This window comes from Variovorax restrictus (assembly GCF_051216715.1).
In the GTDB taxonomy this organism is placed as follows: domain Bacteria; phylum Pseudomonadota; class Gammaproteobacteria; order Burkholderiales; family Burkholderiaceae_C; genus Variovorax.
Genome location: NZ_JBPJZH010000001.1, coordinates 2,686,142 through 2,796,680 on the forward strand (window position 1 = coordinate 2,686,142; position 110,539 = coordinate 2,796,680).

101 protein-coding genes, 1 tRNA gene and 3 pseudogenes (2 of these 105 cut by a window edge) are annotated in these 110,539 nt (G+C 67.0%); 37 read left to right on the forward strand and 68 right to left on the reverse strand.

All coding sequences use genetic code 11. From position 1 onward, the window contains the following. Positions 1–528, reverse strand: the beginning of a protein-coding gene (locus ACSFA0_RS12705) for a methyl-accepting chemotaxis protein (protein ID WP_435450526.1). The gene continues 993 nt to the left of window position 1, outside the view; the window shows 528 of its 1,521 coding nt (coding positions 1–528); its start codon is at positions 526–528; its stop codon lies beyond the left edge, outside the window. 138 nt (positions 529–666) lie between these two features. Between ACSFA0_RS12705 and ACSFA0_RS12710 the strand changes: the two genes are divergently transcribed. Next, positions 667–1,809, forward strand: coding sequence for an ABC transporter substrate-binding protein (locus tag ACSFA0_RS12710; RefSeq protein ID WP_435450527.1), 1,143 nt, complete (start codon positions 667–669; stop codon positions 1,807–1,809). 30 nt (positions 1,810–1,839) lie between these two features. Here ACSFA0_RS12710 and ACSFA0_RS12715 read toward each other — a convergent pair whose 3' ends face one another. The 4 genes from ACSFA0_RS12715 to ACSFA0_RS12730 are packed head-to-tail and all read right to left on the reverse strand — an operon-like array spanning position 1,840 to position 5,995. Beyond that, positions 1,840–2,262, reverse strand: a complete 423-nt coding sequence (locus ACSFA0_RS12715) for a response regulator (protein ID WP_435450528.1) — start codon at positions 2,260–2,262, stop codon at positions 1,840–1,842. Continuing rightward, the gene (locus ACSFA0_RS12720) at positions 2,259–2,756 is read right to left on the reverse strand and encodes a GAF domain-containing protein (protein ID WP_435450529.1); all 498 of its coding nucleotides are present in this window, start codon (positions 2,754–2,756) and stop codon (positions 2,259–2,261) included. Before ACSFA0_RS12720 ends, ACSFA0_RS12715 begins: the two co-directional genes overlap by 4 nt. A 39-nt stretch (positions 2,757–2,795) precedes the next feature. Then, entirely contained in the window at positions 2,796–4,268 is a 1,473-nt protein-coding gene (locus tag ACSFA0_RS12725; RefSeq protein ID WP_435450530.1) for a chemotaxis protein CheW, read from the reverse strand. Beyond that, positions 4,265–5,995, reverse strand: a complete 1,731-nt coding sequence (locus ACSFA0_RS12730; protein ID WP_435450531.1) for a methyl-accepting chemotaxis protein — start codon at positions 5,993–5,995, stop codon at positions 4,265–4,267. The genes ACSFA0_RS12725 and ACSFA0_RS12730 overlap by 4 nt, the downstream gene beginning before the upstream one ends. Positions 5,996–6,204: 209 nt before the next feature. On the opposite strand from ACSFA0_RS12730, the gene ACSFA0_RS12735 reads away from it, so the two are divergent. After that, on the forward strand, positions 6,205–6,516 hold the full coding sequence (locus tag ACSFA0_RS12735) for a DUF1090 family protein (protein ID WP_435450532.1): 312 nt from the start codon (positions 6,205–6,207) through the stop codon (positions 6,514–6,516). Positions 6,517–6,542: 26 nt separating this feature from the next. Here ACSFA0_RS12735 and ACSFA0_RS12740 read toward each other — a convergent pair whose 3' ends face one another. The 3 genes from ACSFA0_RS12740 to ACSFA0_RS12750 are packed head-to-tail and all read right to left on the reverse strand — an operon-like array spanning position 6,543 to position 10,003. Then, positions 6,543–8,168 (reverse strand): nitric oxide reductase activation protein NorD, encoded by a 1,626-nt coding sequence (locus ACSFA0_RS12740; RefSeq protein WP_435450533.1) that lies wholly within the window; start codon positions 8,166–8,168, stop codon positions 6,543–6,545. Further along, positions 8,155–8,949, reverse strand: coding sequence for a CbbQ/NirQ/NorQ/GpvN family protein (locus ACSFA0_RS12745; RefSeq protein ID WP_435450534.1), 795 nt, complete (start codon positions 8,947–8,949; stop codon positions 8,155–8,157). Before ACSFA0_RS12745 ends, ACSFA0_RS12740 begins: the two co-directional genes overlap by 14 nt. Before the next feature lie 10 nt (positions 8,950–8,959). After that, positions 8,960–10,003, reverse strand: a complete 1,044-nt coding sequence (locus ACSFA0_RS12750) for an aliphatic amidase (RefSeq protein ID WP_435450535.1) — start codon at positions 10,001–10,003, stop codon at positions 8,960–8,962. Between the two features lie 98 nt (positions 10,004–10,101). Here ACSFA0_RS12750 and ACSFA0_RS12755 point away from each other — a divergent pair, with 98 nt between their 5' ends. Next, positions 10,102–10,671: a nucleoside 2-deoxyribosyltransferase gene (locus tag ACSFA0_RS12755; protein ID WP_435450536.1), complete on the forward strand. Its 570-nt coding sequence runs from the start codon at positions 10,102–10,104 to the stop codon at positions 10,669–10,671. Between the two features lie 64 nt (positions 10,672–10,735). Then, positions 10,736–11,449 (forward strand): YebC/PmpR family DNA-binding transcriptional regulator, encoded by a 714-nt coding sequence (locus tag ACSFA0_RS12760; protein ID WP_435450537.1) that lies wholly within the window; start codon positions 10,736–10,738, stop codon positions 11,447–11,449. Positions 11,450–11,484: 35 nt separating this feature from the next. Here the strand turns inward: ACSFA0_RS12760 and ACSFA0_RS12765 are convergent. The 7 genes and pseudogenes from ACSFA0_RS12765 to ACSFA0_RS12795 all read right to left on the reverse strand — a co-directional run bounded on the left by ACSFA0_RS12765 (position 11,485) and on the right by ACSFA0_RS12795 (position 16,579). Continuing rightward, positions 11,485–12,048, reverse strand: a pseudogene (locus ACSFA0_RS12765) (NADPH-dependent FMN reductase). A 20-nt stretch (positions 12,049–12,068) separates the two neighbouring features. After that, positions 12,069–12,476, reverse strand: coding sequence for a nuclear transport factor 2 family protein (locus ACSFA0_RS12770; protein WP_435450538.1), 408 nt, complete (start codon positions 12,474–12,476; stop codon positions 12,069–12,071). Next, a complete protein-coding gene (locus ACSFA0_RS12775) occupies positions 12,473–13,033 on the reverse strand; it encodes a VOC family protein (protein WP_435450539.1) in 561 nt (186 codons plus the stop codon). Before ACSFA0_RS12775 ends, ACSFA0_RS12770 begins: the two co-directional genes overlap by 4 nt. Beyond that, entirely contained in the window at positions 13,030–14,043 is a 1,014-nt protein-coding gene (locus ACSFA0_RS12780; protein WP_435450540.1) for a zinc-dependent alcohol dehydrogenase family protein, read from the reverse strand. Before ACSFA0_RS12780 ends, ACSFA0_RS12775 begins: the two co-directional genes overlap by 4 nt. 41 nt (positions 14,044–14,084) lie before the next feature. Continuing rightward, positions 14,085–14,663, reverse strand: a complete 579-nt coding sequence (locus ACSFA0_RS12785) for an amino acid synthesis family protein (protein WP_435450541.1) — start codon at positions 14,661–14,663, stop codon at positions 14,085–14,087. Between the two features lie 13 nt (positions 14,664–14,676). After that, the gene (locus ACSFA0_RS12790; RefSeq protein ID WP_435450542.1) at positions 14,677–15,645 is read right to left on the reverse strand and encodes a Bug family tripartite tricarboxylate transporter substrate binding protein; all 969 of its coding nucleotides are present in this window, start codon (positions 15,643–15,645) and stop codon (positions 14,677–14,679) included. Between the two features lie 73 nt (positions 15,646–15,718). Further along, complete coding sequence (locus ACSFA0_RS12795; protein WP_435450543.1) at positions 15,719–16,579, reverse strand: fumarylacetoacetate hydrolase family protein; 861 nt, start codon at positions 16,577–16,579, stop codon at positions 15,719–15,721. Between the two features lie 141 nt (positions 16,580–16,720). Here ACSFA0_RS12795 and ACSFA0_RS12800 point away from each other — a divergent pair, with 141 nt between their 5' ends. Next, the gene (locus tag ACSFA0_RS12800) at positions 16,721–17,443 is read left to right on the forward strand and encodes a GntR family transcriptional regulator (RefSeq protein WP_435450544.1); all 723 of its coding nucleotides are present in this window, start codon (positions 16,721–16,723) and stop codon (positions 17,441–17,443) included. Positions 17,444–17,470: 27 nt separating this feature from the next. Here ACSFA0_RS12800 and ACSFA0_RS12805 read toward each other — a convergent pair whose 3' ends face one another. From ACSFA0_RS12805 to urtA, 7 genes are read right to left on the reverse strand one after another with little or no spacing between them, the layout of a single operon-like run. Beyond that, the gene (locus ACSFA0_RS12805; RefSeq protein WP_435450545.1) at positions 17,471–17,809 is read right to left on the reverse strand and encodes a zinc ribbon domain-containing protein; all 339 of its coding nucleotides are present in this window, start codon (positions 17,807–17,809) and stop codon (positions 17,471–17,473) included. Between the two features lie 4 nt (positions 17,810–17,813). Continuing rightward, positions 17,814–19,043, reverse strand: coding sequence for a formamidase (gene fmdA, locus ACSFA0_RS12810; protein WP_435450546.1), 1,230 nt, complete (start codon positions 19,041–19,043; stop codon positions 17,814–17,816). 25 nt (positions 19,044–19,068) lie between these two features. Beyond that, positions 19,069–19,758: an urea ABC transporter ATP-binding subunit UrtE gene (urtE, locus tag ACSFA0_RS12815; RefSeq protein WP_435450970.1), complete on the reverse strand. Its 690-nt coding sequence runs from the start codon at positions 19,756–19,758 to the stop codon at positions 19,069–19,071. A gap of 13 nt (positions 19,759–19,771) precedes the next feature. After that, complete coding sequence (gene urtD / locus ACSFA0_RS12820; protein ID WP_435450547.1) at positions 19,772–20,515, reverse strand: urea ABC transporter ATP-binding protein UrtD; 744 nt, start codon at positions 20,513–20,515, stop codon at positions 19,772–19,774. Between the two features lie 17 nt (positions 20,516–20,532). Further along, complete coding sequence (urtC, locus tag ACSFA0_RS12825) at positions 20,533–21,738, reverse strand: urea ABC transporter permease subunit UrtC (RefSeq protein WP_435450548.1); 1,206 nt, start codon at positions 21,736–21,738, stop codon at positions 20,533–20,535. A gap of 1 nt (position 21,739) precedes the next feature. Then, the gene (urtB, locus tag ACSFA0_RS12830; protein WP_262073834.1) at positions 21,740–22,654 is read right to left on the reverse strand and encodes an urea ABC transporter permease subunit UrtB; all 915 of its coding nucleotides are present in this window, start codon (positions 22,652–22,654) and stop codon (positions 21,740–21,742) included. A 38-nt stretch (positions 22,655–22,692) separates the two neighbouring features. Then, positions 22,693–23,967, reverse strand: coding sequence for an urea ABC transporter substrate-binding protein (gene urtA / locus ACSFA0_RS12835; protein ID WP_435450549.1), 1,275 nt, complete (start codon positions 23,965–23,967; stop codon positions 22,693–22,695). 261 nt (positions 23,968–24,228) lie between these two features. Between urtA and ACSFA0_RS12840 the strand changes: the two genes are divergently transcribed. Beyond that, positions 24,229–27,615, forward strand: a complete 3,387-nt coding sequence (locus tag ACSFA0_RS12840; protein WP_435450550.1) for a hybrid sensor histidine kinase/response regulator — start codon at positions 24,229–24,231, stop codon at positions 27,613–27,615. Further along, positions 27,599–28,495 carry a response regulator gene (locus ACSFA0_RS12845; protein ID WP_435450551.1) on the forward strand — a complete coding sequence of 299 codons (897 nt, stop codon included), beginning with the start codon at positions 27,599–27,601 and terminating at the stop codon, positions 28,493–28,495. The genes ACSFA0_RS12840 and ACSFA0_RS12845 overlap by 17 nt, the downstream gene beginning before the upstream one ends. 4 nt (positions 28,496–28,499) lie before the next feature. On the opposite strand, the gene ACSFA0_RS12850 is transcribed toward ACSFA0_RS12845, so the two are convergent. Then, positions 28,500–30,059 carry a methyl-accepting chemotaxis protein gene (locus tag ACSFA0_RS12850; RefSeq protein WP_435450552.1) on the reverse strand — a complete coding sequence of 520 codons (1,560 nt, stop codon included), beginning with the start codon at positions 30,057–30,059 and terminating at the stop codon, positions 28,500–28,502. A 314-nt stretch (positions 30,060–30,373) separates the two neighbouring features. Here ACSFA0_RS12850 and ACSFA0_RS12855 point away from each other — a divergent pair, with 314 nt between their 5' ends. Continuing rightward, the gene (locus tag ACSFA0_RS12855; protein WP_435450553.1) at positions 30,374–31,150 is read left to right on the forward strand and encodes a class II aldolase/adducin family protein; all 777 of its coding nucleotides are present in this window, start codon (positions 30,374–30,376) and stop codon (positions 31,148–31,150) included. 13 nt (positions 31,151–31,163) lie between these two features. On the opposite strand, the pseudogene ACSFA0_RS12860 reads toward ACSFA0_RS12855, so the two are convergent. Next, positions 31,164–31,238, reverse strand: a pseudogene (locus ACSFA0_RS12860) (cyanase); the annotation flags it as partial. Positions 31,239–31,318: 80 nt separating this feature from the next. On the opposite strand from ACSFA0_RS12860, the gene ACSFA0_RS12865 reads away from it, so the two are divergent. Together ACSFA0_RS12865 and mdoH are read left to right on the forward strand one after the other, a co-directional pair. Continuing rightward, positions 31,319–31,852 (forward strand): cytochrome b, encoded by a 534-nt coding sequence (locus ACSFA0_RS12865; protein WP_435450554.1) that lies wholly within the window; start codon positions 31,319–31,321, stop codon positions 31,850–31,852. A gap of 30 nt (positions 31,853–31,882) precedes the next feature. Next, positions 31,883–33,643: a glucans biosynthesis glucosyltransferase MdoH gene (gene mdoH / locus ACSFA0_RS12870; RefSeq protein ID WP_435450555.1), complete on the forward strand. Its 1,761-nt coding sequence runs from the start codon at positions 31,883–31,885 to the stop codon at positions 33,641–33,643. Here the strand turns inward: mdoH and cynS are convergent. From cynS to ACSFA0_RS12925, 11 genes are all read right to left on the reverse strand, one after another. Then, positions 33,637–34,080, reverse strand: a complete 444-nt coding sequence (gene cynS, locus ACSFA0_RS12875) for a cyanase (protein ID WP_435450556.1) — start codon at positions 34,078–34,080, stop codon at positions 33,637–33,639. The two genes, mdoH and cynS, sit on opposite strands and share 7 nt — an antisense overlap. Positions 34,081–34,117: 37 nt before the next feature. Then, on the reverse strand, positions 34,118–34,939 hold the full coding sequence (locus tag ACSFA0_RS12880) for an ABC transporter ATP-binding protein (protein WP_435450557.1): 822 nt from the start codon (positions 34,937–34,939) through the stop codon (positions 34,118–34,120). Positions 34,940–34,961: 22 nt separating this feature from the next. After that, a complete protein-coding gene (gene ntrB / locus ACSFA0_RS12885; RefSeq protein ID WP_435450558.1) occupies positions 34,962–35,831 on the reverse strand; it encodes a nitrate ABC transporter permease in 870 nt (289 codons plus the stop codon). Positions 35,832–35,844: 13 nt separating this feature from the next. Next, positions 35,845–37,209, reverse strand: a complete 1,365-nt coding sequence (locus tag ACSFA0_RS12890) for a CmpA/NrtA family ABC transporter substrate-binding protein (protein WP_435450559.1) — start codon at positions 37,207–37,209, stop codon at positions 35,845–35,847. Between the two features lie 145 nt (positions 37,210–37,354). Then, on the reverse strand, positions 37,355–38,020 hold the full coding sequence (locus ACSFA0_RS12895) for a response regulator (RefSeq protein ID WP_435450560.1): 666 nt from the start codon (positions 38,018–38,020) through the stop codon (positions 37,355–37,357). A 3-nt stretch (positions 38,021–38,023) separates the two neighbouring features. Next, positions 38,024–38,353 (reverse strand): type II toxin-antitoxin system RelE/ParE family toxin, encoded by a 330-nt coding sequence (locus ACSFA0_RS12900; RefSeq protein WP_435450561.1) that lies wholly within the window; start codon positions 38,351–38,353, stop codon positions 38,024–38,026. Continuing rightward, on the reverse strand, positions 38,350–38,589 hold the full coding sequence (locus ACSFA0_RS12905; RefSeq protein ID WP_435450562.1) for a ribbon-helix-helix domain-containing protein: 240 nt from the start codon (positions 38,587–38,589) through the stop codon (positions 38,350–38,352). Before ACSFA0_RS12905 ends, ACSFA0_RS12900 begins: the two co-directional genes overlap by 4 nt. A 57-nt stretch (positions 38,590–38,646) precedes the next feature. After that, positions 38,647–39,843, reverse strand: coding sequence for a sensor histidine kinase (locus ACSFA0_RS12910; RefSeq protein WP_435450563.1), 1,197 nt, complete (start codon positions 39,841–39,843; stop codon positions 38,647–38,649). 43 nt (positions 39,844–39,886) lie between these two features. Beyond that, positions 39,887–40,354, reverse strand: coding sequence for a nuclear transport factor 2 family protein (locus ACSFA0_RS12915; RefSeq protein ID WP_435450564.1), 468 nt, complete (start codon positions 40,352–40,354; stop codon positions 39,887–39,889). 76 nt (positions 40,355–40,430) lie between these two features. Beyond that, positions 40,431–43,055, reverse strand: a complete 2,625-nt coding sequence (gene alaS / locus ACSFA0_RS12920) for an alanine--tRNA ligase (protein WP_435450565.1) — start codon at positions 43,053–43,055, stop codon at positions 40,431–40,433. Positions 43,056–43,192: 137 nt separating this feature from the next. After that, complete coding sequence (locus tag ACSFA0_RS12925; protein WP_435450566.1) at positions 43,193–44,158, reverse strand: exostosin domain-containing protein; 966 nt, start codon at positions 44,156–44,158, stop codon at positions 43,193–43,195. A 373-nt stretch (positions 44,159–44,531) separates the two neighbouring features. On the opposite strand from ACSFA0_RS12925, the gene ACSFA0_RS12930 reads away from it, so the two are divergent. From ACSFA0_RS12930 to ACSFA0_RS12945, 4 genes and pseudogenes are all read left to right on the forward strand, one after another. Next, positions 44,532–44,605 (forward strand) — tRNA-Gly (locus ACSFA0_RS12930). Between the two features lie 79 nt (positions 44,606–44,684). Continuing rightward, positions 44,685–44,837: pseudogene (locus ACSFA0_RS12935) on the forward strand (DUF6538 domain-containing protein); the annotation flags it as partial. Positions 44,838–44,879: 42 nt separating this feature from the next. Then, positions 44,880–46,691 carry a site-specific integrase gene (locus ACSFA0_RS12940; protein WP_435450971.1) on the forward strand — a complete coding sequence of 604 codons (1,812 nt, stop codon included), beginning with the start codon at positions 44,880–44,882 and terminating at the stop codon, positions 46,689–46,691. 483 nt (positions 46,692–47,174) lie between these two features. After that, positions 47,175–47,396, forward strand: a complete 222-nt coding sequence (locus tag ACSFA0_RS12945; RefSeq protein ID WP_435450972.1) for an SOS response-associated peptidase family protein — start codon at positions 47,175–47,177, stop codon at positions 47,394–47,396. A 56-nt stretch (positions 47,397–47,452) separates the two neighbouring features. Here ACSFA0_RS12945 and ACSFA0_RS12950 read toward each other — a convergent pair whose 3' ends face one another. The 3 genes from ACSFA0_RS12950 to ACSFA0_RS12960 all read right to left on the reverse strand — a co-directional run bounded on the left by ACSFA0_RS12950 (position 47,453) and on the right by ACSFA0_RS12960 (position 51,164). Next, positions 47,453–47,701 carry a hypothetical protein gene (locus tag ACSFA0_RS12950; protein ID WP_435450567.1) on the reverse strand — a complete coding sequence of 83 codons (249 nt, stop codon included), beginning with the start codon at positions 47,699–47,701 and terminating at the stop codon, positions 47,453–47,455. 818 nt (positions 47,702–48,519) lie between these two features. Next, the gene (locus ACSFA0_RS12955) at positions 48,520–50,163 is read right to left on the reverse strand and encodes an L-lactate permease (RefSeq protein ID WP_435450568.1); all 1,644 of its coding nucleotides are present in this window, start codon (positions 50,161–50,163) and stop codon (positions 48,520–48,522) included. Beyond that, entirely contained in the window at positions 50,160–51,164 is a 1,005-nt protein-coding gene (locus ACSFA0_RS12960; protein WP_435450569.1) for a 2-hydroxyacid dehydrogenase, read from the reverse strand. Before ACSFA0_RS12960 ends, ACSFA0_RS12955 begins: the two co-directional genes overlap by 4 nt. A gap of 611 nt (positions 51,165–51,775) precedes the next feature. Here ACSFA0_RS12960 and ACSFA0_RS12965 point away from each other — a divergent pair. The 3 genes from ACSFA0_RS12965 to ACSFA0_RS12975 are packed head-to-tail and all read left to right on the forward strand — an operon-like array spanning position 51,776 to position 54,859. Next, positions 51,776–52,102, forward strand: coding sequence for an SDR family oxidoreductase (locus tag ACSFA0_RS12965; RefSeq protein WP_435450570.1), 327 nt, complete (start codon positions 51,776–51,778; stop codon positions 52,100–52,102). Beyond that, a complete protein-coding gene (locus ACSFA0_RS12970; RefSeq protein ID WP_435450571.1) occupies positions 52,099–53,568 on the forward strand; it encodes an RAD55 family ATPase in 1,470 nt (489 codons plus the stop codon). Before ACSFA0_RS12965 ends, ACSFA0_RS12970 begins: the two co-directional genes overlap by 4 nt. A 1-nt stretch (position 53,569) precedes the next feature. After that, a complete protein-coding gene (locus ACSFA0_RS12975) occupies positions 53,570–54,859 on the forward strand; it encodes a hybrid sensor histidine kinase/response regulator (protein ID WP_435450572.1) in 1,290 nt (429 codons plus the stop codon). A 112-nt stretch (positions 54,860–54,971) separates the two neighbouring features. Here the strand turns inward: ACSFA0_RS12975 and ACSFA0_RS12980 are convergent, their stop codons facing one another. Then, the gene (locus ACSFA0_RS12980) at positions 54,972–55,355 is read right to left on the reverse strand and encodes a hypothetical protein (RefSeq protein ID WP_435450573.1); all 384 of its coding nucleotides are present in this window, start codon (positions 55,353–55,355) and stop codon (positions 54,972–54,974) included. A gap of 553 nt (positions 55,356–55,908) precedes the next feature. Continuing rightward, positions 55,909–56,841 carry a hypothetical protein gene (locus ACSFA0_RS12985; RefSeq protein WP_435450574.1) on the reverse strand — a complete coding sequence of 311 codons (933 nt, stop codon included), beginning with the start codon at positions 56,839–56,841 and terminating at the stop codon, positions 55,909–55,911. Between the two features lie 159 nt (positions 56,842–57,000). Here ACSFA0_RS12985 and ACSFA0_RS12990 point away from each other — a divergent pair, with 159 nt between their 5' ends. Further along, a complete protein-coding gene (locus ACSFA0_RS12990; RefSeq protein ID WP_435450575.1) occupies positions 57,001–57,687 on the forward strand; it encodes a recombinase family protein in 687 nt (228 codons plus the stop codon). A 110-nt stretch (positions 57,688–57,797) separates the two neighbouring features. Here ACSFA0_RS12990 and ACSFA0_RS12995 read toward each other — a convergent pair whose 3' ends face one another. The 3 genes from ACSFA0_RS12995 to ACSFA0_RS13005 are packed head-to-tail and all read right to left on the reverse strand — an operon-like array spanning position 57,798 to position 63,783. Next, a complete protein-coding gene (locus ACSFA0_RS12995; RefSeq protein WP_435450576.1) occupies positions 57,798–60,974 on the reverse strand; it encodes a type I restriction endonuclease subunit R in 3,177 nt (1,058 codons plus the stop codon). Beyond that, a complete protein-coding gene (locus ACSFA0_RS13000) occupies positions 60,971–62,239 on the reverse strand; it encodes a restriction endonuclease subunit S (protein WP_435450577.1) in 1,269 nt (422 codons plus the stop codon). Before ACSFA0_RS13000 ends, ACSFA0_RS12995 begins: the two co-directional genes overlap by 4 nt. Then, positions 62,239–63,783 carry a type I restriction-modification system subunit M gene (locus tag ACSFA0_RS13005; protein WP_435450578.1) on the reverse strand — a complete coding sequence of 515 codons (1,545 nt, stop codon included), beginning with the start codon at positions 63,781–63,783 and terminating at the stop codon, positions 62,239–62,241. The genes ACSFA0_RS13000 and ACSFA0_RS13005 overlap by 1 nt, the downstream gene beginning before the upstream one ends. A gap of 187 nt (positions 63,784–63,970) precedes the next feature. Here ACSFA0_RS13005 and ACSFA0_RS13010 point away from each other — a divergent pair, with 187 nt between their 5' ends. Continuing rightward, positions 63,971–64,474 carry a hypothetical protein gene (locus ACSFA0_RS13010; protein WP_435450579.1) on the forward strand — a complete coding sequence of 168 codons (504 nt, stop codon included), beginning with the start codon at positions 63,971–63,973 and terminating at the stop codon, positions 64,472–64,474. 201 nt (positions 64,475–64,675) lie between these two features. After that, on the forward strand, positions 64,676–65,278 hold the full coding sequence (locus tag ACSFA0_RS13015) for a glutathione S-transferase family protein (protein WP_435450580.1): 603 nt from the start codon (positions 64,676–64,678) through the stop codon (positions 65,276–65,278). Between the two features lie 21 nt (positions 65,279–65,299). Here the strand turns inward: ACSFA0_RS13015 and norR are convergent, their stop codons facing one another. Continuing rightward, the gene (gene norR / locus ACSFA0_RS13020) at positions 65,300–66,919 is read right to left on the reverse strand and encodes a nitric oxide reductase transcriptional regulator NorR (RefSeq protein WP_435450581.1); all 1,620 of its coding nucleotides are present in this window, start codon (positions 66,917–66,919) and stop codon (positions 65,300–65,302) included. 144 nt (positions 66,920–67,063) lie between these two features. On the opposite strand from norR, the gene hmpA reads away from it, so the two are divergent. After that, a complete protein-coding gene (gene hmpA, locus ACSFA0_RS13025) occupies positions 67,064–68,272 on the forward strand; it encodes an NO-inducible flavohemoprotein (RefSeq protein ID WP_435450582.1) in 1,209 nt (402 codons plus the stop codon). 27 nt (positions 68,273–68,299) lie between these two features. Here hmpA and ACSFA0_RS13030 read toward each other — a convergent pair whose 3' ends face one another. The 3 genes from ACSFA0_RS13030 to ACSFA0_RS13040 form a co-directional block, all read right to left on the reverse strand. Next, entirely contained in the window at positions 68,300–68,623 is a 324-nt protein-coding gene (locus tag ACSFA0_RS13030) for a hypothetical protein (protein WP_435450583.1), read from the reverse strand. A 121-nt stretch (positions 68,624–68,744) separates the two neighbouring features. Then, positions 68,745–69,650 (reverse strand): hypothetical protein, encoded by a 906-nt coding sequence (locus ACSFA0_RS13035; RefSeq protein ID WP_435450584.1) that lies wholly within the window; start codon positions 69,648–69,650, stop codon positions 68,745–68,747. 75 nt (positions 69,651–69,725) lie between these two features. Next, positions 69,726–70,406 carry a helix-turn-helix domain-containing protein gene (locus ACSFA0_RS13040; RefSeq protein WP_435450585.1) on the reverse strand — a complete coding sequence of 227 codons (681 nt, stop codon included), beginning with the start codon at positions 70,404–70,406 and terminating at the stop codon, positions 69,726–69,728. Between the two features lie 276 nt (positions 70,407–70,682). Here ACSFA0_RS13040 and ACSFA0_RS13045 point away from each other — a divergent pair, with 276 nt between their 5' ends. Genes ACSFA0_RS13045 through ACSFA0_RS13085 form a run of 9 tightly spaced genes read left to right on the forward strand, consistent with a single transcriptional unit; the run spans position 70,683 to position 80,727 of the window. Continuing rightward, positions 70,683–71,852 carry an NAD(P)/FAD-dependent oxidoreductase gene (locus ACSFA0_RS13045; RefSeq protein WP_435450586.1) on the forward strand — a complete coding sequence of 390 codons (1,170 nt, stop codon included), beginning with the start codon at positions 70,683–70,685 and terminating at the stop codon, positions 71,850–71,852. A gap of 25 nt (positions 71,853–71,877) precedes the next feature. Continuing rightward, positions 71,878–73,332, forward strand: coding sequence for a M81 family metallopeptidase (locus ACSFA0_RS13050; protein WP_435450587.1), 1,455 nt, complete (start codon positions 71,878–71,880; stop codon positions 73,330–73,332). Between the two features lie 51 nt (positions 73,333–73,383). Further along, positions 73,384–74,961 (forward strand): ABC transporter substrate-binding protein, encoded by a 1,578-nt coding sequence (locus ACSFA0_RS13055; RefSeq protein ID WP_435450588.1) that lies wholly within the window; start codon positions 73,384–73,386, stop codon positions 74,959–74,961. A gap of 36 nt (positions 74,962–74,997) precedes the next feature. Further along, positions 74,998–75,933 carry an ABC transporter permease gene (locus ACSFA0_RS13060; RefSeq protein WP_435450589.1) on the forward strand — a complete coding sequence of 312 codons (936 nt, stop codon included), beginning with the start codon at positions 74,998–75,000 and terminating at the stop codon, positions 75,931–75,933. Between the two features lies 1 nt (position 75,934). Beyond that, entirely contained in the window at positions 75,935–76,825 is an 891-nt protein-coding gene (locus ACSFA0_RS13065) for an ABC transporter permease (RefSeq protein WP_435450590.1), read from the forward strand. A gap of 34 nt (positions 76,826–76,859) precedes the next feature. Next, positions 76,860–77,882, forward strand: a complete 1,023-nt coding sequence (locus ACSFA0_RS13070; RefSeq protein WP_435450591.1) for an ABC transporter ATP-binding protein — start codon at positions 76,860–76,862, stop codon at positions 77,880–77,882. After that, positions 77,879–78,859, forward strand: a complete 981-nt coding sequence (locus ACSFA0_RS13075; protein ID WP_435450592.1) for an ABC transporter ATP-binding protein — start codon at positions 77,879–77,881, stop codon at positions 78,857–78,859. Before ACSFA0_RS13070 ends, ACSFA0_RS13075 begins: the two co-directional genes overlap by 4 nt. A gap of 24 nt (positions 78,860–78,883) precedes the next feature. Beyond that, positions 78,884–80,350: an N-acyl-D-amino-acid deacylase family protein gene (locus ACSFA0_RS13080; RefSeq protein ID WP_435450593.1), complete on the forward strand. Its 1,467-nt coding sequence runs from the start codon at positions 78,884–78,886 to the stop codon at positions 80,348–80,350. Then, positions 80,347–80,727, forward strand: a complete 381-nt coding sequence (locus ACSFA0_RS13085; RefSeq protein WP_435450594.1) for a RidA family protein — start codon at positions 80,347–80,349, stop codon at positions 80,725–80,727. Before ACSFA0_RS13080 ends, ACSFA0_RS13085 begins: the two co-directional genes overlap by 4 nt. An 11-nt stretch (positions 80,728–80,738) precedes the next feature. Here the strand turns inward: ACSFA0_RS13085 and ACSFA0_RS13090 are convergent, their stop codons facing one another. The 6 genes from ACSFA0_RS13090 to ACSFA0_RS13115 all read right to left on the reverse strand — a co-directional run bounded on the left by ACSFA0_RS13090 (position 80,739) and on the right by ACSFA0_RS13115 (position 86,561). Then, a complete protein-coding gene (locus tag ACSFA0_RS13090) occupies positions 80,739–81,266 on the reverse strand; it encodes a DUF2271 domain-containing protein (RefSeq protein ID WP_435450595.1) in 528 nt (175 codons plus the stop codon). Next, positions 81,256–81,777 (reverse strand): EF-hand domain-containing protein, encoded by a 522-nt coding sequence (locus ACSFA0_RS13095; protein WP_435450596.1) that lies wholly within the window; start codon positions 81,775–81,777, stop codon positions 81,256–81,258. Before ACSFA0_RS13095 ends, ACSFA0_RS13090 begins: the two co-directional genes overlap by 11 nt. A gap of 34 nt (positions 81,778–81,811) precedes the next feature. After that, a complete protein-coding gene (locus ACSFA0_RS13100) occupies positions 81,812–84,238 on the reverse strand; it encodes a TonB-dependent hemoglobin/transferrin/lactoferrin family receptor (RefSeq protein ID WP_435450597.1) in 2,427 nt (808 codons plus the stop codon). A gap of 61 nt (positions 84,239–84,299) precedes the next feature. Continuing rightward, positions 84,300–84,533: a flagellar transcriptional regulator FlhD gene (locus tag ACSFA0_RS13105; protein WP_435450598.1), complete on the reverse strand. Its 234-nt coding sequence runs from the start codon at positions 84,531–84,533 to the stop codon at positions 84,300–84,302. Next, positions 84,530–84,835, reverse strand: coding sequence for a hypothetical protein (locus ACSFA0_RS13110; protein ID WP_435450599.1), 306 nt, complete (start codon positions 84,833–84,835; stop codon positions 84,530–84,532). The genes ACSFA0_RS13105 and ACSFA0_RS13110 overlap by 4 nt, the downstream gene beginning before the upstream one ends. Before the next feature lie 13 nt (positions 84,836–84,848). Continuing rightward, positions 84,849–86,561 carry a methyl-accepting chemotaxis protein gene (locus tag ACSFA0_RS13115; RefSeq protein WP_435450600.1) on the reverse strand — a complete coding sequence of 571 codons (1,713 nt, stop codon included), beginning with the start codon at positions 86,559–86,561 and terminating at the stop codon, positions 84,849–84,851. Between the two features lie 243 nt (positions 86,562–86,804). Here ACSFA0_RS13115 and ACSFA0_RS13120 point away from each other — a divergent pair, with 243 nt between their 5' ends. After that, the gene (locus ACSFA0_RS13120; RefSeq protein WP_435450601.1) at positions 86,805–88,061 is read left to right on the forward strand and encodes a diguanylate phosphodiesterase; all 1,257 of its coding nucleotides are present in this window, start codon (positions 86,805–86,807) and stop codon (positions 88,059–88,061) included. A gap of 24 nt (positions 88,062–88,085) precedes the next feature. On the opposite strand, the gene ACSFA0_RS13125 is transcribed toward ACSFA0_RS13120, so the two are convergent. The 11 genes from ACSFA0_RS13125 to ACSFA0_RS13175 all read right to left on the reverse strand — a co-directional run bounded on the left by ACSFA0_RS13125 (position 88,086) and on the right by ACSFA0_RS13175 (position 101,245). After that, positions 88,086–88,787, reverse strand: coding sequence for a response regulator transcription factor (locus tag ACSFA0_RS13125; protein WP_435450602.1), 702 nt, complete (start codon positions 88,785–88,787; stop codon positions 88,086–88,088). Positions 88,788–88,837: 50 nt separating this feature from the next. After that, a complete protein-coding gene (locus ACSFA0_RS13130; protein ID WP_435450603.1) occupies positions 88,838–92,206 on the reverse strand; it encodes a PAS domain S-box protein in 3,369 nt (1,122 codons plus the stop codon). Positions 92,207–92,270: 64 nt separating this feature from the next. Continuing rightward, positions 92,271–92,630 (reverse strand): STAS domain-containing protein, encoded by a 360-nt coding sequence (locus tag ACSFA0_RS13135; RefSeq protein ID WP_435450604.1) that lies wholly within the window; start codon positions 92,628–92,630, stop codon positions 92,271–92,273. After that, entirely contained in the window at positions 92,627–92,947 is a 321-nt protein-coding gene (locus ACSFA0_RS13140; RefSeq protein WP_435450605.1) for an Hpt domain-containing protein, read from the reverse strand. The genes ACSFA0_RS13135 and ACSFA0_RS13140 overlap by 4 nt, the downstream gene beginning before the upstream one ends. 4 nt (positions 92,948–92,951) lie before the next feature. Then, complete coding sequence (locus tag ACSFA0_RS13145; RefSeq protein WP_435450606.1) at positions 92,952–93,353, reverse strand: response regulator; 402 nt, start codon at positions 93,351–93,353, stop codon at positions 92,952–92,954. Further along, positions 93,343–94,824, reverse strand: coding sequence for an ATP-binding response regulator (locus tag ACSFA0_RS13150; RefSeq protein WP_435450607.1), 1,482 nt, complete (start codon positions 94,822–94,824; stop codon positions 93,343–93,345). The genes ACSFA0_RS13145 and ACSFA0_RS13150 overlap by 11 nt, the downstream gene beginning before the upstream one ends. 107 nt (positions 94,825–94,931) lie before the next feature. Beyond that, positions 94,932–98,282, reverse strand: coding sequence for an error-prone DNA polymerase (locus ACSFA0_RS13155; protein WP_435450608.1), 3,351 nt, complete (start codon positions 98,280–98,282; stop codon positions 94,932–94,934). Next, positions 98,275–99,660: a Y-family DNA polymerase gene (locus tag ACSFA0_RS13160; RefSeq protein WP_435450609.1), complete on the reverse strand. Its 1,386-nt coding sequence runs from the start codon at positions 99,658–99,660 to the stop codon at positions 98,275–98,277. The genes ACSFA0_RS13155 and ACSFA0_RS13160 overlap by 8 nt, the downstream gene beginning before the upstream one ends. Beyond that, a complete protein-coding gene (imuA, locus tag ACSFA0_RS13165; RefSeq protein ID WP_435450610.1) occupies positions 99,629–100,450 on the reverse strand; it encodes a translesion DNA synthesis-associated protein ImuA in 822 nt (273 codons plus the stop codon). The genes ACSFA0_RS13160 and imuA overlap by 32 nt, the downstream gene beginning before the upstream one ends. Before the next feature lie 130 nt (positions 100,451–100,580). After that, the gene (locus ACSFA0_RS13170) at positions 100,581–101,006 is read right to left on the reverse strand and encodes a DUF1810 domain-containing protein (RefSeq protein ID WP_435450611.1); all 426 of its coding nucleotides are present in this window, start codon (positions 101,004–101,006) and stop codon (positions 100,581–100,583) included. A gap of 65 nt (positions 101,007–101,071) precedes the next feature. After that, positions 101,072–101,245, reverse strand: coding sequence for a hypothetical protein (locus tag ACSFA0_RS13175; protein ID WP_435450612.1), 174 nt, complete (start codon positions 101,243–101,245; stop codon positions 101,072–101,074). A 343-nt stretch (positions 101,246–101,588) separates the two neighbouring features. Between ACSFA0_RS13175 and ACSFA0_RS13180 the strand changes: the two genes are divergently transcribed. The 3 genes from ACSFA0_RS13180 (at position 101,589) to ACSFA0_RS13190 (ending at position 105,217) form a co-directional block, all read left to right on the forward strand. After that, on the forward strand, positions 101,589–102,851 hold the full coding sequence (locus ACSFA0_RS13180; RefSeq protein WP_435450613.1) for a putative Na+/H+ antiporter: 1,263 nt from the start codon (positions 101,589–101,591) through the stop codon (positions 102,849–102,851). Positions 102,852–102,896: 45 nt separating this feature from the next. After that, positions 102,897–103,808, forward strand: coding sequence for an amidohydrolase (locus ACSFA0_RS13185; protein WP_435450614.1), 912 nt, complete (start codon positions 102,897–102,899; stop codon positions 103,806–103,808). Between the two features lie 62 nt (positions 103,809–103,870). After that, positions 103,871–105,217, forward strand: a complete 1,347-nt coding sequence (locus ACSFA0_RS13190; protein WP_435450615.1) for an NTP/NDP exchange transporter — start codon at positions 103,871–103,873, stop codon at positions 105,215–105,217. A gap of 24 nt (positions 105,218–105,241) precedes the next feature. On the opposite strand, the gene ACSFA0_RS13195 is transcribed toward ACSFA0_RS13190, so the two are convergent. Beyond that, positions 105,242–106,162, reverse strand: a complete 921-nt coding sequence (locus ACSFA0_RS13195; protein ID WP_435450616.1) for a phytanoyl-CoA dioxygenase family protein — start codon at positions 106,160–106,162, stop codon at positions 105,242–105,244. Positions 106,163–106,468: 306 nt separating this feature from the next. Between ACSFA0_RS13195 and ACSFA0_RS13200 the strand changes: the two genes are divergently transcribed. Beyond that, the gene (locus tag ACSFA0_RS13200) at positions 106,469–107,383 is read left to right on the forward strand and encodes an aldo/keto reductase (protein ID WP_435450973.1); all 915 of its coding nucleotides are present in this window, start codon (positions 106,469–106,471) and stop codon (positions 107,381–107,383) included. Positions 107,384–107,392: 9 nt separating this feature from the next. On the opposite strand, the gene ACSFA0_RS13205 is transcribed toward ACSFA0_RS13200, so the two are convergent. After that, on the reverse strand, positions 107,393–107,896 hold the full coding sequence (locus ACSFA0_RS13205; RefSeq protein WP_435450617.1) for an SRPBCC family protein: 504 nt from the start codon (positions 107,894–107,896) through the stop codon (positions 107,393–107,395). A gap of 138 nt (positions 107,897–108,034) precedes the next feature. Here ACSFA0_RS13205 and ACSFA0_RS13210 point away from each other — a divergent pair, with 138 nt between their 5' ends. Further along, on the forward strand, positions 108,035–108,571 hold the full coding sequence (locus ACSFA0_RS13210; RefSeq protein WP_435450618.1) for a hypothetical protein: 537 nt from the start codon (positions 108,035–108,037) through the stop codon (positions 108,569–108,571). Continuing rightward, positions 108,571–109,056 (forward strand): DUF421 domain-containing protein, encoded by a 486-nt coding sequence (locus tag ACSFA0_RS13215; RefSeq protein ID WP_435450619.1) that lies wholly within the window; start codon positions 108,571–108,573, stop codon positions 109,054–109,056. The genes ACSFA0_RS13210 and ACSFA0_RS13215 overlap by 1 nt, the downstream gene beginning before the upstream one ends. On the opposite strand, the gene ACSFA0_RS13220 is transcribed toward ACSFA0_RS13215, so the two are convergent. Together ACSFA0_RS13220 and ACSFA0_RS13225 are read right to left on the reverse strand one after the other, a co-directional pair. Then, on the reverse strand, positions 109,049–109,627 hold the full coding sequence (locus tag ACSFA0_RS13220; RefSeq protein ID WP_435450620.1) for a sugar O-acetyltransferase: 579 nt from the start codon (positions 109,625–109,627) through the stop codon (positions 109,049–109,051). The genes ACSFA0_RS13215 and ACSFA0_RS13220 overlap by 8 nt on opposite strands. A 55-nt stretch (positions 109,628–109,682) precedes the next feature. Further along, a protein-coding gene (locus tag ACSFA0_RS13225) for an alpha/beta fold hydrolase (protein ID WP_435450621.1) crosses the window boundary here: on the reverse strand, positions 109,683–110,539 show its 3' portion. Its footprint extends 25 nt past the window's final position; only the last 857 of its 882 coding nucleotides appear in the window; the start codon falls outside the window, past its right edge; the stop codon is at positions 109,683–109,685.

The following is a 110,539-nucleotide window of genomic DNA, read 5'->3' on the forward strand; positions in this document are numbered from 1 at the left end:
CCAGAAGGCCGTCTGGATGTCGTCGATGTAGTCGCCGAAGCCGACGATCCAATCCCAGGGTTCGAAGCGGACGATCGCGTAAAGCTTCTCGACTTCGTCCTTGGTACCGGGCCGGGTGCCGAAAGCGGTCAGCGTGGCGATCTTCTTGCCGGCGAGTGCCGCGCGGTAACGTTCCCCGGCTTCCTTGCCGCCCTTGGCGTCGACGATGCCGACCCGCTTGGGGTTCGGGTGCACCAGATTCACGTCGTCGGCATAGCCGCGCACGAAGAAGTACAGGTCGTCCTTCTGCAGGCTGCCGATGATCTTCTTGCCCTCCATTTGAGCCTGCTCGCGCGTCAGTTCGCCCGCTTTCTCGCGGGCGTGCAGCTTTTCAAGCGACGCCTGCGCCAGCACCACCAGGGTCGACAGCTGCGCCGTGCGCTCCTTCGTCATCGTCTGGCGAAGCGTCGACAGAGAGACGGCGGCGAGGACCAGCATGCTGAGCAAGGCTGCCGCACAAAGAAGGAGGATTCGGGTGCGGAGTTTCATGAGGGCCTGAGGGTTGCCAAGTGGAGAAAAGCTTCCGTGTATTTATCGGCAGCCACGGCCAAAAGTTGAGCGCCCGCCTGTCCAGCCGGGCACGGTCATTGCGTATCCTTTGTTACCAATTGATTCCTGGGGTTGCTCATGGCTTTTTCGCGCAGGCAATGGCTGGCGCTCACCGGCGGCTGCATCGGCATTGGCCTGAGTGCGCCCTTGCGCGCGCAGACGGCACCCGCAGCGCCCGCGCGTCGCATCGTGTGGGGGCAGTCGGTGCCGCTGACCGGCGCCGGCAGCGAGATCGGCATGGCCTTCGCCGGCGGCGCCAAGCTCTACGTCGACGCCTTCAACGACGCCCATCCGGCCCAGCACATCGAGCTGCGGCAGATCGACGACGGCTTCGACGCCACGCGTGCGGGCAGCAACGCCATGAAACTGCTGGCCGATGGCGCCGACCTGCTGTTCGGCTTCGTGGGCACCGGCAGCAGCAATGCCGGCGCCAAGGTGGCGCAGGAAAAAGGCGCCCTCTTCTTCGCGCCTTTCGGTGCGGCCGACGCGCTGCGCGACGAGGCGCACGCCAACGTGTTCCACGTCCGCCCGAGCATGGCCGACGAGGCCTTCAAGATGGTGCGGCACTGCGCCACCATCGGCCAGTCGCGCATCGCCGTGCTGGCCGAAGACAACCCGCTGGGCCGCGCCGGCCTGCAGGCCGTGAACGACGCCATCGCCGAGCTCAAGCTGCCGCCGCTGGTGGGCTCCGCCTTCGTGCCGGCCGGCAGCACCCAGGTCGACGCTGCCGTGGCGAGCCTCCACAAGCTGCAGCCGCAGGTCGTGATCCAGGCGGCGCTGTTCCAGACCACGGCCGCGGTCATCCAGGCCATGCGCAAGACCGGCTACGTCGGCCTGTTCATGAACTACTCGGTGGTCGGCCTCAACCCGCTCTTCATCGCGCTCGGCAAGGACATCCGCGGCGTGGTCATCTCCCAGGTGGTGCCTTCGCCGCGAAGCACCGCCGTGGCCGTCGTGCGCGAGTACAACGCCGCCATCGACAACTCCGACCAGACGCCGACGTATGAAAGCCTCGAAGGCTTCATCGCCGCCAAGACCCTGGCCGAAGGCATCCGCCGCACCGGGCGCAACTTCACGGTGCCGGCCCTGCAGCGCACGCTGTCGGGCATGACGGCCTACGACGTCGGCGGCTACCGCATCAACCTGCGCGCCGGAGCGCGCGACGCGGCCTGGGGGATCGAGCTGGTGACCGTGACGGCGGACGGGCGGGTGGTGCGCTGACGCGGGGCCCGCTGCTGCGCGGGTCGACGATCAGGACGCGACGCTGACCGGCTCTGCGGCCGCCGCGCCCTGACGATCGCCGAGCCCCGCCAGACAATCGAGCAGTTGGCTGATCTTGAAGGGGCGTCGCAGCGTCGCAGCGACATCCAGATGTCGCAGGCGGCCTTCGTCCTCCGGCTGCAGCACGGCGGCGATGACCACGACGTGGGCATCGGGCGCGGTCGCGAAACGGCCGTCGCGCAAGTCGCGAAGCAGCGCCAGGGCGCGTTCGGAATCCTGAAAGTCCAAGACCATCCCCTGGTACGCCTGGGCAAGGAGCAAGGTTCGGGCACGTTCCAGATGGGCGGCTTCATGAAAAGCCACGATGGACAGATCGCGGCCGACAGAGACCAGCGTGCGACGCAGCACGAACTGCGGTTCGACCAGCAGAACGCCAGGCAATGCCGCGCTCATTGCGCCTCCTCCACGCCGGCAATGGTGTCGTTGACCAGCGCCTGCAAGGCCACCAAGATCGACAGTTCCAGCGGGCCGACGCTGCGGGGCTCGGTGTCGATCACACAGAGTGTTCCGATGCGATGGCCATCGGGGGCGCTCAGCGGCGCCCCAGCGTAGAAGCGCACATGCGGATCGCCGGTGACCAGCGGGTTGTCGGCAAAACGTGCATCGCAGTGGGCGTCTTCGACGATGAAGAGGCCCGATGTCACGATCGCGTGGCCGCAGAAGGACACATCGCGCCCGGTCTGTTCCACCTTCATGCCGCGCGACGACTTGAACCACTGGCGCTCGCGGTCGATCAGGGTCATGAGCGCGATCGGCATGTCCAGTTGCTCGGCCGCGAAGCGCACTACGCGGTCGAAGCGCTCCTCCGGCGGCGTGTCGAGCAGGTTCAGGGCGTGCAACGCGCGAAGGCGCGCGTCCTCGTCGGGGAGCGTAGGTGCAGGTGTCATGGATGTCTCGTCATTCAAAAAGGGCCGTGCCAGTCGGGGTCAGTCGAGCAGATAGGCCATCTGCGCCAGGTCCACGACCACGACGCTGGCGACGTCTGGCGAGCCCGGTGCGTCGATCAGGCTGAACGCGCCGAGGCCGCCCATGCGCATGCCGCTGCGCCAGGCGCTGTGTGCCGGCAGCCAGTCGGTCAGCCGCTTGATCGCGATGCCCAGCGGCGGCGCCGTGCGGTCGGTCGGCTGAACGAGCACCGCCAGCCGCGCCTCGGCACGACCGTCGGCGCGCGCTGCGTCGCTGAGCGTCGGCAGGTTGACCACGCGCAGCGTCTGACCGCGCCACGCCAGCACGGCGGCCTCGCCGGTGCGCAGATCCTCGCGCGTCGCGTCGGGCAGTTCGACCACGCCGACGATGCCCTCGACAGGCGAGGCATAGCGCTGATCTGCCTCGAAGACCAGGTAGGGCACGGGCTCGGGCGCATCGCTCGGCGCGTTGGCCGCGCCCGTCGAGCCCGCTGCGGACACCCGGCTGATGGAGGTTTCCGGCGTCAGGTGGAACAGCTTGGCCGGGTCGAGCACGCGCAGCTTGCCGATGTCCGCCAGCACGGCAATGCCGGCGAGCAGTTCATCGTCCGGGGTGGATGCACAGGCATCGGGCGCCAGATCGACGAATTGCAGGCAGGCCGTCACCGTCAGGCCCAGCGCCAGCGTGCCGCCGCCAACCACGACCATCCACGGCGCCGATGCCGGGCTGCTGGCGGCACGCCCGGCACTGATGTCGATCAGCGGCAGCTTGCGTCCCTGCCATTCCGCGATGGCCCAGTTGCGCCTCTCGCCACCCAAGGCGAGTTCGATGGCCGGCAAAGGCACCACCCGCTCCAGCACACCGACCGGGACAGCCCAGCGCTCGTCGGCGATCTGGAACACGGCATGACGCAGCGTTGCAGCGGCCCCGGCGCTCGCCCCACCCGCACCCGCACCCGCTGCGGCTGACGGTGGCGGCAGGCACCGATCGGCCGGTGCATCGGCACACCACACCTGGCTCAGACGCATCAAGCGCCCGACTTCGAGCCGGCACAGGGCCGGCATGCCTTCGGCAGCCGGGACGACCGCGTCGAATAGCTCGTCATCGTCGTCGGCGTGATGCACTTGGTGGGCGCCCGCGGGCAACGCAGCTTTCACACCCAGCACCGCATCGACCCGCAGGGCGAGCAGGCCATCGGCATGCTGCAGCACCAGCAGGCGCTGGGTCGTGGTCTCGGCCGTCGCATCGATGGGAAGCCAGCGTTCCAAAGCGACCACCGGCACCGGAACGCCCGATGCATGAACCAGCCCCAGGAGCGCGCCGCTGCGCCGTGGCAACGGCGTGAGCCCTTCGGGCGGCATCGGCAGCGCCTCCCGCACCTGGTCGACGGGGATGGCGATGTGGCAGCGACCGACGCGCACCTGCACGTACGCGCCGGCGCCCGGGGTGGCCGGCGCCGCGGCCGGCCGCAGGCCCGCAGGCGCGGGCTTCATGCCGGCACGCGTGGCGCGTCACGCCCCTGCAGCGCTTCGAGCAACTGGGCGACGTCGCGCGTCGAGCCTTCCTGTTCGAGCGTGGCGCTGCGGATGTCGTCGATGGAGCGCGTCGTGTTCTCCACCGCCCCCAGGATGCGCGCGAAGGCCGCGTCGACCTCCTCGGCATGACGGGTGCCCTCGGAGACGCGGGTGACGGTCTGGTTGATCAGCTTGGCGATTTCGCGGGCAGCCATCGACGATTTCTCGGCCAGCTTGCGCACCTCGTCGGCCACGACCGAGAAGCCCACGCCATGCTCGCCCGCGCGGGCCGCTTCGATGGCGGCATTGAACGCGAGCAGATGCGTCTGGCTCGAGATGTCGCTGATGGTGTCGACGATCTCGTGGATATCGGCCGACGAGCGGTCGATGGCGATGATGGCGTCGCGCGAGCGCCGCACCAGCTCGCTGCCCTCGCCCGCCTCGCGCTGCGTCTGCTGCGCCAGTTCGGACGATCGCTCGGCGCCCCGTGCCAGGCGCTTGATCGACGCGGTCATCGCGTGCAGCACCCGCGTGATGTCTTCCACCTTCTGCGCCACGGCACGTTCGCGCAGAACCTGCGCCGTCACGTCGACTGCGTACTTCACCACCTTGTAGGGCAAGCCGTCCGGTCCGAGGATCGGGTTGTAGGTGGCCTGGATCCAGACCTCGGCGCCGTGCTTGCCGACGCGGCGATAGCGCGCGCTCTGAAACTTGCCCTCGCCCAGATCGGCCCAGAAGTCGCGGTAGGTCTGGCTCTGCGCCAGCCCCGGCTCGCAGAACATGCTGTGGTGGCGGCCCTGGATCTCGGCCAGCGTGTAACCCATGGTGCGCAGGAAGTTCGGGTTGGCGGCCAGCACCTGGCCCTGCATGTCGAACTCGATGACGGCCTGCGACAGGCCGATGGCATCGACCTTGCCCTTGGTCTCTGCCGCCTTGACCATCTCGCGCGTGATGTCGGTGGCGAACTTGACGACCTTGTAGGGCTTGCCGGCGGCGTCAAGGATCGGGTTGTAGGACGCCTGGATCCACACGCTGGCGCCCCCCTTGGCCAGACGGCGATAGCGCCCGGCATTGAACTCACCGCGTGCCAGCTGGCTCCAGAAGCCGACGTACTCGGACGAGGCGGCGAACTCGGGCTCGCAGAACAGGCGGTGATGCTGCCCGATCACTTCCTCCAGCCCGTAGCCGAAAGCATCGAGGAAGTTCTGGTTGGCATGCAGGATGCGACCCGTCAGGTCGAACTCGATCATGGCTTGCACCCGATCGACCGCGGCGATCTTGCCCTCGTAGTCGGCCTGCTGGATGCGCTGCCGGGTCACGTCCGTCGCGAGTTTGACCACGCCCACGGCGCGGCCGTCGCTGTCGCGCACCGGGTTGTAGGAGGCATCGAGCCAGACCTGCTGCCCTGATTTGTTCACGCGATGGAAGATGTCCTTGCGCACTTCGCCAGCGCGCAGGGCCGCCCACATCGCGCCGTAATCGCTGCTCGACACCACCTCCTGCGGACAGAAGATGCGATGGTGTTGCCCCTGGACCTCCTCGGCGCTGTAACCCATCAGGTCCAGGAACAGGCCGTTGGCGCGCAGGACCCGGCCGTCGAGGTCGAATTCGACCACGGCCTGCACCTGCTCCAGGGCACCGAGCAAGGCCGCCGTGCGCGCGTCCTCCTGCGAAGAAACAACGTGCATGTCGGTCGAGGCGTTCATGAGGGGGCGGGTCTCCGATGGGGTCAATCACGGAGATATCGGCAACGCACCTTGCAAGTTGAAGGGCACATGTGTCATTTAATTTTTTGCGCCGCAGCGGTCGAGCCTTTCCCAGGTCACCGAGGTCTTGTCAGACCGACCGGGGAAGTTGCAGGCATGCTCAACACCTCCTTCCCTTCGGTACCCGTATGCGCGCGAATCTCTCTTGCATGGCCTTTCTGCTGACGCTGGCAGCGCCCGCCCTCGCGCAGCCCCAGGGCCAGATCGACCGCAGCGCTTGCAAGGCGGAGCAGTCCGAGATCGAGCAGAACATGGACCTCGCGCAATCCAAAGGCCAGATGCTGCGGCGGCGGCAGCTGGCCGAGGCGCTGATCGCGGTCAAGACGCGTTGCGGGACCCTTGGGCCGGAGCAGACGCGGACAGCCAACATCGAGCGACTGGAGCGCGAAGCCCGAGCGCTTCGGCAGGAACTCGACCATGCCGAGGAGCAACTGCGCAAGCTGAAGCAAGAGGCTCAGTGAGCCGCGCCTCGGTTGGGTCGTGAGAGTTACTGGGTGGCGTTGAACAGGCGTGACAGCACCGCCGGCAGCATGACCGCATCGCGCAGCAGGGCACTGCGGCCTGCGCCGAACATCTGCCGCTCGGCCTCATCGCCCTCCGCCGCAAGCAGCAGGCACCCACAGCGCACGCCGCCACGCTCGGCCGAGCGCACCGCATGGCGCGCGTCGGTGGGCAGATAGCGCGGGTCGTGGATGTCGACATCGTGCGGATCGCCATCGGTCATCGCCAACAGCCACTTGCGATCGGCGTTCTCGCCCACCAGAAGGCGCGTGGCATGGCGCAGCGCGGTGCCCAGCCGGGTGGAGCGATCGCTGTGCAGCGCGCCCAGGCGTGACGCCGACGCGCCGCTCCAGAGTTCGGTGAAGTCCTTGACGCGCCACTGCACCACGCCGTGCCGCCCGTCCGAGCAGAAGCCTTGCACCGCCACGCGCCAGCCGGCCGCCTCGGCTGCCATCGCGAGATGCGCTGCGGCCTGCTGCTGCAGGGCCAGGCGGGTCGGCGTGCCCGGCGGCCCGACGGGCAAAGCGCTGGATGCGGAACAGTCGATCAGCACGAACAGGGCGCCGCTCGCTGGCACGCGCGCGCGGCGCCGGTAGACGCGCGCCTCGTCTGCGAAGCCGCTGCGCCTGTCGATGACGGCACGCAACGCGGCATCGAGATCGAGCATGTCGCCTTCGCGCTCGTGGCGTTGCTGCAAGCGCGGGATGCGGAGCGCGCGCCGCAGCACGGCGGCCAGCGCCTGCACATCGCCGATGTCCGGGGGTGCGCTGTTCGACCGCGACAGCGGATGCTGTTCGGTCACGGTGCACCAGTCGCGCCGCAAGCGCGCGATGCGTTCGTCCCACTCGGGGTAGCGCCATGGCACAGCCTCAGGCGGCACCGGCGGCGCGGGGACGTCGCCCAGACGCGCAGACGCAAGGGCTGCCAAGCGCGGCGGGGCGGCGCCTTCGGCAGTGTCGGGCGTGTCGGCCCACAGCCAGCGGTTGTCGTCGCGATAGTCCGGCCCCGGCCGGTAGCGCCGCGGGTCGAAGGCCACGCGCATCTGGCCCAGGTCATGCCCGAGCGCCGAGGCCATCGCGCGCAAGGCCGAGGCGTACGACAGGTCCACCACCGCCTCGCCGAAGCGCGCCCTTCCCTTGCGCACCCACGGATGGGGCTCGTCGTAGGTCGGGTCGATCAGTGCACGCGACAGGCGCAGCAGCAAGGTTTCGAAGTCGTCCCCATCGTGTGGCTCGGCCGTGTGCAACGGTGTCCACAGACGCCTCAACCCCGGTAGCTGGCGCCACGCCAGTGCCTCGACCCGCGCGTCTTCCAGCAGGCCGATCAGCGCCTGCGTGATCGGCGCGACGCCATGGCGCACGAAGATGCGCGGCGAGAAGACGAGGTGCGCGGCGGCGTGGGCGGCGGCGGCTCGCATCGTGTCGGCCGGTGCATCGGGCAGGTGCAGGCCGCGCGCAGACAGGAACGGTGCCGGTGCGTCGCCGCCCGGACCGCCTGCGGGCAGGTGCAGCAACGGCGGCGCGAGGTTCCACAACAGGCGCAGGTAGGGCCCGACCGGCTGGCGCCATGCTGCCGCCGGCGCACCCGCACCGTGGTCGTCAGAAGGCGGCATCGACCGCCGCCACCAGCGCATCGCGCAGCGCGGCATCGTCGGTGAGCGGCGCGACCAGGGCCATGCGACAGGCCGCGGCCGGGTCGGCGCCCGCGCGCACCAGCGTGGCCGCCCGCACCAGCATGCGGGTGGACGCGCCCTCGTCGAGCCCGTGGCCCGCCAGCCGCCGCGAGCGCCGGCCCAGCGCGACCAGTGTCGACGCCATCGACGCATCGACGCCGCTCTCGCGCACCAGGATCTCGGCCTCGTCCTCCGCGTCGGGGTAACCGAACTCCAGCCCGCAGAAGCGCTGTCGCGTCGATGGCTTGAGCATCGCGGTGCCGCCGGGGTTGTACGACACGACCAGCGCGAAGTCCGGGTGCGCATGCACCAATTCGTTGTGGCGCTCGACCGGCAGCATGCGGCGCGTGTCGGTCAGCGGATGGATGACGACCGCCGTGTCGGCGCGTGCTTCGACGATCTCGTCGAGGTAACAGAGGGCGCCGTGGCGTGCGGCCAGCGTCAGCGGGCCGTCCTGCCAGCGCGTCTCGCCGCCTTCGAACAGCCAGCGGCCGACCAGGTCGCCGGCGCTGGTGTCGTCGTTGCAGGCCACGGTGACCAGCGGCTTGCCCAGGCGCCACGCCATGTGCTCGACGAAACGCGTCTTGCCGCAACCGGTCGGCCCCTTCAGCAGCACCGGCAGGCGCTGCGCGTAGGCCGCCGCGAACAACGCGCACTCGTCGCCCAGCGCGCGGTAGTACGGCTCGGCGTCGATGCGCCAGGGCGCGAGCGGGTCCGCCATCGGCTCGGCTTCAGCGGTGCTGGTTCGCGGTGTCTTCGTTCGGGATGCCCTCGATCGGCGCCTCGGCCGTGCCGACCGTGCTGCGCGTGAAGGACTCGACCATCTCGCGCGTGCCCTGCGGGTCGGCGATCCACTTGCCATAGAACTCGTAGGGGCAGTCGGCCACGCCCTTGTCGCCCTCGCGCGAATTGATCATGCCGGTGTAGCCGCGGTGCACCAGCTTGAACAGATGGTTCTCCGACTGCCCGTGCTTGCGGAAGTCGCGGATGAGCGACTTGCTGAGCGCCGCGTACTGGATGCCCATTTCTTCGGTGCCGCATTCGCCCAGCGTGCGGCCGTCGAAGCCGATCAGCGCCGAGTGGCCGAAGTACGAGTACACGCCGTCGAAACCCGCCGCGTTGGCCACCGCCACGTAGGTGTTGTTGGCGAAGGCCATCGCCTTGGACATCAGAATCTGCTGTTCCTTGGCCGGGTACATGTAGCCCTGGCAGCGGATGATGAGCTCGGCCCCCTTCATCGCGCAGTCGCGCCAGACCTCGGGGTAGTTGCCGTCGTCGCAGATGATCAGGCTCATCTTCATGCCCTTGGGCCCGTCGCTCACGTAGGTACGATCGCCCGGGTACCAACCCTCGATGGGTGTCCACGGCATGATCTTGCGGTACTTCTGGACGATCTCGCCCTGGTCGTTCATCAGGATGAGCGTGTTGTAGGGCGCCTTGTTCGGGTGCTCCTCGTGCCGCTCGCCGGTCAGCGAGAACACGCCCCACACCTTCGCCTGGCGGCAGGCCTCGGCGAAGATCTCGGTTTCGATGCCGGGCACGCTGGCGGCGTTCTCGTACATCTCGGCGCTGTCGTACATGATCCCGTGGGTCGAATACTCCGGGAAGATCACCAGGTCCATGCCCGGCAGGCCGGCCTTCATGCCCACCACCATCTTGGCGATGGCCTTGCAGTTCTCCAGCACCTCGGCCTTGGTGTGCAGCCGCGGCATCTTGTAGTTGACGACCGCGACACCGACGGTGTCCTTGCTGCTGGAAATGTCGCCGTGGATCATGGCATCGACCTCGTCTGGGGTGGTGGGATCGACATCGATTCTGCAAAGCGCACCCACCACGCCGAATACGTTGATTGACGTAGCGCCACAATGGCGCGATGCCTTCCAACGCCCTTTCCGAATCGTCACGCCCCCGCATCTACCTCGCCGGCCCGGACGTCTTCTTCCGCGACAGCGAGGCGATCTTCGAACGTCTTGTCGCCTTCTGCGACACGCTCGGCCTGCAGGGCGTGCCGCCCTCCGACGGCGGCATCGCGGCCGACCTGCGCCTGGGCGACGAGGAGCGCGCGCAACGCATCTACGACAGCAACGTGCGCCTGATCCGTGAGGCCGACGGCGTGATCGCCAACCTCGTGCCCTTCCGCGGCCACGAGCCCGACTCGGGCACGGTATTCGAGGTCGGCTTCGCCACCGCGCTGGGCAAGCCGGTGGTGGTGTACGGCGTGGCGCCCGGCACCTATGCAGAGCGCGTGTGCGCCACCGTCGATTGCGACACCGGTGCCGACGGGGTGATCCGCGAGCGCGCCAGCGGCGTGATGGTCGAAGGTCTGGGCCAGCGCCTCAACCTGATGCTGACCCGCTCGACCGAGATCGCCGACTCGGCCGAGGCCGCGCTGGTGCGGCTGGCCGAGCGTCTGCGCGGTGACACGCTCCCCACAGCCGGCTGAGCCCGTCGGCGCGCGTACAGTCGCTGCTTCGCCGCCAGGCAACGCAGAACGCAAGGAGATCGACATGGGCGCGCAGTGGAAAGCAAAGCACAAGGACGTGGCGGCCAACGCCAAGGGCCGGCTCTTCGGCAAGCTGGCCAAGGAAATCATGGTCGCCGCGCGCAGCGGCGCCGACCCGGGGTCGAACGCCCGCCTGCGGCTGGTCGTCGAACAGGCCCGCAAGGTGTCGATGCCCAAGGACACGCTCGACCGCGCCATCAAGAAAGGCGCGGGCCTCACGGGTGAGTCGGTGCATTTCGAGCATGTCGTCTACGAAGGCTTCGCGCCGCACCAGGTGCCGGTGATGGTCGAATGCCTGACCGACAACGTGAACCGCACCGCGCCGCAGATGCGCGTGCTGTTCCGCAAGGGCCAGCTCGGCACCTCGGGCTCGGTGGCCTGGGACTTCGACCACCTCGGCATGATCGAGGCCTCGCCGACCACGGCCGATGCCGACGCAGAGGTCGCCGCCATCGAAGCCGGTGCGCAGGACCTGGAGCCCGGAGAGGAGGACGGCACCACCCTCTTCCTCACGGCGCCGACCGACCTCGACCTGGTGAGCAAAGCCTTGCCCGAGCAGGGCTTCACCGTGCTGTCGGCCAAGCTGGGCTACAAGCCGAAGAACCCGGTCGACCCGGCGACGCTGAGCGCCGAGCAGTTGGAAGAGGTCGAAACTTTTCTCGCGGCGATCGATGCCAACGACGATGTGCAGAACGTTTACGCGGGATTGGCGGGCTGAGGCCGGCGTCTTTCGGGCGGGCTTCGGGCCGTCGATCAGACGGCCATGAGGCGCACCTGCCGGATCCACCGTTCGAGGGCCAGCATCTGCTGCGTGACGAACTGCGTCGTCGCGTCATCGATGCACGCGCCGTCGGACGCGAACTTTCCACCGGCATTGGCGATGAAGACTTCAGGCTTGGGCAGCACCATCGCGTCCATGAACAGCATCACCTTGCGCAGGTCGTACTGAACCCTCGCGCCGCCTACCGGTCCTGGCGCCGCAGACATGATCGCGACCGGCTTGCGCTGCAACGGCTGGTCGCTGCCGCGCGAGACCCAGTCGATGGCGTTCTTCAGCATGCCCGGAATCGAGAAGTTTTACTCGGGGGTGGCAATGAGCACGGCATCGGCACGTCGCAGACGTTCGCGAAGATCGACGACCGACGACGGCATGCCACTGGCCATGGTGTCCGCGTCGAAAGGCGGAACGGCACGCCAGTCCACCACGTCCAGGCGCATGGACGGCGGCATGCAGGTGCCCGCCAGCCGAAGCGCATGGCGATTCAGCGAATCCGCTCGCAGGCTGCCGCAAAGCCCGACGACATCGATGGTGGTCATGTGTTCCTTCGTTTTTGCGTTCAGCCGATCGACATCTCGAGCGGCGTGGTCTGGAACGCCAGCTGCCGCCAGCGCCCCGCTTCCCGGATCCAGGTTTGCATGACCCGGGAGTCGATGCGCACGGTGCCGCTCCCGTCCTTCCGGACCCCCACCAGCAACTGGCGACCGGTCATCAGTGCGCTATCGCCCAGAACCCTCACCTGAAGCTCGCTGCGATCGAGGGTCTTGTAGTCGACCTTGAAGCCGCCGGTGGCGAAGTAGCTGTCGTAGCCGTCGATCTGGCCCTTGGCATGGACATGGATCAGGTCTGGGTGAAGGATCTCTCTCAGGCTCGCGAGGTCCGCGGCGATCATCGCGCTGCAGCGTCGGGCCTCCATCGCAAAGAGATCGGTCTCGACGGCGTCGTCACCGGGACGCTGCGTGTTCATGAGTGGCCTTTCTTGAGCGCCGCATTGCGCTGCGCGAAACGGGCAGACCACTCCGACACCGGCATGAAGCTCGAATCGGTGCGGACGAGGTGCTCGGTCTCGGCCCATATCTCATCGTCGGGTCGGTCCAGGTCGAGCGGATCCCCGTGCGGCTGACTCACATACCAGGGGGTATCGAGGTAGACCTCGACGGTGTTGTCCTCCGGATCCATGCAGTAGATGGAGAGCGCATTGCCGTGGTTGAGCCCCCGCATCTTCGTGGCGCCCAGTGCCAGCGCCCGGCGGCGCGCCTCGCGCAGGTGATCGATCGTCTGCACCTTGAACGAGAGCTGCATCACCGTACTGGCCGAGTCTTCGCCTCGCCCGCCAGCGAGAACCAGTTGGTGATGCTGCTCGCCGCGTCCGCTCAGGAAAAGTATCTCGAAGTCGAAGGTGACGCCGCGCCCGCGGTCGGTTTCGAGCAGGTCGAACACGCCGCAATAGAACGACTTCATCGGACCGAGGTCACGACAGAAGATGCCGCAGTGCGAAAGGTTGGGCTGATAACTCATCGTCATTCGGGACTCCCTTCCCGGGCGGTTGGAAAAAGGACGATCTTTCCGAGCGAGCTTCCGCTGTCGAGCAGCTCGTGCGCATGGCGCGCCTCGGCCAGGGGAAGACGGATGGCCGTCGGCGCACGAACCTGGCCGGACGCCATCAACTGGATGGCTTCTTCCATCAAACCTCGGCGCTGCGCTCGGTCGTTGTCGATGGCGTGGATCGAGAACGTGCGCACCGCCAGGCTCCTCGAGAGCAATGCGCGCAGTTCGCCGAACACGTCGCTGGACGGCATGCCCGACAGGATGTTGTAGGAAACGGCCATGCCCGAAGGCGCGAGTGAGCGAAGGCACGCGACGAACAGCTCGCCGCCGATGTGATCGAACGCGATGTCCACGCCTCGACCGCCCGTCGCCGCCATGACCGCCTCGGGAAGCCGCGAAGGCGCGCCGTCGAGGATCTCGTCCACGCCATGAGCGAGCGCGAAGGCGCGCTTGGACTGCGTGGACGTGGTGCCGAGCACCTGCAAACCACGGGACTTCGCCACCTGCGTCAGTGCGGTGGCGACGCCTCCGGCCGCACCGGGCACCAGGATCGATCGCGCGGGCAGGTTGCCATTGCTGGCCAGCAGCGCCAGCGCCAGCTGGAAGTTGCCCAGGCTGACGGCGTCGTCGAAGGCAAGGCTGTCCGGCAGGACGAAGGGCACTTCCTCGGAGACGCAGATGTATTCGGCATAGCACCCGCCGCGCTGAGGAAGCTCGCGTGCACTGACCAGAACCCGGTTGCCGACGGCCAGCCTCGAGACGCCTTCTCCGACCGCATCGACGGTGCCGGCCATCTCGTTGCCCGGGATTGCCGGCAGCGGTGGCATCCACTTGTAGGTCCCGTTGCGGATCAGTACATCGGGGCCACCGGCCCCGATCGCAGCGGCGCGCACGCGCACCTCGCCCGGTCGCGGCTGCGGTCGGGGAAGGCTCACGAGCGACAGGACCTCGGGCCCCCCGGTATGCCGCAGTTGGACGGCTTGCATGTGTGTCATGGAAATCCCATCAAGAGTTGTCGCGTCGATGCTCAGCGCTGTCCGTCGTGGACGGCCACCTGATCCTTCGTGAGTCCGCCCAGGCGTGAATGAACGCGCCCCCCGTCGGCCATGACCAGCGCAAAGAGAATTTCGTCGGGACGCGGTGCATCCTGGATACCCACCTCGAAGGTGTTGTAGTGGCTGCGCACATAGGAGGCATGGATGTAGTGCAGCGGCACCATCAACCGGTAGCCGGTGTGGGCCACCGCCTTGGCGGCCGGGACCATGGCCTTGGGTTGACCCAGCACCTCGCGCATCGCCCAGCCACCAGCCTCGTGCCAGACGGCACCGTGCTCGAGCTCCCCGTTGACACCCACGATGGCAGCCTTGCTGTAGGCCTCGACCTGGCCCTTGCCGAGGGTCTGCACGAGCTCCTCGGCCAGCAGCCGACCGAGGCCCCGCAGTTCCGCCATGAACGGCAGGAGGTCCGGTTCGTAGCGACCGGCATAGGGGTTGCGAACCACCGCGCTGGCGGCGGCCAGCCGCAGCGGCTTGTCGGCCACCGGGCCGCCTTCGTGGTACACGGTTTCGACCACGAGGCTGCGCTTGCGTATCTGGATCAATGACATGTGTGTTGCCTGTTTATTGTTTGGGAATCCTGGCGTCGGCGACGACGCGCTTCCATTTCTCGAGCTCGGCCGAGACCATGGCCTTCATCTCGGCCGGCGTGCTGCCCCGGGCCTCGCCGCCCATGTCCTCGAGCCGCTTGCGCACGGCCGGGACCTCGAGCGCCTTCAGCACCGCGCCACGGAGCTGTTCGACGATGGCCTCGGAGGTTCCCGCCGGTGCCATCAGGCCCGCCCACGATCGCACGTCGTAGCCTGGGACGCCCTGCTCCGCGACCGTGGGAACGTTGGGCAAGCCCGACCAGCGCTGCGCGCCGGAGGCCGCCAGCACGCGCAGCTTGCCGGCCTCGATGTTCGACATGACCGCCGTGGGCGGCGCGACGATGAACCCGACATCACCACCCAGCAACGCGGTGAGCGCTGCCGCATCGCCTCGGTACGGAACGTGGAGCAGCGAGGTCTTGGACATCGACGCGAACAATTCGCCGGCCAGGTGCTGCGTCGAGCCGATGCCCGCCGTGCCATAGCTCACCGTGCCGGGCGCCGCCTTGGCCGCCGCGATGAGGTCTTTGAGCGTCTGGAACTTGGCGTTGGCATTGACGGCGAGCAGGAAGGGAAAGTAGGTGATGGTCGAGATCATCTCGAAGTCGCTCACCGTCTTGTAGGCCAGCGTTTCGTACAAGGCGCCCGCCACCGCATGGCCGCCGGTGGCCAGCAGCAGCGTGTAGCCGTCCGGCTTGGCACGCGCCACGGTGGAAGCCGCGATGTTGCCTCCGGCCCCCGACTGCGCCTCGACCACCACCGCCTGACCGAGCGTCTTGCCCATCTCCACGCCGACCGCCCGTGCGATCGCGTCGGCGTTCCCGCCCGGTGCGTAGCCCTGGTACAGCTTGATGGCCTTGTCGGGGTAAGCCGCCGCAAAGCTCAAGCTTGCCGGCCAGGCCAAGCTGGCGCCGCACGAGGCGACGAAATGCCTTCTTTTCATCGTTGTCTCCGAGATCTTCTTGTTGGGAGCGCTGCGGCGAGATGCGGCAGCGCGTTGTACGACGAGTGCCGCGTCAGTTCTGCGCGACCACCGGATTGCGCAGCAGGCCGACGGCTTCGATCTCCACCTCCACGAGGTCGCCAGGTTTCATGAAGCGCGGAGGCTTCTTGCTCCAGCCGACACCCGCCGGCGTGCCCGTGGCGATCACGTCACCAGGACTCAGCGTGAAGATGGTGGACGCGTAGTTGATGAGCTTCGGAATCGAGAAGATCATGTGGCCGGTGTGACTGGACTGCACCGTCTCTCCGTTCAGGCGAACTTCCAGCTTCAGCTCACGACCAGGTTCGATTTCATCGGCCGTCACCATCCACGGACCGAACCCCCCCGTCGATTCGAAGTTCTTGCCGGAGGCAATCTGCTTGGCGTGGAATTGCCATTCCCGGATGCTCGCATCGTTGTAGCAGCTGTAGCCCGCCACATGCTTCCACGCGTCGGTCTCGGAGATATCGCGCCCGCCCTCGCCGATGATCACAGCCAGTTCCCCCTCCCAGTCCAGCGATTCGGAAACGTGCGGGCGCACGATCGGGCCGTTGTGCGGGGTCTGCGAGCGCCAGACGCGCAGAAAGATCGGTGGCTGCTCGGAGAGCTCACGCTGCATGCCTGCGGCAAGAACTTCCTGGTGGTGGTCCATGTAGTTGCGCACCGCGCAAACGATCTTCTCCGGCCGGGGGATGACTGGCAGAAACGTCACGTCGGCCAGCGCCGCATCGGCCTTCAGTCCGGCCACCAACGCGTCGCGTCGCGTGAAGTCAGGACTCGCAATGAAGTCCGCAAGGGTGGCATGCCCGGTCCTGGCGGCCAGGTCGGCCACGCCGTCACCGACGACAACGCCCCAGGTGTCTCGTCCGGCATGTTGGTACGACATCAACTTCATACAGATCTTTCAGCAAGGTGAGGGTGCGAGACATCCGAATGCGTCCCGTCGGATTATTTTGTGCATAAAACAGTGTGTTATGCATGGTAATAACCCTTGTGCTGTTTCCTGTCGAATATGCGCGTACCGTATGATGGCGCCGTGATCAAGCCCTCCTCTTCATCCGACGTCCTGGTGGAATCCGATGCGCCCTTGGCGGAAAGGGCCTACCGCCGGCTTCGCCAGGCGATCGTTCGCTGCGAGTTCCAGCCCGGCCAGCGCCTTCGGGTCGATGAACTCAGCAAGCAATACGCGTTGAGCAGCAGCCCCTTGCGCGAGGCACTCAGCCGCCTCTCGGAGCAGGGGTTCGTGCGTGCTTTCGAGAACCGGGGGTTCCGCGTCGCGCCTTTGACCGTGGCGGGCGTGGCCGACCTGACCCGCGTGCGGCTTCTGGTGGAATCCGAAGCCCTGCGGGATGCGATCGCCTGCGGAGACGACCAGTGGGAGTCCAGATTGGTGGGGGCCGCGCACGGACTGGCACTCATCGAGCAGCGGCTGCCCGAAGGCCCGCTGATCCTGAGCGAAGCCTGGACTGCGGCGCACCGCGAATTCCATCTGGCGATGTACGGCGGTACGTCGTCGCCGATGTTGATGGACTTGGTGTCCTCGCTGTTCGACAGCGCCGAGCGCTACCGGCAGTTCTCGGCACGACATCGGAAGGTCGAGCGTCGAAAGAACTCCGAACACAAGAAGCTGGTCACCACTGTGCTCGAAAGAGATACGGAGCAATCCGTGGCCCTGCTGCGGCAGCACATTTCGATGACCGAACGCAATGTGACAGCCGCGTTGCTGAGCATGGAAGCGCAGGGCCTGCTGCTGCAGTAGTCACAGCGGCCCTGCGGAGGCCGCCTTTCAGTGGCTGATCATCCAGGGCCGCCGGCTCGGCGCCCCCTTCACGCCATTGGCGGCGGTCACGGTCGCTCCGCGCTTGGTGTTGCAACAGCCGCAGCCCGACGGATGCTTGAGCCGCTGATAGTCCTTCGAGCTCTTCGGCTCGTGCCGCGCGCGCTCGTTGGTCTCGATGGCGCTGCGCGTGCTGCCGGCCATGAGCGCCAGGCGCGGCGCGGCCGACATCACGCGGGGCGACGCTGCGCCGCAATCCGGACAGGCGGCCGGCTCGTCGCGCCGGCTCACGCTGCGCAGCGCATCGAAACCGCCACACTCGCGGCATTCATAGTCGTAGGTCGGCATCGGCTCAGACGTCCTGCGACAGTGGCATGTCGATGCTGCCGTCGATGAACTTGGTCGGCCCGCTGGCGTTCGGGTTGATGTCGAAGTCGAAGATCTCGGTCGGCAGCCACAGCGTGGCGCACGAGTTCGGCACATCGACCACGCCGCTGATGTGGCCCTGCACCGGCGCCGTGCCGAGGATCGAATAGGCCTGCGCGCCCGAGTAGCCGAACTTCTTCAGATACTCGATCGCGTTCAGGCAGGCCTGGCGGTAGGCCACGTTCACGTCGAGGTAGTACTGCTTGCCAGCCTCGTCGACCGAGATGCCTTCGAAGATCAGGAAGTCCTTGTAGTTGGGCGTCATCACGCTGGGCTTGAAGATCGGGTTCTTGATGCCGTACTTGGCCATGCCACCCTTGATGAGCGTGACCTTCATGTGCACCCAGCCGGCCATCTCGATGGCGCCGCAGAAGGTGATCTCGCCGTCGCCCTGGCTGAAGTGCAGGTCGCCCACCGACAAGCCCGCGCCGTGGACGTAGACCGGGAAGAACACTTTCGAGCCGCGCGACAGGTCCTTGATGTCGCAGTTGCCGCCGTGCTCGCGGGGCGGCACGGTGCGGGCGCCTTCGGCCGCGGCCTTCGCGCGCGCTTCGCCGGTCATCTTGCCCATGTGGGCGGTGCCGGCCGAGGGCGGGTTGGCCAGGCCGGGCACGCGGGTCGGGTCGGTGTCGATGAGCTTCTGCTCGCGCTCGTTCCATAGGTCGAGCATCGGCTTGTCGGGCAGGCAGCCGATCAGGCCGGGGTGGATCAGCCCTGCGAAGTTCACGCCCGGGATGTGGCGCGAGCTGGTGAACATGCCCTTGAAGTCCCAGATGGACTTCTGCGCCAGCGGGAAGTGATCGGTCAGGAAACCGCCACCGTTCTTCTTCGAGAAGAAGCCGTTGAAGCCCCAAAGGCTGTCCTGCTTGGCGCCGATGTCGAGCAGGTCGACCACCAGCAGGTCGCCGGGCTCCGCGCCCTTCACGCCGACCGGGCCCGACAGGTAGTGCACGGTGGTGAGGTCGATGTCACGCACATCGTCGGCGCTGTCGTTGTTCTTGATGAAGCCGCCGGTCCAGTCGAAGGTCTCCAGGATGAAGTCGTCACCCGGGTTGACCCAGCAGGCCATCGGAATGTCCGGGTGCCAGCGGTTGTGGATCATCTCGTTTTCGGTGGGCGACTTCGTCAGGTCGACCTTGATCAGCGTGTCCGTCATTTGGGTGTGGCTCCTGGGGTGGTGGTTAAACAGAGAGGTAGGCTTTGATGTGATTGATGTCGGTCTTGTCGCGCGCGGTCTCGTGCACCAGGCGCCCGCCTTCGATGACGAAGAGCCGGTCGGCCACGTCCATCGCGAAGCTCAGCACCTGCTCGGACACGACGATCGTGATGCCGCGCATCTTTCGGATTTCGTTGAGCGCTTTGGCGATGTCCTTGATGATCGAAGGCTGGATGCCCTCGGTCGGCTCGTCGAGCAGCAGCACCTTGGGGTTGGTGACCAGCGCACGCGCGATGGCGAGCTGCTGCTGCTGGCCGCCAGAGAGGTTGCCGCCCTTGCGTCGCTTCATGTCGAAGAGCACGGGGAACAGCGCGTAGATTTCTTCGGGGATGTGCCGGCTCTTCGAGTTCTCGAGTCCGGTCTGGATGTTCTCCTCGACCGTCAGCGTCGGGAAGATCATCCGGCCCTGCGGCACGTAGGCGATGCCCTTGGCCACGCGCTTGAAGCTCTCGTCGTGCGACACGTCGTTACCTGCGACCTTGATGCTGCCGCTCTTGATCGGCAGCACGCCCATCAGGCTCTTGAACAACGTGGTCTTGCCCATGCCGTTGCGACCCATGATGGCGATGGTCTCGTTCGCCATGCCGTCGAAGGAGATACCGTGCAGCGCCTCGCTCTGGCCGTAGGCGGTATGGAGGTCTTTGACTTCCAGCATCACGTTGCTCATGTCAGTGTCCCAAATAGACGTCGATGACGCGTTCGTCGGCTTGCACCTTCTCCATCGGCCCTTCGGCGAGGATCTTTCCCTGGTGCATCACAGTCACCTTGTGCGCGATCTGCTTGACGAACTCCATGTCGTGCTCGATCACGATCACAGCGCGGTTCTTGCAGATGCGCTTGAGCAGGTCGGCCGTCAGCTCGCGTTCGCGTGAACTCATGCCGGCGATGGGCTCGTCGAGCATCAACAACTCGGGCTCCTGCATCAACAGCATCCCGATCTCCAGCCATTGTTTCTGGCCGTGCGACAGCAACCCCGCTTCGGTGCCCAGCTTGTCAACCAGCCCGATGTCCTCGGCCACGGCCTGCACGGCGGCCTTCACCTGGTCGGTGCATTTGAAGGCCAGCGCGCCGAACACCGAGCGGCCCGAGGGGTACGACACCTCCAGATTCTGGAAGACGCTCAGGTTCTCGTAGATCGACGGCGTCTGGAACTTGCGGCCGATACCCAGGCGCACGCGCTTGTGCTCGGCCATCCTGGTGAGCTCGGTGTTCTTGAACTTGATGCTGCCGCTGCTGGCCTTGGTCTTGCCGCAGATCAGGTCGAGCAGCGTGGTCTTGCCAGCGCCGTTGGGGCCGATGATCACGCGCAGCTCGTTCTTGTCGATGTAGAGCGTCAGGGTGTCGATGGCCTTGAAGCCGTCGAAGGACACGGTCAGGTCTTCGACCGCCAGTGCGAAATCGGTGTTACTCATGGGGTGGGCTCCGGGGTTCAGACGCGCTGGCTGCTCACGCCGTCGGGCAAGTCGCCCATCCCGGTGCCGGGCGCGGGGTCGACGATGCGTGGCGGCAGTGGTGCCGATGCCGTCGGCGGCTTGGCCGACGCGTCGCGCAGTGCCTGCCGGCGGTTCTTCCACCACGGCGCGATATGGCTTTCCCACAGCCCGGCCAACCCCATCGGGAAGGCCATCGTCACGCCGATGAAGAGCGCGGCCATGAGGAATAGCCACAGGTCGGGAAAGCTCTCGGAGAACAGCGTCTTGCCGGCGTTCACCAGCAGCGTGCCGTACACCGCGCCGACCAGGCTCATGCGCCCGCCGACGGCCGCGAAGATCACCATCTCGATCGAGGGCACGATGCCCACGAAGCTGGGCGACATGAAGCCCACCTGCAGCGAGAACAGCGCACCGCCGATGCCCGACAGGCCGGCGGCCAGGCAGAAGGTGAACACCTTGAAGTTCGACACGTCGTAGCCCGAGAAGCGCACCCGGTCTTCCTTGTCGCGCATGGCCAGCAGCAGCGTGCCGAGCTTGCTGGTCTGGATCCAGCGGCACAGCACGATGCTGGCGATGAGCAAGGCCACGCAGACGTAGTAGAGGATGTACTTGGCACTGTCGGTGCGCGTGTCCCAACCCAGCAGGGTCTTCAGGTCGGTCATGCCGTTCACCCCGCCGGTGTAGCCCTGCTGGCCGATGATGAGCACCGTGACGATCAGCGCCACGGCCTGCGTGATGATCGCGAAATACACGCCGCCCACGCGCCGCTTGAACATGGCGTAGCTGATGATCCAGGCCAGCAGCGTCGGCACCGCGATCACCAGGATCAGCGTGAGCGGGAAGCTCTTGAACGGCAGCCACATCAGCGGCAGTTCGGTGATCTGGTTCCAGTCCATGAAGTCCGGAATGCCGGGCGTCGACTGGATCTTGGTCGTCTCGGGGTCCGAGGCTTCCAGCTTCAGGAACATCGCCATGGCGTAACCGCCCAGGCCGAAGAACACGCCCTGCCCCAGGCTCAGCACGCCACCGTAGCCCCACACCATCACCAGCCCGACGGCGACGAAGGCGTAGGTGAGGTACTTCCCCACCAGGTTGAGGCGAAAGATGTCGAGCGAGAGCGGCAGCACGACCGCCAGCAACAGCGTGAGGATGACGAGGCTGGCCAATTGGTAGCGCGTGATGAGGGACTTGATCGTGTTCATGTCAGCGTCGAACCTTCGATGCGAAGAGACCTTGGGGGCGGATCATCAGGATGAGCACGATGAGCGACAGCGTCAGCACTTTCGCCATCGACCCGGTGATGAAGAACTCGGCGATCGACTGGGTCTGCGCGATGCCGAAGGCCGACACCACGGTGCCCAGCAGGCTGGCCGCACCGCCGAAGGTGACGACCAGGAAAGCGTCGACGATGTAGAGCGACCCGGAGGTCGGCCCGGTGGAGCCGATGGTGGTGAAGGCGGCGCCCGCCACGCCGGCGATGCCGCAGCCGATGGCGAAGGTCAGGCGGTCGGTCTTCTTGGTGTCGATGCCCGTGGCGTTGGCCATCGTGCGGTTGGCCACGGTGGCACGCACCCGCAGGCCCCAGCGGCTCTTGTGCAGCGCCAGCAGCACGCCGACGGTGACGAGCGTGGTCAGCGCCAGCACGAACAGGCCGTTGATCGGAATGTCCAGCCCCTCGGCCGGCGCCCACGAGCCCATCAACCACTCGGGCAGCGTCGGGCTCACTTCCTTCGGGCCGATGAAGGTGCGGAAGATCTGCTGCAGCCCCAGGCTGATGCCGAAGGTCGCCAGCAGCGTGTCGAGCGGCCGCTTGTACAGGTGGCGGATCAGCGCCCATTCCACCAGCCAGCCGGCGATGAACGCCAGGATGAAGGCCAGCCCGATGGCCAGCGGGAAGTAGTACGGCATGAAGGCCGGCGCCAGGTGCTCCGTGAAGCGCGCGGCCATGTAGATCGTGTAGGCGCCGATGGTCATGAACTCGCCATGCGCCATGTTGATCACGCCCATCTGGCCGAAGATGATCGCCAGGCCCAGGCCCATCAGCAGCAGCACCGCGAAAAGGCTCAGCCCCGCGAAGCCCTGCATGAGGCCGATGTTCCACATGTCCGAAATGCTCATGAAGGCTCCGGGGATGAGTTGGCTGGGCGGTCTTTGACTTACTGGTAACCCTTAGGGAAGGGATCGGGCTTGATGAGGTCAGGCGATTCCGCCACGACCTTGAACGAGCCATCCAGCTGGCCTTGACCGATGCGCGCCTTGCTCCACAGGTGGTGGTTCGCATCCAGCTTCACGTAGCCTTCCGGCGCGTTCTTCAGTTCGATGCCAGGCGATGCCGCCACGACCTTGTCGACGTCGAAGCTGCCGGCCTTCTCGACGGCCGCCTTCCAAAGCCACGGACCGAGGTAGCCGGCCTGCGTCACGTCGCCGATCACCGCGTCCTTGCCGTACTTGGCCTTGAAGGCCGCGACGAACTTCTTGTTGTTCGCGTTGTCGAGGGACTGGAAGTACTTCATCGACGAGTAGAAGCCCGCGAAGTTCTCCCCGCCCACGCCGGTCATTTCGTCTTCCGTCACGGCCAGCGTCAGCAGGAACTGCTTGTCGCCGGTGATGCCCGCGGCCTTGAGCTGCTTGTAGAAGGCCACGTTCGAGCCACCCACCACGGCCGCGAAGATGCAGTCGGGCTTGGCGACCTTGATCTTGTTGATCAGCGAGTTGAAATTGGTGTGGCCCAGCGGGTAGTACTCCTCGCCCTTGACCGAACCGAGCTTGCCCACCGTCTCGATGTGCTTGCGCGCGATCTTCATCGAGGTGCGCGGCCAGATGTAGTCGGAACCGACCAGGAAGAAGGTCTTGGCCTTCTTCTCCTTGTTCGCCCAGTCCAGGCCCCAGATGATCTGCTGCGTGGCTTCCTGGCCCGTGTAGAAGACGTTCTTGCTCTGTTCCAGGCCTTCGTAGAAGGTCGGGTAGTACAGCAGGCCGTTTTCCTTCTCGAACACCGGCAGCACGGCCTTGCGCGAAGCGCTGGTCCAGCAGCCGAAGACTGCGGCGCAGTGGTCGTTGACCAGGAGCTTCTTCGACTTCTCTGCGAAGGTGGGCCAGTCGGAGGCGCCGTCTTCCTTGATGACCTTGATCTTGCGACCCAGGATGCCACCCATGGCGTTGATCTCGTCGATGGCCAACTGCTCCGCCTGGATCGAGCCGGTTTCCGAGATGGCCATGGTGCCGCTGGACGAATGCAGCTGGCCGACCGTGACCTCGGTGTCGGTCACCGCCAGCTTGGTCGTGTTGACCTTGGCCGTCGGGAACTGCTGACCGAAGGCGAGGCCGCTGAGGCCCATCACCGGCAGCGCGGCGGCGCCCTGGAGCAGACGACGGCGGCGCAGCGCGAGCTGCTGCTGGGCAGCGAGGGACGGATCTTGATCACGGGCCATGGGGAATCTCCAGTCGAAGGTTGAGAGTTGCGAAGCAGGGACCAAACGGTGTTTCGGCGCACCACCGCTGTGCGGCGTGCGGCGCGCCGAGCACCATGGCCGCCACTGTAGGAACCGGCCGACGTATGCCGAATACGTCAATCAACGTAGAGCCCGCGCCTCCCCGCACGGCGAGACTGGCGGTCCGTTGCGTCGACCGGAACGGACAAGGAGCGCTTCTTGCAACGAGACAGGCACACCCTCTTCCAGAGAGAACGGAACATGCCGCCCGTCACCGGTCAGAAGATCTTTCGTATCCGCCGCGACTACAACACCTGGGTGTCGAACGAGACGCTGGAGGACTACGCGCTGCGCTACACGCCGCGGAGCTTCCGCAAGTGGTCGGAGTTCCGGGTGGCGAACGCGGCGTTCGGCGCCACGTCCTTCCTGGCGCTGGAGGCCATCGGCGGCGCCATCGCGCTGAGCTACGGCTTCGAGAACGCGCTGTGGGCCATCCTGGTGGTGGGCATCATCACCTTCCTCACCGGCCTGCCGATCTGCTACTACGCCGCGAAGTACGGCGTCGACATGGACCTGCTCACGCGCGGTGCCGGCTTCGGCTACCTGGGCTCCACCCTCACCTCGCTCATCTACGCGAGCTTCACCTTCATCTTCTTCGCGCTGGAGGCGGCCATCCTCGCGCTCGCGCTGCAGATGTACTTCGACTGGTCGCTGGCCGTGTGCTACCTGGTGTCGTCGATCGTCATCATCCCGCTGGTGATGCGCGGCATCACGATGATCTCGGCGCTGCAGCTGTGGACGCAGCCGATCTGGCTCACGCTCTTCGTGCTGCCTTTCGTTGCGGTCCTGTGGAAGAACCCGCAGGCCTATGCCGACTTCACGGGGCTGGTCGGCCGCATCTCCGGCACCAACAACTTCGACCCGTTGATGTTCGGCGCGGGCGCCACGGTGGCCTTCTCGCTGGTGGTGCAGATCGGCGAGCAGGTCGACTACCTGCGCTTCCTGCCCGAGAAGACCGCCGCCAACCGCGCCAAGTGGTGGGCCGCCGTATTGGTGGCGGGGCCGGGATGGATCGTGCCGGGCATGCTGAAGATGCTGGGCGGCGCCTTCCTCGCCTTCCTCGCGCTGCAGCACGAGATCCCGGCCGCGCACGCGGTCGAGCCGACCCGCATGTACCTGGCCGGCTTCGCCTACGTCTTCAGCGACCCGGCCTGGGTGCTGGGCATCACGACGCTGTTCGTCGTGGTGTCGCAGATGAAGATCAACCTGACCAACGCCTATGCCGGCTCGCTGGCCTGGTCGAACTTCTTCGCGCGGCTCACGCACAGCCACCCCGGGCGCGTGGTGTGGCTGGTGTTCAACGTGCTGATCGCCCTGCTCCTGATGACGCTGGGCGTGTTCGCCGCGCTGGAGAAGGTGCTGGGCCTCTACAGCAACATCGCCATCGCGTGGGTCGGTGCGCTGGTGGCCGACCTGGTCATCAACAAGCCGCTGGGCTGGAGCCCGAAGTCGATCGAGTTCAAGCGGGCGCACCTGTACGACATCAACCCGGTTGGCCTGGTGTCGATGGTGGTCGCGGCGACGGTGGCGATGGTGGCGTACGCCGGGCTTCTGGGGCGCTGGGCCGAGTCTTTCTCGCCCTTCATCGCCCTGCTGACCGCGCTGGTCGTCTCGCCGCTGCTGGCCTGGAAGACGAAGGGCCGCTACTACCTGGCGCGCACCGACCTGCAGCGCTGGGCGCCCGGCGAGATGGTGCGCTGCTCGGTCTGCGACAACGCCTTCGAGTCGGAAGACATGGCGCACTGCCCTGCCTACAGCGCGCCGATCTGCTCGTTGTGCTGCACGCTCGAATCGCGCTGCCACGACGGCTGCAAGAAAAACTCGCGCGCCTCCGAGCAGATCGGCGTGTGGATCAAGGCGCTGCTGCCGCCGGCGCTCGCGCTGCGGCTGAACTTCCGGGTGGCGCACTACCTGCTGGTTGCGACCTCGCTCATCGCGCTGCTCGCCACGGTGCTGGGCATCGTCTATGCGCAGGAGGGCCTGCTCAACGCGCATGCCACGCATGTCTTCCTGCGCTCGCCTTTTCTCAAGGTCTTCGCGCTGCTGTCGATGGTGGCCGCCGTGGCGGCCTGGTGGGTGGTGCTGGGCAGCGAGAGCCGCAAGATGGCACAGGAGGAATCGAACCGCCACAACCACCTGCTCACGCTGGAGATCGAGGCGCACCGACGCACCGACGCCGCGCTGCAGGCTGCCAAGGAGGCGGCCGAGGCGGCCAACCAGGCCAAGACGCGCTACGTGGCCGGCATGACGCACGAGCTGCGCACGCCGCTCAACAGCATCCTGGGCTACTCGCAGATCCTGCTGAAGAACGACGACGCCACGCACCCGCCGCGCGCCGCGGTACAGACCATCCACAAGAGTGGCGAGCACATGCTCGGGCTGATCGACGGCCTGCTCGACCTGGCCCGCATCGAGGCCGGCCGCCTGCAGTTGGAGCCGATGCCGCTCGCCCTGCCCGGCTTCCTCGACGAGGTGGTGCGCATGGTGCGTCCGCAGGCCGAGGGCAAGGGCCTGGCCTTCGTCTACACCCACGCCGGCCGGCTGCCGGCCTGGGTGCATGCCGACGCCAAGCGGCTGCGCCAGATCCTCATCAACCTGCTGACCAATGCCGTGCGCTTCACCGAGGCCGGTACCGTGACGCTGCAGGTCGACGCCACCCGCGAGGTGCTGCGTTTCGACGTGATCGACACCGGCATCGGCGTGGCGCCGCAGGACCACCAGCGCATCTTCCTGCCCTTCGAGCGCGGGGCCGCCGGCCGGCGCCATGGCGAACCGGGCACCGGCCTGGGCCTGACCATCACCGGCCTGCTCACCTCGCTGATGGGCGGCGAGCTGCGCATGGCGGCCACGTCGAACCGGGGCAGCACCTTCAGCGTGCGGGTGTACCTGCGCGAGGTGGCCGACCCCGGCCCGCAGGCCGAGCCGCAGCGCCCCATCTCGGGCTACTTCGGCCCGCGCCGCACGCTCCTGGTGGTCGACGACCAGCCGGTGCAGCGCCAGATGCTGGCCGGCATGCTGATGCCGCTGGGTTTCGACGTGCGCGAAGCTGCCAGCGGCACCGAATGCCTCGACAGCCTGCGCGAGCACGTGCCCTCGGCCATCCTGCTGGACATCAGCATGGACGACATGGACGGTTGGGAGACGGCCACGCGGGTGCGCATCGCCGGCTTCGAGGACGTGCCCATCCTCATCGTCTCGGCCAATGTCTTCGAGAACCAGGCCGACCGGCTGCAGGCCAACGGCTGCCAGGCCTTCATCGGCAAGCCCGTGATCGAGTCGGAGCTGATCGCCACGCTGGAGCGCCACCTCGGCCTGCAGTGGCTGCAGCACACGCCGCCACCGGCCGCGCACGATGCGGCTGCGCCGCCGGCCGAGCCGATCTCGCTGCCCGAGGACGCGCGGCTCGAGCTGATGCGCCTGGTGCAGGTCGGCCACGTGCGCGGCCTGCAGCAGGCGCTCGACCGACTCGCCGCCGATGACCCGGCGCTGGCCGCCACCTGTACCCACCTGCGCGGCATGCTGGCGCGCTTCGAACTCGAAGATTTCAAGAATGCACTCGCGGAGGATGCCGATGCACCCAGCCCCTGACAACGAACGCCCCGTGGTGCTGGTCGTCGACGACGCGCCCAGCAGCCTGGGCATGCTCTGCGACACGCTGGAGGCCAGCGGCTACACCGTGCTCGTCGCGGCCGATGGCGAATCGGCGCTGCAGCGGCTCGAGCTGGTGGTGCCCGACGCGATCCTCCTCGACGGCGTGATGCCGGGCCTGTCGGGCTTCGAGACCTGCCGGCGCATCAAGGCCAACCCGGCGCTCGCGCACATCCCGGTGCTCTTCATGACCGGCATGGCCGAGACGCAGGACGTGGTCGAGGGCTTTGCTTGTGGCGGCGTCGACTACGTGGTCAAGCCGATCCGCGCACAGGAGGTGCTGGCGCGCCTGCACACGCACACGCGCAACGCACGCATCACCCGCATGGCGCGCGACGCGGTCGACGTGGCTGGCATGGGCGTGGTCTTTGTCGACACGCACGGCCGCGTGGCATGGCGTTCGCCGCAGGCGGCGCTGTGGCTGCATGCGCTGGGCGAGCCTGCCGCGCTGGGCCAGTTGCCGACGGTGCTGGCGCCCGCGCTGGCGGACGGCGCAAACATCGCCGCGACCACCGCGGCCGGCGTGCGGCTGTCGGTGCGCAACATGGGCTCGGCCACGCTCGGCGAGACCATGCTGCTGCTGGCACTGCAACGCGAAGGACCGGCCCTCGCGTCGCGCGTGGCCGATGCCGCGCTCACGCCGCGCGAGACCGAGGTGCTGTCGTGGCTGGCCAAGGGCAAGACCAACCGCGACATCGCCGAGATCCTGGGCATGAGCCCGCGCACGGTCAACAAGCACCTCGAGCACATCTTCGAGAAGCTCGGCGTCGAGACACGCTCGGCCGCCGCGGCGCTGGCGACGGGGCACATGGCGCTGTAGCCGTTCAGCGCCGCGACGGCTCTCCGGGCGTCAGCTGAAAGACGCCGACGAGCTGCGACAGGCTGCCGGCCTGTTCCTGCAGCGAGCCAGCGGCCGCCGCCGCTTCTTCCACCAGGGCCGCGTTCTGCTGCGTGACCTGGTCCATCTGCGTGATGGCCTGGTTGATCTGCTCGATGCCCTGCGTCTGCTCGTGGCTGGCCGATGCGATCTCGCCCATGATGTCGGTCACCCGCTTCACGCTGGCGACGATCTCTTCCATCGTCCGCCCCGCTTCGGCCACCTGGTGGCTGCCCGCTTCCACCTTGCCGACCGAATCGTCGATCAGGCCCTTGATCTCCTTGGCCGCCGCCGCCGAGCGCTGCGCCAGGCTGCGCACTTCCGACGCCACCACCGCGAAGCCACGGCCCTGTTCACCCGCCCGCGCGGCTTCCACCGCAGCGTTCAGCGCCAGGATGTTCGTCTGGAAGGCGATGCCGTCGATGACCGCAATGATGTCGACGATCTTCCGGCTGGAGGTGTTGATCGCGCTCATCGTGTCGACCACCTGGCCGACCACGCTGCCGCCGCGCACGGCGACTTCGGAGGCCGAGGCCGCGAGCTGGTTGGCCTGGCGGGCGTTGTCGGCGTTCTGTTTGACGGTGCTCGTCAACTCTTCCATCGACGCCGCCGTCTGCTCCAGCGAGCTGGCCTGCTCCTCGGTGCGCGATGAGAGATCCTGGTTGCCCGAAGCGATCTGGCTCGATGCGGTGGCGATGGTGTCGGTGCCCTGGCGCACTTCGCCCACCACTTTCGCCAGGCTGTCCCGCATGGCCTTGATGGCGTGCAGCACGCTGGTCTGGTCGTTCCTGCGCAGCTCGATCGCCACGCTCAGATCACCTTCGGCGATCTGCCGCGTGATGTCGGCGGCCCGCTCGGGCTCGCAGCCGAGCTGGCGCACGATGCCGCGCGAGATGAGCCAGCCGAACAGCAGCAGCGCACCGGCGAGCGCCACCGCCCCGCCGCCGAAGCCGACCGATCGGCCCAGCATCGCGGCATCGACGTTGTCGATGTACACGCCGGAGCCGATCACCCAGCCCCAGGGCTGGAAACCCATCACGTACGACAGCTTGGGCACCGGCTTGTCGCTGCCGGGCTTGGGCCACAGGTAGGGTACGAAGCCTGCCCCTTGCTGCTTGACCATGTCGACGAACGCCATGAAAAGCAACTTGCCGGTCGGGTCCTTGTTCTGCGAGAGGTCCTTGTTGTCCAGCGCGGGGTTGACGGGATGCATGAGCATGCGTGGCTGCATGTCGTTGATCCAGAAGTACTCCGTGCCGCTGTAGCGCATGCCCTTGACGGCCTGCATCGCCTGCTTCTGCGCGTCCGCCTCGCTCAGTACACCCCGCGTCGCCAGGCCGTGGTAATAGCTCAGCACGCCGTGCGCCGACTCGACCACCTGCCGTACGCTGCTCTGCCGCTCGGCCAGGACCAGCCTGCGCTCCGAGACGAGGAACACCGCGGTCAGCGCGAGCACGCCGAGGATGGCACCCAGCGTCAGGAGCGTCAGCTTCCTGGCGATGGTCATGGAGCGAAGTCTGGAAGGTGCGGGCATGGTCGACAGTCAGTGAGGATGGAAGGAGCGGACGACAACGAACCGAAACGCCCACCTCGACCCTGCCGAGGGGTGACGCGATCGCATGCCGCGGGGCATGCTTGCCCTGGCTATCGGCACCCGGGTGGCTTTCTCGATCCCGGGAAAACCCCAGCGCCGCGAGGCACCGTGACCGAATGCGCAGCTTCTCCCGCGGGAAAACGCGCATCCGCGCTGTCGGCACCACGACAGTTCGATGACGTCGGCGGCGCAAGAATGGCGGCACCCCGACCACGCCAGGAGATCCCATGAACGCCCACTCCCCCGCCGAGACCTCATCCCTTCGCGAACACGTCAGTGCCCAGGAGTGGCAACTGCGCGTCGACCTCGCTGCCTGCTACCGACTGGTGGCGCTCCATGGCTGGAGCGACCTGGTCTTCACCCACATCAGCGCCCGGGTGCCGGGGCCCGAGCACCACTTCCTCATCAATCCCTACGGACTGATGTTCGACGAGATCACCGCGTCGAGCCTGGTGAAGGTCGACGACCAGTGCCACAAGGTGATCGAGTCGCCCCACCCGGTGAACCCGGCGGGCTTCGTGATCCACAGCGCGGTGCACGCCGCGCGGGAAGACGTCCAGTGCGTGCTGCACACCCACACGCGCGCCGGCATCGCGGTCAGCGCGCAGAAGAACGGGGTGCTGCCGATCAGCCAGCAGTCGACCTTCGTTCTGGCCTCGCTGGCGTACCACGGCTACGAGGGTGTCGCCATTCGGGACGATGAAAAGGCGCGCCTGCAGGCCAACCTGGGCCAGGCGAACTTCCTGATGCTGCGCAACCACGGGCTGCTGACGGTCGGCAAGACCATCGCCGACGCCTTCCTGGCGATGTACACCTTCGAGAACACCTGCCAGATCCAGATCGCCGCGCAGTCCGGAGGCGGCGAACTCACGCAGGTCGACACCCGGATTCTCGAAGGCGTGGGCCACGCGATGAAGGTGCAGACCGGCGGGCTCGGCGGCGCCTTCGTCTGGCCCTCGCTGATCCGGAAGCTGGACCGGGTCGACCGCAGCTACGCAAGCTGAGGCGCGCGCGCTCAAGGAGCTCCTTGAGGGTGGCGCGGTACACGTTGACGATCTCGTACCAGCGGTAGATCATCGGGTCGGTCGGCACGGCCGCAGCGGCCCCGGGACGCAGGTTCACCCTTCGCCCGCCGCATCGGCCGTAGCATCGGCCGGTCTGGAGACACCGTCATGAACTCTGTGTTGCGCTACGCTGCTTCGTCCCGCTGGCTGCACTGGCTGACCGCACTGTTGCTTGCCGTCATCATTCCGGTGGGCATCTGGATCGGCTTTTTCGAACCGGCCGATCAGGACTTCAAATTGCGGCTGTACAACCTTCACGAGAGCCTGGGCGTGCTGGTGTTCGTGCTGGTGCTGCTGCGAGTCGTCAATCGTCACAGGAACCCGCCGCCTCCGCTGCCCGACGACCTGCCGGCGTTGATGCGCTTCGCCGCTCATGCGACCCATATGAGTCTCTACGCGCTGCTCATCCTGATGCCGCTGACCGGCTTTCTGGCCACCAATGCCTGGGGCTTCCCGCTCTCGCTGTTTGGTGTGCTGCCAATCCCCTCGCCGCTCGGCAAGGACGAGGCGATCGCCAAAGTCCTGTCGCTTTTGCACCTGTGCGGAGCGATCGCCATCGGCCTGCTGATCTTGGGGCATCTGGCGGGCGTGGTGCACCATACCTTCATCCGCCGCGACGGGCTGCTGCGCCGCATGCTGTAGGCGGTGCATCGTCTATTCGAAAGACCCTCCTTGCCATCATTGCCTGAACACACGCCACAACCGTTGCCGACGCATGCCGGCCTGCGCTGGCGCCGCGCCGGGTTCGCACTCGCCGTCGCAGCCACCGTGCTCGGCCTTCTGTGGTTGATGGCAGCGACGCTGTTCGTGGAGCGCTTCGATGCAATGGGCATCGCCATGCTGGTGGCGTTCGCGGTCACGCTGCCCTGGATCGCCGTGGGCTTCTGGAACGCGGCCATCGGCCTGGCGTTGATGCTGGTTAGCCGCAATGCGGCCCGTCTGGTCGCGCCGCATCTGGACGCAGGCGGCTCGCAGCAGCGCATCGAGACATCCACGGCGCTGCTGGCTTGCATTCGCAACGAGGACACGGGTCGGCTCACGCACAACCTGGCCTGGATGCTCGAAGGACTGGTCGACAGCGGGCAGGCTGCGGCCTTTCACCTCTATGTGCTGAGCGACAGCGACGATGCCGGGATCGTGGCCGCCGAGGCCGGCATGGTGGCCCAGTTGCAGGCGCGCTTCGGTACGGCCGTCGCGCTGTGCTATCGGCGCCGCGAACAGGGCACCGGCTTCAAGGCCGGGAACATCCGCGACTTCTGCGACCGCTGGGGTGGCCGGCACGACCATGCGATCGTGCTGGACGCCGACAGCCTGATGACGACGCAGGCGATGCTGCGGCTGGTGCGCATCATGCAAGCGCAGCCGACGATCGGCATCCTCCAGACGCTGGTGACCGGGTTGCCGAGCGCGAGCGCTTTCACGCGCATCTTCCAGTTCGGCATGCGCCTGGGCATGCGCTCCTACACCCTGGGCGCCGCCAGCTGGCAGGGCGACTGCGGCCCCTATTGGGGCCACAACGCCATCTTGCGGCTCCGACCTTTCATCGCGCACTGCAAGCTGCCGGATCTGCCCGGCCCGCCGCCGCTCGGCGGTCCGGTGCTGAGCCACGATCAGCTCGAGGCAGTGCTGATGCGTCGCGCCGGCTATGAAGTCCGCGTGCTGCCGGACGAGCTGGGCAGCTGGGAAGAAAACCCGCCAAATCTGCTCGAATTCATCCGGCGCGACCTGCGCTGGTGCCAGGGCAACATGCAATACCTGCAGCTGCTCGGCCTGCCCGGACTGCGACCGGTCAGCCGCTGCCAGCTGCTGTTGGCGATCGCGATGTACCTGGGCCCGCCGGCCTGGCTCGCGTTCATGATGCTCGGGCTTTGGCGTGAGCAGCCCCTCCGGCCCGACCTCGGACTGGTGCTTTTCCTCACGGTGCTGGGGATGAATCTGGCGCCCAAGCTCGCCACCCTGACAGACGTGCTTCTGCGCGGTGGGCTGCGTCGGGCCTATGGGGGTGTGCCGCGCATTGTCTGCGGCGCCGTGCTGGAGTTCGGTTTCTGGGTTCTGACCGCGCCGGTGGTGGCCGTGGCCGTGACCACGTTCCTCGTCGGGCTGCCGTTCGGGCGCCGCGTCGGCTGGGCCGCCCAACAACGCGACGTCCAGCGGATCGACTGGACGGTTGCGTTGCGCGGCCTGTGGCTGCAGACGGCCCTGGGTCTCCTGCTGGCCGGCACGGTGTGGTCACGGACGCCGGGCGCGCTCTGGTTCTGGTCGCCGGTGCTGGTGGGCCTGATCGGATCGATCCCGTTCGCCTGGGCGACTGCGCATCCGGCGTTCGGACGCTGGCTGTTGCGTTGGGGCCTGTGCCGGATACCGGAAGAAGCCCCGACGCACACAGGGCCGGCGCCGCTGCGCAGCTTTCGGCCCGCCGACGGCGCTCAGTAGGTTTTGTAGGGCAGGAACTTCCCCGACAGCACCACCTTCACGCGGTCGCCCTTGGGGTCGGCCTGCCGATCGATGTCCATGCTGAAATCGATCGCGCTCATGATGCCGTCGCCGAATTCCTCGTGGATCAGTTCCTTGATGGTGGTGCCGTAGACATTGACGATCTCGTACCAGCGGTAGATGAGCGGGTCGGTCGGCACGGCGCTTGGCAGTGAGCCCTTGTAGGGCACGACCTGCAGCCACTTCTGCTCTTCGTCGGTGAGGCCGAAGATCTCGCCGACGATGCCGGCCTGCGTGGCGTCGAGCGTCATCTGGCCGAGGCAGGCCGCGGTGGTCCACTCCTTCGAGAGGCCGACTTGCTTGGCCACGTCGGCCCACTGGATGCCCTTGGCCACCTTGACGGTGATGATCTTCTCGGTGATGTCGTTGCGGTTCATGCGGGGTTTGCTCCGGTTGGTTAGATGCATGGACGTGTCACGTCGCCTTGGCGCGTGTCACGAGGAAGTCGACGATGTGGTTGCGCAGCGCGTAATAGCCATCGAGGTGGTGCAGCCCGGCGCGGGTGCGCTCGCGCGGCAGCGGGTTCACCACGCTCTCGGCGATGCTGCCGGGCAGGTAGCCGCTGGAGGTTTCGCTGCCATTGCGCATCAGCAGGATGCGGTCGGCCAGCAGGATGGCCTCGTCCACGTCGTGCGTGATCATGAAGACGGTCTGCTGGGTCTGGCGCACGATGCGCATCAGCTCGTCCTGGATGGTGCCGCGCGTGAGCGCATCGAGCGCACCGAACGGTTCGTCGAGCAGCAGCATGCGCGGCTGGATCGCGAAGGCACGCGCGATGCCCACGCGCTGCTTCATGCCACCGGACAGCTGCGACGGCTTCTTGTCGATCGCCGCGCTCAGGCCGACCAGCTCGACGAAGCGCAGCACCTGTTCATCGACCTGCTTGCGCGACCAGTCGGGCCAGCGCGACTCGACCGCGAAGGCGATGTTCTTGCGCACCGTGAGCCACGGCATGAGCGCATGGCTCTGGAACACCACGCCGCGCGTGAGGCTCGGGCCGACGATCTCGCGGCCGTCCATGAAGGCATGGCCGCCGGTGGCGGTGTCGAGCCCCGCCAGCACGTTCAGGATGGTGGTCTTGCCGCAGCCCGAGTGGCCGATGATGCAGACGAACTCGCCGCGCTGCAGGGTGAACGAGACATCGGCGAAGACCGGCTTGGCCGGCAAGTAGGCCTTGGCCAGGCCCTCGACGCGCAACAGCGTAGCGGCGGGATCGGACGGCGGGGGCGGCGGCATGGGCTTCCTTCGAGGCGAGATGTCACTCCACATACGTCACCTTCCGCTGCAACCCTGCGAAGACCAGGTCGAGCAGCATGCCCACCACGCCGATCAGCAGGATCGCGAAGATCACGTTGGTGAGCGACAGGTTGTTCCACTCGTTCCACACGAAGTAGCCGATGCCCGTGCCACCGACCAGCATCTCGGCCGCCACGATGACCAGCCAGGCGATGCCCATGCTGATGCGCATGCCAGTGAGAATGGTCGGCGCAGCCGCCGGCAAGATGACGCGAAACGCCTTGCGCAGCGGCTTCACCTCGAGCGTGCTCGCCACGTTGAGCCACTCGCGCTTGACCGAGGCCACGCCGAAGGCGGTATTCAACAGCATCGGCCAGACCGAGCAGATGAAGATCACGAAGATGCCGCTCGTCGACGAATCCTTGATGGTGTAGAGCGCCAGCGGCATCCAGGCCAGCGGCGAGATCGGCTTGAGCACCTGGATGAAGGGGTCGAAGGCCTTGTGCAGCAGCGGCGACATGCCGATCACGAAGCCCAGCGGCACCGCCACCAAACAGGCCAGCAGAAAGCCCAGCCCGACGCGGCCGAGCGACCAGGCGAGCTGGATCGCGATGCCCTTGTCGTTCGGGCCGTTGTCGTAGACCGGGTTCGACAGGTGCCGCCATGCCGCCGCGCCCATGTCGGCGGGCGTCGGAAAGCCAGAGGCCTTGGCCTGGCCGCCCGGCTCCGGGTTCTTGCCCAGCATCTTCTGGTACTCGATCTGCTCCGGCGTGAGCGAGGTCTGCGCGGCCGCCGGCGCAGTCGTCATCGTCGCCACGTGCCAGATGCCGAGAAACATGGCCAGCAGCAGCAGCGACAGCAGCGCGGCCTTCAGGTTGAGCGACGGGCGCATGGCTGCTCCGGGCTCAAGCGGCCATCTTGCTGATCGCGAAGCTCTTCACATACTCATCGGGCTTGGTCGGGTCGAAGACCTTGCCCATGATGGTGAACTTCGGGTACGCGCCCTCGGGCGGCGTCTGGCCGATCTCCTTCATGCGCTTCTTCGCGTCGGTCAGCAGGAAGACTTTTTCGGCGATCTGCTTGTAGTCGACGTCGCCCTTCACGTAGCCCCAGCGCTTCATCTGCGTGAGCATCCAGACGGCCATCGACTGCCACGGGATCGGGTCGAAGTCGGCGCGGTCAGGCACCGTCTTGATGTTGCCCAGGCCGTCCGCGAAGCGGCCGGTGAGCACCTGCGAAATGACCGTCTCGGGCTGGTTCAGGTACTGCGCCGGCGCGATCACCTTGGCGATGAGTTCGCGATTCTCCGGCTTGCGCGCCATGGCCGACGCCGTGAGCACCGCGCGGTACAGCGCCGCGAAAGTGTTCGGATTCTTCTGGATGAACTCGGTCGAGCTGCCGAAGGCGCAGCACGGGTGGCCGTTCCAGATTTCCTTGGTGAGGATGTGGATGAAGCCGACCTCTTCGAACACCGCCCGCTGGTTGAACGGGTCCGGGCCGAGGTAGCCGTCGATGTTGCCGGCACGCAGGTTGGCGACCATCTCGGCCGGCGGCACCACGCGGATCTGGATGTCGGTGTCGGGGTTCAGCCCCGCTTCCGCCACGTAGTAACGCAGCAGGAAGTTGTGCATGCTGTACTCGAAGGGCACCGCGAATTTGAAGCCCTTCCACAGCTTCGGGTCGCGCTTGTCCTTGTGCTTGTTCGCCAGCGTGATCGCCTGGCCGTTGGTGTTCTGGATGGTAGCGACGTTCATCGGCGTCGCGTTGGAGCCTGCGCCCATCGAGATGGCCAAAGGCATCGGCGACAGGAAGTGCGTCGCGTCGTACTCCTTGTTGAGCATCTTGTCGCGGATCAGCGCCCAGCCTGCCGTCTTCACCACCTCGACGTTCAGGCCCTGCGCTTTGTAGAAACCCAGGGGGTGCGCCATGATCAGCGGCGTGGCGCAGGTGATCGGGATGAAGCCGATCTTCAAGTCTTTCTTCTCGAGCGGCGCCTTCTCCTGCGCCATGGCCTGCATCGCCCCGAGCGGGAACACAGAGGCGATGGCGGCGCGCGCCGTGTTGGCGCCCACGGCGCGCAGGAAGTTGCGGCGCACGCTGTCGACCGGGAACAGGGCCTTGATCAGGCTGGCTTCCAGCTTGTCGTTCGACAGCGCCATCGCGCTGGCGTGCTGGTCCGGCGCATGGTCCTGGCCACAGGCGCAGCGCAGCATCAGCGGCCGGTCGGCGTCGTACGGGTCGTTTGCTGTCGATTCGGGCAGTCGGGACATGGGCGCACCTCGTTGGAAAGATGCAGACGCATTGCAAGGCGCGGGCCGGTTGTGGGCCTGCGCAGCCTGTTCGCATGAAATCGCGCAGCGCGAATCGATGCCTTGTAGTGCTGGCCCTACACGACGGTCATTGCAGCCCGTGCTTTCAGGCGGCGGGCGCCGATTTGCCGTGCCGCTCGGCGTACAGCGCGAGCTCGACGTCGTTCTTCGCGCCAGTTTTCTCGAGGATGCGTGCCCGGTAGGTGCTCACCGTGTTGGGGGCCAGCCCGAGCTGCGCACCGATTTCGCTCACGCTGCGCCCGGCGGTGAGCAGCCGGAAGACCTGGTGCTCCCGATGCGACAGCGCTTCCGTCGCCGACACCTTGCTGACGGCCGCGGCCAGCGCCTCGGCGGTGACCGTCGACACGTAGATGCCGCCAGCCGCCGCCTTGCGCACCGCCGCCACCATCGCGTCGGCATCGGCGCTCTTGTTCAGGTAGCCGGCCGCACCCAGCTTGATGCAGCGCACCGCGTACTGGCGCTCCGGGTAGGTCGAGAGCATCAGCACCGGCAGCGCCGGCCATGCCGCGCGCAGGGCCTGCAGCACATCAAGGCCATCGCGCTCAGGCAAGGCGATGTCGAGCAGCACCACGTCGACGCCCTCCCCGCCCTGCAGCGACGCCACGCGCTCGAGCACCTCGGGGCCGGTCTGGGCCTCGGCGCAGACAACGATTTCGGGTACGCCGTTCGACAGGTCACCCAGCACCTGCTTGAGGCCTTCGCGCACGATGCGGTGGTCGTCGCCGATGAGGACGCGGATGGGGGGTGTCATGGCTCAGAGTTCGGCAGGCGCTTGAAGCCAGCCTGGGATGTCATGCCGACCATGCAACACACGCCACACGTCGATGTGGTCCGCCCGCTCCACGTAGAAGATCATCTGCGGGTAGCGCCGCAACGGCCAGCTCCGCAGACCGGGAAGATTCAGCGCATGGGCGTAGCGCGGTGAGCCGGTAGAGGGGTGGCGACCAATGTGGGCATAGGCCTGCTCCAGCGCTGCGATGAAGCCGAGCGCTGCCTGCGCTGCGCCCTCCTCCAGGTAGTGCGCTACGGTCTCGTCCACATCACCAAGCGCCAACGCGCGCGGAATGACTGGAAGCGTCTTCACCGCGCCGTCGACGAGTCGACGCGCTTGCGCAGTGCATCGAAGTAGCCCGCGTCGACAGGCGCGCCGGGCGCCGAGCCCGCGCCGTCGAGCAACAGCCTGCGCAACTGCTGCGCATCCTGGTCCTTGCGGATCAGTTCGCGAACGTATTCGCTGCTCGTGCCGTAACCCCGCTCGGCGATCTGGTCATCCACGAAGGCCTTGAGCGTTTCGGGCAATGAGATGTTCATGGTGCTCATGCACGCCAGATTAGAGGATTTGGCAAAAAATGGCAAACGCCACAGCTGGCACGGCGCTCAGCCGGGCAACGGCAACCTCAGCCGGAACGTGCTCCCCTCCCCCGGCTGGCTCGCGATCTCGATGCTGCCGCCGAAATGCAGCGCCCGCTCCCGCATCCCGCGCACGCCGTACGAGGTGGGCGCGCCGAAGGCTTGCGGCGGGGCGCCGATGCCGTCGTCCTTCACGCGCAGTTCGAGCACGCCGTCGTCGGCGCGGATGCGGATGTCGACGCGTGACGCGCGCGCATGGCGGCCGACGTTGCTCAGCATCTCCTGGAAGATCCGGAACACCGCCATCGCCGCGGGTTCGGGGAGTTCGAGGGTTTCATCGACCTGCAGGTCCCAGCCGAGTGCGAGTTCGGCCGACTGTACGAACTCGTGCGCCTGCCATTCGAGCGCAGCCCACAGGCCCTGGTGGTCGAGGATGCTCGGGCGCAGGTCGGTGATGATGCGGCCGACGTTCTCGACCGCGCGCTCGATCAGTGCGCCCATGTTGTCGCACTTGCCGCGCATCTGCTGGCGCATGGCCTGCGCCGCGTCGGCGTCGCGCGCCTGCTGCTCGCCCAGGCGCTTGCCGATCCAGTTGACGTCCATCTTCAGCGCGACCAGCAGGCTGCCAAGTTCGTCGTGCACCTCGCGCGCGATGCGGGTGCGCTCCTCTTCGCGCACCGAATCCATGTACGCCGACAACTCGCGGACCTGCTGCAGTGCCGCGCTGAGTTCGGCGGTTCGCTCCGTCACGCGCAGCTCGAGTTGGTCGCGCGATTGCTGCAAGGCGGCGGCGGCGCGCTTGCGCTCTGTGATGTCGACGAAGGCGATCACGGCGCCGCGCACGGTGTCGCCGTCGACGATCGGATGGCTCGAATACTCCACCGCGAAGGACGTCCCGTCACGCCGCCAGAACACCTCCGTGTCGATGCGGCACGGCAGGCCGCGGCGGAAGGCGTTGAAGATCGGGCAATCGGTGTCGGGGTAGTGCGAGCCGTCGGCGTGCGAGTGATGCGTCAGCTCGTGCATGTTGTGCCCGAGCACCTCGGCCGCGGGCCAGCCGAGCAATTGCGCGCCGGCCCGGTTGATGAACATGCAGTGGCCATCGAGGTCGATGCCGAAGATGCCCTCACCGGTCGATTGGAGCAGCAGGCTCAGCTGATGGCGCCACAGCGGGTCGACACCGGCTTCGGTCGCGCTGGGCAGGGTCAGGGCCTGGTCGTGCATGCCAAAGGCGCACGCAACGCCCGTGCCATGTGCGCTGACGACGCTACAGCCCCAGGTCGCTCAGGCTCGCGTGGTCATCGGGCCTGCGCCCCAAGGGCCAATGGAACAGGCGGTCCTTCTCGGCGATCGGCAGGTCGTTGATGCTAGCGAAGCGCCGCTGCATCAGCCCCTGCGGGTTGAACTCCCAGTTCTCGTTGCCATAGCTGCGAAACCAATGGCCGGAGTCGTCGTGCCATTCGTAAGCGAAGCGCACCGCGATGCGGTGGTCGGTGAAGGCCCACAGTTCCTTGATAAGCCGGTAGTCCAGCTCGCGCGCCCATTTGCGCTGCAGGAAGGTACGCACCGCTTCGCGCCCAACCGGGAATTCGGCCCGGTTGCGCCACAGCGTGTCTTCGGTGTAGACACCGGCGACGCGGTCGGGGTCGCGCGAATTCCAGGCGTCTTCGGCGCCGCGCACCTTCTGGATAGCGCTCTCGCGCGTGAACGGGGGAACGGGCGGGCGGGTGTCCATGGCGGCTCCTGGCGTCGTTGATCGGCGGGCGAACCTTAGCGCAGGTCCGGCCGCACCACCAGGGACCGCTCCGCGATCAGAGCCGCTCGGTCACCCAGCCCTGCACCGAAGCCAGCGCCGCGGGCAGCGCGCTCGCATCGGTGCCACCGGCCATGGCCATGTCGGGCTTGCCGCCACCCTTGCCACCCACCTGCTGGGCCACGAAGTTGACGAGTTCGCCGGCCTTGACCTTGCCCATCGCGTCGGCCGTGACGCCGGCCGCGATCTGCACCTTGGCACCGTCGACGGCGGCCAGCACGATGGCCGCGCTCTTTAGCTTGTCCTTGAGCTTGTCCATGGTGTCGCGCAGCGTCTTGGCGTCGGCACCGTCGAGCTGGGCCACGAGCACCTTCACGCCCTTGATGTCGATCGCCTGCGCGAGCAGTTCATCGCCCTTCGACGACGCCAGCTTGCCCTTGAGCGAACCGACCTCGCGCTCCAGCGTGCGCACCTGGTCGAGCACCTGGCCGAGTCGACTCTGCACGTCGGCCGTCGGTGTTTTGAGCGTGGCAGCCACGCTCTGCACCGTCGACTCGAGCCCTTGCAAGTAGCTCAGCACGTTGATGCCGGTGATCGCTTCGATCCGGCGCACGCCTGCCGCCACGCCGCCTTCGCTGGCGATCTTGAACAGGCCGATGTCGCCGGTGCGCTGAACGTGCGTGCCGCCGCAGAGTTCGCGACTGGAACCGATGTCGATCACGCGCACGCTCTCGCCGTATTTCTCGCCGAACAGCATCATGGCGCCGGTCTTCTGGGCCTCTTCGATCGGCAGCACGCGAATCACGTTGACCGTGTTGGCCAGGATCTCGGCGTTCACGCGCTTCTCGATCTCCAGGATCTGGTCGTGCGTGACCGCGGCGTTGTGCGCGAAGTCGAAGCGCGTCTTGTCGGCATCGACCAGCGAGCCCTTCTGCTGCACGTGCGTGCCCAGCACTTCGCGCAGGGCCTTGTGCATCAGGTGGGTCACGCTGTGGTTGCGCATGGTCGCGTTGCGGCGCTCGCCGTCGACCGCAGCCTTGACGGTGTCGCCCACCTTGAGCGTGCCCTGCGTCTGCGTGCCGTGGTGGCCGAACACGTCGGCCTTGATCTTCTGCGTGTCTTCCACGCCGAACTGCACGCCCTCGGCGCTCAGCACGCCCTGGTCGCCGACCTGGCCGCCGCTCTCGGCATAGAACGGCGTGGTGTCGAGCACCACGATGCCGGGCTGGCCCTCCTTCAGTTCGCTCACCGAGGCACCTTCGAAATACAGCGCCTGCACCTTCGCCGTCTCTTCGAGGTGCTCGTAGCCGGTGAAGGTGTTGCCCGCGCCGGCGTACTCGACGTTGCGGTCCATCTTGAACTTGCCGGCGGCGCGGCCTGCGGCCTTCTGCTTTTCCATCGCGGTCTTGAAACCGGCTTCGTCGACGCTCACGCCGCGCTCGCGGCAGACGTCGGCCGACAGGTCGAGCGGGAAGCCGAAGGTGTCGTGCAGCTTGAAGGCGACCTCGCCCGGCAGCACCTTGGCGCCGCCGGCCAGCGCCGCATCCAGGATTTCCATGCCGTTGGCCAGCGTCTCGAAGAAGCGTTCTTCTTCGGCCTTCAGCGTGTCGGTGACGTGCTTCTGGTCGGCGACGAGCTTCGGGTAGGCCTCGCCCATCAGCGCGACCAGGTCGGGCACCAGCTTGTGGAAGAAGGGCTTTTTCTGGCCCAGCTTGTAGCCGTGGCGGATGGCGCGACGAATGATGCGGCGCTGCACGTAGCCGCGGCCTTCGTTCGACGGGATCACGCCGTCGGCCACCAGGAAGGCGGTGGCGCGGATGTGGTCGGCGATCACGCGCAGGCTGCTGTTGGCCAGGTCCTGCTCGCCGGTCTCGCGCGCAGCGGCCTTGATCAGCGCATCGAAGATGTCGATCTCGTAGTTGCTGTGCACGTGCTGCAGGATGGCCGCCAGCCGCTCCAGGCCCATGCCGGTGTCGACGCACGGCGCCGGCAACTTCTTGACCGAGCCGTCGGGCTGCATGTCAAACTGCATGAACACGTTGTTCCAGATCTCGATGTAGCGGTCGCCGTCTTCATCGGGGCTGCCGGGCGGGCCACCGGCGATCTGGGGGCCGTGGTCATAGAAGATTTCCGAGCACGGGCCGCACGGGCCGGTGTCCGCCATCATCCAGAAGTTGTCGGACATGTAGCGGCCGCCCTTGTTGTCGCCGATGCGCACCACGCGCTCGGGCGGCAGGCCGATGTCCTTCGTCCAGATGTCGTAGGCCTCGTCGTCCTCGATGTAGACAGTGGCCCACAGCTTCTCGGCCGGCAGCTTGTAGACCTGCGTGAGCAGTTCCCACGCCCACATCAGCGATTCGCGCTTGAAGTAGTCGCCGAAGCTCCAGTTGCCCAGCATCTCGAAGAAGGTGTGGTGGCGCGCGGTGTAGCCCACGTTCTCCAGGTCGTTGTGCTTGCCGCCGGCGCGCAGGCAGGCCTGGACCGACGTGGCGCGCACGTAGGGGCGCTTGTCCTCGCCGAGGAACACGTCCTTGAACTGAACCATCCCCGAGTTGGTGAACATCAGCGTCGGGTCGTTGCCCGGCACGAGCGGGCTGGACGGCACGATCGTGTGGCCCTTCGAGGCGAAGAAGTCGAGGAAGGTCTTGCGGATGTCCGCGACCGTGAAGGTGGGCTGGCTCATGGGATGGAAATAGCTCGCAAAAGGCTCGCAAGGGGCTCGCACAGCGGAACGATGCACCCGCTAACTGCTTGATTTGATTGGCCTATCGATTATAGGTTTGGGCTACTGCCCGCCCCTGTGGCCAACGCCCCCACACCTCAGGCGACAACCGACGGCGCGGACGACAGCTTCTTGCGCCGACTGTCGATGAGCCGCTCCACCTTGTTCACGACACGCTGAGGCAGGGTCCAGTGGTTGTCCCAGTACATCTTCGTCGAGCGCCAGCGTGCCACCTCCTTCGCCACCGATCCTTCTTCGCACCGGGCCGCATGGATGCAACGCAGCAGGGCCTGCGCGTAATAGGGGACCATCTGGTCGGGGCTGAAATACTTCAACCACGCGGCGCGCGCGAGATCGCCCATCTCGCGGTAGCGGGCCGCATAGGGTTCGATCAACGCTTCGAGCCGCCCCAGGTCTGCCTCCGGAACATGGATGACGAAATCGTCCCAGTTCGGCCCTTTTGGCAGCTCGATGCCATCGGCCACCACCACCGGCGCGACGCCCATCGCCAAGGCTTCATAGAACCGCAACGTGGCGGGCGCCCATCCGCTCGGGCACAGCGCGAACTTGCCTGCATGCAACATGTCCGCATACAGCACGCGCTCGTCCGAGCCGTACTGCATCCAGCTGGCCGTCGTCATCAGGCGCAGCGACGTCGATTCGCTGTAACGGGTGTAGAGCTTGCGGCGCACCTTGCTCGATTGCGGATTGCCGAACCAGGCAGCCAGGTACTGCGCCGGCGGTCGCGGCTCGCTCACCCGTTGCAACACGATGTCGTTGGGCTTTCGAATGAACGGCACGACGGCGTGCAGTGCGTCGTCGGTGCGGTGCGCGGGCAGGCAGCTGTAGACACCACGCAGCAGCCCTGAGGCCGCATCGTCGTTGTTGATGGTGAAGACCTTGTGCGCGAAGCGCCCGACGATCGGATCGGCCTCCAGGCGGTCGATGTAACGCCACTCGCGGAAATCCCAGGGTTCCTGAAGCAGAAGCGCATCGGCCTCCTCCGGGCTGCGTGCCTCGGCATGCCCCAAGCGCCCCAGCATCTCGGCCTTGAGCAGGCTCATGAAAGACAGGTCTGGCGAGGCCAGAGTGGTGTCTTTCGGCTCGAGGAACCAGAACTTCAGCACAGGACCCTCGGGGCCCGCTGATTCAAGCCCTGACGAAGCGGGCCACGTGTCACTGCGCATGTAAGTGTTTTATCTAACAGTCGTATCCAATTGTGCCGGCCGCAACTGTCACACACAAGGCACATTTCGGGCAAATTGGAAGAGATTGAGGAAGATCGGCACGTCGGCAGACGCCCATCACGAAAGACGGGGCCGGCATAGACCGAATGGCGTCAGTGGAGGGCGCGAACCGCAGTGCGACGAACGCGCGACCGGCGTCCAAATCATCGCATCGAAGGCACCCACGGGCGACGGTAGAATTCGTCGGTTCGCGGGTGTAGTTCAATGGCAGAACGGCAGCTTCCCAAGCTTCATACGAGGGTTCGATTCCCTTCACCCGCTCCAAAATTTCCGAAGTCCTTGATTCCATTAGGAAAATGGCTTCGGAGCCGACCTAGTACAGCGCGCTCATACAAAGCGTCCTGTGCAAAATCTTCATCGTCGTCCTTCTGGGGTGTGGTTCGTCCGCCTCGTGGTCCCGCATCGGCTCCGCGACCTCGCCGGCCGCACGGAGTACGTGCAGACCACTGCCACACACCATCTTGCTGTCGCCAAGGTCGTGGCGTCCGGGCTTCTGGCACAGTGGCGAGGACAGCTCTTGGACCTCGACCGACTTGCTATGGGCGACACCGCCACCAATCACACCAGCATCATCAAGATTGCCGACGGCCACCCCACGCTGGCCCTGGCCGGGCACCTAAGCCTGGATCTCGCCGCGGCTGCCTCAGGGATGAGTGCAGAGTACTTGTTCAAGAGCGCCCTGGAAGGTCGGATCGGCCTTTTCTGGCGCTCGGCAGGTCAGCTTGGTTACTCGCTTCCCCTGGCAGCCCTGCAGCCCGACGACGTGCAACTCGGATCACTCGAAGTTCCTCACCCGGCCAGGATGCCGGCCAGCGCGAAAAGAGTTGCACCAACTGGACCGCTGCCCATCCCCGCAGACGCCCTGCCGGGGCTCGTGGAAGCGCTGCTCAACGATGTTCAGGCGACGGTGCCGCTTGTGGCGTTCGACACTGAGGCCGGAAGTGTGTTCGTGCCGGACCAGACCATCTGGCTGAATCGGAATTCAGTCGAGGTAGCGGCGCTTGAGGTAGATGCTCTGCGACGCGCACTTGCGGCCACGATCGTGCCGACGCGACTGGAAGCCGCACGCGCGGCGCAAAGTGGAGCTGACCAGGAGGGGCACAGGCGGGACGGAAAGTACGCCCGGAGGCCCCTTTCCGAGGCCCTCAGCGCGTACACCAAGAACAAGCTGCGCCAAGACATCGCCTCCGAGAACGAGGTGAAGCGGGTCAGTACCGCCTGCGGCCTCCTCATCGAACTCATGGGCGATCTCCCGGTTGGAGAGGTCGATGCTGACCTGCTGCGGAGGTTTCGGGACGACCGTCTCTCCCAGGTGCCAGCCAAGGAAAACAAGGTCCGCCTGTTGCACAAGACCACATCGGTCTCAGAATCGATTGCGGCGGTGACCGGCTCGACCTGGCCCGTGATGTCTGCGAGCGAGCGAAACAAGCGCATGGACTGGATCAGGGCTTGGTTTCGCTGGCTGAAGGTTCAGAACTGGATCAGCATCGACCCGGGGGCTGCGATCTCGGGAGAGTCTGTTCTGACGGCCGTCGAATCACGCGCAATCAGAAAGCGAGCCGATCAGAGCCGCATCAAGTTTGAGCCCGAGCATCTCAACCAGATCTTCTCAACCGTGATCGCGTGCACGGGTAAGAGCAGACTGAGTTCTAGTGGAAAGCACACAGACTCGCCAGCAGAGTACTGGCTGCCGCTTTTGGGCCTCTACACGGGTGCGCGCATCGGCGAGCTGTGCCAACTGCACCTCTCGGACTTCGGTTGCACCCCTGGCGGGACCTGGTACATCGACTTCAACGAGCGCACGCCTGACAAGCGCCTGAAGACACCCCACGGCAAGGCCAGAGGTAAAGCATCTGCTTCGCTTCGCGTCGTACCGGTGCATCCAAAACTGCTCGAGCTCGGGCTTCCGGACTGGATATCAGCCTTGCGAGATGCGGGCTATCAGCGGTTCTTTCCAGAGCTCATCTACTCGCACGACAAGGGATACAGCAAGGACATGGTGAAGTGGTTTTCAGGTCTCCTGAAGGATCTGGGCTACGCTCGCGACAGCTCCCTGACCTTTCATTCCTTCCGTCACACCTTCGTCAACGCGCTGCCCGCCTCGACGCCTGAGCGACTGGGCAACCAGCTCACCGGGCATGACCGTGGATCAAGCGTGCGATCGAGGACTTACGCCAAGGACGTGGCGCCAGAGCAAGCCCTAGATCACCTGCAATTGTTGACCTATGACCTGCCAGCGATCGCCTCTTTCAACGCCGAGGACGGCCTCAAAGCCCTCGTCGACGCTCTCGGACGCAAGCAGGGTGCGCGCAAAGGCAAAGAAGACATGGGTCCATACCAAGCGCTGTGATGATCGCAGTCGGGTCCGTCAGACGACGGCGCCTGCCGGGCGTTGATAGCTAGCCTATGTTCGATACCTAGCATATCTTTGATCCGTGGCAGAGGTTCGGATCGTTGTCTTTGGCTGGATGGGTCTAAGAGGGCCAAAAATGTGCAGGTACTACCAGGCAGAGAAGCGCCGCCACTTCTGCTTCGGGATCAAGCTGCCGGCGGAGTGGGAGCCGCCCTCTGGCGGCAGCCATATTTACCCGACGCAGTTCGCCCCCATTTTGCGAAGGCCGCCAGAGAACGGTCTGGAGATGAGACAGTGCCAGCTGTCGAGGTGGTCGAAGCGCGCTTTGACCTGGTGCCTGCCTTCGCCCCCCGAGGTGAAGTACGACGCGAAGACATACAACGATCGTTCGGAGACCGTTGCGACGCTGCGTAGCTTCAGGAGCGCATAGGGAGCCTCACGACACTGCATCGTGCCCCGCGAGGCGATCTATGAGCCAGACTGGCGCGCCGGCACCCACGTCCTTACGAAGTTCGCCGCCGTCGATGGCAGCACGCTGGCGTAGCGGGCCTGTGGCAGACGTGGAAGTCGCCCCTGGGCGAATGGGTCAGCACGTTCACGATGCTGACCTTGAGTGCTGACGATCATGACCTGATGAAGTACATGCGCCGGCCGGACCCGACGAGCGACTCCTTTATGACCGACGCCAACCAGACACTGTGACATGGCGGACCGCGGTGTGCCCCTTGTAGCGGGCGGAGCGCTGCCGCACCGCCTTGTCAGGCAGGTGGGTCGTAGAGCCCGACGAATTCTCTCACCACCGTTTTCGTCGACGGGTCGAAGAGCCCAATGCGCAGGCCAAGCTGGTGTCCTCGGTCGACCGCGAGATAGAGCTGGACAGCCTTCATCCACACCCCGCCAAGCTGCATCCCTTCTCGCGCTGCTATCAGTCGGAGCTCTGCATCAAGCAACTGGGACACCTCGACTCGGTAAGCCGCACTCGAGGCGACGGGTTCGTTGTGCTTCATTCGGGAAGATTAAGGGGAAAGGCTGAAAACCTAGCAATAACCACATGCTGACCCACTCGCGAGGGCGTCCGGGACGGTGCTGGGTAGGCTCGGGCAGTTTGCCGTTGCCGTTGCCGTTCGACGGCAACGGCATCGGCAACGGCTGTCCGCGTCTCGCAGTAGGTTGCGCTGTTGCCGCACCGCTGAGCAGATCGGATGCGCAACATTTCGCCAGGTTTGCTGCCTATGCAATTCAAAGCGCGGGTGATCTGCAAAAAATGCTCGGTAATGGCCGGCGAGGCACGAGATAGGCTGCATGTCCCTTGCGCTCGTACCCTCTCCGATCCCGCTGGGCACGACGAGCGTCATCAGTTCGACGCACTTGTGCTGGTACCTCGCCGCAAAACGTCCACGTTTTCAATGACGCAATGCCCGTGCGCCCAGCTCGAATCCTTATACATAGAGCACCTGAGCCCCCCTCGAAAAAGATGCTCTTCCGCTCGCGAGCAGGTGGGGAATTATGGTCTCGTGCCCTCCGGGAATGAGTACTGCGCGTGCCGCCGGGTGACGCCTTCCATTGAACCCGCAGATTGGTGCAGAAGCGCTAATCCGACGGCTCGCGCAACCTGCACAGAGCGTCGTTGATCACCACGTGCACGACTCACGCCACGACGATGGCAAGCATTGGTTGTGGATTCGGGCGCCCGTCGGGACTTCCGCGACCTGGCCAGAACCGGCCGTTCAGTGCCCCGAGGTGGACGACCACTTCAGACCGTTCCAGACGCTCAAGTGCTCGAGTCGAACCACCGTTTACGGGGGGCGACTGATGATGCAGGCGCTCAACGCAGCACCACGGTCAGCAGGAGCGTGCCGAGGCAGACGTAGGCCAGCAGGCCGAGGCTAAATCTCAGTGTGCTGCGCATGATGGCGGACTCCTGGCCCACCAGCTTGACCGCTGCCGCCGCGATCGCTATCGACTGCGGTGACACCAGCTTGGCCATCACGCCGCCCGCCGTGTTGGCGGAGACCAGCAGCGCCTCCGATGTGCCGATCTGCGCGGCCGTCACGGCCTGCAGGTGCGCGAACAGGGTGTTGCTGTTGACCACCGAACCGGTCATGAACACGCCCAGCCAGCCGATGACGGGCGACAGCAGCGGGAACAGGCCGCCGGTCTGCGCCAGCGCAAAGCCGATGGTCGATGAGGCGCCCGAGTAGTTCGTCACGTAGGCCACAGCCATCACTAGCGACACAGTCGCTAGAGGCTTCCACATGTCGCGCACCGCCTGGCCCAACTCGCCGGTCGCGGCGGCGACGCTCAGCTTCTTTGAGAACAGCGTGGTGAGCAGCGCCGCGATCAGGATCGCCATGCCCGAGGCATTGAGCAGACCGACGGTCCAGACCGCCGGGAGGGTATGGACGCTCTCTACCAGTGGCGGCAGCTCCTGCACGCGCTGATGTAGCAGCCCGATCGGCAGCCGCATGACGGTGTCGGCAAGCAGCCCGCCCGCGGCGAACAGCGCCTTGAAGCCCGGCAGGCTCCACACCAAGATCACGCCGGTCAGGATGTAGAAGGGCGACCAGGCCAGCAACACTTCCTTGAGCGACCAGCTGCGCGCCGCCGAGGGCTGCGCATTGGCCTCGCGGTAGATGCGCTTCGGCTGCCAGACCTGCATGAAGCCGGCCAGCCCCCCCATGGTCACCAATGGCGCGAGGATGTCGGTCAGCTCGGGGCCGAGAAAATATAGCGTCAGCGTCTGCACGCCACTGAACACCAGCCCGACAAAGAGCAGAACCGGCCAGGTCTCGCGCACGCCGCGCCAGCCGTCGAGCACCCACACCAGCCCGGCCGGTACGAACACGGTGCAGACCTGCACGGTGGCGATCAGCATGAGCGACATCTCGGCCAGGTCCACCCCGCCTTGCTGGGCGCCGACCAGCACCGGGATGCCGATGGCCCCGTAGGCGCCCGAGGCGGCGTTGGCCACCAGGCAGAGCATAGCGGCCTTGAGCGGCCGAAAGCCCAGCTCGACCAGCAGCGCGGCGCAGATCGCGATCGGCACGCCGAAGCCGGCCGCGCCTTCCAGGAAGCCGCCGAAGCAGAAGGCGATGAGCAGCACCTGGATGCGCTGGTCTTCTGAAACGGTCGCGATGCTGCCGCGGATCACCTCGAACTTGCCGCTTTTGATCGCCAGTTTGTAGAGCCAAACCGCCATCAGCACGATGAAGCCGATCGGGAAGAGGCCGTTGGCAATGCCCAGCAGGGCCGCACCCACGATGCTCCCGAACGGCATGCTGAAGACGAACAAGGAAACGGCCGCCGAGACCGCTACCGCGAGCAACGCGGCGGTCAGCCCCTTGAGCTTGAGCACGGTGAGCGCCGCCAGGAAGAACAGCACCGGCAGCGCGGCTAGCAGCGCCGACAGGTTGGCGTTGCCCATCGGGTCGTAGACCTGCTGCCACAAGGGCGCGATCGCCGGGTTCAAGGCGCGGCAACCAGGTTGGGGCAGTGCGTGTGCTCGGCGAAGTGGCGCAGGTTGTCGAGGGTGATCGAGGAGATTTCCCGCAACGCTTCGACCGTGAAGAAGCCTTGGTGCCCGGTGACCAGCACGTTGGGAAAGGTCATGAGGCGCTGGAACACGTCATCGTCGATGATCTCCCCGGAGTGGTCCTGGAAGAACAGCGCGCCTTCCTGCTCGTACACATCGATCGCGAGGTGGCCGAGCTGGCGTGACTTGAGCGCCTCAATCACCGCCCCGGTATCGATCAGCGCACCGCGCGACGTGTTGACCAGCATCGCGCCGGCCTTCATGCGCGACAGCGAGGCTGAATCGATCATGTGGCGCGAGTCTTCGGTGAGCGGACAGTGCAGCGACACGATGTCCGAGCGCGCCAACAGCTCGTCCAGAGCGACCATGTGCCCGAGACCGTCAAACTGAGGCGACGGAAAGGGGTCGCAGCCGAGCACCACGCAGCCCATGCCGTGCAGGATGCGGGCTGTTGCCAGACCGATCTTGCCGGTGCCGACAATGCCCACGGTCTTGCCGTGAAGCGTGCTGCCGAGCAGGCCCTCCAGCATGAAGTTGCCTTCGCGCACTCGGTTGTAGGCGCGGTGCGTCTGGCGATTGAGCGTCATGATCAGCGCTAGCGTGTGCTCAGCCACCGCTTCGGGCGAGTAGGCTGGAACGCGCGCCACAAAAAGGCCAAGCCGTTCTGCTGCGGCCAGGTCGACATTGTTGAAGCCAGCACAGCGCAGCAGCACGGCGCCCACTCCGAACCTATGCAGCGCCTCGAGCGTGGTTGCAGTGAGTCGGTCATTAACGAACACGCAGACTGCCTGGCAACCCTGCGCCAGCGCTGCCGTATCGGCGCTGAGCGCAACATCGAAGTAAACGAATTCGGCGGCGGGCTGTGTCGATTTCGCCTGATTGGCCTCGTCGAGAAAGCGTCGGTCGTACGGGCGGGCGCTGAAGACAGCAGTTTTCATATGCGACCTTGTTGGCAAGAAGACATGCTCTAGAGAATCAAGAACTCGCGACTCCTACCAATGTAAGGCTTCGGCAGCGCCTTCGTTGATCCCACGAGCTCGTCGCTCTCTCTGCTTGCCACCTACAAACCCTTTCAACAGCGCCAAGTGGCCGCGCAGTTCAACGCGGTCAGGACTGCACGCCCTTGTCCGGCGCCCAGATCTGCAGCAGCTTCTACGCGCGCAGCCTCGCTAGGCTGGGCCAGACGATGATGCTCACCGTCCCGGTCTCGTCCCCCTCAAGCACGAGGGCGCGAAATCAGGGGTGATCGCTTTCTTCGGCATCCGCGTGCCACCGTGCCGAACCGGCAAGGGCGTCCAGGCCGCTGGAAAAAGCTCCAGCCGTCGGGCCAAAATGCGTTAGGGTCGAGTTGTTCCGGTTTCGCTCGGACCCCGGTCCCGTTCAACCGCTTGGCCGTACCATCCTCGTGGCAGCTGCCATGGACAGGCAACAGAGCACTTCACACCTGCGCCGGAGGGCCATGCCAAGCGATACAGTTAAGCGAGAGATTTCGCGGTGCGCAGGCCATGACCTTCCCTCCTCAGAAGTCGCCCGATCCATCATCAGCGCGTTGAAGTCGCTGCATGGGGAACTCACGATGGTGGTCGGCGTGCTGGCGGCTTCCTCGCTGATTGCCCATGCCGTGCATCGCACCCGCGCCACGGTTGGATGGACCCTGGCGGCGTCGTCGGTCGTGACCGACAAGACATTCGAGGCGTTGTACGACGACCTGGCTGCGAGGTCGCCGGCGGGCTGCCGCGCGGCGGGTGAATACCTGCTTCTCGCTCTGGTCGATCACCTCATCTCCCTGATCGGGCGGCCCTTGACTCGGCGCATGCTGCATTCCGCCTGGAACCTGCCCGATGCCGAACTCACTTCTCACGAGAGCCTTCAATGATTGACAATGTTGTCATCCAGCGCTTGCCCACAGGCGTCCCGGGCCTCGATGCGCTCCTGACCGGAGGGCTCGCCGAGTTCTCCTTCAACCTGATCGCGGGAGCGCCCGGCTCGGGCAAGACCACGCTCGCGCACCAGATCATGTTCGCGTTGGCCAACCCCGAGCGCCGCGCAATCTTCTTCACGGTGCTGGGCGAGCCGCCCCTGAAGATGCTGCGCTACCAGCAGCAGTACAGCTTTTTCGATGCGGCCAAGGTCAACGAGTCGATCCGCTTCATCAACCTGGCCGATGAGCTGGTGTCCGGTGACTACGACCGGGTGCTCGCGCGGATCGTGGAAGAGGTGGAGCGCTTCGAGCCCTCGCTGGTCATGGTCGATTCGTTTCGGTCGGTGGTCCAGGCCGCGCGAGTCGTCGGCAAGGACGAACTCGATCTCCAGCGCTTCGTCCAGCGGCTCGGGATGCTGCTGACCACGTGGCAGGCCACCACCTTCCTCATCGGCGAATACGTCGCCATGGAAGCGGAGGCGAACCCGATCTTCACCGTTGCCGACGGCATCCTGTGGATGGCGCAGAGCGTCGAGCGCAACTCGATGGTCCGCAAGATCCAGATCATGAAGATGCGCGGACACGCCACGATCCCGGGGCTGCACACCTTCCGCATCAGCAGCGACGGCGTGCAGATCTTTCCTCGTACGATCACCAGCGGCCACATACCGCCCGACAACATCGGCAAGCAGAGCACGGTGCCGGCCCGGCTGTCGATGGGCGTCCCGCTGCTCGACGACCTGATGGGTGGGGGCTTGCCGGCCGGCTACTCGCTGCTGGTCTCCGGTCCCTCGGGGTCGGGCAAGTCGCAACTCGCGGCGGCGTTTCTGGCCGAAGGTGCGCGCGTCGGCGAAAAAGGCGTGCTCGCCGCCTTCGAGAAGAGCCCAGCGCGTTCGCACAAGGTCAAGCTGGACGAGCTGATCGCCAGCGGGCAGGTCGGCGTGATCGACACGCGCGCGCTGGACCTGTCGATCGACGAGACGCTCTATGCGCTGACGCAGATGATCGAACGCACCGGCGCGAGCCGGGTGGTGATCGATTCGCTCTCCGGCTTCGAGCTGGCGCTGGCGCCGACTTTCCGGGAAGACTTCAAAGAGTCGCTGCATCGCATGATCGCGGTGCTCACGGGCCTGGGCGTGGCGGTGCTCCTGATTTCCGAACTCGAGGATCGCTACACCGACCTTCGCTTCAGCCCGTACGGCACCGCTTTCCTGACTGACGCGATCATCGTGCAGCGCTATGTGGAACTCCAGGGCCAGCTGAAGCGGGTCATGGGCGTGGTGAAGGTGCGGAACAGCGCCCACAGCCATGATCTGCGGCCCTACGAGATAACCGATGCGGGGCTGGTCATCGGGGCGCCGGTTCCGATCATGGACGCCATGCTGACCGGGCACCCCCGGCCGCTCGGCCCCTGGGCCTGAGATGAACCGCGGGCCCCGTGACAGCCGCACGTCGGCCCCGGTCTCGGCCAAGCAACGGCTGCGGGACATGCTAGAAGCCAATGCCCACCTCGTGCGCGCGACCCTCATGGCCGAGCAGCTCGGAGAGATGGCGAAGCGGGCCAAGCGGCAGCAGGACGAGTTCATCGCGATGCTGGCGCACGAACTGCGCAACCCCCTGGCCCCCATCCGGAGCGCGGCGGCGCTGCTGGAGCGGCTCGAGCCGGTCGATCCTCGGGTCAAGGCCATCAGCGACATCATTGGCCGACAGGTGGCGCACATGGCACGCCTGCTGGACGATCTGCTCGACGCATCGCGGGTGACCAGCGGCAAGGTCAGCTTGCGCCGAAGACCGACCTCGGTGGCGGAGTTCGTGGACGAGGCGGTCGAGACTACCAGTTCCCTCATCGAATCGCAGCGCCAGACGCTCACGCTGACGCTGCCGCCGTCGCCTCTCTATGTGAACGGCGACCCCACGCGCCTGGCGCAGGTCGTCGGCAACCTGCTGCACAACGCCAGCAAATACACTCCGGACGAGGGCACCATTGACCTAAGCGTTCGACAGGACGGGAGCACCGTGGTGCTGTGCCTGAAGGACAACGGCGGCGGTATCGCCGAGGAGGCGATCGAGGGCATCTTCGATCTCTTCACGCAGGAGGAGCGATCGCTCAGCCGCAGCCACGGCGGTCTGGGGGTCGGGTTGGCGGTGGTGCACAGCATGGTGCAACTGCACGGTGGGTCGATCGCGGTGCACAGCGACGGCGTCGGTCGCGGCACTGAGTTCACGGTTGTTCTCCCGCGCATCGACCATGTCGCCGAACCTGCTGTGGTGCCCACGGGCGAGCCCGGGTTTGTGGCCGCGCGCGTCCTGGTCGTCGACGACAACCAGGCCGCAGGCGACATGCTCGCCATGCTGTTGCAGGTGTCCGGCCATGAGGTAGAGGTCGCTCGCGACGGGCTGACCGCCCTCACCGCCTTCGTATCGCAACGGTCGCAGGTCGTGCTGTGCGACATCGGCCTTCCCGACCTAAGTGGGTTCGAGGTCGGAAGGCGCATGCGCCTCGAGAAGAACGAGAACGACCTCGAACCGCTGCTGATCGCGCTCACCGGGTATGACTCACCCGCCGACCGGGCGAGAACGCTGGCGTCCGGCTTCGACTGCCACGTGGCCAAGCCGGCGGACTTCGAGGCACTCCTCGAACTGATCCAGGCGCACTTCGCCGTGCGATGCCCGAATGGCGCCGAAGGTTGGAGGGCTACGCTCAGCAGCTAAGGTGTGGACCACGCCTACCGCCGAATGATCGTTCTCCCGCTTGGTACGAGCCCACCTGGAACCGCTGAGTGGGATGGCCACGTCGCGGCCCTGCACGCGCCCCGTGCCGAACCTAGCTGGCGACCAGAGCAATCACGGTCCGGCCACTGAACACCAGCGGGGCCACCTCCCTGTCACCAGTCAGGGCTCGGCAGTGGCGAATCAAGTTCACTTCGGTGGTCGTCAGCTGGAGCGGATTGATGATCGCTTCAATGGCTTCGAGCATGCCGGGGCAACGCTCTGCCATCACCTGGCGGAGGACCACCGCGGAGTCCAGGTCCAGCGCGCCGGCAAGTGCCTCCACCTTGTTGATCGGAAGCGAGAGTCGGCCGGCCTTGATCATCGAGATCGTCGTGATGCTGGGGTAGTTGAGGGCTCGGGCGAGCGCCTCATCCGTGAGAGCGAGCTCGTCTTGGCGAGACTCGATGAGGGCCGGGAGGGTAGATGGTGCTTTCATGGGATGACCTTTGTCGTGCTCTGCAACAGCGCAGAACCCGATGGTTTCACCGTGTGCTTGGACCCGCCCCACCCCTGACGAACTATGCGAGACACCAGGCCCCAGTTGGAGCACTCCCCCTATAAGGCTAGCGGTTGGACACCGAGGAAAAACGCCGACAAGGGCTTCCCACAACTGCCTTGACCTGCAGGGGTGTCAAGGTTACGTGTTGCACCGCAATTGACCGGTCGGTCCTGGTGTAGCCGCGGTAGTCTGCTGGGACGCGGGCTCGTGCTCACCCCGTACAGCACACCGCACCTAAAAAAGACGCTGACCGTCAGACCAATCGAGGCTCAAGAGGCGATACCACATGCTGACCGACTTGGGGCCCGTGGCGATGCGAACCTGGTTGAGCATGGTGATGCAGGACCGTACGGGTGCCCAAGCAGTGACACCGGCTCTGGTCCAAGAAATGCGCCCCGTTATACCCACCGTTTTCGCCGAGCGAAAGTTGTTAGTAATCAATGACTTACCGTCCATCGGACGGGACGATTGCTCCCTTTTCTTCCCTGGTCTAGGCCATGCGGCGTTCGAGGGAACGCAATGCTGTTGCGATCTTACGGTTGGCGAGAACGTCGCGCTTGAGCACATAGTCACCACGAGGAAGCTGTTGGCGCGCACGGCTCCTCGCCCGTTGAGCAGCCAAATGCAAGGTGTCTGACGGAAAGTTCATGTCCGGGGCGAACTTTCCGACTCCTGCTCGTGCCCACGCCTGCCCCATGCGTCGTTCCAGCCTGGCTAGGTCCGTCTGGTTCCGCTCATTTCGGGCACGCACTTCGGGGTGATCGATGAATCGGAAATGCTTAGCGAACATTCTCCGGTAAGGGTAGTCACGAAGCGCGAGCAGACGCTCAAGCCCAAACTCGTCAGCCATCAGCCCCCCACGCATGATCGACACTTCAGCCCTGATGCAGTGGCGCTCAAGAGGCAACGGCTGGTGTTGATCCCTTCGCTTGAGGTACACCTTCGACTGCATGTAGTCGCCCCGATGACCGTAGAGCAGCTGCGACTCGGGTGCTGGATACCTGGTGTGAAACGGCTTCGGCACCTGCCCCGCTCCGGTCACAGCTCCGCGAAGGCCGTAGCCCCAATAGGTCGCATCCTCCGGGCGAAATCGCCCTGCCACGGCGTGGAAGGTCTGTTGCAACAAGTCCTCCCGCGACGCCAGCGCCACGCCCTTCCGCGGCGCGAAGTCGACGGCGATTTCCAGTCTCATCAGCATCGGGTTCTCAAGGGTCTCCGACACCTTCATCACGTCAGCCCGCGTCGGGTCATGCACCGTTAGGTTGAAGGAGGTCTTATCTTGAGGGTCGCGTACCCAGTTGCTCTTCCCATCAAGGGGAGGAAGGGGCATCTTCACGGGGCAGAAGACAGTGAAAAAATCGAGGCGCGCGCTGCACGTCAACTGATCCCAAGCGAACGACGGGGGCGGCCCTTTGAGGGGCATAGGGGACTCTCCAGCGGGTCGCGGTTGGTCGCGGTCGAGCCCGGAGAGGCCGTCACTGCGAATAGTGGTTGACCGATCTCACGGGCGTGATAGCCGAATGCGGTCAACGAGACTGACATGATATTAAACCAACGTCTAGTAACTCGGTCACCAAGCGACATGCTGCCCCAGCCAGCCCGGACCTTCGTCACGTACTACCGCGTGAGCACCCAGCGCCAGGGGCTCAGCGGCCTTGGACTTGATGCACAGCGCGAAACCGTTCGGCAGTTCCTCGATGGGGCTGGCGCTCAGGTGGTCGGTGAGTTCGTGGAGGTGGAGTCCGGGCGCAAGTCGGAAGTGGGTCGACCCGAGCTCCGCAACGCGCTCGCCCTCGCCAAAGCCAGGGGCGCCACGCTGCTAGTGGCCAAGCTCGACCGGCTGAGCCGGTCAGTAGCCTTCGTCTCGGCGATGATGGAGTCCAAGGTCAAATTTATCGCGTGCGACATGCCCGAGGCCAACGAACTGACCATCCACATCTTGGCGGCGGTTGCAGAGCACGAGGCAAAGCGCATCAGCCAGCGCACCAAGGACGCCTTGGCAGCGGCGAAGGCTCGTGGGGTCATCCTGGGAGCCGCCGGCCCGGCCAACCTCAGGCCGAACATTGAGGCGCGGCAAGCCAAGGCGCGGGACTTCGCGGGTAAGGTCGCCGGTATCTTCATTGGATTCCATGCGCGCGGGCTGAGCCAGCGGCAAATGGTCAGTGAGCTCAACAGCCTCGGCCTCAAAGCCCCCAGAGGCGGGGGATGGTCGCTATCGCAGGTGCAGGCAACTCTAAAGCGTATTCAAGTTTCATCTGCGTCAGGCTGACGAGTCGAGGTCGTGAAGTTAGGGGCTCGATGTCGGCGCCAGTGATCTAGCAACGCAGCCCCTGTGCACTTGCTCGCTGTGCGCCCGGCGCCGGTCTAATCAAGTGGCCCTCAGCGGTTCACACTAGCGTAGTGGTCATACACGTGAGCGTAGGCCCTGGCGACCTTCTCGAACCTGATCTCCTTTGAATACGGAATTGGCAGCCCGCGCATGACGACCTTCAGGGTCTGCATCACTCCCGCCTTCGCCTGCTGCTTCTCACGCCAGTCCAACACCAGCTTCTCCCGCTTCAGAGTCGCCAGCAGTTCCTTGCACACCTTTTTGACCTCCGCCTCCTCGGCCTTGGTCAGCACCGGTTCGGGCTTGGTCAGGATGTCGAACAGCGCCAGCTCCTCCTCGGTCAGCCCCTCCGAGATGGCGCGCTGGTCCTCGGCTGAAAGTGCCTGGGCGAAGTCCTTCAGCTCGGCGAAGAACGCTTCGATGTTCTGGCTGCCAGCGTTGTAGTCGTCGATCAGCTTCTGGAACTTCTCGGCCAGGTCCATGCGTGATGCATTGGCCGCAACCATCTGCGACAGCTTGCCTTCGATCAGCGCTTTCAGCTTCTCGGCCTCGGTGCGCTTATGGCCATGGGCGAACTTGGCCTGCAGTGCGGCGAAGTCGATCTCAGACAGGTTCACCAGCGTCTGCGGATTATTGGCCGGGCCGATGCGGTAGCCCTCGGTAGCGATGGAGTCGTTAAGCAGGGTCTCCACGTCGCCCATCACTGAGGTGATGTCCGGCGGGTCGCCCAGCGCCTTGATCTTGGCCGCCAGGTACGACACCAGCACCGACAGCGGCGCCAGGTCATTGGCCAGCTGGTCGGGCAGGATGGCCTTGAACAGCCGCGCCACCCGGCTGGCCAACTGCAAAAAGTGCTTCTTGTCTGCCTCGGTAGCCAAGACGGCTTCCACCGCGTCGTCGATCAGGCCGATGCGCACAAAGCCCTGCGCCGCGGCGATGGTCTCTAGCGTCACGCCGCGCATCTGCGCGAACCCTGCCACTTCGTTCAGCGCAGATTGCAGCGCCGCCACAAGCTCGGCCTTGTCGAGGATCGGCCCGCCCTGCTGCGCGCCACCGGCTGCCGGCCGCGCGTAGGTGGCCAGCGCACTCTGCAGCGCGCGGAAGATGCCCACGTAATCCACGATCAGGCCCGACTGCTTGCCCGGCGCCACGCGGTTGGCACGGGCGACTGTCTGCATCAGCGTGTGCGCCCTCATGGGCTTGTCCAGGTAGATCGTCGAGCAGGTCGGCACATCGAAGCCGGTGATCCACATCGCACAGACGAACACCAACCGCAGGTCGTCCTTCTCGTCCTTGAACTTCTCGTCCAAGCTGTCCTTCAGCATGCGCTGCCGGTGCGGCACGATGTCCAAGCCCTTGGCCTTCAGGTCTTCCACCTCGTTCTGGCCCTGGCTCACCACCACCGCCATGTCGGTGGTTCCCATAAGGTGGATGCGGGCGATCAGCGCCTCACGCGCCTCCCCCTGGGCCGGCTCCAGCGCCGCCTTCAGCCGCTTGATCTCGGCTTTCCAATGCGCCTGCACCTTGTCGTACATGCGCACCGCGGTGGCCTTGTCGATGCACACCATCATCGCCTTGCCGCGGTAGCCTCGGCCCGTGAAGTGCGCCACCAGGTCCTTGGCGATGGCCTCCAGCCGGTCTTTGCGGGTGATGATGTGGTATTCGCGGCCGAACTCGCGCTCCAGCTTCTTTTCCTGCGCCTCGTCCAGCTCGGCCGCTTCCAGCAGTTCTTCCAGGTCGCGGTTCAGCTCCTGGTTGGTGAGCTGCACCTCGGGAATGCGGTTCTCGTAATACAGCGGCACCGTGGCGCCGTCTTCGATCGAGCGTGCGAAGTCGTAGACGCTGACATAGTCGCCGAATACCTCGCGCGTGCGCTCCTCCTCACCCTTGATCAGCGGCGTGCCGGTGAAGCCGATGAAGCCGGCGTTGGGCAGCGCGTTGCGCATGTTCAGCGCGAAGATGTCGTACTGGCTGCGGTGTGCCTCGTCGGTGATGACGATCACATCCGAGCGGTCCGACAGCTCCGGGTACGGCTGGCCGGGAACGTTCCTGAACTTCTGAATCAGCGTGAAGATGTAGCGCTCGTTGCCGCGCAGCAGCTCCTTCAGGTGCTCGCCGCTGGTGGCGCGCACGTCCTCGCGGGCGGTGGCGCCGGTGGCCTTGAAGGTCTTGCTGATCTGATCGTCCAGCTCCTCGCGGTCGGTCACGATCACGAAGGTGCAACTGCCCAACACCTTGCGCAGCACCTTCTGGGTGAAGAACACCATCGACAGGCTCTTGCCCGAGCCCTGCGTGTGCCAGAACACGCCCAGGCGCTTACGTTCCGTCTTCTCGGTCTCGCGCAGCTCCACCAGGCGTGCGATGGACTTGTTGACGCCCAGAAACTGGTGGTTCTTGGCCGTCTTCTTGATCAGACCGCCCTTGCCTTCCTCGAAGATGGTGAAGTTCTCGATGTAGTCGAGCAGCCGCGCCGGCTCCAGCAGGCCGCGTAGCGCGCGCTCCAGGCTCACCTTGCCGGCCTCGTCCTCGTCGGCCACGCGCTTCCAGTCGAAGAAGTGCTCCCAGCCGCTGGTGAGCGTGCCCACCTTGGTGTCTGAGCCATTGCTCAGCAGGATGAAGGCGTTGGGGTGGAAGAGCTGCGGCACGCTCTGGCCACGGTAGTCGCGCAGGTTGTCGTCGAAGGCGCTCTTCAGCGGCACGGCCGGCTTCTTCAACTCGATGAACACCAGCGGCAGGCCGTTGACGAAGCACAGCAAGTCGCAACGGCGGCGATACATGTCGCCGGCCACCCACATCTGCGACGCCAGGAAGAACTCGTTGTTGGCCGGCATGGCCCAGTCGATCACGCGCAGGGTTTCGATGCCGTGCCCGCCGTGCTCGTCGGGCACTTTCACCTTCACGCCGTCTTTCAGCAGCCGGTAGAAGTCGCGGTTGGCGTTGACGGCGATCTGCTTGGAGCGGTCCTGCGCAAGCTGCTCGACGGCCTGCGCGTAGGCATCGGCCGGCAGGCCGGGGTTCAGTGCCACCAGCGCCGCGCGCAGGCGGCGGGTCAGGATGACCTGTGATTCGCTCTCGCGCCCCTCGCTGCCCAGTGCCCCGAACGTCTCGGCGTACAGGTTCTTGAAGCACCAGCCCAAAGAGGTCAGCAGGTCGATCGCCGGCATCTCGACGAGCGCCTGTTCGCCATAGCCGGCAGAAACCTCCTTGACGCCGGGCTGGGGGGTCATGCGGCGAGGGCCTCCGGCTCAGGCATGGCCGATACGTCAAGCTCGCCGGAGATCAACTTCGGCAGAAGCAGGTCGCGGGCGGCTCGTAGGTTGCGGTTCTTGCGCTCAAGGCAAAGCACCAAGTCCATCATCGGCCCGACCACGCCCTCGAACGCCGCTGCGGTTGGTGTTGCTGGCACGACGAGCTTGACCTTGCGGAATACGCCCTTCGCGATCTCCTTGAACGTCGCCCCAGTCGCTAGGGCCTCAAACTCGCCTTCGTTTGCCTTTAGCCAATGAAAGAGTAGCCACAGCGGCATGCGGTCCGAGGGCACGCAGACGATAAAGCCCTGGTTCGTGCAGGCGGGCGTCGTGTTCACTGCGATCACGCCCAGCGTCGCGCGACTGGTCATCATCACGGAGTTCGCCGGGAACAGCTTCGCAGAACTCTTGGCGAGCCCCAGCGCCGTAATCTTGCTAGCGCTCTCTTCCATGAACACGGTTCTGACGGCGGTCAGGTCAGTGGGCGAGTACCAGTTGATTTCGCCGTCGTCCCAGTATCCGGACTCAGTCTTTGACGGAGTACCGCCTCCGAGCGTTTCGGTCACGTCCTCCACGACCTCGATCGCCCACCCCTCCGGCACCAACCCCAACTCGGACTCGACCATCCGCAAGCCCTCGTGCCCGGGGAAGCGGAAGCGGACGAACCACTCCTCGTAGATGCGCCGGGCCATCTCCTCCAGGATCGCGATGCGCCGCGTGTTGTTCTCGATCAGGTCGTCGTAGGCGGAGAGGATCGAGGCGACTCGCTGTTGAACCTCGACTGGCGGAGCGCCAATCGGGAACTGCTTGATGCTTTTGCCGTTCAAGTTGCGTTGAGCCCCGCTGATCGCCAACTTCAGAATCGCGGGCTTGAAGTAGACCAACGAGTACATCAAGAATTTCGGGTCGCACTTCTGCGGGTCCGCCAGCATCGCGCAGCAGGCTTGATTTGTCGCGGCTGGTGTTCTGACCAGTCCGACCGAGCCCATCGTCTTGCCGTCGCCGTACATAGCCAGCAGAACCGTCTCCGGTGGAAACACCTTCGCCGATGATTCGCGCACCGCGGCTGGAGTGATTCGCTCAGCGATGTCATCGACATACCAGCCACGCAGTTCACCGGTCTTGATCCACGGGATCGATCCATCGTCGTAGTACGCTGGATTGCTTCTGGACGGTGTTCCTCCACTCGTCACTCGCGCGCAGAGATCCTCAATCGGGACGGCCGGCCAGCGGGTCTTCAGCATCAGGCCCTCGCGAGAAGCGCGCCGACGTTTGAAGCGATCTCGGCCTCAAGCGCTCGCGCGTCGACGTTGAGCGATTCGAGTTGCTCGTTCAGCTCCTCAAGCCGCTCCGCGAAGACAAACTCATCAGCGACCCTGGCTCCGACGCCCACGTACCGCCCCGGATTGAGGCTCCAGTCCTGAGCCTCGATCTCGGCCAGAGTCGCAACCTTGCATAGGCCCGCCACGTCGCGGTACTTGCGGCTGGGAAACTGGCCGTCGAGCATTGCCTGCGTGTTTGCTTCGAACTCAGGAGCCTCACCTCGGTAGAGCCGGACGATGTTCGCCAGAAACTCCAACTGCTCTGGCGTGAACTCGCGAATGGAGCGCGTGACTTGCCTGAACATCGTTCGGGCGTCCAGGAACAGCACCTCGTTCCGATTCGGACCGCGTGACTTGGCCCGATCGAAGAACCACAGGGTGCAGGGCAGCGTGACGGTGTAGAAGAAGTTCGTGCCGATCGTGACCAGCACGTCTACAGCGCCGCTCTGGATCAGCTTCTTGCGGACCTCCAGCTCGCTGCCGCGCGCATCGCCGGCCGAGTTGGCCATCACGAAGCCGGCGCGACCGTTCTCATTGAGGCTAGCCGCGAAGAGCTGGATCCACAGGTAGTTGGCGTTGTCGGTGGTCGGCAGGCCCAGCGCGAAGCGGGGGTCGTCCCTCAGCCGGTCCTTGTCCACACCGGAGACGTTGAACGGCGGGTTGGCCATCACGAAGTCGAACCGGCCCGGAGCCTTGTGCGGGTCTTCGTAGTAGGTGTTGGCCTCGCGCACGTCACCTGAGAGGCCATGCACCGCTAGGTTCATCTTGGCCAACTTGACGGTGTCGCTGGCCTTCTCGGTGCCGAACACAGTGAGTTCGCGGGTGGCGTTCTTCTGGTGGCGCTGCACGAAGGCGGCGCTCTGCACAAACATGCCGCCCGAGCCGCAGGCCGGGTCGAAGATGCGGCCGTGGAAGGGCTGCAGGATCTCGACGATCAGCCGCACGATGCTGGTGGGCGTGTAGAACACGCCGCCCTTCTGGCCCTCCTTCAGCGCGAAGTTGCCCAGGAAGTATTCGTACACCTTGCCGAAGGCGTCGCCCTCCAGGTCCAGCGGGGCCAGCAGGCGCAACAGCTCCACCAGCGTGGCGTTTGGCAGCAGGTTGTAGCCGCGCGGCAGCACGCCCTTCAGCTCGGGGTTGTGCTCTTCCACCAGCGCCATCGCAGTCGCGATGGCCTTGCCCAGGTTCGCGCCCTCCGTGAGCGTGAGCAGGTGCGAGAAGCGTGCCTCGTCGGGCAGGTAAAGCACGCCCTCGGCCTGGTAATCCATTGGCTCGCACTCATCAGCTGGAATGCCCTTAGCGTTGAGAACGACCGCGCATTCGCTGAATCGCTTGTCAGCGTAGCGTAGGAAGATCAGACCGAGGACCGGTGTAGAGAACTCCGAGGGCTTCAGGCCGGTATTCGCCCAAAGCTGATCTGCGGCTGCCCATAGGCGGTTCTCAATGGCGACGAGGTCTGAGGACATACTCTCCGAGAATTTACGATTGTGGTTACAGAGTATCGCCGCTGCTCAAGACAGCGAAGCAGGGCTAGGGCGAACACGAGGAAAGGGCACAAACGCTCAACCCCGAGCCCCCCCCCGCCGAGCTCACCACAGGGCAGCGTCATCCCACTACCTACCATTGCAAGCTCATCTGTCACAGGAACGCAACATGAAAACACTGCTCGTGCCGATGATTGTCGGCACAGTCATCGTGGCGGGCGCACTAGTGTGCAAGCTCGCTGTAGGCGCCCGATGGTCGGCGTTTCATCAGCGTGTTGTGGCGGTCGCCACCTTCGCGTTCGGTGTTTACCTAGCAACGCTCACGGGCACGGCCACGCAGTTCGTCTTGCCAGGGTTTGGCGCCATCGGGCTCGGCGCCGCGGCTGGCAGTGCAATCGGCTTTGGGACCTTCCTGATGATTGGAGTGGTGGGCGTTGCCACCGGAGGTGTCGGATTGGCGATCGGCGCAGGGGCCATGACTCTCATCGGCGCTGGAGTAGGAGCAGCGGGTGGCGCAGCGGGCGGCTTCGGCTTCCGGGTGATCAGCTACCCGCTCGTCAGCTGGTGGATCTGGGCGCCACTCTTGATGCTGGGTGTTTATCTGTTCGTCGCGGCGAAACGTAAGAAGCGCGAAGTACTTCCGCCTGCCGCCTGCACAGACGCCGCCGACTAGGCTCAACACCGGCCGGCGGCTCAGCGAAGCGAGGCGAGCTAACATCCTGGCTGAAAACTGTACAAACCACCGATACAAAACCCTTTCCACCCCTGCGCCGTACCTATGCAAGAATTTTGGAGCGGGTTCCCTTCACCCGCTCCACTTCTCCAGACCGCCGGGGCCGGCCGGATCCGCTGACCGGGTCCCGCATCGTTGTCCATGCCGACCCTCTTCAGTTCGCCTCCCTCCCCCTTCGGCCGCAAGGTCCGCATCGCCATCGACGTGCTCGGCATGACCGACCGCATCTCGGTACTCACCGCCGACACCAACAACCCCGACGATCCGCTGCGGCGCCACAACCCGCTCGGCAAGATCCCCACGTTGCTCCTCGACGACGGCGACACGCTGTTCGACTCACGGGTGATCGTCGACTACCTCGATGCGCTGGATGGCCGCGGCCTGCTGATCCCGGTCGGCCCCGAGCGTATCGGCGTGCTGCGCGAACAGGCACTGGCCGACGGCATCCTCGAGGCGGCGCTGCTGCAGGTGTACGAGCGCCGCTACCGCCCGGCCGAGCACCACGTCGAGTCGTGGCTCGAGCTCCAGCGCGGCAAGGTGTCGCGGGCGCTCGACGCGTTTTCCGCGCGCCTGCCGGTCGCGCGCGCCGCAGTGCCGAGCATCGGCGAGATCACCCTGGCCTGTGCGCTTGGCTACCTCGACTTCCGGCTGGCGGGCACCTGGCGTGCGACGCATCCGGCGCTGGTGACGTGGCTCGACGGTTTCGCACAGCGGGTGCCGGCCTTCGGGCGCACCGCGCCCTGACGGGGCCCGGCGGCCCGCCGTTCAACGGCCGCCGACCGGCGGATTTGTCCGTGCCTCGGGGCGTTGCATCGACACCCCGAGCCGCTTGGCAAGCCGCACCAGATTGCCACGGTCGATGCCGAGCGCGCGCGCTGCGGCCGCCCCGTTGAAGTCGTGCGCTGCCAGCGTGTCGAAGACGAGCGTGCGCTCGAAGGCCAGCACGGCATCGCGCAGGCTTTGGCCTTCGCCTCGAAAAGGCGCGACGGGCGGCGACATGGCCACGGCTTCGTCGACCGCTTCGGCCGACGCGCCACCGGCTTGGCCCGGCAGGTCCATGTCGACGGCCTCCAGGCTGAGGATGCGTGGCCGCTGCGTGTGGCGCCCCAGTGCCTTCAGCACGCTGCGGCCCAGCAGATGCTCCAGCTCCCGCACGTTGCCCGGCCAGTCGTAAGCGAGCAGCGCGGCCTGCGCGCCGGCGTCGAGCCGCAGACCGCCCAGCCCGAGGCGCGATCGGCTCTCCTCCAGGAAGAAGCCGGCGAGCAGCAGCACGTCGCGCCCGCGCGCGCGCAGCGGCGGCACCGGCAAGGGATAGACGCTGAGCCGGTGGTAGAAGTCGGCGCGCAGCCGTCCGGCCCGCACCTCGTCGGCCAGATTGCGATTGCTCGCCGCGATCAGGCGCACGTCGACATGGTGGTCGCGGTCGGAGCCCAGCCGCTGCAATTGCCCGCTCTGCAACACGCGCAGCAATTTGGCCTGCACCGGCAACGCCAGCTCGCCGACCTCGTCGAGAAAGAGCGTGCCGCCGTTCGCCAGCTCGAACTTGCCCGGCCGCTCGCCCACCGCCCCGGTGAAGGCGCCGCGCACATGGCCAAAAAGTTCGCTCTCGACCAGCGTGTCCGGCAGCGCGGCGCAGTTGAGGCTGATCATGGGTCGCGACGCACGCGACGACGCGGCGTGCAGCGCCTCGGCGACGAGTTCCTTGCCGACGCCGGTCTCGCCCTGGATGAGCACCGGCAGGTCGCTGCCGGCGACCAGGTCGATCTGTTTGAGCAACTCACGCAGCGCCGGGCTGCGGCCGATCAGGCTGCGGGCACGTGGCGCTGCGGCCTGCCGGAAGCCCTCGGCGCGCAGGCTTTCGCGCTCGACGCGGGACTCGAGTTGCGCGATGCGGCCCGCCACGCTGACCGTGGCTGCGGCGAGATGGCCGAAGGATTGCAGCGTGGCCAGGTCGGCCTCGGAAAACCGGTCGGGGTCGAGCGCGTCGAGCGTCAGCAGGCCCCAGGGCCGGTCGTCCAGGCGCACGGTGCAGCCGACACAGTCGTGCACCGGCAGGTGGCCGTCCAAGCCGTCGACCAGTCCGTCGTACGGGTCCGGCAGTGGACTGTCGGCCGGGAAGCGCAAGGGCCCGTCGGTCTGCAGCAAGGCGGCGAAGCGTGGGTACTGGTCGATGCGAAAGCGCCGCCCCAGCGTGTCGGCACTGAGCCCGTCGACGGCCAGCGGCACGAGCACCTCGCCTTCCAGCCGCAACAGCGCGGCGGCGTCGCACGGCAGCAGCACGCGCACGGCCTGCAGCAAGCGCCGGTAGCGCTCGGTTGCCGGAAGGTCTCGGGCGAGGTCGCCCACGAGGGGGATGAGGGACTGAAGCAGCGGATTCGTCGTCATCGTGACATCGTCTACGTCAAAAAGACACGAATCCAATCGCGTCTTATCGACATACATCAAAGCTAAGTCCTTGATTTTGCTGCAACGCGCGCATGGAACGCCTTTTGCAAAGAGAAGTCCCTACTCCACCGTTGAAGGATCCCCATGCTGAGCGCCGCGCACAACGCCATCGTCACCGCCACCGTCCCCTTGCTGGAAACCGGGGGCGAAGCCTTGACCACGCACTTCTACCGGATCCTGCTCGACGAGCACCCCGAGGTACGCCCGCTCTTCAACCAGGCCAACCAGATCAGTGGCGAGCAGCCGCGCGCCCTGGCCAACGGCGTGCTGATGTACGCGAAGAACATCGACCGGCTCGAAGCGCTGGGCGACCTCGCGACGCAGATCGTGCAGAAGCACGTGGCGTTGCAGATCCTGCCCGAGCACTACCCGATCGTGGGCGCCTGCCTGCTGCGCGCGATCCGCGAAGTGCTGGGCGCCGAAGTCGCGACCGACGCGGTGATCGAGGCCTGGGCGGCCGCGTATGGGCAACTGGCCGACATGCTGATCGGCGCCGAGGCGGCCGAGTACGACCGCAAGGCGGCGGCACCCGGCGGCTGGCGCGGCGGGCGGGCCTTCCGCGTGGCGCGCAAGGAAGCGGAGAGCGCCGAGATCACGTCCTTCTACCTCGAGCCGGTCGACGGCCAGCCGGTGCTCGACTTCGCGCCCGGCCAGTACATCGGCCTGCGGCTCGACGTGAACGGTCAGGAGGCGCGCCGCAACTATTCGCTGTCCGCCGCGCCGAACGGCCGCAGCTACCGCATCAGCGTGAAACGCGAGCCCGGTGGGCTGGTGTCGACCCATCTGCATGACCAGGTGCAGGTCGGCAGCGTGGTCGAGCTGTTTCCGCCGTCGGGCGGCTTCACGCTGGCCGACGGCGAGCGCCCGCTGGTGCTGATCAGCGGCGGTGTCGGCATCACGCCGACGCTGGCCATGCTCGAGACGGCGCTGGCGCGGACGCCGACGCGACCGGTGCGCTTCATCCATTGCGCGCGCTCGCACAAGGTGCATGCCTTCCGCAGCGCCATCGACGCGCTGGCCCACCAGCATCCGCAGTTCGAGCGCTTCTATTGCTACGACGAAGCGCCGGCCGCGGATGACGTGGAGGTGGCGCCGCATGCCGTCGGCCGGATCAACGCCGCGTCCCTGGCCCAGTGGCTGCCGGCTGCGGCAGAGGGCGTGCGCGACATCGACGCCTATTTCCTCGGGCCCAAGCCGTTCATGCAGCAGGTGCAACGCTCGCTGCGCACGCTGGGCGTGCCGGACCGGCAGGTGCGCTACGAATTCTTCGGGCCCGCCTCGGCACTCGAATGAAAAAAGGCCGCTCGCCAGCGGCCCGGCTCAGCCCGCCGCGCCGACAGGCAGCACCGGCTCGGACTGCGAGCGACGCGCGTATTCGGCCATCAACTGCTGCGCGATGAATTCGGAGCATGCGCGCAGCCGGCTGACCTCGATCTCGCCCATGCACAGGCCTTGGTAATGAACGAAAGCACGCGGAAAGTTATGGCTGAGTGCCTGGGCAGCATCGAAGACACACGCGGCGAGCGACGTCAGGCCGCGGTCCACGTAGCAGGCCTCCCTCAGTGCCGCGCCTTTGTGCGGCGCGCGGACGCTGTAGGTGTACGAGCGCTCGTCGCGCTGGATGAACTCGAGAACCGGTTGCATGGCGGGGGCTGCTCCTGGCAGGCGGCGGCGTCGGGGCCGCACGGTCGCGGTTGGGTCGGCGATCTTACGTTTTGATGCAATTCGCGCAAGCCCGCCCGACAGACGGTGACGAACGCATTGCTCAGCCCTCGCCGCAAAGCAGTCCCTGGGCGCCCTCGTCGAAGCCCGCCACCGGCTGGGCCTTGGCCAGCGCCATCCAGATGGCAAAGGGCATGCGCGGCTGCGCCCGATGCACGGCCGAGCGGGCGACAACGAGGCGCCCACCTTCGAGCACCAGCACGCCGCATTCCGACGGAATTTCGTCGGGCGTGGCGATCGGTCGGCCACGCGCATCGCAGCCGAGCACGTACCAACACTCGCCGCCCAGGTCGAGGTAGGCCGCGCGCTTGTCGGGCTTGCGCAGGTCGGCCATCAGGTCGGCGCGTCGCACCTTGATCTCGTGGACGATGGGCTGGGCATAGGCTTCGACGCTGGTGTTGCGGATCGAAAAGACGTCAGGCCGCGCCATGCACCAGCGCGCCTTGCCGCCCTCCTCTGCCGACGGCAACCGGGCGCGCAGGCTGAGGCCGCGCCAGGCGATCCGGCCGCTGCGCGTCATCTCGCGTGCCACCTGCTCGACCAGCGCCTCGTGCGCCGACAGCGCGGCCCGGTTGACGACGAGCGAACTGGCGATGTGGGCGATGCCGCGGTCGGTCACGCGCAGCGTCTCGTGGCCCAATGTCCCCGTGTGCCGCTCGAGCAGGCCCGCGGCCAGGAGGTCGATTTCGATCGGATCGCAGCACGGCCAACCGGCCGATCGGTACACCTCGCGCAGGCGCCGCGCGTGCATGCGCCCGAGCACGATGTCACCGGGCGGCGGCTCGATCACGGGCGGTGGCTTGCCGGGGTCGGTCATCGGCGGCTCGGCCGGCGGTGGGTCACCTTCGGGCACGGGCGTGGGCGGCATCGGGGATGGCGGAACGGGCAATGGCGGAACCGGATCGACGGGGACGTCGACGTTCTCGCGGCGCAGGGCGGTCACTGACATGCGTCCTAGGTTAGCGGCAAGGCCGACAAGCGTCGAGTCCTGCGGTCCCCGACTTGAAGGCTTTCTTCGCTGCCCTCAAGCCTTGCGCGCGTCGGCAAGCGACGCAGGCGCGGCGACCTGGCCGCCTGCGTGCGCCGAATGCGAGTGGTTGCCCGATTCGCTGGTGATGCCGATCACCCTGGCCAGTTCGCGGCTCACGCTCATGTAGGCATGTCCGATGCGGCTGTCGAAGTAAAGCGAGTCGCCTCGCTTGAGGCGCACCACCTCGCCGGTGTCGAAATGCACCTCGATCGCGCCGGCCAGCACCAGGATGAATTCCTCGCCCGCATGGCGTACGAAGTCTTCCGGCTGGATGCTGCGCGCGTGCACCTTCCCAAGTGCAGGCGTCATCTGCTTGCCCACCGCCTCGGTGGCCAGGAACTCGTAGGACACGGAAACACCGCGGTACACCACGCCATCGCCGTCGCGCGTCACGACCGGCCCCGCGAAGGGCCTGGCTTTGCGGCCGGCCTCGGAGAACATCGAACCCATGTCCATCTGCAACGCATGGCCGAGCGCGGCGAAGTTTTCGTAACCCAAGGCAAGCTGCCCGCGCTCGGCCCGGGAGATCGTGGTGATCGACACGCCGGAGCGCTCCGCCAGTTGCACGAGCGTCCAGCCGAACTGCTTGCGAGCGCTGCGTAGGCGCTTGCCAAATGTCTCGCGATCGAGCGTGTGCGGCTCGTGCTGCGATGGCACAGCGGGAGGGGTCTTCAAGCTGTGTCCTTCTGTTCTAGAGGTCCAGATTCTGCCAGCAGCAAACGCCACGCCAAGCCAGGCCTGGCCCGCTATTTGCGTAAGTGCAAATTGCATCCTCGCAAAACGTGCGAGAGCGAGAAGCCGGTGTTTACCCGTAAATAGGCCTCTTTTATTTTCGTATCCGCAAATTCGTCACTAAACTGCGCCGCACTCGCCTGTCACTAGCCGCACCGACATGAAGCATTTCTTCCGCTCCCACGCCCCACCGTGCACCCGTTGCTGCGCGCACACCGCATGACGGCTGCCGCATTTCCCACCGCCGTCCACACCGACTTCATCGTCATCGGTGCCGGCATCGCCGGGGCGTCGGTCGCGCACTGGCTCGCACCGCACGGCCGCGTGATGCTGCTGGAGCGCGAAGACCAACCCGGCTACCACTCCACGGGCCGTTCGGCAGCGCTGTTTATGGAAAGCTACGGCACGCCGCAAGTGCGTGCTCTGACCATGGCGAGCCGCGCGTTCCTGCAGCATCCGCCGGCCGGCTTCAGCGAGCATCCGCTGCTCACGCCGCGCGGCGCGATGTTCGTGGGAACGCACGGCCAGGAGGCCCTGTTGGAGGAACACTGGAACGTGCTGCGTTCGGTCACGCCCGACGCACGCCGCCTGAGTGCCGACGAGGCGCTCGCCATGGTGCCGGTGCTGCGCCGCGACCTGGTCATCGGTGCGGTCTACGAACCCGACGCATCCGACATGGACGTGCACGCCATCCACCAGGGGTACCTGCGCGGCATGCGGCAGGCCGGCGGCACGCTGGTCTGCAATGCGCCGGTCACGGCCATGGCGCGCACCGACGCGGGCTGGCGCGTGGAAGCCGGCGGCGCCGTGTACCAGGCGCCGGTGGTACTCAACGCGGCCGGTGCCTGGGTCGACGCCATCGCCGCGCTGGCCGGTGCCGAGCCGCTGGGCATCGAGCCACGGCGCCGCTCGGCCTTCATCTTTGCGGGGCCCGCGGGCGTCGACGCCGCGGCCTGGCCGATGGCCATCGGCGCCGAAGAAGACTGGTACTTCAAGCCCGACGCGGGCATGCTGCTCGCCTCGCCCGCCAATGCCGACCCGGTGGCGCCGCAGGACATCCAACCCGAGGAGATGGACATCGCCATCGCCATTCACCGGCTGGAGGAAGTCAGCACGCTGACCATCCGCCGGCCGACACGCACCTGGGCCGGCCTGCGCTCCTTCGTGGCCGACGGCGATCTGGTCGGCGGTTTCGACGACCAGCTGCCGGGCTTCTTCTGGGTCGCGGCGCAAGGCGGCTACGGCATCCAGACCTCGGCCGCGATGGGCGAGACCTGCGCCGCGCTGGCGCGCGGCCTGCCGGTGCCGGCGCATGCCGCGAGCTTCGGGCTCACGGCCGAAATGCTGTCGCCGGCGCGGCTACGTGCCGCCGCCGTGCCTTCTCTCTGACTTCCCACACCACCACGAGCCGAACATGCGTGTATTCAGCGGATCCCTCGCCACCGAAACCAACACCTTCGGCCCGATGCCCACCGGCCTCGCGTCTTTCCGCGACCGCGGCTACTACGCGGCCGGCCAGCACCCCGACCAGATGACCTTCTTTTCCGGCCCGCTGTGGGCCGCGCGTCTGCGCGGCAAGGCGCTCGGCTGGGACCTGGTCGAAGGCATGGTGGCCGGCGCGCAGCCCAGCGGCACCACCACCCGCCATGCCTACGAGACGCTGCGCGAAGAGCTGCTGGCCGACCTGCGCGGCGCGCTACCGGTCGACATGGTGGTGCTCGGCCTGCACGGCGCGATGGTGGCCGACGGCTACGACGACTGCGAAGGCGACCTGCTGCAGCGCGTGCGCGCCATCGTCGGGCCCGACGTGGTGCTGGGCGCCGAGCTCGACCCGCACAGCCACCTCACGCCGCTGATGGTCGACACCGCCGACCTGCTGATCGCCTTCAAGGAATATCCGCACACCGACGTGCTCGAGCGCGGCATCGAACTGGTCGACCTGTGCGCCGCCATGGTCGAGAAGAAGATCAAACCCGTTGCCGCGATGGTCGACTGCGACATGGTGGTCACGATGCACACCTCGCGGGAGCCCGCGCGTGGCTTCGTCGACCGGCTGCAGGCACTGGAAGGCAAGGACGGCGTGCTGTCGATCTCGGTGGCGCACGGCTTTCCCTGGGGCGACGTGCCCGAGATGGGCACCAAGCTGCTGGTCTACACCGACGGCAATCAGGCACAGGCCGACGCGCTGGCGCGCCGACTGGGCGACGAGCTGATCGGCATGCGCGACGCGCTCGCCTTGCGCTACCCCGACATCGACGCTTCGCTCGACGAAGCGCTGGCCTTCGGCGGCGGCCCGGTGGTGCTGGCCGATGGCGCCGACAACCCGGGTGGCGGCGCAGCCAGCGACAGCACCTTCATCCTGCGCCGGATGATCGAGCGCGGAATCCGCGACGCGGCCATCGGCCCGCTGTGGGACCCGATCGCGGTGCGCATCGCCTTCGAAGCCGGCGAAGGCGCGCGGCTCGCGATGCGCATCGGCGGCAAGATCAGCCCGCTGTCGGGCCCGCCGATGGACCTGATGTGCACCGTGAAGGCGCTGCACGCCGACATGGTCATGACCGGCCTGGCCAACACGCCGGTGCCGCTGGGCGACTGCGCGTTGCTGGAGGCAGACGGAATCGAGATGGTGCTGATCACGCTGCGCAACCAGGCCATGGGCACCGACATCTTCACGCAACTGGGCTGCGACCTGGCGGCCAAGAAGATCATCGTGGTGAAGTCGTCGCAGCACTTCTACGCGTCGTTCTCGAAGGTCGCGAAGCACGTGATCTACGCCGGCGCACCGGGCGCCGTGACGCTCGACCTCAACACCCTGCCCTACCGCAAGGCCCGCCTGCCCAAGTGGCCCATCGACGCGCCCGCGGCCTGATCTTCCCTGTCCATCCTTCCCCCTCGCCACCACCCTTTCGGAGAAACGCAGATGAAACGACGCATGCTCGCCGCCCTCGCCCTGGGCACCCTCGCCATCGCGAGCGCCAGCCTCCCCGTGCTGGCGCAGACCAAGACGCTGAAGGTCGTGGCCCACGCCGACCTGAAGATCCTCGACCCGACTTTCACCACGGCCTACATCTCGCGCAATTTCGGCTACATGGTGTACGACACCTTGTTCGCTCAGGACTCGACCGGCAAGCCGCAGCCGCAGATGGTCGAGAAGTACACGACCTCGAAGGACGGCAAGCAATGGAGCTTCACGCTGCGCCCGGGCCTCAAGTTCTCCGACGGCGCCCCGGTGACCTCGGCCGACGCCGTGGCCTCGCTGCAGCGCTGGGGCGCACGTGACAGCCTGGGCCGCGCCATGGGCAACGCCGGCGCCTCCTGGAAGGCCGTGGACGACCGCAACTTCACGCTGACGCTCAACGAACCCTTCGGCATGGTGCTCGATGCGCTGGCCAAGCCTTCGGGCTTCCCGCCGGTGGTGCTGCCGGAGCGGCTCGCCAAGCTGCCCGCCACCTCGCCCATGACGGAGGTGCTCGGCTCCGGCCCCTTCGTCTTCAAGCGGGACGAATGGGTGCCGGGCAACAAGGTCGTGTTCACGCGCAACCCCAACTACGTGGCGCGCAGCGAACCCCCGAACGGCCTTTCCGGCAGCAAGAAGAGCAACTTCGATCGTGTCGAGTGGCTCTACCTGCCCGATTCCAACAGCGCCATCGCCGCCCTCAAGCGCGGCGAGGTCGACATCATCGAGCAGCTGCCGCCCGACTACATCACGCCGCTGCGCGCCGACGCCAACATCAAGGTCGGTTCGGGCGGTGCGTACCAGGGCTTCCTGGTGCTCAACCACCTGTTCCCGCCCTTCAACAATGCGAAGGCGCGCCAGGCGCTGCTGATGGCGACCAACCAGGAGAAGTTCACCGCCGGCATGGGCTACCCGCTCGACATGCGCACGACCTACTGCGCCACCTACTTCATCTGCGGCGGCCCGAACGACACCGCCGCCGGTGCCGAGCCCTACCGCAAGCCCGACATCGCCAAGGCCAAGGCACTCTTGGCCGAGTCGGGCTACAAGGGCGAAAAGGTGGTGCTGCTGGTGCCGACCGACGTGACCTACCTCAACGCCGAAGCGCTCGTGGCCGCGCAGACCATGCGCAGCATCGGCATGAACGTCGACCTGCAAAACTCCGACTGGGCCTCCATCGGCGCACGCCGCGCCAAGAAGGACGCACCCGAGGCCGGCGGCTGGAACATGTACGTGACTGTAGCCGGCGAGTTCGACGTCAATTCGCCCATCACCAACGCCTACCTGAGCGCCGCCTGCGGCAACAGCCTGCCGGGCTGGCCGTGCGACAAGCCGCTCGACGAGCTGCGCACCGCATGGATCAAGGAAACCAACACCACCAAGCGCAAGGAGTTGCTCGACGCCTTCCAGACCCGCGCCTACGAGGCCGTGCCCTACGTGAACGCCGGCCAGTATTCGGCTGCTTACGCGGCTCGCGCCAACATCAAGGGCCTGGACAAGCTGTGGGCCGGCATGCCCACGGTCTGGATGCTCGACAAGTAAGCCGAACCGCAGCACGCAGGCTAAGCACACCACACCATGGGCTATTTCCTCCGACGACTGGCGGCAACGCTCCCCGTGATGGCGGTGGTGGCCGTGGTCGTGTTTCTGCTGATCCACCTGTCGCCGGGCGACCCGGCCGCGCTGATCGCCGGCGACCTCGCCACCGGCGAAGACATTGCCAAGCTGCGCGTCGCGCTGGGCCTGGACAAGCCGCTGTGGCAGCAGTTCATGCTGTGGCTCGGGCGGCTGGCCACCGGCGACCTCGGCACCTCGATCTTCACGCAGGTGCCGGTGTCGCAACTGCTCGCGCAGCGGCTGGAACCGACCGTGTCCATCGCCGCGCTGACCATGCTGCTCACACTGCTGGTCGCGGTACCGCTGGGCACGCTGGCCGCCTACCGCGCGGGCAGCTGGGTCGACCGCCTGGTGATGCTGTTCGCCGTGCTGGCCTTCTCGCTGCCGGTGTTCCTGGTCGGCTACCTGCTGGTCTACGTGTTCGCGATCCAGCTGCCGTGGTTTCCGGTGCAGGGCTACTCGCGCTTCGCCGACGGCCCGAGTGCGTGGTTGCGCGGGCTGGTGCTGCCCTGCGTCAACCTCGCGTTGGTCTACACCGCTCTCGTGACGCGCATGACGCGCGCCACCGTGCTCGAGGTGCTGCACGAGGACTACATCCGTACCGCGCGCGCCAAGGGCTTGGGGGTGCTGCCGGTGCTGGGCCATGCGCTGCGCAACGCGGCGATCCCGATCGCCACCACCATCGGCGTGGGCATCGCGCTGCTGATCGGCGGCGTGGTGGTCACCGAGACGGTGTTCGCCATTCCCGGCGTCGGCCGGCTGGTGATCGATTCGGTGCAGCGCCACGACTACCCCGTGATCCAGAGCGTGCTGCTCATCTCGGCCGGCGTGTACGTGCTGATCAACCTGCTGATCGACCTCAGCTACAAGTTTTTCGACCCCCGGATTCAGTACTGACATGTCCACCCCTCCCACGATCGCCATGACGAGCAGCCCGCCGGACGACGTCCCCTTCGTGCTCCCGCGCTTCCGGTGGGCGCGCAAGCACCCGACGCTGATCGTCGGCGCGCTGCTGCTGATCGCCATCGCTGCGCTGTCGCTCGCCGCGCCCTGGATCGCCACGCACGACCCTGAGGACATGGACGTGCTGGCACGGATGCAGCCCGCGTCGGCCGAGCACTGGTTCGGCACCGACGCGCTGGGTCGCGACGTGTTCAGCCGCGCGGTGTGGGGCGGTCGCGTGTCGATGGTGGTCGGCCTCGCGGTCGGCGCGCTGGCCACCGTGCTCGGCGTGCTGCTGGGCCTGCTGGCCGGCTTCGTGCGATGGACCGACGGCTTCGTCATGCGGGTGATGGACGGCCTGATGGCCATCCCCGGCATCCTGCTCGCCATCGCGCTGATGGCCGTCACGCAGGCCAGCCTGACCACCGTGATCGTCGCCATCACCGTCCCGGAGATCCCGCGCGTGGTGCGGCTGGTGCGCTCGCTGGCGCTCACGCTGCGCGAGCAGCTCTACGTGGAGGCGGCTCACGCGGTCGGCACGCGGCTGCCGACCATCCTGGCGCGCCACGTGCTGCCCAACATGGTGGCGCCGCTGATCGTGCAGGCCACCTTCGTCGCGGCCGCCGCGGTGTTGACCGAAGCGGCGCTGTCCTTCCTCGGCGTGGGCGTGCCGGCGCAGACGCCGAGCTGGGGCAACATGATGGCCGAGGGCCGCAACTTCGTGGCCGTGGCCTTCCACATCATCCTGTACCCCGGCATCCTGCTGGCGGCCACGGTGCTGGCGATCAACCTGCTGGGCGACGGCTTGCGCGATGCGCTCGACCCCCGCCTGGCAAGGCAACTTTGACAGCGGGACGCCCACGATGACAACGACAACCACGATGTCCCGCGTTGCCCTCGCCGTCGGCGAACCGCTGCTCGAGATCGACGACCTGCGCACCCACTTCGACACGCTCACCGGCCCGGCCCGTTCGGTCGACGGCGTGAGTTACACCGTGCGCGCCGGCCAGACGCTGGGCGTGGTCGGCGAATCCGGCTGCGGCAAGAGCGTGACGGCGTTGTCGATCCTGCGGCTGCTGCCCACGCCGCCCGCACGCATCCGCGGTGCCGTGCGGCTGCGTGGCACCGACCTGCTGCAGCTCAGCGAGCGCGAGATGCGGCAGATCCGTGGCAACCGCATCTCGATGATCTTCCAGGAGCCGATGACCTCGTTGAACCCGGTGCTCACCGTCGGCCGGCAGATCGCCGAGACGGTGCAGGTGCACCAGAAGCTGAACCGCGCCGACGCGTTGAAGCGCGCCGTCGAGATGCTGCGCGTGGTGCAGATCCCCGAGCCGGAGCGCCGCGTCAACGAGTACCCGCACCAGTTGTCGGGCGGCATGCGGCAGCGCGTGATGATTGCGCTGGCGCTGGCCTGCAACCCGGAAGTGCTGATCGCCGACGAACCGACCACCGCGCTCGACGTGACCATCCAGGCGCAGATCCTCGAGCTGATCCGCCGCCTGCAGAAGGAGCTGGGCATGGGCGTGGTGATGATCACGCACGACCTCGGCGTGGTGGCCGAAAGTTGCGACCGCGTGGTCGTGATGTACGCCGGACGCAAGGTCGAGGAGGCCGACGTGATCGAGCTGTTCGACCGGCCGCTGCACCCCTACACCCGGGCGCTGATGGCCTCGATGCCGTCGATGAACACGCACACCAAGCGCCTCGCCGAGATTCCTGGGCTGGTGCCCTCGCCGCAGGAACCGCGACGGGGCTGCGCTTTTGCGGCGCGCTGTGCATATGCCGACACGCGCTGCCGCGGCGAGATCCCGCAGCTCACGGCGCAGGGTGAACACCATGTGGTCGCGTGCTTCGCGGTCGAAGAAGGCCGCATCGACAGCACGAACGAGGTGGCGGCATGACGGCACAGACGCTGCTGAAGGTCGTCGACCTCAAGAAGCACTACATCGCACCCAGGCGCTGGCTCGCACCACGCAAGCCGCCGATCCAGGCGGTGGACGGCGTGTCCTTCTCGGTGGCGCGCGGAGAGACGCTGTCCTTGGTCGGCGAGTCGGGCTGCGGCAAGACGACCACGGCCAAGTCGGTGATGCGGCTGATCGAGCCGACCTCGGGTTCGGTGCAGCTCGACGGCGAGGAGCTCACCGCGCTCAGCCCCGAGCAGATGCGGCTGCGCCGCCGCGACGTGCAGATCATCTTCCAGGACCCGTACGCGTCGTTGAGCCCGCGACAGCTGGCCGGCGAGATCGTGGCCGAGCCGCTGAAGAACTTCGGTATGCGCTCGGCGGCCGAACGGCACGAGCGCGTGCAATGGCTCTTCGGCAAGGTGGGCCTGCGGCCCGAAGCAGCGAAGAAGTACCCGCACGAGTTCTCCGGCGGGCAGCGCCAGCGCCTGGGCATCGCGCGCGCACTCGCGCTCAACCCGAAGCTGATCGTCTGCGACGAGCCGGTGTCGGCCCTCGACGTGTCGGTGCAGGCGCAGGTGGTGAACCTGCTGATGGACCTGCAGGCCGAATTCGGCATCGCCTACCTCTTTGTCGCGCACGACCTGGCGGTGGTGCGCCACATCAGCCACCGCGTGGCCGTGATGTACCTGGGCCACATCGTCGAGGTGGCCGACCGGGACACGCTGTTCTCGGCGCCGCGCCACCCGTACACCGAAATCCTGCTGTCGGCCGTGCCCGTGCCCAACCCGCGCACACCGGCCAAACGGATGCTGCTGCAGGGCGATCCGCCCAGCCCCGCCAACCCGCCGAGCGGCTGCCGCTTCCACACGCGCTGTCCGCTGGCGCAGGCGATTTGCAAGACCGAGGCGCCGGCGCTCACCGCGCGGCCGTCCGAATCCGCCGCAGGCCACCAGGTGGCCTGCCATTTCCGCTGACCTCACGCTCCGAGGAACGAACCCATGTCCGAGACCCCTCACTACGACCTGCTGATCCGCGGCGGCACCGTCATCGACGGCACCAAGGCGCCGCGCTTCGGCGCCGACGTCGGCGTGGTCGCGGGCCGCATCGCTGCCATCGGCGATCTGGCCGGCCACACGGCCCACACCGTGCTCGACGCCACCGGACGCATCGTCGCGCCCGGCTTCATCGACTCGCACACGCACGACGACCAGGCCGTGCTCTCGCAAGCGGCCATGCCCTTCAAGGTGTCGCAGGGCGTGACCACGGTCGTGGCCGGCAACTGCGGCATCAGCGCCGCTCCGTTGCGCGCGGACATGGACCTGCCCATGCCGCTGAGCCTGATCGATTCGCCCGCCGAAGGGCGCTTCACCACCTTCAAGGCCTATCTCGACGCGCTGCGCGCCACGCCCTCGTCGGTCAACGTCGCCGCGATGGTCGGCCACTCGACCCTGCGCGCCGTGACCATGGGCGACCACAACCTCGACCGCGTCGCGAGCGCCGAGGAGATCGCCGCGATGCAGGCGCTGGTCGAAGAAGCGATGCAGGCCGGCGCGATCGGCCTGTCGACCGGCACCTTCTACCCGCCTGCCGTGAAGGCCACGACCGAGGAGATCATCGAGGTGAGCCGCCCGCTCGCCGCGCGCAAGGCGCTGTACGTGACGCACATGCGCGACGAGGGCGACAAGGTAATGGAGGCGCTGGAAGAAACCTTTCACATCGGCCGCGCGCTCGACATCCCGGTGGTGGTGTCGCACCACAAGGTCCAGAACACGCAGAACTTCGGCAGGACGAAGGTGACGCTGCCCTTCATCCAGGACGCGATGAAGCACCAGTGCATCGGCCTCGACTGCTACCCGTACACCGCGGGCTCCACCATGATCCGTACCGACCGCGGCATGCTCGACGGCCGCGTGCTCATCGCCAGCAGCGAGCCGCACCCCGAATGCGCAGGCCGCGACCTGGCCGACATCGCCAAGGAGTGGGGCGTTCCCAACGACGAGGCCGCGCGCCGTCTGCAGCCGGGCAGCGCGATCTATTTCATGATGGACGAGGACGACGTGCAGCGCGTGCTCGCCTTCGACGAAACCATGATCGGCTCCGACGGCATTCCGCTGGGCGACAAGCCGCACCCACGCCTGTGGGGCACCTTCCCGCGCGTGCTCGGCCACTACAGCCGCGACATCGGACTGTTCCCGCTGGAGACCGCGGTGTGGAAGATGACCGGCCTCACCGCGCGCAACTTCGGCCTGCATCAGCGCGGCACGCTGAAGGTCGGCCACCACGCCGACATCACGATCTTCGACGCCGCCACGGTGCGCGACGCCGCCAACTACAAGACCCCGACGTTGCCCGCCGAAGGCATCGACGCGGTGATTGTCAACGGCACTGTCACGTGGCAGCACGGCGCGCACAGCGGTGCGCGCGCCGGGCAGGTCATCACCCGCCAGGACAAGGAGATCGCATGAGCGCGGCGCCCGGACCCATCGAACGGTTCCCCACCCCGCTGCCCGTGCCCTTCTCGAAGGCGGTGCGTGCCGGCGGCTTCCTCTTCCTGTCGGGGGTGCTCGCCATGGACGCGCAGGCCCGCATCATCGACGGCGGCATCCAGGCCCAGACGAAGTTCGTGCTCGAGCGCATCGCACAGGTGCTGAGTGAGTGCGGCGCCACGATGGGCGACGTGGTGCGTGCCACCGTCTGGCTGGCCGACCTCGATGAGTTCGGCGCGTTCAACGAGGAATACGCCAACCACTTCGCAGGCGCCCTGCCCTCGCGTTCGACGGTCGAGGCGAAGCTTTACCAGGGTGCGCGGGTGGAGATCGAGGTGCAGGCCTGGGTCGGCTGACCGCCGGCCCCTCAAGGCTCGACGTTCACCGTCACCTGACCCAGTTCCTTCTCGCCTTGGGCTTGCGCCGCATTGGCTGCGCCGCCCCATTCGAAGGGCACGCGCAGCAGTTCGCGGCCGCCCCGCTCCCGCGCCACCTCCACGGCGAGCTGGTAACGCCCCGCAGGCAGCCTCGCCAGGGCGCCCGTCGCATCGGCGAAATGCAGCGAATGCGTGCCGACCGGCCGCGTGGCGCCGGTGACGCCATCGACCGGCAACGCCAACTGCTCGCCGCCGGCGCGCCACCAGGTGCGCAGGTTGCGCAGCCAGCCGCGGCCCTGGTTGTCGCGCAGGCGCGTGTCGTACCAGACGGCCAGCGTGCCCACCGCCGTCTTGCTGTCGTCGGCCTTTTCGACCCAGGCCGCCAGGTAGGGGCGGTAGTACGACGCCGCGGCGACCTCGGGCAAGGTGAGCTGCAACGTGAGCGACGCCGCTGCCGCGGGCCCGGTCGCCCAGGCCAGCGCCACCGCGCCCAGCCAGGGCCCGGTCCTAGCTGTCATTGCCGCGCGCCTGGGGCGGGCGTTGCGGGTCCGCCTTGGACACGCAGCCGTCGTTGTTGGTGTCCAGGCCCTTGAAGGTCTTGTCCGCGATGGCCGCGTCTTCGGCCGCCGTGAACCTGCCGTCGCGCGCGCGGTTGACGATGCCGAAGCGCACGTGCGCCTGCTTGATGCTGTTCTCGTAGGCCTTGTCGGGCTGGCGTCCGTCGTCGAAGTACTGGCGCTTGAGGCGCCCCTCGAACTCGGCGACGTACTCGTCTTCGCTCAGCATGCCGTCGCCGTTCTTGTCGCCAGCGCGGAAGCGCTGCACGCGGATGGCGTCGAACTCGGCGCGCGTGACAACGCCGTCGCGGTTGGTGTCGTAGCTGCCGAGGAAGGGGTCCAGGCCGTGGCCGCCGGCCGGTCGCGCGGGCTGGCCCGCGGCTGCGGCTGGCGTGGTCGGCGCGTTGCCGGCACAGGCCGACAGCAGCACGGTGGCCGCTGCGGCGAGAAGGGTCGTGTGAAGAAGCTTCATGGTGATGGTCCTTGGGTGGGTGGATCGGTGGGTGTCAGAAGTCGACGTTCAGGCTGACCGCGAAGGTCCGCCCTGGCGCCGTGGAGAGTTCGATCTGGCGACGGTCCTGGGCCGATGCCGGCTGCAGGCTGCGGGCATTGCTGTAGGCCCAGTACCGCTTGTCGCTCAGGTTGTAGATGCCGCCGGCCAGGCGCATGTTCTTGGTCAGGCGCCAGTAGGCCGAGAGATCGAAGCGAGCGAAGCCGGGCACACGGAACTGTTCTGTCGTCGAAGCGGTGAGCGTGGCGCCGGGGTCGTTGCTGAAGGCCTGCCGGTTGGTCGCGACGGCCTGCTTGCCCTTCACGAAGACGCCGGTGAGGTTCAGGCCCCAGGCCTTCTGCGGTGCGTCGTAGCCCACGCCGATGATGGCCTTGGCCGGCTGGACGGAGTCCAGGTCCACCTTCTTGTCGCCGGCGAAGTTGGACTTTGAATTTCCCTTGCTGTAGCCCAGCGCCCAGGTGCTGTAGAGGCCCTTGGCCGCCGGCGACCAGGTGCCGTGCTCGAGCCGTGCGCTCAGCTCGGTGCCGTAGATGGTCGCCTCGTCGCGATTGCTGGCTTGGTACAGGATGTTCAGGTTCGGCTGGATGTGGGTGAACAGCGCCGGGTTGTTGGCGCGCGTGAACCGGGTGTAGGAAATGAAGTCCTTGTAGCGCGTGGTGAACACCGAGCCGTTGATCACCACGCCCGGTGTGGGCGAGCCCTTGAGCCCCATGTCGAAGGCATCGCTCGTTTCTTTCTTGAGGTCCTTGTTGCCGACCAGGGCGTACGTGCCGCCGCCGCCGTTCCAGTAGCCGAAGACTTCGCTGTTCGAGGGCGCGCGGCCGCTGCGCTTCCATTGCGCATAGGCGGTCAGCGTCGGCTGGATGTCGTAGAGCACGGCCAGGCTCGGGCTCGCGATGGTGGTGCCCGACGTGCTGCCGTACATCGTCTCCAGCTGCGCGGCGGTGATGCGGCTGTTGCCGAAGCTGTCCGCATGGCGGATGCTGGGCTTGACGCGGTCCACCCGCAGCCCCGGCACCACGGCCAGGCGACGGCCGCCGACCTGGAAGTCGATGGTGTCCTCCAGGAACAGGCCGGTCCGGTCGGTGGTCGTGTCGGGGAAAGGCTGCTGCGTCGACGCATCCGCCGTCGAGGAGAACGGGTGCTCGTTTTGGGTCTGCGCGTAGTTCACGCCGAACTTCAGCAGATGCTTGTCCACGCGCTTCTCGCCGACGCTTGAGAAGCCCATCTGGCGCGTGGTGTTCTGCGAGATGTCGCGCGCCGTGCTGCTCCGCGTGGTGCGCGTGGCGAAGGTCAACGTGTCGGTCACGTCGTCCATGTCCGTGTCCTGCAGGTAGACGCGGGTGTCGAGCCGGTCCACCAGGCCACCGGCACCGGGCGTCCAGATGTGGGCCAGGTGGAAGGTGTCGCGCTCGGTCTTGGCGTTCTGCGTGGACGTGCCGGTCACGGCGGTGGCGGCGCTGTTCCAGGCTTCGAAGCGGCTGTCGTTCTGCTTGCGGTAGAGGTCGGCGCCGATCTCGAGCTTGTGCTGCGCATTCACGCGCACGCTGCCCTTGAGCAGCAGCGCGTCCGAGTGCCAGTCCTCGGGGTAGCTGTCGACGATGTCGCTGTTGTTCTTCGTCTCATGGCCGTCGCGGCGCACGTAGCTGAGGATGCCGGCGTAGTCGCCCGAGAGGCCTGCCGCCGTCGCGGCTTTGGTCCAGGCGCTGCTGGCCTCGTTGTAGCCCAGCTTGCCGCCGAAGTAGAGCGGCTTGTTCGCGTTCACGTAGTCTTCCGGCGACTTGCTGCGGAAGCTCACCGCGCCGCCGATGCCGCCCGCCGTGCGATGCGAGTTGGTCGTGCCCGATTGGATGTCGACGGCCGAGTAGATGTCCGGGTCGATGAAGTCGCGGCCCATGCCGAAGGTGCCGTCCTGCGCGCGGTTGGTCAGCGGCGCGCGGCTGATGGCGTCGGGCATCTCGATGCCGTCGACGTCCAGCCCGATGCGGTTGCCTTCGATGCCGCGGATGTTGTAGCCGGTGGTGCCGCTGCGGTCATAGCGGCTCGCCCCGCGCGTGCTGCCGGTGACCGTACCGGGCGCTTCCACCAGCGGCTGGTAGCGCATCAGGTCGCCCATGCCGGTGGCACCAGTCTTCTCGATGTCCTCCTGTGTGATGACGGTGCGCGTGCCGGCGTCTTGGCGTAGCGCGTCCGCGGTCACCTTCACTTCATCGAGCGTCTGCCGGCTGTCTTCGGGGCTGGCGGCGGTGGGCCGCTGCGCTGCGCTTTGCGAAAGGGCCGGCGCCGATTGCCACAGCAAGGCCTGGATGGCGAGGGCCACCAGGCTGGTCCGGTGTCGGGGGAATCGGGGGGACGGGGCGGATGGTGCGCGAGCGGCACCCCGGTCGCGGCTGGCCAGGGCCAGGGCGATGAACGAAGTCATGCGTTTGCCTTAAGTCAAGAGGGTTGTCTCGCTGGACCTCCTGACTAGGAAACATCTGGCTTCAGCCGCGAATTGTAGCCATGCGTTGCGGTGAGCCTTGACCTTCGCAGGCGCGAATGCCGACCGATGACACATCCACCGGCCATTGCGACGCGGCCACACGGCTCAACTGGTGTGGCGACAGCCGCTCCAGCAATTCGGCCATCTCCGGACGAATACCGAGCCGGGACATCGCCGACGTTTTGTCCCGCTTCACCAGCCTCTGCGCCGTGAGAAGGTAGGCCAGATCGCTCATGCCTGCATCGTCGAGAAGATGCGTGCGAAGCGTTGACCCATGCTGGGCCGCGCGGATGGCGACGCCAGGGCTTCCATCTCCGAAGCGGACCAGTCGGTTGTCGTCGCTTCGGCACCATACGGCGCATCGCCGCAGCGCACACTGAGCGCCTGGATCTCGCGCGCCAGCCGCATCATGTGTTTCGACCCGCTGGTGTCGCCGCGGCGCAGCGCGTCCAGTCCTTGCCGGTACTCTTCCGTGAGGTCTTCCCACCGAGAGAACGCGGGGCCCATGGTCATCGTGTGATTCGAAAGCGTGATCATCTTGTGTTGCCGGTCAAAACTCTGCCCATTCCGCCGATTCGTTCTTCGACGGCTTCGCGGCAGGCGTGGGTAGTCGGTGTGCGCGGGGCGCCGTTGCCAGCGACTTCGGCGCGATTCTTCTGGACGTGCTCGCGGCCGGGGCCCGGCGCCCCGGTGTCGATGCGATGGCGGTCGCACCCTCGTCGGTCCCCAGATCGAAGACGCTGACGGCCTCGACCAGGCCCTGCGCCTGCTCCTGCAGGGCACCCGAGGCCGCGGCGGCCTGCTCGACCAGCGCGGCGTTCTGCTGCGTCACCTGGTCCATCTGCGTGATGGCCTGATTGATCTGCTCGATGCCCTGAGTCTGCTCGTGGCTCGCGGCTGTGATCTCGCCCATGATGTCGGTCACGCGGCGCACGCTGCCGACGATCTCGTCCATCGTCCGGCCCGCTTCGCTGACCTGTTCGCTGCCCGCGCCGACCTTGCTGACCGAGTCGTCGATGAGGGTCTTGATCTCCTTGGCCGCGGCCGCCGAGCGCTGGGCCAGGCTGCGCACTTCCGAGGCCACGACGGCGAAGCCGCGGCCCTGTTCGCCGGCGCGCGCGGCTTCGACCGCGGCATTCAGCGCCAGGATGTTGGTCTGGAAGGCGATGCCGTCGATGACTGCGATGATGTCGACGATCTTCTTGCTCGACGTGTTGATCGCGCTCATGGTGTCGACCACCTGGCTCACCACGCTGCCGCCCCGCACCGCGACTTCCGACGCCGACACGGCCAGCTGATTCGCCTGGCGGGCGTTGTCGGCGTTCTGCTTGACGGTGGAGGTGAGCTCTTCCATCGAGGCGGCCGTCTGTTCGAGCGAACTCGCCTGCTGCTCGGTGCGCGACGACAAGTCCTGGTTGCCGGCGGAAATTTCACCGGAAGCCGTCGCCACGGTGCGTGCGTTCTCGCGCACCGTGGTGACCACGCCCTTGAGGGACGCCTGCATGGCGCTCATCGCCGCGAGCAGCGGGCTGAACTCGTCGCACGCCAGGTCCACCACCTCGGTGGACAGTTTGCCGGCACGCACCCGATCAGCCACCGCCAGGGAAGCCGCCACACGGCGGCGCAGCAGCATCGACAGGTAGAAGGCAAAGGCCATCAGACCAACGGCGATGAGCCCCGAAAGCAACAGCAACTCGGTGCGCGTCTTGGCGGCTGCGCCCACGACATCCGCCAGCTCCGCTGTCAGCATTTCCTCCTGCCGCGTGCGCTCCTCGCCCAACCACTTCACCAGGCGAGCCAGCGTCGGAATTGTCTTCTCCACCTGGTACGCCCGCGCCTCTGCCATCTCCTCCGCGCGGACGAGCTTGACCAGGTTCTCTTGCAACGGCCAGTACTCGGCCTCCAACGCACCCCAGATGCCGAAGGCGGCGCGCGCAGCCGGCGGCGTGGCGTTCATGAACGCCGCGTCGTTGGCGTCGACGACCTTCTTCAACGCTTCCAGGCGTGCAAGCGCCGCATCCCTGTCGGGCTTGTTGCGCGCCAGCATCGCTTCCCGCAGCCAGAAGCCCATCTGCGACATGCTCAGCTCCGTGCTGGCAATGCGTTGCAGTTGCTGCACACGGACCTCGCCCGTGTTCTCTGCAATGGCCTCCACTTTCGACAGCTGGGTCCATGCCATGACCGCCAGAACGACCATGGTGGCGATCAGAAGGAACGAGAACGCGTAGAGCCGTTGCGCGATACCGAAGACAAATGTTTTCATGATGTTCTTCTGCCAAGCCGTGGGGGTGATCGAGCGATGAGGGAGTGGTCGTTGTGGGTGCGATTGAACGCCGGCACGCCCACTGACTTGTGACCGAAATGCAAACTCGCCCGCACCTCTGCGTCACCGTGAATTTCTCCACACCGTCCGTGGCGCGCAGGCTTCAAGTTGCGCGGCGTCTTGCCGATAGACAGGCAGCGAAGCGACTTCCGACGCATTGCATCGAACCATCGCATCGATCCCATGCCACCCCTTCTCCATATCGCCTACGCCAGCAAAGCGACACACCGCCTGGACCCGCCGGCGTTGCAGGACCTGCTGCAGCGCGCATCGGCCGCGAACCAGCGGCGCGGGCTGACAGGCTTTCTTCTCTATGACACGCAGCACTTCTTCCAGGTGCTGGAAGGAACCCCGCAGGCTGTCAATGCACTCTTCCACAAGATCCGTGCCGATCCGCGGCATGAAGACGTCGTTTGCCTGCTGAGCGAACTGCGGGATACCCGCACCTTCGGCGAATGGTCGATGGCCTTCACGGAGATGACGCGCACCGAGCTCTGCGCCATCGAGGGCCTGACCGAGTTCTTCGCCGGCGGCGCCACGTTCGTGCAGCTGACGGCACAGCGGGCGCGCCTGCTGCTCGCCGCGTTTGCGGACGGGCGCTGGCGCCGGAGCATCGCGGGGCGTGCCGTCCTGGGCAACCAGAAGGTCGGCGACGGGACTGCCGATGCCTCGCTCGCGGCGTCGGACGCATCGACAGCCTGGGTGTCGCCGTGCGGCCTGAGCTATGCCTACCAGCCGATCGTGGACACCTTCGCGCGGGAGGTCGTTTCGTACGAGGCGCTCATCCGCGGCGCTGCGGGCGAATCTGCCTTCGAGGTGCTCGGTGCGGTGCCGCCTGCGGCGCTCTATCGCTTCGACGCCGACGGGCGCATCGCGGCCATCGAGCGGGCCGCCGCGCTGGGCATCGGCTGCGACCTCAATCTCAACTTCATGCCGCAGAGCGCCTTCGCTTCGCCGCGCATCCTCGACAGCACGCTGGCAGCGGCGCGCCGCTGCGGCATCTCCCCGGACCGCATCGTCATCGAAGTGACCGAGAGCGAGGCGATCCAGGACCACCGCCGCTTCGCGGAGCTGATCGACGTCTACCGGCACGAGGGCATGCGGGTGGCGATCGACGACTTCGGCGCCGGCCACTCCGGGCTCAACCTTCTGGCGGAGTTTCAGCCCGACCAGATCAAGGTCGACATCGCACTGGTGCGTCGCATCGACATGAAGGGCCCACGCCAGTCGATCGTGCGGGCCATCATCGGGCTGTGCCGCGAACTGCGCATCGACGTGATCGCCGAAGGCATCGAGTCGATGGAGCAGCTACGCTGGCTCGAAGACGAAGGGCTGTGCCTGTTCCAGGGCTACCTGTTCGCCAAGCCGGGTTTCGAGTGTCTGCCGAAACCGTCGTTTCCTGCGCTGCTCGCGCAGCCTCGACGCCTGCTCAAAGCCTAGACGACACGCCGGATCGCACCGCCCTCATCCGGTCTCGACGACGTCGTCCGCCCGGTCGAAGCGATATCCGACGCCGTGGACCGAGGCCAGCTTCCAGCCAGTCGACCCGTCGAGCCTGAGCTTCTTGCGCAACCGGCTGACGTGCGTGTCGACCGTGCGGGTGTCGATGTCGGCGTGCAGCCCCCAGATCCTGTTGAGCAGGTGATCGCGCGTGAACAGCTTCGCGGGATTCTGGAAGACATACACCGCCAGGTCGAACTCCTTCTGCGTCAGTGCCACCGGCACGTTGTCGACGAACAGCCGGTGCTGGACGAGGTCGATCTCGTAGACGCCCATGCGCAGGACGAGCGAGCCCGACGGCTGCGTGCGCCGGACGACGGCCTCGATGCGCGCGAGCAGTTCCAGCGGCTTCGGCGGCTTGACGACATAGTCGTCGGCGCCGGCCGCCAGCGCGGCGACCACGGTCGCCTCGTCCTCTCTCGCCGTGACGACGATGACGGGAAGCGCGCCACCCAGATGCTGTCGCACCCACACCAGCACCTCCGCGCCGGTGGTGTCCGGCAAGAACCAGTCGAGGATCAGGATGTCGAATCGCTCGGCGGCCAGCCCGGCGCGCAGGGCAGACCCCGTGGCGAACGACGCGACGGTGTGCCGACTTTCGCCAATGAGCCAGAGTTCGAGCAACTCACGTTGCGCTTCGTCGTCTTCGACCAGGGCAATGTGCATGTGTTTCAGTGTAGTGAAACATTTGTCAACGAACCAATGATCGGAATCCCTCACCCGTGCCGCGTGGGGCGATCGATGGCCACGGTGAGGCGCGTGGTATTGACGCCGGCGTGGTGGTCGTACGCCACCTCGTCGGCGGCCTTGCGGATGATTGCCAGGCCGAAGCCGCCGTCGGGGAAGGTCTCGAAGTGCGTCGGCGGCAGCTCTCTCGGGGGGCTGAACGGGTCGCCCACATGGACCAGTTCGATCGTCAGCCGGCCGTTCCCGCGGTGCGCGAACACCTCGATCGACGCACCGTCGAGCAGCCCGGTGGCGTGCCGGACGATGTTGGTGAACACCTCGGTGACCGCCACCGCGAAAAGGCCCCGGTCGATCTCGCCCAGCGACGCCGCGCGGGCCTCCGTTTCCACGAGCTGGCGCAGCGCCGGCAACGAGGCGGTGTCACAAGGCAGGTCGACCCGGGCGCAGTCTTCGTAGGCACTGATCCGTGCCACCAGCAGCGTCGTGTCGTCGGTGAGCGTGACGCCGGCCAGCATCTCGTGGCGCAGACGGTGGAGCACCGCGCCCGGCGCGACATGCGCCTGTGCGAGCTGAAGAAAGGCCTGCCGCACACGCGCCGAACCGACGCGCGCGCCATGCGCGTCGATCGCATCCGACACGCCGTCCGAATGCATGAGCAGCCAGTCGCCCGGCCCTGCGGGCAGCGTGTCCTGCTGGAAGCAGGCGTCGTCGAGCACGCCCAGCGGCGGCTGCTGGTTGTGCAGCGTGATCGACGCGCCATCGGCGGCGGCCAGCACCGGCGCCTCGTGGCCGCATCCCGCCCAGGTCAAGGTACCGGCGCGTCGGTCGATGCGCACGTAGCACAGCGTCACAAACGCATCGAGCGCCTGCAGATGCGGTGTCATCGCGTTGTGTACCGCCGTCAGGATCTGCGCCGGCTGCGGCGTCACGCCCAGGCCCCCGTCGTCCGTTGTCATGAGCTGGATCAGCGAGCGCGCCAGCTGCATCTTGACCGCCGCACCCATCAAGGCCGCATTGATCCCTTTGCCCATCACGTCGCCGACGATGAGGTCGATGCAGTGGAGACCTGGCTGCAGCAACTCGAAGAAGTCGCCATCGACGCCGTCGGAGGGGCGCGTGTAGTTGCTCAGCCACACACCGGGCAGCGCCGACCGCGCAGGCGTCACCAGCAATTCCTGCTGCACCCGGACGGCGAACTGCGCCTCGCGTCGGCGCGCGGCATCCAGTTCCTGCTGCACCATCTTCTGGGAATGGATGTCCTCCACGATCCCGATCACATAGAAGGGCTCGCCGGGGGCGTCGTGCCCGATGGAGGCGGTCAGGCGCACCCAGAGGTAGCTGCCGTCCTTGCGACGGATCCGCTTCTCTTGCGCGAAGCTGTGGATCTCCCCGCGCGCGAACCGGGCCACGCCTTCGACCCCCTGCGCCACGTCGTCGGGATGGATCAGGTCGTCCGGCGTCATCCGCATGAACTCATCGCTTGTGTAGTCCAGCATGCGGCACAGGGTCTGGTTGACCCGCAGAAACCGCCGGTCGGCCGCCTGCTGGATCACGCCCACGGCGGCCTGCTCGAAGATGTTCAGCGCGCGCGCCTCGCTGTCCCTGAGCGCACGTTCCACCCGCTTCCGCTCGGAGATGTCGTGCATCGTGGCCGTGAACCACTGCCGGTCGCCGGCCTTGACCGCCACCATGCTGAACTCGATCGGAAAGACCGATCCGTCGGCACGCACGGCAGCGGCCTCCAGCCGGCGGTTCAGCAAGGGGGACTCCGCCGTGCGCTTGAAGCGCCGCAGAGCGCGCAGGAACGGCGCGCGCTGTTCCCGCGGCAGCAGCAGATCGTGCAGGGGCTGCAGCAGGACCTCCGCGCGCCGCCGCGAGAACATGGTCTCGGCCGCGGCGTTGAAATCCACGACCAACGCGCCTTCGTCGATCGTGACGATGGCGTCCAGTGAACTCTGCAGCACCGCATTGCGCCTGGCCTGGCTCATCGCCAGGGCGGCTTCGGCGGCGCGCTGCTTGGTCACATCGGTCAGGGTTCCCGTCATCCGCACGGGCCGGCCTTCCGTGTCGCGCTGCGTGACCATGCCACGCGTGAGGATGTGCTTCCAGCTGCCGTTCTTGCAGCGCACCCGCATCTCCTCGTGCACGAGCGGCGTCTCGCCCTGCAGGTGCGCGATCCGCGCCGCGCGCACGCGCCCGACGTCCTGCGGATGGATCAACGCCGCCCAGTCCTCCTGCCGGTCGCCCACCTCGCCCTCGGCGTAGCCCAGCATCGACGAGGCCCGGGCGGAATGGTGGAAGTCGTTGGTGACGAGGTTCCAGTCCCACACGCCGTCACCCGCGCCTTCCACCGCGAACTGCCAGCGCTGCTCGTTGGCAGCCGCCTCCTCCAGCAGCGCCGTGACCTTCCTCTGCGAAGCCCGTTCGCTGGCGTGGCCCCTGAGCACCAGCAGGTACCCCATCGCGATGCACGCCAGCGAAGCGAAAGCGCCTGCGACGGCCCACCAGATCTGCATCGCCAAGGCCTCCCAGACTTCGGCGTACGGATGCTCGACGACCACGAGCAGTGGCCAGGCACGGAGCCGGCGGTAGGCGCCCACGGCGGTCGCTCCGTCGAAGCCCTTGTCGATGTAGGTGCCTTGCATGCCGCCTGTGGCTGCACGACGCAATGCGGTCAGCTCCGCCGGCCTGCTCCCGACGGTCAGCGACACCCCGCTCCCGGCCGACACCAGCTGTCCGTCGGTCGAGACGACGGCCGAGCGGCGGGCAGCGTCTCCCAGGAGAAGGCGTTGCTCCGACGCCAGCCGGCCCGGGTCGAGCACCGCCACCAGCAGCAGGGGCTCGCGCGCTTGCCCCCAGGTCGTCATGACCAGCGGCAGCCCCGCGTCGCCGGCAGGTTGTACGCCGCCGTCGGCGAGCTGCCGGAGATCGCGCGCCGCGAAAGGTCGACCGACGCGACCTTCAGAACTCGGTGCGATGCCACCGAGCGTGGCGAGTGCCACGACCGCATCGACGTTCTGCGGGTTCGAACTCGCCAGCACCCGACCCTCGCCGTCCAGCAACGACAGGCTCCGGAGCACGGGCCGCCCTTGCACCGCATCCACCAGCAGGCGATCGCTGCGCACCGGATCGACGTTGGCCAGCCACGGCTCGACCGCGTCTCGCGTCCTTCGCAGGTCGCCTTCGACCAGGTCCAGCGTGGCGGCGAGTTGCCCTTCGGCCACGCGCGCATACATGGCCTGCGATTCGACGGATTCGTCCTCGGATGCGTGCCAGTCGATCAGGATTTCTCCCGTTCCAACGGCGAGCACCGTGGCACCGAGCAGGACGCAGATCGCTCGAAACCGCCGCACCGGGGCACCCGCCGCCCGGTCGGCCTGATCCTTCGCCGCGCTCATCGAAACACAGCGGTCTCGCCAGCGCACCGCTGTCGTCCGGCACCGGCGGACACGCGCGCGGGCGTCATGGCGGCGACGCACTCCGGGGCGGTTCGACGCCGGTGGCTTCCTCGCACGTCGCGCACAAGGTGAACACGCGGTCGAGCCGCATCAGCTCGAACAGCGCGATCACCGTCCCCGACAAGCGGCACAGCCGCACGTCGCCCTGTCGCTGGCGCATCTGGCGCATGCACGACAGCAGCGCCCCGATGCCCGAACTGTCGATGAACCGGACGCCCTCCAGATCGAACACGACGCGCGAGTGCTGCGCCAACACAGCCTGCACCGCGTCCTTGAAGACCTGCACGTTGCTGGCATCGAGGCTCTCTTCCCGCAGCTGGATGACCAGTGTGCTGCCGCCTGCGACGGTCGAATGGATTCTCATGAGGGCGTGTTCCCAGGGGTAGCGGACGGGTGGGAGGTTTCGGGGTCCCGCATCAGCCCGTCGATTTCTGTCGAGATGGCGTGCAGCGCGCTGCCCAGCGCCACGGCATCGGCACGCGATGCGGCCTCTTCGCCCCGGTGCGCGGCGGCGCTCAGGGCGACAAAGCCGAAGCTCCCGGCGGCGCCCCTCAAGCGATGCAGCAGGGCCTGGCGCTGCGGGTCGTCCTGCGCCGCCTGAATGGCGGCCCAGCGGTCGGGCAAGCCGTCGACGAAGCGCGCCTGCACGCGAAAGAAGGCCTGCTCGGTGCCCGGAGGCATGGGGTCAACCGGTGTGGGGCGCACGTCCATGTTCCCAGTAGATGACGATGTCGCGGGGCAAGCGCATCGGGTCGAAGGGCTTGACGATGACCCCGGTCGCGCCGTGCTGCATCAGTTCTTCGAGCTGGTCCGGCATGGCCTTGGCAGTGAGAAACACGCTCGGCACACCGGCCAGGGCCGGCAGCTCGCGCAGGGCGCTCAGCGTCTCGGGGCCGCTCAGCCCGGGCATCATCACGTCGAGCAGGATGAGGTCCGGCTTGAAGACCTGCGCAGCGAAGACCGCCTCGTGGCCGCTGGCGCACATGCAGACCTCGTAGCCGCCGACCGTGCCGAGGCTGAACTCCAGAATCATCCGGATGTCGGCGTCATCCTCGACGCACATGACGCGGCGCAGCCTATCGGACATGGCTTTCCCTCTCCTGTTCTTCGGGGACGACCTGCGTCGGCGACGGGACGCGGGGCAGCCACACGCTGAAGGTCGCGCCCTGGGATTCCGGCGTGTCGGCCGAAATCCGGCCGGCCATCTGCTCGACCAGCAGGCGGGCAATGTAGAGGCCCAGGCCGGTGCCGCCCTGGGAGCGGCGGTCGCTGCTGTCTTCCTGCGAGAACTTCTCGAACAGCCGCTCGCGAAAGTCCGCCCCCACGCCCGGGCCGCTGTCGGACACGCTGACGCACAGGCCGCCCGCGCGCGCGCTCAGCCGCACCACCACCGTGGCGCCGCGGGGCGAATGCTTGATCGCGTTGGACAGCAGGTTGCCGAACACCTGCTGCAGGCGGTCGGCATCGACCGTGACCTGCGCCTCGGCCAGGTCCGGGTCTGCCATTTCGGCACGCAGGTAGACGCCCAGGCCACTGGCATAGCCCTGGTTGGCGCTGATGGCCTCCTGGATGACACGGGCCAGCGGCTGCACCTTGAGCCGCAGGGCCATCCGGTCGCCTTCGAGCTTGGTCAGGTCGAGGATGTCGTCGATCAGCTTGCTCAGGCGCACGCCGTTGCGCTGCACCGCCGCAGCCAGGGGAATCGCCTGCGTGGGCAAAGCGCCGGCCGCCCCCGAGGTCAGCAAACCGATGGCGCCCAGCACCGAGGTCAGGGGCGTGCGCAACTCGTGGCTGACGGTGGCGACGAATTCGTCGCGCATGCGATCGATGCGCAGTTGTTCGGTCAGGTCGCGCACCACCAGCGTCGTGCGGGTGCCCTGCCCTTCCATCCACTGGCTGACCGACACCTCGGCCTGAAAGTGCTTGCCGTCGCCGCGCCGCAGCGACATCCGTCCGCCGGCGAGCAGCGCGGCGCGCGCACAGGCGGCCATGGCGGCGATGTCACGCGTCGCCAGCGCGTCGGGCGTGCCGCCACCGAAGGTCTGGCACGCGGCCAGGTTGGCTTCGACGGCGCGGCCGTCCTCGTCGAGGGTCAGGACCGAATCCAGAATGTTGTCCTGGATGTCGCGCTGCCGCTGCACCAGACGCGCCATCGACAGTTGCCGATGCAGCGTCTGCGCCCAGCGCGTCAGCCTGGCATCGAGCAAGACGGGCCCGATGGGCAGCAGCAGCACGTCGTCCGCACCGCTGTGCAGAGCCTGCGCCACCGCCTGCTCATCGGCGTGCCACGCCAGCACCAGCACCGGCATCCACGACGGCCCCGAGGCTTGCCTCAGCCGGCAGATCATCGGAGCCAGCGCCTGGGTGGGCACCTGGTCGACATGAAGAAGCACGATGTCCGCATGCCAGCCGGCCAGGCGGGCCGATGCAGCCTCCATGCCCGTCGCCTGCGCCAGGTCGTACCCGAGCGAGGCCAGCGTGTCGCAGAGCGCCGCGCTCGACGGCCCGTCGTGGTCGATAACGAGAAGTTGGGTGGGGCGGCTGTCGAGGGGTTGCATGGGCGGCCCGTCGATCCTAGTGGGGGATCGCGATGGCCGCGCATCGGGCCGCCGCAGATTTCACAAACTGATAACAAATGCCAACACAGGGCCGAGGGGGTATGGCTTCAATGAAAGTCGCGGCTGCGCCGCCCTTCGGCGAGGCGGCCCAGCCAGGGCGTGAGGTCCTTGAAGCGCTGGGCCAGCAGGTGCCGCACCCGGCCGCCGCTGGCCGTGTCGCGCTGCCACACGCCCTGCACGGCCAGCAGCTTCGACTTGAGCAACGGTTCGCGCTGCGCCTCGATCAAATCGTTCCAGACGATCACATTGACGATGCCGGTTTCGTCCTCCAACGACACGAACATCGTGCCCTTGGCCGTGCCCGGCCGCTGGCGCATGGTGACGATGCCGCAGGCACGCACCAGGCGGCCGTTGGGCACCTCGTTCAACTGCTGTGCGCTCAGCAGTTTGAAGCGCGCCATGCGCGGGCGCAGCAGCGCGAGCGGGTGTCTGCGCAGCGTGAGGTTGAGCGACGCGTAGTCGCCGACGATCTCCTCGCCCTCCGAGGCTTCGGGCAGCCGCAGCGGCGCTTCGTGGATGGGTACCCCCTTCAGCAAGGCCGGTGCGCGACGCTGTGCCGTCGCGTCCCACACCTGCTGGCGGCGATGGCCCGACAGGCGCATCAACGCATCGGCGCCGGCGAGCGCGGCCATGTCCTTGGCGTCGAGGTCGGCGCGCACCGCCAGGTCTTCGGTACTGGTGAAGGGTGCAAAGGCACGGGCTTCGATCAGGCGTTTCATGCCGGCATCGCTGAGCGAGACGATCTGGCGAAGTCCCAGGCGCACCGCCGGCTGGTCGGGCCGCCCCAGGCAGCCGGCGTACTGCGGATCGGTGCCACCCGGCCGGCGCGGCGCATCCGGCGCGCGCGCCTCGAGCGTGCTGTACAAGTCGCTCACCGTGACATCGACCGGCCGCACCTCCACGCCGTGGCGCCGCGCGTCCTGCACCAGCTGCGAGGCCGAGTAGAAGCCCATCGGCTGCGCATCGAGCATGGCCGCCAGGAAGCAGGCCGGTTCGTGGCACTTGAGCCAGCTGCTCACCACCACCAGCAGCGCGAAGCTCGCGGCATGGCTCTCGGGGAAGCCGTATTCGCCGAAGCCTTCGATCTGCTTGAAGATGGCTTCGGCGAAGTCGCGGTCGTAACCGTTGGCGACCATGCCGTCGATCAGCTTGCCTTCGAACTTGTCGATGCCGCCGCTGCGCTTCCAGGCCGCCATGGCACGGCGCAGGCGGTCGGCCTGGTCAGGCGTGAACCGGGCCGCGATCATGGCGATCTGCATCACCTGCTCCTGGAAGATCGGCACGCCCAGCGTACGGCCCAGCGCCGCCTTGAGCGCCGGGTAGCGGTACTCGATTTCTTCGTGGTTGCGCAGCTTCTCGCGGTTCTTGAGGTACGGATGCACCATGCCGCCCTGGATCGGCCCGGGCCGCACGATGGCGACCTCGATCACCAGGTCGTAGTACACGCGCGGCTGCAGGCGCGGCAGCATCGACATCTGCGCGCGGCTCTCGATCTGGAACACGCCGACGGTGTCGGCCGCGCAGATCATGTCGTAGACCTTCGGGTCGTCGTTGGGCACCTGGTGCATCTCCACCGCCGTCCCCCGCCACCGGTTCATGAAGTCGAGCCCGCGGCGGATGGCGCTCAACATGCCCAGCGCGAGCACGTCGACCTTGAGCATGCCCATGGCTTCGAGGTCGTCTTTCTCCCACTGGATGACGGAGCGGTCCTTCATCGACGCCTTCTCCACCGGCACCAGCCGCGTGAGCTTCGTCTGCGTGAGCACGAAGCCGCCCACGTGCTGGCTCAGATGGCGCGGAAAGCCCTTGAGCGCGTTCGTGAGTTCGAGCCACAGTTGCAGCTTCTTCAGGCTCTCGCGCACGCCGGACCGCGCCATCGCTTCTTCGAGCCGGTCGACCAGTACGGCCTGGTCGAACCAGTAGTGGTCTTTCGCGAACTCGTCGACCAGCCGCTCGTCGACGCCCATCGCCTTGCCCACGTCACGCAACGCGCTGCGCGAGCGGTAGCAGATGACCACGGCGGCGATGGCGGCGCGGTCGCGGCCGTACTTGGCGTAGATGTACTGGATGACTTCCTCGCGCCGCTGGTGCTCGAAGTCGACGTCGATGTCGGGCGGCTCGTTGCGCTCGCGGCTCAGGAAGCGCTCGAACAGCAGGTTGCCGGTCTCGGGGTTGATCGCCGTGATGCCGAGGCAGTAGCAGACCGCCGAATTGGCCGACGACCCGCGGCCCTGGCAAAGGATCTTCCGCTCCCGCGCGAAGCACACGATGTCCTCAACGGTGAGGAAGAACATCTCGTAGTGCAGCTCGACGATCAGCGCGAGTTCGTGTTCGATCTGGATGCGCACCTTCTGCGGAACGCCCTGCGGATATCGCGTGCCGGCCCCTTCCCAGGTCTTGCGCACCAGCGTCTGCGCCGGCGTCTCGCCGTTGCCCAGCAGCTCCAGCGGGTACGCGTAGTGCTTCTTGATGGCGTCGGGGTCGAAGCGGCAGCGGTCCATCACCGTCAGCGTGTTGGCCAGCAGGTCGTCCGGGTAGAGGTTCGACAGCCGGATGCGCGAGCGCAGGTGCCGCTCGGCATTGCCCTGCAGCGCGAAGCCGCAATCGGCCACCGGCTTGCCTTCGCGGATGGCGGTGACGACGTCCTGCAGCGGCTTGCGCGAGCGCTTGTGCATGTGCACGTCGCCGGCTGCGACCAGCGGCACGCCCGTGGCCGCGCCGACCTGCTCAAGCGTCATGAACCACAGGTCGTCGTCGAGTTCGTTGAGCAGTTCGACCGCGATCCACAGGTGCTCGCCGTAGAGCGCTTTGGCAGCGGCCACGTCGGCGCACATCGCCGCGACGTCCATGGCGCCGCCCGGTGCGCGGTGCGGCACCAGCAGGATCTCGCAATGCTGCAGCGACGCGACATCGCTGTGGCCCCAACTCACCTGGTACTCGCCCTTGGGCGCCTCGGCGGTGCGTGCCGCGGTGATGAATTCGCAGAGGTTGCCCCAGCCTTCGAGGTCGTGGGCGATCACCACCAGCTTGAATCGCTCGAAGCGGAACTCGCTGCCGAAGAGCAGCCGGAAATCGGGGTTGCGCACGATCGGCGGCTCGGTCGGGTGCTCGTGCTCCCACTCGTCCATGGCGGCGGGGTGCTCGCGCAGCGCCACATGCGCGCGCACGATGCCCGCCACCGAGCATTCGTCGGTGATGGCCAGCGCCTTGTAGCCCAGGTGGTAGGCCTGCGTGACCAGCTCTTCGGGCCCGGAAGCACCGCGCTGGAAGCTGAAGTTGCTCAGGCAATGCAGCTCGGCGTAGTCGGGCAGGCCGCGCGCGGTGGGCTGCCGCAGGGGCAAGGCGTGCAGCCGTGCAGGCCGCCGCGCCTGCAGCTGCTTGTCGGTGAGTTCAGGCATACAGGCCCTGCAGGAACCAGCGCACGTCGCCGGACGCGAAGCAGCCCGACGGCCGCTCCCGGAAGACCCATACCAGCCCCGCCTCGGGGCTCTCGGCCACGTAGTAGTCGCGCACCGCCGGGTGGCCGCCCTCGTCACTGGCGCCGTCGCCCCACCAGCCGGCTTCGAGCTTCTGCGGCCCGACCAGGCTGCGCAGCCGGCCCTGGTAGCACGGATGGCCATCGCGCATTTCCAGGGGCAAGGGCTCGCGCAGCAGCCAGGGCGGGAACAGCGCATCGGGCTGCTGGGCCGCATCTTTCGTGGGCTTCGGCTTCGCTGGCGAAGCGCCCTTGCGCAGGGCCGGCTGCCAGCCCTGCATGCCTTCGGGCCGGTGGTCGGCCTGCGCCGCCGGCATCAGCACCTCGCGCGGGCCCAGCCGGGCGCTGAGCCGCTCGACCAGCTCGTGCAGCTTGTCGCCCTTGCGGTTGTCCTCGGGCAAAAAACTGGTGCTGGCGCCGGCCCAGGGCGTGGTCTCGAGGGAACGCAGGCGCAGCCAGCTGGCGGGCGCGGCCAGCTTGGTGAGCGCGAGCCGCTCGCTCATCAGGCGGCGCAGGTGCGCCATGTCCTGCGTGGGCTCGGCCGTGCGCACGGTGATCTGCTGATGCGGCGGCAGGTTCACACCGTTGTAGCGCTTGAGGTCGAGCGTCCATTCCAGTTCCAGCGCCAGCACCCCGCGCTGGCGCACCCGCAGCCAGACCTGCAGCGCCGCCAGCAGCCGGTTGGCCGACCACATCAGTTCATGCGCGTTCTCGGCCAGCGCCGGCAGTTCCAGCTTCTGCTCGAAGCTGTCGGGCAGCGTGAGCCAGGTGTGGCGCTCGGGGCGCAAGCCCCAAGCCATGTCGAGCGCTTCGCGCAGCGCTGCACCGAAGCGCCGCGACAGCCCGCCGCGCGGCAGCGCCGCCACGTCGCCCCAGGTGCGGCAGCCCATGCGGGCCAGCACGTCGAGGTGCGGGCGCGCGGCCGTCAGCGTGTGCAGCGGCAAGGCGGCCGGGATGTCGGCCGGCGGCTTCTGCCCGCGGGAGAACAGGCGCAGCCGGGCCAGCGCGACAAGGCTGGTCGCGCCCTCGACCTTCTGGAGGCGGCTGCGGGGCACCGGGTTGTCGGCCACCATCCGCCGCATCAGGCCCTGCCGCCCACCCCAGAGCCTTTCGCAGGCAGACACCTCGAGCACCAGCGCCTCGTCGAGCCAAGCCACGCGCGGCGTGTAGCGCAGCGCCCACCAGCCGAGCGCTTCGAGGGACAGCGGTAGTTCGGGGGGCGGCCGGACGGGCGCGGCGCCTTCCGAGGAAGGCGTGGCCGCGTCATCCTCAGGCCGCCACTGCAAGGCGATCCACTGCATGGGCCCCCTCCTCTGCGCGCCGGCTGCGCATGTCGAGGCGCACGACGGTCGCGCCCTGGGCGCGGCCGATCTCGATCTGTGCGGCCTCCTGCTGCTGGCGGCGCTTGCGCCGCCACTGGCTGGCCGCCAGCAGCGCCACCATGCGTTCGCTGCGGGCCGGCAAGGTCAGCGGCTGTGCGAGCGGCGGGCCGCGGCGCTTGAGCAGATGCACGTCCATCCGGCCGTCGTCGGCCGTCACCAGTTGGATGCGCAGCCGTGCCGGCGAGGCTGTCTGCGCCACGGCCTCGGGCCGCATCACGAACAGCAGCGCCTCGTGCTGCGCAGCGGCCAGTTGCAGGCGGCGCAGGTCGCCCACGCGCGCCTGCGGCAGCCAGGCCATGACGGCAGCGACATCGGCACAGCGCAGGGCCTGCTCGCAGGCCCACATCCGGGCTGGCGAGGCGTCGCTGCGCACCCACATCAACGCCTCGGTGGGCAAGCCGCCCGCCGCCAGCGCCGGCCCGAAGGGCTCGTGCGGCGCGCCGATCAGCACCACCGGCCCGCTGCGCGCCGCCACCGCCCGGGCCAGCGCAGGCAGCAGCAGTTGCCAGACATGCGCTTCAGGTCGGCCCTGCAGCAGCTCCGTCATGGCGCCCACCGGCCAGCCGCCACCGGGCAGTTCGGCGTCGAGTGCCGCATGACCCGTGCCCACCACCGCCAGGTCGGCCACGCCCAGCTCGTCGCCACGCCAGACGTTGTGCCGGGCGGAAGCGAAGGACGCGAGGGAGGGTGAGACGGAAGGGAAGCCCATGGGAAATCGACTGTTAACTGTATTTTTATACAGTATTCAGTCGATGGGCAATGGCTTTGTGTCGACAGTGCCTGCCGTTACATGTCCACCGCTGAACGGTGCGCGGTGCGCACGCTGTTCAGCGCCTAACTCAGGCGCGAAGCAGCTGCAGCGTCAGGCCGTCGCGCTCGCCGCCGTAGAAGCGCTCCAGCACGCCGGTGAATACGGGGTGCGGCGCGGCCAGCTCGAAAAGCGTCATGCAGGAGCACAGCTTGAGGTCGTCGGGCGTACCGAAGATCTGGTGCGCGCTGCGATGCGGGGTGTTCAGCACGAGCTCGGCGCAGTCGCGAAGGCGCACGCCGAGGACCGGATGGGCGGCATAGGCGGCCGCCTCGGCGCTGTCTTCGAGACCGTAGAAGCGGGCCGTTCCGCTGCGGCCCAGTGCCCGCAACTGCGGAAAGACGAACCACATCCAGTGCGTCGCCTTCCGCCCGGCCTTCAGTTCGGAACGCACAGTTGAAAACACCGGTTCCTGCGCCTGCAGAAACCGGTGTGGGTCGAAGGGGATCGATGGCATGCCGAGCGTGCGGCCCGGATCAGGCCCGGCCTAGTTCGAATCGTCGCGAAGCGGCGTCTGGAGGCTCAGGCGTACTCGTGGTCGTTGTCCGAATCGAAGGACTCACACGCGGCACCGGTCGAGAAAAGGAAGGTGCATCCACACAGAACGAACACCACCAGAAGCGACGCCAGACCCGCAGAGCCCACCAACGCCACCGACGCGATCACGCTGAGCACATAGAGAAAAAGCTTGGTCATGGATCATGATGCGACGTTGCGTCGGGCCCAGGGCGTGCGCCAAGGGAAAACACCACCCTCGCATTCCCGGAGGCGGCGAGTCGAGAGTAACTCGAAGGTTCACTTTCTGCAGTCTTTGTTACGCGCCGAAACCCTTCGATGCTTTTGGTGAATCCAGAGCGATGTGTCGCCGTCCATTCCAACGCCCCGATGCAAGTTGCTGTCCGACAGCCACGAACGGGATCGGTGAGGCGCTGCCATCGGGCCATCCTTTAGACTTCACCCCGGGTGTCGCGCACTTCTTGCGCGGCAGGTTCTTGCGTTGGTCGGGCCGCCACGCGGATTCTTCACGTCCAGGAACCGCATGTCCGACACCCCGATCCAGTGGATCGCCGCCGCCCTTTTTGCCATCGCTTTGCTGCATACCTTCGCGGCCAAGCAGTTCGAGCGCCTGTCCCACCGTTATCCCCGCCACGCCGGCCTGTTCCATCTGTTGGGCGAGGTCGAGGTGGTCTTCGGCTTCTGGGCCATCGTGCTGGTGCTGGCCATGGCGCTCGTGGTGGGCGGCACACCAGCGCTGGACTATGCCGAGTCGCGCAACTACACCGAGCCGCTCTTCGTCTTCGTGGTGATGGTGATCGCCGCCTCGCGGCCGGTGCTGCGCACCGTGATCTCGCTCGTCGACACCGTCGCGCGGCTGGTACCGGTGGCCACGCCGCTCGCCACCGCCTGGCTCGGCCTGGCCGCGGTGCCGCTGCTGGGCTCGCTCATCACCGAGCCTGCCGCCATGACCATCGCCGCGCTCATGCTGGCGCCGCAGATCTTCCGGCGCGACGTGCCCGAGGGCGTCAAGTACCTGGCGCTAGGCGTGCTGTTCGTCAACGTCTCGATCGGCGGCACGCTCACGTCGTATGCCGCCCCTCCGGTGCTGATGGTCGCCACCACCTGGCAGTGGGACAGCGCCTTCATGCTCGCCAATTTCGGCTGGAAGGCCGCGATCGCCGTGCTGGTGAACGCGACCGTTGCCACCTTCGTGCTGCGCCGCCACCTGCGCCCGGCCCCACCGCCCGAAAAAGACCGGCCCGCCGAGGCACGTGTGCCGCTGTCGGTGGTGGCGGTGCACCTGGGCCTGCTGGCCGGCGTGGTGCTGTTCGCCCACCACCCGGTCGTGTTCCTCGGCCTGTTCCTGATGTTCATGGGTTTCACGCAGGCCTACGAGCGGCACCAGAGCCCGCTGATCATCAAGGAAGCGCTGCTGGTCGGCTTCTTCCTGGCCGGCCTGGTGGTGCTCGGCGGCATGCAGCAGTGGTGGCTGCAGCCCATTGTGTCGAGCCTGGCACCACTGGCGCTGTTCCTCGGGGCGCTCGGCCTCACGGCCATCACCGACAACGCCGCGCTGACCTACCTCGGCTCGCTGATCGAGGGCATCTCCGACACGTCGAAGTACATGCTGGTGGCCGGTGCGGTGGCCGGCGGTGGCCTGACAGTGATCGCCAATGCGCCCAACCCGGCCGGCGTCGCGCTGCTCAAGCGCGGTTTCACCGACGAGACGATCGGCGCCGGCGGCCTGCTGCTGGGTGCCCTGGGGCCGACGGCCGTGGCGGCGCTCGCCTTCCTGCTGCTGTAGGGCACGCGCCGGGATAATCGGCGCTTCCATCTCCCCGAGGACCGCATGACCCGCTCCGCGCCGATCGCCGCCCTGCTCCTGGCCGCCTTGTCGGCGGTTCTTCCGGCCGCCCATGCCCAGCCAAGCGCTCACGCGACGGCAAGCTACCAGGGCCCGTTGTTCGACACGCACCTGCACTACAACCAGGAGGCGTGGGACGGCAACACCGGCCCCTACCCGCCGGCCGAGGCACTGGCGCGCTTCCAGCGCAACGACGTGCGCGCGATCATCGCCAATTCGCGGCCCAACGCCGGCACGCAGACGCTGGCAGCGTCCCGCGAGACCCGCGCCGCCGGCGTGCGCGTGGTGCCCTTCGTGCGGCTCTACCGCAACCGCGACGACTACAGCAACTGGTTCCGCGACGAGACCATCTACGACATGGTGCAGACCGAGCTGGCGCGCGGCACGCCGAGCGGCCCCTACCGCGGCCTGGGTGAATTCCACCTGTACGACAGCGCCAACGCCAACGGCCCGGTGGCCAGGAAGCTGATCGTGCTGGCCGAGCAGCAGCAGCTTGCGGTGCTGGCGCATGTCGACGACGTGGCGATCGACCTGCTGATGGCCAACGCACCGTCGAAGGGCCGCGACCTGCGCCTGATCTGGGCGCACACGGGCATCGGCGGCGCGCCGATCGAACGGGTGCAGGCGCTGCTCGAGCGTTACCCGCTGCTGATGGGCGAGCTCTCGTACCGGCCGGGCCTGACCTGCGCCGGCGGCACGCTGTGCCCCGAATGGCGGGCCCTCATCCTCAAGCACCCGGGGCGCTTCGTGATCGGCTCCGACACCTGGGTCAACCAGCGCTGGAGCGCCTACGACGAGATCATGCGCGGCTACCGCACCTGGCTGGCCGACCTGCCGCCCGACGTGGCGCAGCGCGTGGCCTGGGGCAACGCGGCGGCGCTTTTCGATCTGCGCTGAATAGGGCAGCTGACAGACCGCACCCCGACGAAGGGTCTTCCGGCGGCACGCACACTGACCGCATGTCCGTGCCCACGTCGACGACCAGCGCCCACACCCACAGCATCCACCGCCTGCTGCGCCGCGCGGTCGACATCCGGCCCGACGAGGTGCGCGCCACGCTGCTGGGCTTCGCCTGGTTCTTCTGCCTGCTCGGCGGCTACTACCTGCTGCGGCCGCTGCGCGACGCGATGGGCCTGGCCGGTGGCGCCGACGAACTGCAATGGCTCTTCACCGGCACCTTCGTCGCGATGCTGGCGCTGGTGCCGCTCTTCGGCGCGCTGGTGACGCGACTGCCGCCGCGGCGCTTCGTGCCGCTGGCCTACCGCTTCTTCACCGCGAGCATCCTGGTCTTCTGCGTGCTGATCGCACTGGACCTGAAGAGCGTGTGGGTGGGGCGGGTGTTCTTCGTGTGGATCAGCGTCTTCAACCTGTTCGTCATCAGCATCTTCTGGAGCGTGCTGGCCGACTGCTTCAGCAACGCGCAAGGCCGGCGGCTGTTCGGCTTCATCGCCGCGGGCGGCACGGCCGGCACCTTCGTCGGGCCGGCGCTGGCCGCGTCGCTGGTGACGGCGCTCGGGCCGGTGGCGCTCACGCTGGGCGCGGCGCTGCTGCTCGAAGCGGCGCTGCAGTGCTTCCACCGGCTGTACCCGCGGCCGGGCGACGCCCGCGCGCCGGACGCATCCTCCGATGGACCCGGCAGCGCCACCGCCAGCGGCGACGCACGGCCCATCGGCGGCAGCGTGCTCGCCGGCCTGGCACTCATCGCGCGCTCGCCCTACCTGTTAGGCCTGTGCGGCTACCTGCTGCTGCACACGGCGGCGTCGACCTTCCTCTATTTCGAGCAGGGCCGCATCGTGGTGGATGCCTTCGCCGACACCGCGTCGCGCACCCGTTTCTTCGCGCTGGTCGACTTGGGCGTGTCGTCACTGACGCTGCTGCTGCAGCTCTTCGTGACCGGGCGGCTGATGAAGCGCTTCGGCGTCGGCACGGCGCTGGTGCTGCTGCCGGTCGCCTCCGCGCTGGCCTTCGCAGCGGTGGCGCTGTCGCCCACGGTCGCGGTGCTGGCCTGCGCGCAGGCGCTGCGGCGCGCCTTCGACTACGCCATCGCGCGGCCGGCGCGCGAGGTGCTCTTCACCGTGGTCGGCCGCGAGGCCAAGTACAAGGCCAAGAACGCGATCGAGACCGTGGTGTACCGTGGCGGCGACGCGGTCAGCGGCTGGATCTCGGCGGGCCTCGGCGCGGTCGGCATCGGCTTCGCGGGCCTGGCGGCGCTGGCGATTCCGCTCGCCGCGCTCTGGGCCGTCCTGTCGCTGTGGCTCGCGCGGCAGCAGGAGCGCCGGCTGCAGTCGCATGCAGGCAGGCGCTGACTCGCCGTGAGCCTGCCCTGCCGCTCAGACCGACTTGTGCTTGAGCACATAGACGATCGCGCGCCGCTTGAGCCAGTAGAACAAGCGGGGCAGGTGCGATTCGACGAAGAAGATCAGCCGGTTGCGCGCCAGTTGCAGGTCCTTCGGCCTGTAGATGTAGGCGTCCTTGACCTGGACGGGCACCACCTCGACAGTGCGCGACTGGAGCTGCAGAAGCCGCTTGCCCCGCGGGATGGCATGGCAGGTCATCGACGAGCGCGACTTGGTCGCGTCCTGCGTGTCCAGCGACCCATGGATGGTCCACGCGTTCCAGAAGAGCACGTCGCCCTTGTCGAGCTTCGGAGCCCGAATCGTCAGCCCCGTCTTTCGGATGTGCTGCACCACCGACAGGATGTAGCGCTCGTGGTTCTCGGCGATGCTGTTGTGCACGGCGTGGGTGTCGAGACCGATCTTGTGCGACTTCGGACAGATGAAGAAACGGCCGGCGCGCGGCGCGATGTCCTCGAGCGCGATCCACGCGCCGGCCATTTCACCGACCGTCTCGGAGTCGAGGTAGTAGCTGTCCTGATGCTCCCAGGTGGCCGAGTTGCCTTCGAAATAGATCGACTGCACGATCTTCGGCGTGGCCTGCAGCAGGCCAGCAAACGCCGCGTTCAGCGGCGCCGCGGCGAGGATCTCCGAGGTGGCGTAGGCACGGAACCCCGGAAACCGATGCGGGTCGACGCTTTGCGGGTTGAGGATCGGATTCATCACCCACCCCAGGGCGTTCTTGCTGTGGCGCTCGACCTTGGCGGTGGCCTGCCGGTACATGAAGCCGCCGTGGGGTTTGACCTCGCGGTCCCAGAGCGCCCTCAGGCCATCGCATTGCGCGGTCCCGAAAAGGCCGCGGACGATCGCATAGCCCTGCTCGTTGTAGTAGCGGCTGAACCCCTCGATGTCGTCCACCGAGAATTTCGGCGAAGGATCCTCCGCCTCGGTTTCGGGAACGGAAACAGGCAAGCCGCGCGGCGTTCGAAGTTCGAGCACGATGAAACCCCTCCTGGCGCCGGCATTGAACACGCGGGTCGCCAACCGTCCGATGACTCCAGTGCCCGCCCCACCGACGGACACACTTGTCACACGCGGTTATATGCCATTCCGCACGAAGTGAGAAATTAGTTTTCAAATGATTGCTGCGGTGGTGTTGCGCCGCGGCAGCGCCACCAGGAGCTTCCCATGCTTTCCGACCCCCGACCGCCCTCCGACACCGGCCTGACCCGCGCGCAGTTGCTGCGCACGGCCGTCGGCATGGCCGCCCTGCCCTTTGCCGCACTGGCGCAGGAGCGCCCCGTCGCCCGGACCACGATGACCACACGCCCCATCCCCTCCACCCAGGAGGCGCTGCCGGTCATCGGCTGCGGCACCTGGGTCGGCTTCGGCCACGCGCCGGGCTCGGCCGAATACCAGCGCCTGCCCGGCGTGCTGCAGGCCCTGTTCGACGCCGGCGGCACCGTGCTCGACAGTTCGCCGATGTACGGCCGCGCCGAGCAGACCTCCGGCGAGCTGCTGGCTGCATCACCGGGGCGCGCCAAGGCCTTTCTCGCCACCAAGGTCTGGACGCGCGGGCGCGAGGCCGGCATCGCGCAGATGGAGCAGTCCTTCGCGCACCTGAAGACCGAGCGCGTCGACCTGATGCAGGTGCACAACCTGGTCGACTGGCGCACCCAGCTCGCGACGCTGCGCGATTGGAAGGCCAAGGGCCGCATCCGCCACATCGGCATCACGCACTACACCGCCTCGGCCTTCGGCGAGGTCGAAGCGGTGCTGCGTGCCGAGAAGCTGGACTTTCTGCAGATCAACTACGCCATCGACGACCGCGAGGTCGAGAAGCGCCTGCTGCCGCTGGCCGCCGAACGCGGCGTGGCCGTGATCGTCAACCAGCCCTTCGGCGGCGGCGGCCTGCTGCGCGGCCTGCGCGACAAGCCGCTGCCCGGCTGGGCCGCCGAGATCGGCGCGACGAGCTGGGCCCAGGTGCTGTTGAAGTTCACGCTGAGCCATCCGGCCGTGACCTGCGTCATCCCCGGCACCAGCCGGCCCGAACACATGGCGGACAACGCCAAGGCCGGTTCGGGCCCGATGCCCGACGCGGCCTTCTGGCGGCGTCACGCCGCGTCGGTGAGCGGCTGACCCGCTGGTTCAGCCCTGCGACGCCAGGTGTCCCGCCAGCTGGTCGAGCGTGCCGCCGAAGCCCATCTGCATCGACGGGAAGCCGGCCAGAAAGACCGCCGTCTCGACCGCGTTGGCGTTCAGCGGCACGCTGTGGATGTCGAGCGTCGTCTTGCCGTCCGATTCGGTGAAGGTCCAGGTGTTGAGGATCTCCATCGGCCAGGCATCGGCGAAGGGCGCACGCGTCAACCCGCCTTCTGCATCGGAAAAGGAATTGACGAAGACGATGCGGCCCGGCGCCTCGATCTCGCGGTAGACGAAGCGGCCCCACATCGTCTGACCGCCGGCCTCCATCGCATACACGAACATGCCGCCGGGCCGGAGATCGAGCCGCGCGGAACGGATCGCGAAGCCTTTGGGTCCCCACCATGTCTCCAGGTGTTCGAGCGTGGTGAAGGCCTCCCACACCCGGGCACGCGGCGCGTCGAAGGTGCGGGACAAGGTGAAGGGCGTCAGGTGGGCGTTGTCCGTCATGCAAGGGCTCCTGGGTTGAGTCGACGAGTCTGCCACCGGCCAACGCGCGCAGCATATCCACCGGTGAATTTGCCCGACATGCGCTCGCGTCGTCGTCGGGCCTGCAGCGCAGAACTTCAGGAGCACACCCGCAGCACCATGGACCGCGACACCGCCCATCCGCCCGCTCCCGTCGGCATCGAGCCGCCGCATCTCGAACCCGGCAGCGCGCTGGCGCGCCACGCCAGCCCGATCTCGCTGCTGGTGCTGAGCACGGTCATGGCGATCGGTGTGTCCGGGCTTCTCGGCAAGCCGACGACGGAGACCACCGTGCACGACGCCGCCGCTGAGCTGGCGATCGACATGCCGGCCGCCGTGCGCAACGGCGACGCCTACGAGACCCGCATCCGCATCAAGGCGAAGCAGGACATCGGCAAGCTGCAGATCGAGGTGTCGCCCGCGCTGTGGCGCGAGATCACGGTCAACTCGATGATGCCGTCACCCGCGTCGGAAGATTTCAAGGACGGCTACTTTCGCTTCGAGTTCGCTTCGGTGGGTGCGGGTGACGCCTTCCTGCTCAAGGTGGCGTCGCAGGTCAATCCGCGCCTGCTCGGCAGCGTGTCCGGCCACATCCGGGTGCTCGACGACGGCGTCGTGCTGGCCGATGCCGAACGAGCGATGAAGGTGTTTCCCTGATGGAAATCGTTCTGCGCGCCAGCGCCATGTTCGCGGTGGTCTACCTGCTGGTCCGGTTGCTGGGCAAGCGCGAGCTCGGGCAGATGACCCCCTTCGAATTCATCGTCATGGTCGTCATCGGCGACCTCATCCAGCAGGGCGTGACCCAGAACGACTTCAGCCTCACCGGCGCGACGCTGGCGATCTGCACCTTCGCGTTCTGGGGACTGGTGATGAGCTGGCTGTCGTACCTGTCGCCGCGTGCCGCGAAGGTGCTCGAAGGCGAGCCCCGCGTGATCATCCGGCACGGTGAGCTGCTGCAGCACAGCACCAGGCGCGACCGGCTCACGCGCTCCGAGATCGAGTCCGAGATGCGGTTGGCCGGCATCGCGTCGATGGACGAAGTGGCGTGGGCGGTGTTGGAGCCGAACGGGAAGATGAGCTTCATCAAGCGACCGGACGGCGCGGAACCCTCCCGCCAGGCGGACGACCGGCCGATCAGCTGAGCCCGCGGGACGGCGCGCGCACCCTTGCCGGGTTGCCGACGACCGTGGCACCGGCCGGCACATCGCGCGTGACCACGCTGCCGGCGCCGATCACCGCGTCGTCGCCGACCGTCACGCCGGGCAGCAGGATCGCGCCGCCACCGATCCAGACGTTGCGCCCGATGCGGATCGGCCGGCCGAATTCCAGCCCCGATTCGCGCTCGGCCGGCGTGCGCGGATGGTCGGCCGTGAGGATCTGCACGCCCGGGCCGATCTGCGTCTTGTCGCCGATCGTCACCTCGACGACGTCGAGGATCACGCAGTTGAAGTTGAGGAAGACGCCCGCGCCCACGCGGATGTTGAAGCCGTAATCGCAGTGGAACGGCGGGCGGATGCCGGCGCCCTCGCCGACAGCGGCGAAGCGCTCGACGAGCAGTTGTCGGCGCTCGGCGCTGGTGGCGCCCAGCGACCGGTTGTAGCGCACCAGCCATTCGCGGGTGGCGGCCAGGTCGGCCTGGATCTCGGTGTCGCCGGCGTCGTACAGATCGCCCGCCAGCATTCGCTCTTTCTGGGTTCGTGTGTCGAGGGTCATCGCGCCATTGTGGTCACGGGACCGGTGGCGGGCTGTCGGACGCCATCGCGGCCGCTCAGGCGAGGAAATCGATCAGCAGGCGATTCGTCTCGTCCGCACGCTCGTACTGCACCCAGTGCCCTGCACCGTCGACCACGACACCGCGGCCCTGCGGATGCCCACCGGTGAGCTGCGCCACCAGCGGCCGCGGATCGGCCGTCACGTCGAATTCGCCCCATACCAGCAGTTGCGGCCCGCCGTGCGCGGCCAGCGCCTGCTGCAACCCGCCTGCCAGCGAGATCTCCTTGCTGCGCAGGCGCGTGCCGTGGCACGAGATGTCGTGGATGGCGAAGGCGAGCGCGTCGATGGCGGCAGGGTCGTGCAGCATCAGCGCAGCCAGGTTGTGGCGCAGCGCTGCGACTTCGGTGGTGCGGTCGGGTGCGGCGCGCCAGTTGATCATCTCGACCGCCATGCGGCGCAGCGTGCCGTGGCCGCCGCTGCCCAGCAGCGCGAGCTTGCGCACCGCGCCGCGCCTGGCGGCGAACTTCGCGGCGGTGAGTCCGCCGAAGGAGAAGCCGCCGAGATCGATCGGCGTGCCCGCACCGATCAACGCATCGAGCGTGCCGCCCAGCGCTTCGAGCAAGGGGTCGAGCGGCGCATCACCCTCGGCCACGGCGCGGGGCACATCGGAATCGTGGAAGCCGGGCAGGTCGGGGACCCACAGCACGCGGTCGGCCGACAGGGCCTCGACGTTGCGCAGCCAGTGCATCCAGCTGCCGTGGCCGCCGTGCAGCAGCACCAGCGGCGGCCGGCCCGACTGCGCCGGGCCGAAGCGGCGCCAGCGCACGCGCACGCCTTGGTGCACCGGGTCGTGGTGGAGGGAGAGCGCATCGATCTGCGCGATACGGCGAAGCGCGTCGGCTTCATTGCCGG

What these genes read in the sequence shown, in the direction of transcription:
- ACSFA0_RS12710 (WP_435450527.1), top strand. Translation starts at nt 667, where the DNA reads ATGGCTTTTTCGCGCAGGCAATGGCTGGCGCTCACCGGCGGCTGCATC.
- ACSFA0_RS12715 (WP_435450528.1), bottom strand. Translation starts at nt 2,262, where the DNA reads ATGAGCGCGGCATTGCCTGGCGTTCTGCTGGTCGAACCGCAGTTCGTG.
- ACSFA0_RS12720 (WP_435450529.1), bottom strand. Translation starts at nt 2,756, where the DNA reads ATGACACCTGCACCTACGCTCCCCGACGAGGACGCGCGCCTTCGCGCG.
- ACSFA0_RS12725 (WP_435450530.1), bottom strand. Translation starts at nt 4,268, where the DNA reads ATGAAGCCCGCGCCTGCGGGCCTGCGGCCGGCCGCGGCGCCGGCCACC.
- ACSFA0_RS12730 (WP_435450531.1), bottom strand. Translation starts at nt 5,995, where the DNA reads ATGAACGCCTCGACCGACATGCACGTTGTTTCTTCGCAGGAGGACGCG.
- ACSFA0_RS12735 (WP_435450532.1), top strand. Translation starts at nt 6,205, where the DNA reads ATGGCCTTTCTGCTGACGCTGGCAGCGCCCGCCCTCGCGCAGCCCCAG.
- ACSFA0_RS12740 (WP_435450533.1), bottom strand. Translation starts at nt 8,168, where the DNA reads ATGCCGCCTTCTGACGACCACGGTGCGGGTGCGCCGGCGGCAGCATGG.
- ACSFA0_RS12745 (WP_435450534.1), bottom strand. Translation starts at nt 8,949, where the DNA reads ATGGCGGACCCGCTCGCGCCCTGGCGCATCGACGCCGAGCCGTACTAC.
- ACSFA0_RS12750 (WP_435450535.1), bottom strand. Translation starts at nt 10,003, where the DNA reads ATGATCCACGGCGACATTTCCAGCAGCAAGGACACCGTCGGTGTCGCG.
- ACSFA0_RS12755 (WP_435450536.1), top strand. Translation starts at nt 10,102, where the DNA reads ATGCCTTCCAACGCCCTTTCCGAATCGTCACGCCCCCGCATCTACCTC.
- ACSFA0_RS12760 (WP_435450537.1), top strand. Translation starts at nt 10,736, where the DNA reads ATGGGCGCGCAGTGGAAAGCAAAGCACAAGGACGTGGCGGCCAACGCC.
- ACSFA0_RS12770 (WP_435450538.1), bottom strand. Translation starts at nt 12,476, where the DNA reads ATGAACACGCAGCGTCCCGGTGACGACGCCGTCGAGACCGATCTCTTT.
- ACSFA0_RS12775 (WP_435450539.1), bottom strand. Translation starts at nt 13,033, where the DNA reads ATGACGATGAGTTATCAGCCCAACCTTTCGCACTGCGGCATCTTCTGT.
- ACSFA0_RS12780 (WP_435450540.1), bottom strand. Translation starts at nt 14,043, where the DNA reads ATGCAAGCCGTCCAACTGCGGCATACCGGGGGGCCCGAGGTCCTGTCG.
- ACSFA0_RS12785 (WP_435450541.1), bottom strand. Translation starts at nt 14,663, where the DNA reads ATGTCATTGATCCAGATACGCAAGCGCAGCCTCGTGGTCGAAACCGTG.
- ACSFA0_RS12790 (WP_435450542.1), bottom strand. Translation starts at nt 15,645, where the DNA reads ATGAAAAGAAGGCATTTCGTCGCCTCGTGCGGCGCCAGCTTGGCCTGG.
- ACSFA0_RS12795 (WP_435450543.1), bottom strand. Translation starts at nt 16,579, where the DNA reads ATGAAGTTGATGTCGTACCAACATGCCGGACGAGACACCTGGGGCGTT.
- ACSFA0_RS12805 (WP_435450545.1), bottom strand. Translation starts at nt 17,809, where the DNA reads ATGCCGACCTACGACTATGAATGCCGCGAGTGTGGCGGTTTCGATGCG.
- fmdA (WP_435450546.1), bottom strand. Translation starts at nt 19,043, where the DNA reads ATGACGGACACGCTGATCAAGGTCGACCTGACGAAGTCGCCCACCGAA.
- urtE (WP_435450970.1), bottom strand. Translation starts at nt 19,758, where the DNA reads ATGCTGGAAGTCAAAGACCTCCATACCGCCTACGGCCAGAGCGAGGCG.
- urtD (WP_435450547.1), bottom strand. Translation starts at nt 20,515, where the DNA reads ATGAGTAACACCGATTTCGCACTGGCGGTCGAAGACCTGACCGTGTCC.
- urtC (WP_435450548.1), bottom strand. Translation starts at nt 21,738, where the DNA reads ATGAACACGATCAAGTCCCTCATCACGCGCTACCAATTGGCCAGCCTC.
- urtB (WP_262073834.1), bottom strand. Translation starts at nt 22,654, where the DNA reads ATGAGCATTTCGGACATGTGGAACATCGGCCTCATGCAGGGCTTCGCG.
- urtA (WP_435450549.1), bottom strand. Translation starts at nt 23,967, where the DNA reads ATGGCCCGTGATCAAGATCCGTCCCTCGCTGCCCAGCAGCAGCTCGCG.
- ACSFA0_RS12840 (WP_435450550.1), top strand. Translation starts at nt 24,229, where the DNA reads ATGCCGCCCGTCACCGGTCAGAAGATCTTTCGTATCCGCCGCGACTAC.
- ACSFA0_RS12845 (WP_435450551.1), top strand. Translation starts at nt 27,599, where the DNA reads ATGCACCCAGCCCCTGACAACGAACGCCCCGTGGTGCTGGTCGTCGAC.
- ACSFA0_RS12850 (WP_435450552.1), bottom strand. Translation starts at nt 30,059, where the DNA reads ATGACCATCGCCAGGAAGCTGACGCTCCTGACGCTGGGTGCCATCCTC.
- ACSFA0_RS12855 (WP_435450553.1), top strand. Translation starts at nt 30,374, where the DNA reads ATGAACGCCCACTCCCCCGCCGAGACCTCATCCCTTCGCGAACACGTC.
- ACSFA0_RS12865 (WP_435450554.1), top strand. Translation starts at nt 31,319, where the DNA reads ATGAACTCTGTGTTGCGCTACGCTGCTTCGTCCCGCTGGCTGCACTGG.
- cynS (WP_435450556.1), bottom strand. Translation starts at nt 34,080, where the DNA reads ATGAACCGCAACGACATCACCGAGAAGATCATCACCGTCAAGGTGGCC.
- ACSFA0_RS12880 (WP_435450557.1), bottom strand. Translation starts at nt 34,939, where the DNA reads ATGCCGCCGCCCCCGCCGTCCGATCCCGCCGCTACGCTGTTGCGCGTC.
- ntrB (WP_435450558.1), bottom strand. Translation starts at nt 35,831, where the DNA reads ATGCGCCCGTCGCTCAACCTGAAGGCCGCGCTGCTGTCGCTGCTGCTG.
- ACSFA0_RS12890 (WP_435450559.1), bottom strand. Translation starts at nt 37,209, where the DNA reads ATGTCCCGACTGCCCGAATCGACAGCAAACGACCCGTACGACGCCGAC.
- ACSFA0_RS12895 (WP_435450560.1), bottom strand. Translation starts at nt 38,020, where the DNA reads ATGACACCCCCCATCCGCGTCCTCATCGGCGACGACCACCGCATCGTG.
- ACSFA0_RS12905 (WP_435450562.1), bottom strand. Translation starts at nt 38,589, where the DNA reads ATGAGCACCATGAACATCTCATTGCCCGAAACGCTCAAGGCCTTCGTG.
- ACSFA0_RS12910 (WP_435450563.1), bottom strand. Translation starts at nt 39,843, where the DNA reads ATGCACGACCAGGCCCTGACCCTGCCCAGCGCGACCGAAGCCGGTGTC.
- ACSFA0_RS12915 (WP_435450564.1), bottom strand. Translation starts at nt 40,354, where the DNA reads ATGGACACCCGCCCGCCCGTTCCCCCGTTCACGCGCGAGAGCGCTATC.
- alaS (WP_435450565.1), bottom strand. Translation starts at nt 43,055, where the DNA reads ATGAGCCAGCCCACCTTCACGGTCGCGGACATCCGCAAGACCTTCCTC.
- ACSFA0_RS12925 (WP_435450566.1), bottom strand. Translation starts at nt 44,158, where the DNA reads ATGAGCCTGCTCAAGGCCGAGATGCTGGGGCGCTTGGGGCATGCCGAG.
- ACSFA0_RS12940 (WP_435450971.1), top strand. Translation starts at nt 44,880, where the DNA reads ATGGGCGACACCGCCACCAATCACACCAGCATCATCAAGATTGCCGAC.
- ACSFA0_RS12950 (WP_435450567.1), bottom strand. Translation starts at nt 47,701, where the DNA reads ATGAAGCACAACGAACCCGTCGCCTCGAGTGCGGCTTACCGAGTCGAG.
- ACSFA0_RS12960 (WP_435450569.1), bottom strand. Translation starts at nt 51,164, where the DNA reads ATGAAAACTGCTGTCTTCAGCGCCCGCCCGTACGACCGACGCTTTCTC.
- ACSFA0_RS12970 (WP_435450571.1), top strand. Translation starts at nt 52,099, where the DNA reads ATGATTGACAATGTTGTCATCCAGCGCTTGCCCACAGGCGTCCCGGGC.
- ACSFA0_RS12975 (WP_435450572.1), top strand. Translation starts at nt 53,570, where the DNA reads ATGAACCGCGGGCCCCGTGACAGCCGCACGTCGGCCCCGGTCTCGGCC.
- ACSFA0_RS12980 (WP_435450573.1), bottom strand. Translation starts at nt 55,355, where the DNA reads ATGAAAGCACCATCTACCCTCCCGGCCCTCATCGAGTCTCGCCAAGAC.
- ACSFA0_RS12985 (WP_435450574.1), bottom strand. Translation starts at nt 56,841, where the DNA reads ATGCCCCTCAAAGGGCCGCCCCCGTCGTTCGCTTGGGATCAGTTGACG.
- ACSFA0_RS12990 (WP_435450575.1), top strand. Translation starts at nt 57,001, where the DNA reads ATGCTGCCCCAGCCAGCCCGGACCTTCGTCACGTACTACCGCGTGAGC.
- ACSFA0_RS12995 (WP_435450576.1), bottom strand. Translation starts at nt 60,974, where the DNA reads ATGACCCCCCAGCCCGGCGTCAAGGAGGTTTCTGCCGGCTATGGCGAA.
- ACSFA0_RS13000 (WP_435450577.1), bottom strand. Translation starts at nt 62,239, where the DNA reads ATGCTGAAGACCCGCTGGCCGGCCGTCCCGATTGAGGATCTCTGCGCG.
- ACSFA0_RS13005 (WP_435450578.1), bottom strand. Translation starts at nt 63,783, where the DNA reads ATGTCCTCAGACCTCGTCGCCATTGAGAACCGCCTATGGGCAGCCGCA.
- ACSFA0_RS13010 (WP_435450579.1), top strand. Translation starts at nt 63,971, where the DNA reads ATGAAAACACTGCTCGTGCCGATGATTGTCGGCACAGTCATCGTGGCG.
- ACSFA0_RS13015 (WP_435450580.1), top strand. Translation starts at nt 64,676, where the DNA reads ATGCCGACCCTCTTCAGTTCGCCTCCCTCCCCCTTCGGCCGCAAGGTC.
- norR (WP_435450581.1), bottom strand. Translation starts at nt 66,919, where the DNA reads ATGACGACGAATCCGCTGCTTCAGTCCCTCATCCCCCTCGTGGGCGAC.
- hmpA (WP_435450582.1), top strand. Translation starts at nt 67,064, where the DNA reads ATGCTGAGCGCCGCGCACAACGCCATCGTCACCGCCACCGTCCCCTTG.
- ACSFA0_RS13030 (WP_435450583.1), bottom strand. Translation starts at nt 68,623, where the DNA reads ATGCAACCGGTTCTCGAGTTCATCCAGCGCGACGAGCGCTCGTACACC.
- ACSFA0_RS13035 (WP_435450584.1), bottom strand. Translation starts at nt 69,650, where the DNA reads ATGTCAGTGACCGCCCTGCGCCGCGAGAACGTCGACGTCCCCGTCGAT.
- ACSFA0_RS13045 (WP_435450586.1), top strand. Translation starts at nt 70,683, where the DNA reads ATGACGGCTGCCGCATTTCCCACCGCCGTCCACACCGACTTCATCGTC.
- ACSFA0_RS13050 (WP_435450587.1), top strand. Translation starts at nt 71,878, where the DNA reads ATGCGTGTATTCAGCGGATCCCTCGCCACCGAAACCAACACCTTCGGC.
- ACSFA0_RS13055 (WP_435450588.1), top strand. Translation starts at nt 73,384, where the DNA reads ATGAAACGACGCATGCTCGCCGCCCTCGCCCTGGGCACCCTCGCCATC.
- ACSFA0_RS13060 (WP_435450589.1), top strand. Translation starts at nt 74,998, where the DNA reads ATGGGCTATTTCCTCCGACGACTGGCGGCAACGCTCCCCGTGATGGCG.
- ACSFA0_RS13065 (WP_435450590.1), top strand. Translation starts at nt 75,935, where the DNA reads ATGTCCACCCCTCCCACGATCGCCATGACGAGCAGCCCGCCGGACGAC.
- ACSFA0_RS13070 (WP_435450591.1), top strand. Translation starts at nt 76,860, where the DNA reads ATGTCCCGCGTTGCCCTCGCCGTCGGCGAACCGCTGCTCGAGATCGAC.
- ACSFA0_RS13075 (WP_435450592.1), top strand. Translation starts at nt 77,879, where the DNA reads ATGACGGCACAGACGCTGCTGAAGGTCGTCGACCTCAAGAAGCACTAC.
- ACSFA0_RS13080 (WP_435450593.1), top strand. Translation starts at nt 78,884, where the DNA reads ATGTCCGAGACCCCTCACTACGACCTGCTGATCCGCGGCGGCACCGTC.
- ACSFA0_RS13085 (WP_435450594.1), top strand. Translation starts at nt 80,347, where the DNA reads ATGAGCGCGGCGCCCGGACCCATCGAACGGTTCCCCACCCCGCTGCCC.
- ACSFA0_RS13090 (WP_435450595.1), bottom strand. Translation starts at nt 81,266, where the DNA reads ATGACAGCTAGGACCGGGCCCTGGCTGGGCGCGGTGGCGCTGGCCTGG.
- ACSFA0_RS13095 (WP_435450596.1), bottom strand. Translation starts at nt 81,777, where the DNA reads ATGAAGCTTCTTCACACGACCCTTCTCGCCGCAGCGGCCACCGTGCTG.
- ACSFA0_RS13100 (WP_435450597.1), bottom strand. Translation starts at nt 84,238, where the DNA reads ATGACTTCGTTCATCGCCCTGGCCCTGGCCAGCCGCGACCGGGGTGCC.
- ACSFA0_RS13105 (WP_435450598.1), bottom strand. Translation starts at nt 84,533, where the DNA reads ATGAGCGATCTGGCCTACCTTCTCACGGCGCAGAGGCTGGTGAAGCGG.
- ACSFA0_RS13110 (WP_435450599.1), bottom strand. Translation starts at nt 84,835, where the DNA reads ATGATCACGCTTTCGAATCACACGATGACCATGGGCCCCGCGTTCTCT.
- ACSFA0_RS13115 (WP_435450600.1), bottom strand. Translation starts at nt 86,561, where the DNA reads ATGAAAACATTTGTCTTCGGTATCGCGCAACGGCTCTACGCGTTCTCG.
- ACSFA0_RS13120 (WP_435450601.1), top strand. Translation starts at nt 86,805, where the DNA reads ATGCCACCCCTTCTCCATATCGCCTACGCCAGCAAAGCGACACACCGC.
- ACSFA0_RS13125 (WP_435450602.1), bottom strand. Translation starts at nt 88,787, where the DNA reads ATGCACATTGCCCTGGTCGAAGACGACGAAGCGCAACGTGAGTTGCTC.
- ACSFA0_RS13130 (WP_435450603.1), bottom strand. Translation starts at nt 92,206, where the DNA reads ATGAGCGCGGCGAAGGATCAGGCCGACCGGGCGGCGGGTGCCCCGGTG.
- ACSFA0_RS13135 (WP_435450604.1), bottom strand. Translation starts at nt 92,630, where the DNA reads ATGAGAATCCATTCGACCGTCGCAGGCGGCAGCACACTGGTCATCCAG.
- ACSFA0_RS13140 (WP_435450605.1), bottom strand. Translation starts at nt 92,947, where the DNA reads ATGCCTCCGGGCACCGAGCAGGCCTTCTTTCGCGTGCAGGCGCGCTTC.
- ACSFA0_RS13145 (WP_435450606.1), bottom strand. Translation starts at nt 93,353, where the DNA reads ATGTCCGATAGGCTGCGCCGCGTCATGTGCGTCGAGGATGACGCCGAC.
- ACSFA0_RS13150 (WP_435450607.1), bottom strand. Translation starts at nt 94,824, where the DNA reads ATGCAACCCCTCGACAGCCGCCCCACCCAACTTCTCGTTATCGACCAC.
- ACSFA0_RS13155 (WP_435450608.1), bottom strand. Translation starts at nt 98,282, where the DNA reads ATGCCTGAACTCACCGACAAGCAGCTGCAGGCGCGGCGGCCTGCACGG.
- ACSFA0_RS13160 (WP_435450609.1), bottom strand. Translation starts at nt 99,660, where the DNA reads ATGCAGTGGATCGCCTTGCAGTGGCGGCCTGAGGATGACGCGGCCACG.
- imuA (WP_435450610.1), bottom strand. Translation starts at nt 100,450, where the DNA reads ATGGGCTTCCCTTCCGTCTCACCCTCCCTCGCGTCCTTCGCTTCCGCC.
- ACSFA0_RS13170 (WP_435450611.1), bottom strand. Translation starts at nt 101,006, where the DNA reads ATGCCATCGATCCCCTTCGACCCACACCGGTTTCTGCAGGCGCAGGAA.
- ACSFA0_RS13175 (WP_435450612.1), bottom strand. Translation starts at nt 101,245, where the DNA reads ATGACCAAGCTTTTTCTCTATGTGCTCAGCGTGATCGCGTCGGTGGCG.
- ACSFA0_RS13180 (WP_435450613.1), top strand. Translation starts at nt 101,589, where the DNA reads ATGTCCGACACCCCGATCCAGTGGATCGCCGCCGCCCTTTTTGCCATC.
- ACSFA0_RS13185 (WP_435450614.1), top strand. Translation starts at nt 102,897, where the DNA reads ATGACCCGCTCCGCGCCGATCGCCGCCCTGCTCCTGGCCGCCTTGTCG.
- ACSFA0_RS13190 (WP_435450615.1), top strand. Translation starts at nt 103,871, where the DNA reads ATGTCCGTGCCCACGTCGACGACCAGCGCCCACACCCACAGCATCCAC.
- ACSFA0_RS13205 (WP_435450617.1), bottom strand. Translation starts at nt 107,896, where the DNA reads ATGACGGACAACGCCCACCTGACGCCCTTCACCTTGTCCCGCACCTTC.
- ACSFA0_RS13210 (WP_435450618.1), top strand. Translation starts at nt 108,035, where the DNA reads ATGGACCGCGACACCGCCCATCCGCCCGCTCCCGTCGGCATCGAGCCG.
- ACSFA0_RS13215 (WP_435450619.1), top strand. Translation starts at nt 108,571, where the DNA reads ATGGAAATCGTTCTGCGCGCCAGCGCCATGTTCGCGGTGGTCTACCTG.
- ACSFA0_RS13220 (WP_435450620.1), bottom strand. Translation starts at nt 109,627, where the DNA reads ATGACCCTCGACACACGAACCCAGAAAGAGCGAATGCTGGCGGGCGAT.